The following is a 114,605-nucleotide window of genomic DNA, read 5'->3' on the forward strand; positions in this document are numbered from 1 at the left end:
ATATCCGAGGGCACCCGTGCCTCTGTTGGGAAATGGATGGAAGATGAACTCATGGTTGGTTCCGAATACCTCTGGCCTGGCAGATTCCACGAAAGATTGCACATCTCGACACGTTAATATGCGCGGGTTGAACGAGACTGGGTCACATCTATTGGCCTTGAAGCAAGCGCCTACGGAACCCATTCAATGAGGCGCACGAAGGTCACCCAAATCTACAAGAAAACTGGCAACCTCAGAGCGATCCAGCTCTTGCTTGGCCATACCAAGATGGACAGCATAGTCTGGTATCTCGGCGTTGAACTCGAAGGTGCCTTGGCCATCTCCGAAGCCATTGAGATATAGAGCCAATGGGTCGCCTTCACGGGCGACTCGTTGCACACATTCCCGCCATGCCATTTTAGTTCCGAATAGCAGCCATCCGTGCACTTGCAGCATCCTTCAGTGGCAACTGCATCTGATGTTCCAGGAAGTTCGCCCTTGCTCCAACGCGATCAGCGCTGCGACCCGACTAGGCTGAAACGTCGCGATATTTTTCCGAAATTGCGGTCACTGCTTCCTTGGTTTCCAGAGGCAATTCAGGCTGCTGCAGTTCCGCCAATTTCTCTCGCAGGTCGTCGTCAAGTCGCGCAAACAAGTCTTGATCTGCTAACCCAGAATTGCTGAGCGGAATGTTCGGGCCAAAATACCGGGAATTCCAAACCTGGGTCCGGCAATTGTCGACCGTGTGCTGATGAGCGAGGAAGTTTCCAGTGGGGCCAACTTCTCGAATGAGATCAACAGCCATCTGGTCGGAAGTTATTTCCAACCCCTGCCACATCTTTCGCAGCAGCCCTGCCAGATCGTCGCACAACAAAAGCGCGTGCGGCGAATAGGTCAGCCCCTGATCGAGCGAACCCATGTAGTCGATTGTAGCGGGACGGTTGTAGAACATCTGTGTCATGTTTGACGAAATTTCCCAGACCGCATCCTGATTGAAACGGCGGGCAACCGAACAGCCGCCGATGCCGGTCAGCGAGGGGAACCCCAGCGCGCGGCGCACTTGGCACATCGCCATGTCGGCAACCGAGGTCTGAGAGAAACTACCAATGGCACCTGTAGCAGGTTCCATGAAGTTCACATCCGAACACCCAACGCAGAAACTACCTTTAGCAGCCAACTGACCAAGCACGATGGCTGCGAAATCGGTCATCAGAGCATGGGTAATACAACCGGCCAAGGTGATTGGTGAAGAGGCACCGCCAATCGGCAGAGTGCCGACGCCAACCGGAATACCTGCCCGAGCGGCGGTGATGATCTGGTCCGAGTGGATCCGCGCGAGATTGACTGGCAGCGGTGTGATCAGATGCAAGAAATACGGCTTGTCTCTAAGTGCATCATGCGATCCGCGCAAGGCCGCGGCCATGTCGATCACCGCCTCAAGAGATGAAGGATGTTCGCAAAGGTATTCCAACGGTTTGATGGTGTTTTCCATCATGCATGCAAATTCGTCGATTTCGCCGAACTGGTTCGACTCCTCGACGTTCTTAACGGCGATGCAAACCGCATCAACATGCGGAAGCTTGTCCGCAACTCTTGTGATGAGGGCAAGGTCCTCCCGTGTCGAAGGTCGGGGCTCGCCGGTTTCCATATCATAGACTGCAATACAGGTCATGCCAGGCATGAACCAAGTGTGATGGCAATCAATCGAGATGGGATTTTCCCCGTTGCGGTCCCATAAAGTGGTCGCGCGGGCAGCGGTTTCCAGCGCCCTGCGGGTCACGGTTTCTGGGATAGACACGATCCCATTATCTGAAAATTTACACCCGGCACTCCGCAGCAGACAGTCAGCTTCACCTCCTGCCTCAAACACTACGCCTGATGTGGCAAGCAGCTCGATAGCTGTGTGCACGATTTCATCAACCTGGGTTTGCGTAAGCGGCGTGTAGGCTGGTGTAGTCAGGGAATGCGGACCTTTGTTGGCGACGACATCAGTGGGCAATGGAGATCTTCTGCGGCTTCTGTTTCGGCGCATTTCTTACGTCCTCAAAGTTTGAGCAGTTACTCAAACTTGACGCACTGCAATCGTCTTGTCCAGCCGTCAAAACACATCTGTAGTAATTTTTTTATTTGAGCGCTCAAATAAAAACTGATAGTGATTCCCTTCAGAGGAAAGGAGATCCTTATGAAGGACGAAGTGCTGATTCACTCTGATCCCAGAGCCGGACGCACCGGGCTGCCCGCCTGGAGCTATACCAACAATGAGCTTCTGGAAGAAGAAAAGGAGCTTCTGTTCCGACGACACTGGCAGCTTGTTTGCCATGTGAGCGATGTGCCCGAAGCCGGCGATTTCATGGCTGCGGATTTCACTGGCGAACGTGCTCTGGTGGTCCGGGGGGCGGACGGTGAAGTTCGCGCCTTCCATAATCTTTGCCGACATCGTGGAAGCCGGGTCGTGGCTGAAAACAAGGGGCATTGCAAAAACGCTATCATCTGCCCGTTCCACGGCTGGGCCTTCAATCTGGACGGAACACTGCGCGGCGCTGCACGCCCCGAGACGTTACCGGATCTGGACCCAGTGAAGTGGGGATTAAAACCGGTCGAGATGGACATTTGGCACGGCTTTGTCTTTGTTCGCTTCAAGCCGGGACCGCAACCCAAGGTTTCAGAGGTGATGGCTCAGTTTGAAGAAGAGTTGATCCCTTACGGCCTGGCAGAGATTCTGCCGGACGGGAATGGGATCAGCGTCACGGAAATCGCTGCAAACTGGAAATGCGTTCGTGACGTGGACAACGAGGGCTACCATGTGCCGCTGGCACATCCAGGCCTGCATGATCTTTTTGGCAACAATTACGAAGATCAACCATTCACCAATGGCGCCGCCCGGTCCTTTGGTGGCTTCCGCCCGGGTTCCGGGCGGATGTGGAGTGTGCGCAATTACAAGAAGTTGCTTCCGAGAGCCGAGGCTTTGGATGACGAACATCAGGCAGCCTGGCTCTATCTGGGGCTTTTCCCCAACCTGGTGTTCGGTATCTACCCGGATTCAGTGATCTTCTATCACGAGTTTCCGGTGGAAAACGGTCGTACTATCCAGCGCGCCGCCTGTTACAAACGGCCGGCAGAGAATCGGCAGCTGCGAGCTGCACGATATCTCAGCGGACGGATCGACCGGATCACCTCGAAAGAGGATGAGCAGCTTATCGAATGGTGCTGGGAGGCGGCCTTCTCCAGCGGCTATGATGGGGTAATCCTATCGGATCTGGAGCACGGCGTGCGCAGCTACCACGATGAGTTGCGCAAGCTGTTCCCGGTGCTGGAACATGATGAACCTGAACCGGGGCAATTGAAGACCCGGAATGCAGAGCTGCTTACGCAGCTGGGCAAGACATGAATACGGGCGCCGCCACGAACAGGGCGGCGCTCTTAATACCGGCCGGGAGGAGCCAGGAATGTTAACCGGAGAGAGGCGTCAGGGCCTCGCATTGATCAGCCCGACTTTACTCTATTCGCTACTGTTGCTGGCCGCTCCGCTGGTGATGGTGGTAACTTTTAGCTTCTGGACCCAGAATTACCTCGAGCTCGATACGACCTTAACATTGGACAATTACCGCGAAGCTTGGAGCAAACCGATCTACCGCACCTTGCTGCTCCGCTCACTAAAGATTTCGCTGATTGTCACAGTGGTAACCGTGACCCTTGCGTTTCCGATCGCGTACTACCTGTCCTTCCACGTCAAGCACCGCAAGGCGTTGTGGTTGTTTCTGATCACCGTACCCTTCTGGACCAGCTATCTGCTGCGGGTGTTTCTGTGGAAAGTGATCCTCGGATACAACGGCGTTTTAAATACCGCGCTCACCGGGATGGGCATCATAGACCAGCCGCTGACTTTCCTGTTGTACAACGCCAATGCGGTGGTGCTGACCCTGGCCCATGCCTGGGCGCCCTTCGCGATTCTGCCAATATTCGTAGCACTGGAGAAGATCGATCGCTCGCTGCTGGAAGCCGCCGAGGATTTGGGCGACGGACCGGTGCGTAGGTTCTTTCGGATCACACTGCCATTGGCAATGCCTGGCGTGGTAGCCTCTACCCTAATCGTACTGATCCCAACCATCGGAGATTTCATCACTCCGAAGTTGGTTGGCGGTACCGACGGGTTGATGATCGCGAACATGATCCAAATTCAATTCGGCAAGGCAAATAACGCGCCGCTGGGAGCGGCTCTGGCAATCTCTTCGATGCTGATCGTGGCTAGCATCAGCGCAGTGATCTTCTTTGCCGGCAAACGTTTTGGAGGCAAAGTGAAATGAACTCGGTTCGTAAAGGGCTTTCCCCCAAATGGCTGGTTTTCTACGCCGTTGCCTACATGGTTTTTCTCTACGCACCGGTCATCCTGTTGCCGATGTTCGCATTTAACGACGCCACAATCATTTCATTTCCACTGACCGGCTTTACCACCCAGTGGTTCGACGTGCTGTGGAAGACTGAGGCCCTGCACGGTGCGGTACGAAATTCGCTGGTTGTCGGCGTCACGTCAGCGGTGCTGAGCACCATCCTCGGCGCCTGCGCAGCACGGGCGGCAGCTCGCTACAGGTTCCCAGCCAAACGCGGTATTATGAGCTTCATCATGCTGCCACTTGTGCTGCCAGAGATCATCGTTGCAGTGGCCCTTTTGGTTCTTCTGATCCAGCTGGGCATGCCGTTGTCGCTGGCAACCGTCATATTGGGCCATGTACTGATCTGCACGCCCTTCGCCATCGCCATTCTGAACTCTGCATTTCAAGGGCTGGATCAAAGCTTGGAGGAAGCCTCGTACGACCTGGGTGAAAGCCGCTGGGGAACGTTCCGCCGCGTGGTTCTACCGTTGGTCATGCCCGGCATCGTGTCCAGTCTTCTGATCACTTTTACCATTTCGCTGGATGAATTCATTATCGCCTTTTTCCTGACCGGCACAGAAGTAACCCTGCCCGTCTATATCTGGAGCCAGCTGCGTTTTCCTACCAAGCTGCCGTCTGTAATGGCGCTCGGGACTATCTTGCTGACTCTGTCTGTCCTACTCCTGATCCTTGCCGAGTGGTTCCGCCGCCGTTCGGCTCGGAAACAAGGTATCGAAGCTTCAGCTACCGGAGGATTTGCCTGATATGGCTACCCCATCCCTAAAGCCCATCATCGACCTTACCGGCATCACCAAAAATTTTGGTAGCTTTGAGGCCTTAAAAGGCATTGATGCAACCATCTATGAGGGCGAGTTCTTTTCACTGCTGGGCCCCTCGGGCTGCGGCAAGACCACCTTACTGCGCATGATTGCCGGGTTTGAGACGCCAACGGATGGCACAATCGTTATTGCAGGCCAAGACATGGCGGGCGTCCCCGCCAACCGCCGCCCCACCAATATGGTGTTTCAATCCTATGCGATTTTCCCGCATCTCAGCGTGGCAGAAAACGTCGGCTATGGCTTGAAGACCCGCAAGATGCCCAAAGCTGAAATTGCCCGCGAAGTAGAGCAGGCGCTGAAAATGGTGGACCTTGGCGGGTTGGGTGATCGCGCTGCCCACGAGTTGTCCGGCGGTCAGCGTCAACGGGTTGCTCTGGCCCGGGCACTGGTGATGAAGCCGAAGGTCGTGTTGTTGGACGAGCCTTTGTCCGCGCTCGACAAAAAGCTGCGCGACCAAATGCAGGTGGAACTGCGCCAACTCCAGCAAAAGCTTGGTATTACTTTTATTCTGGTGACCCATGACCAGGAAGAGGCACTGACTATGTCCGACCGGATCGCCGTTATGTTCGAAGGCAGGATTGCACAGCTAGCCAGCCCGGAAGAGTTGTACCGCCGCCCGGTGGACAAGCGTGTTGCTTCGTTTATCGGAGTAATGAATTTCCTCGACGCCAAAGCCTCGGGGCGTATGAACGGCCATCTGGCGCTCGATATTCCGGCGCTTGGGAGTATCGAATTACCAACAGCGCAGATCCCCGAAGGAATGGACATTCAGAACCTGGATTCAATTGGCATCCGACCGGAGATGCTGACTATCCTCTTTGATGGCAGCGAACCGACCGAGCAGGTGGCCAGGGGGCAGGTAACTGGAACCGCCTATTATGGCGACATGACCTATTACAGCGTGCGCCTGCCCGGCCATACCGCGGACGTGACAATCTCAATGCGTAACACCGCGGGCCGTTCCATCGTTCCTCCCGGCAGCGAGGTTCCGGTGGGCTGGGGCGCTGACTCCATCGTGCTATTCCAGTGACCCAGGCTGCCTTGGCTGGTCGCCCGGAATAGCATCAAGTTATAGAAAACAAGAAACGCCCCGCCAATTTTGCGGGGCGTTTCTTCTTTCGTGAATACAAGGCGGCTTCAGAAACCAGCTTTAATCAGTTCGAATTCAGCGATCATCTTCTCGCGCAGGTCCGACGGCACCGGCGCTTGCCACAAGGTTTTGGCCCGCAGACTTTCGCTGCTTTCAAGCCCCATTGCCGCGAGGTCGTCCGCGTTCATGTCCGCCATGGCCTTTGCGTTGCCGTGGCCATAGCCCCAGCTGGACACAAGATAATTAGCGGTTTTAGGTTCCAACCAAGCGTTGATGAAGTCATAGAACTTATCTTCAGAGCCCGGCGCATTGGCTAGCTTCGCATAACCGCATACCCAGCTGGACGCGCCCTCTTCCGTGTCGCGCTTGATAGCGATTGGGTGGCCTTCATAGGTCATCGTCGAATATGTCTCGTTCCAGGCCCAGGCCAGATAAACCTCACCGCTTTGCATCAGCTGGGCCAGCGACGCGCCATCGGACCAGTAGGTGCGAACATTCTGGTGCACCGCGCGCAGGAAATCAGATGCTGCCTGAAACTGTTCGTCCGTGGCATTGGTCCAGTCTGTGACGCCAATGGCCAGAAAACCCAAAGCATAGGCATCATCCACATTGTCGCCAATCGAGATCCGCCCCTGATGCTTGGGATCTGCGAAGGCCTGCAGGGTCGCCACGTCCGCATCTTTCAGATGTTCAGTGTGATAGGTGACGGCAGTGTTGCCCCAATCCGCTGGAATGAAATAGCTCTGGCCGTCCTTGGTGTAGGCTTCAATGTCGCGGAAACTCGGCTCTAACTCGTTCCAGCGCTCAATGCGCGCAGTATCCAATGGGGCAAGCAACCCGGCCTCAATCCACTTTGGAACCGACTGTGAACAGGGATGGGCAACGTCTGCGTGGAAACCGGAACGCAGTTTCTGGAACGCTTCCTCCTCGTCACCGAAGAAAGCGAAAGTCGGCCCGTCCCCATGTTTTTCGATGTAAGCAGAGAAGAACTCAGGGTCTTCGTAACCGGCCCAGTCGAAAACGGTCAGTTCCGCATCGTCGGCCAATCCCGCACCTGCCTGAAGTGACAGGGCCATGCCAAGCGCAGTGGCTGTTTTCAATAATTTCATGAAAGTCTCCCTGTTGCCGCGGCCCTGTTTTCCAGCCTTTTGCCTCCTCCGGCGCAGGTAGGACCGTGATAAGAAAAAGGTTAAGAGGGAATCTGACTTGACACAAGAATTATTTGAGCGCTCAATCAAATTATGATGCAAAACCTGCATATCATAGGGTAAATACTGATGCGCGATCCTCGCCACGAAATCCTCTTCCAGCCGCTGAAAATCGGCCCCGTAGAGACGAAGAACCGTTTCTACCAAGTGCCGCACTGCGCGGGCATGGGATGGCGGCGCCCGCGTACTGTTGCGGCAATGCGGGGGATGAAGGCGGAAGGAGGTTGGGGGGTTGTGAATACCGAATTCTGCTCGATTCACCCAACTTCGGATAACGACTACTACCCCTATGCCGCACTGTGGGACGAGGATGATATTCGGGCCAACCAGTTGATGACCGACGCCGTGCATGAACATGGCGCGCTGGCCGGGGTGGAGTTGTGGATAGGCGGCGGTATGGTGACGAATTTCGGCACCCGGCTTGCCCCCCTTGGTATGCGCAACCGACCGCAGACGGATTCCACAGTGCTGCATCCGGGACAGGCGCGCAAAATTGATCGCGAGGACATCCGCAATATTCGCAAATGGCACCGCGAGGCTGCCTTAAGAGCGGTCGATGCCGGTTTCGACATCGTTTATGTCTATGCCACCCACGGCTACCTGCTGTCGGAATTCCTCGACCCGGTGAACAACACACGCACTGATGAATACGGCGGCAGCCTGAGGAATCGGGTTCGGCTGGTGCGCGAACTCATCGAGGAAACAAAAGAGGCCGTTGGTCACAAATGCGCCGTGGCCACCCGTTTCAGCGTCGGGCTGGACGATGCCGAGAGCTATGATGCCTTCGCCATGCTGGCGGACCTGCCAGACCTGTGGGACCTGGTGGTGCCCGACTACGGGGTTGAGATGGGGGTAAGCCGTTTCGTCAAGGAAGCGTCTTTTACGGATAATATCGCGCGAGCGAAATCTCTGACCTCCAAACCCGTTGTGGCGGTAGGGCGTTACACCTCGCCTGAAACCATGGCGCAGGTGATCCGCCAGGGCGGGCAGGATCTGATCGGTGCGGCACGCCCGTCAATCGCTGACCCGTTCCTGCCAAAGAAGATTGAAGAAGGCCGCAGCGAAGACATACGCGAGTGCATCGGTTGCAACATCTGCTACGCGCATGACTCGCTTGGTGTGCCACTGCGCTGCACCCAGAACCCGACCATGGGCGAGGAATGGCGCCAAGGCTGGCACCCCGAGAAAGCCGGGCGCAGCGAAAAACCTGAAAAAGTGCTGGTTGTCGGAGCAGGGCCTGCCGGGTTGGAAGCCGCCCGGGTTCTAGGCGAGCGCGGCCATTCGGTAATGCTAGCCGAAGCAAGCCGCGTACTAGGAGGCCGCGTCACTCGTGAGTCCCGCCTGCCGGGGATGGTTGAGTGGGCCCGCGTGCGCGACTGGCGTGTTGGGCAGATCGAAAAACTGTCCAACGTTGAAATCTATCCGGAAAGCCCACTGACAGCATCCGATGTGCTGGATCTTGGTGCCTCCCATGTGATCGCCGCAACAGGGGCGGTCTGGGCGAGGGATACCATCGGGCGGCATTCCGATACCGGTTTAGAGGAGGAGGCGCCCGGCATGGTCGTCTCGGCGGAAACAGTGCTGAAAGGTGAAACGCTGAATGCGGATCATGTGATGATCTATGATGACGATCACTACTACCTCGGCTCAGTTCTGGCCTTAAAGCTGCGCAAGGAAGGGCACAGGGTCACGCTGGTGACGCCCGCTGGCCGTCCCTGCGATTGGGGCCAATGGACGACCGAGGTCTACCAATCCAATACCGCCTTGATTGAGGCGGGGGTTGCCGTCGTACCCAACCGGATGCTGGTGGCAGCCCATAAGGGAGAGGCAGTCTTGTCCTGCATGTTCTCAGAAAGCCGCAGTACTCATGCCTGCGATGCAATTATCCCGCTTACCCGCCGCCTGCCGGTGCTGGATCTCTATGATGGCCTAAAGGGTATGGGAGATGGATTACACGAGTCCGGCATCAAATCCGTAATCCGCATTGGCGACGCCGAAGCCCCCCATATCATAGCGGCCGCCGTGCAAAGCGGCTACCGCGCCGCGATGGACCTGGGACAGGAAGTTGATCTTGCCACGAAATACGGGCGTCGCGAACATACGGTGTAAGAACACACGCGCAATCGGACTTCCACAATAAGCGCCGCGGAAAGAATGCCTTCTATAGATGCAAACGTTGGATGGCGCTGTGCCTGCCGATCAGGTGAATAGTTTTCAGATGCCGAGTTGCAGCTGGTGCCAAGCATTTCCAGAACAATAGAACAATAAAGGCGGGTGCCGGAACCCGATGCACCCGCCAGTTCGGGAAAGGTGACTGGAGCCTCTGTCACCCCTACCCCAACCTCACACAGTCAGCTGCGCTTCCACCTGCTGAATGGCTCGTTCAAGAATGTCGAACATTTCGTCGATCTGCTCCAACGTGATGATCAACGGTGGCGAGAACACAGCCATGTTGATCAGCGGTCGCACGATCAGGCCCATCTTCTCGCAGGCGGCATCAATCATCGCGCCAAGCTTGCGCTCGGCTTCCAGATCCTCCGCCCGACATTCGATACATCCCAAAAGTCCCTCACCGCGAGCATCGCCGACGATTCCAAACGTCATAAGTTCGCGCAGGCGTGCTTGAAAATGCGGGGTGACGGCGCGGACATGCTCTAGGATACCTTCTCGCTCGATGATCTCGATATTCTTCAGCGCTGCGACGCAAGAGACCGGATGACCTGAGTAGGTGTATCCGTTTGTGTAGGAAGACGGTGTACCCAGGTGACTCATCTGTTCCATAACCCGGTCGGAAATGATGCATGCGCCCAAAGGCAGATAACCAGAGGTCAGACCCTTTGCGCAGGTGATCATGTCGGGCTGAATATCGAAAACTTCTTCGGAGGCAAACCAATGACCCAGCCGGCCGAAACCGGTGACCACCTCGTCGGAGATGTACAAGATATCGTTGGCGAGGCAGAGCTCCCAGGTCCGTTTGTGGTAGCCGGGAGCAGGCACAATGACACCTCCGGAGGAAAGAATCGGTTCGGCAATGAAGGCGCCAATGTTTTCCGCGCCAATCTCTGCAATAGCGGCAGCTAGGTCGGCGACTTTGTCATCGCACCAATCCTCGACGCTCATGTCCGCAGGGCGGCGATAGGGGTTAACGTCGGGCAGAAAATGCACCAGTCGCGTCTCGAAATCGAAATGGCTTTTGTCGCGCTCCTTGCCGGTCACCGAATGGGCCAGATAGGTCGAACCGTGATAGCCCTTTTCTCGGGCGATGATCTTCTTCTTCTGCGGTTTGCCGCGGCGGTTGTTCATGTACTGCATCGTACGCAGCGCCGTATCCACCGCCGTCGAGCCACCGGTAGTAAAGAAGACGTTGTTCAAATCGCCGGGGGCCATTTCGGCGATCTTCTTAGCCAGCATCGCCGATGGTTCAGTGGTGTTGGTGAACGGAGAAGTATAGGGTAGTTTAATGACCTGCGCGGCGATGGCGTCGGCCATCTCCTGGCGGCCATAGCCGATCTGGGTGCACCACATGCCACCGGGCCCGTCGATGTAGCGCTTTCCGGAGGCGTCCCAAAGGTGAATCCCCTCGGCGGTCTCCATCAGCATATTGTCGTATCCACGCCAGTCGTCCATTGCCATCCAAGGATGCAATTGATGGGTGCGATCCCACGTGTGCAGGGTGTTGGGGCTCGGTTCGTTGGACAACGTATTTGGTTTCATTTTGGTCATTGGAAGTACCTAATCCGATTCAGAACGGGCGTGGCGGAGTTGCTCGCGCACGGCTATTGATGAAAAAGGGGTTGTCTTCGATTGTGACCGGCACAAGGCGCTTGTCCCATTGGCCCTCTTCGTTGACGTAAACTTCTGCCCAGAGGTCATCCGTGATGCCCTCGCCGAAAGGCGCTTTGAACTCGGCCAGTGCGATGTTGCGCTTGGTCGTGGGGGACCATACGCCAGAGGTCACATGCCCCACCTCTTTCTTCTTCTTGTGATAGATCAGAGCGCCATCAGCGGGTTTGAACCCGCCAATATCGATCTTGCGCAGGTGATACCGCAGACCGGATTGCCGTTGCTTCAGCAATGCACGGCGCCCATTGAAATGGCCCTTTGTGAAATCCACCATTTTATCGAAGCCCAACTCCAGCGGGCTACGACCGCGCCCCAGGCGCATGGCAGTGTGAACAGGTTGGAAGTCGAAACCAGCGGCGATGAACCCTGCCTCGATCCGGCAGATATTGAGCGCCTCGAAGCCGATCGCCTTCAACCCCCAATGGCAGCCTGCCGCCCACAACCGGTCCCACAAGTCCAACGCGTTGCCATTCGGAACCCACAGCTCATAACCGAGATCACCAGTAAACCCGGTGCGCGATACCCAGAGATCCGGTTCGACCTCGCGCCAATCGAAAGGCTTCATCTCTCCAACATCACCCAGACCTGCATCCTGCAACAGCGAGAACGACGTCGGCCCCTGTAAAGACAACGCCGCGGTGTTCTGGCTCTCGTCTGCGATTTCGACGTCCAATCCCCAGGCGGTGTCGAGAAGCCATGTATACATCGGCTCCTGGCAGCAAAGGCGGAAATCTGTTTCGGAGTAGCGGAACAATGTGCCATCGTCGATGACCATGCCCTCTTCATCGCACCATAGAACATAGCCGACCCGTCCATCGCGCAGCTTGGCGACGTCGCGGGTCACCAGCCGGTTCACGACCTCCAACGCATCCGGTCCTGTAATGCGGTATTTGTGCATCGGCGAAATATCAAACAGGGTTGTCTGGTTGCGGATGGCGAAATATTCGAACTCCACCGTGTCCAATGTCGTGGCCGAAATGTAGCCTGCCCAATTGGTCCAACTCTTAGCAGTGCTGAGCGCCTCCAGCCGCGGCTGGAACGGAGTTTCGATCAAGCCGATGGGAACATGTTTGGTCATCAGAGTACCCCGTCCTTCAATAGCTGCATTGCGCTGTTACGGCCGGCCAAACCGGTCACGTCTCCGCCCGGGTGGGCGCCTGCACCACATAGGTAGTAGCCTTCGGGTCCAAACCGGTAATGCGCCATTCCGTTGGCGGGCCGCACCGTTAGAATCTGGTCGATGCCCATCTCAGCATGATGCCAATGCCCACCCGGCGCCCCTGTTCGCGCTTCAATACAGGCAGGGCTGAGGGCTTGCGTCTCTATGACCAGACCTCCGATACCGGGTGCGTATTTCTCAAGCGTTGCAATTGTGACGTTTGACAGTTTCTCACGAGCTGCCTCATCCCAGCCGCCGTCCAGACCGTAGGGAACAGAACTGACCACGGCAGAAATCACATGCCGACGGTCTTTGGCCAGCGTCGGGTCTGTCAGGCTGGGAATGATCGCCTCAATAACAGGCGCTTTCGGCATCTCGCCGTATTTAGCCGGGTTGAAGGCACGTTCTACATAAGTTGCACTCGGGGCGATCAGCAGCCGGCTCGCCGCAAGGTCGGGATTGAGACCTGTGAACTCCGGCGTACCGCTAAGCACCAGATTGACCTTGGCCGCCGAGCCTTTGCAGCGCTGGTTGCGCATTCGCCGGACTGCTTCGACGTCGTAATGTTTTGTGCCTGTGAGCATCATTGCGGGCATTGGGCCCGTATTGCTCAAAACTGCTCGGGCTGAGATTTGGGTGCCGTCCTCCAGCACCACGCCCGCTGCGTGATCGTTTTCAACCAACACCCGGGCCACGCCGTTGCCAGTAAGGATTTCCGCCCCGGCAGCGCGAGCCGCAGTCTCAAACGCAGCAGAAACTGCGCCCATTCCACCCACTGGCAGCTGCGCACCGCCGCCCTGCCCCAAGCGGTACATTAAGGTAAAGACAGTCCCAGGTGAGCGCGGGCCTGCATAAGCGCCGCGCACCGCATCTGCTGCCAGCGCGCCAGCCAGCGGGCTGTCCTCAAGATCATCCAAAATCAAGTCATAAGCGTTGGACAGGAGAACGCGGAGAAACTCGCGCATGTCCTTCTTGCCCATCCGCTTTAGATCCAGCCCCAGTTTGGCCAATCCGCCAAGTTCGGTGAGCATATCCAGGCTGTTCAAGCCGCCTTCAAGCGACGGAGGGGTTTTCGTAGAAAGCTGGCCCAGCAAACGCGCAAACAGGGTCAAACGGCGCATCAATTCGGCAAAAGGCGCGGCTTCGGGATGAGGTCGACCGTCTGCCAATTCAGCCTTGCCATCACGGATGATCGCATGGTTACCGTCTTCTGATAGCGACACTGAAGCCAGCTTGCGCAATTCCAAGGGAGCACTTGCTGTCCCGAGACCCAACTCTTTAGTCACTTTAGGGTGTAAGTTGTAAAGCAGATGCGCGATCTCCGGCACCTGAGTCCCGCCTGCAAGTGTGGTGTTGCGCGCCATACCGCCTGCGGTCTCGTTCCTTTCGATCACGCAAACCGATTTGCCCTTACGGGCCAGCGTCGCAGCTGCGGCCAGCCCGTTATGACCCGCGCCAATGACAACCGCATCATAGGTAGGTGTCGTCATCATATACTCCTCAGGCTGCGTAGCTGTTCATTGCGTTGCTTTTGCCAATGTTGCGCAGGATTTCTTTGGCAGCATTGGCACCCGGAGCCGCCATCACACCGCCGCCTGGGTGGGCTGAGGATCCGACTATGTACATGCCATCAATAGGCGTATCGTATTGTGCGTAACCGGGGACCGGACGGTTGAAGAGCAGCTGGTCGAAGGTCAGTTCGCCCTGAAAGATGTTGCCTTCGGTAAGACCAACCTCCTGCTCGATATCCCAAGGGGTGCGGATTTCAGCATGTAAAGTCTTGCTGCGGATGTCGGGGCAGGCCTGTTCCAGTTTGTCGAAGACACAATCCGCAAAGGCGCCGCGGGTCTGGCCATTCCAGTTGGTTCCGGCGCGCACGCCGCCCACTTCCAGATCGTAGGGCGCGTATTGTACGAAGACGGTCATCATGTGCTTGCCCGGTGGGGCCATTGTCGGGTCGATCTGGCTGGGGATCAGCATGTCGAAATAAGGGTTTTGCGACCAGCGCCCCTCTTTCCAATCGTCATAGGCGCGTTCCAGTTCGTTCAGGCTTTCGGCGCAATGGAGATCGCCGCGCAAGAAAGGCGCACTCTTGGGTGCGGCAGGAAACTCGGGCAAGGCATCCAGTGCAATGTTCAACTTGCCCGACGAGCCGCGAATCTTGAACCTTTTGACCGCCTTCAAAAAATCTTGGGGTAAATGCTGCTGCTCGGTATGCTCCAGGAAAGTTCGCTTCACATCCATATTGGAGGCGACTAAGGGCGCGCGGTATTCATCGCCATTTTCCAACACGACCCCTGTGACCCTGCCATTGGAAACCAAAAAGCGGTCGACGCCAGAGCCGGTTACGATAGTGCCGCCTGCTTCCTCAAAACAGGCTCCAAGCGCGTTGGAGATTGCACCCATGCCGCCACGGGCAAAGCCCCAAGCCCCAATCGCGCCATCCACGTCGCCCATGTAGTGGTGTAGCAGAACATAAGCTGTGCCGGGCGAATAGACACCTAGGCCCGTACCTATGATCCCCGCCCCGGCTATGTGCGCCTTGATCAGGTCATTCTCGAAATGTTCATCTAGGAAGTCGCCGATCGACATCGACCAAAAGCGCAGGGTCTCGCCCAGCTCCTTCTTGCCCAGCCCATGCGCCTGTTTGATCAGAAACAGCAGCTCGCCGATGTCGCGCGGCTTTAACGAGGTGGGATCTGGTGCGTTTCGCAACAGAAAAGGCCGGATGAAGCGGCATTGGCGTATCACTGTCTGGCTGAACCGGTCATAGGCATCCGCGTCATGCGTACTGTGGCGGCTTATTTCCCGGCGCAGCGCGTCATGGTCGGACATATAGGCAAAGTAGTCGCCGTCCCGGTTAAAGCTGGCACCACCTTCGTAGGGGATCACCTGAAGCCCATATTTTGGCAGTTCCAAGTCGCGCACAATTTCGCGGCGTAGCAGCGAACAGACATAGGAGCAGTTGGAATAGGTCCAACCTTCATGCAGCGACCGGCTCACAGCTGCACCGCCGATCCAATCGTTCTTTTCCACAACCAGAACCCTCAGCCCTGCCTTTGCCAAGTAGCAGGCCGTAGTCAGGCCATTGTGCCCTGCCCCTGCGACGATTGCGTCATATCTGTCGTGCTGCCCCATGAACTTCTCCTGGCTCGACCTTCGTCAGGTGGAGCGTAGAGGAGAAGATATTTTTCGTAAAGTTTTTTTGAGCGCTCAAATAAAAATAAGTGGGCTGACAGGAACAGAGAATTGTGGAACAAGGGAAAAAGTTGAAGTTTGGTTTGGATTTCTCATGGTGGCATCTAAGGGCAGCGGCAGGAAGCCGCGCAAGGAACGCAAGGAAAACGCCGACATGCGACGGCGTCAGATTCTCGATGCGACTCTTAAGTCGATTGTGATTAACGGGCTCGCCAAGACAACGCTGGCGACAGTAGCCAACGAGGCCGGGCTGTCCCAAGGCGTGGCAGTCTTCTATTTCAAGTCCAAGACCGGGATTCTTACCGAAGCACTGCGGGATCAGTACCAAACCTACGAGGCCCACTGGGTGGCGGCGTTGGGCAAGGCACCAGAAGACCCCGCGACCCGGTTGCGCACAATCATCGAGGCGGATTTTAGCCCCAAGATCTGCAACTCCAATGCACTCGCCATCTGGTTTGCCTTCTTCGGGGAACAGAATTTTGTTCCACAATATGCTGAAATCAACCGCGAATTTGAGGACAAACGGTCCAAGATGCTCAGCGAGATCTGCCATCAGCTGGTGCCGGAAGACCCTGACAAGGCCAGTTTAGCTGGGGGCTGGATCGATACGCTGACTGACGGTTACTGGCAGAAACTGCATCTGTTCCCACACATCTACTCACGTGAAGGGGCGCTGACACAGACACTAAATTTCCTTCAAACGCTATTCCCTAACCATGCGGAAGCATTCCAAACAAAGATTGGGAAGTAGACCAATCAGCAGCCCTGCAAACTTCTTAGACTACTCTAAGGGCAGCCGAAGAATATGCAGCTTTTACTTTCAAGCTGATCATTCGATCAGCCTCTCTTCGGATAATGCAATCAAACTTGTCTCTTGGACTTTGCTCAACAAAGACTACGGCGTAATCGCTATCCTCTTAGAAGTGATACAGCACGCTCTGCATGTTTTCGCTATAGCGATGGTGAGAATGGGAACGTGTCGCATGATTTGCTCGCAATGAAACCGCAACGTTATTGCAGCGCCATCTGCCACTTAAGTGCAATGGTCGGCTTCCAATGCCCATATTTTGTTGTATTCAAGACAGTGATCCGAAGTTCGTTGCACCTGAGTACTTGCCGAACGCCAACGCGCTGGCAGCTTTATGCAAGAGCTCCGGACTATAGCGATGCTGACAATGGGAAAATGCGGCGGAAAAAAACCAAACAGCTAAGATGTTTAGCCGTTTGATAGCAACCCATTCTAACTCGGTCTATCTATCCGGGCGGAAAAACAGCTGTCTTTTTTACCGTTCCATAGACAAAGCTGGTGTCGATCGAGGCTATCCCACCGATCGGATGAATTCGGTGGCGAATAAACTCCTCGTAAGCCTCAAGGTCCGACACCAAAACCCGCAACTGATAGTCCATTGCCCCGGTCAGCACGTGGCATTCAAGAACTTCATCGATCATCCGAACACGTTTTTCAAAGTTCTGAACGTCCGTTTCATTGTGTCGCTCTAACCGGATACGCACGAAGACGGTAATGGCCATCCCATACGCGGCAGCGTCAACGTCGGCGCTGTATCCCTTTATCACTCCGTTGGCTTCAAGGTTTTTGACCCGGCGCAAACACGGTGACGGGGACAGGTTCACCTCGTCGGCAAGATCCTGGTTCGTCATGCGCCCGTCACGCTGCAGAGCTCGAATGATCTGCCTGTCCTTAGCGTCCATTTCACCCTCTTGCTTAGCAGATTATGCTAATTTTCATTACCACATTGGTATTTTTCGCAACCAATAGCTCAAAGTAAAGGCGCAAACTGGCTTCAAACTGAATCAGGAGCTTGTAATGACCCGTTCAACCGGATTTGCCACCCGCGCCATTCACCATGCTTACAATCCTCTGGAAAATGACGGCGCGCTGACACCACCGCTACATTTGACGTCCACGTTTACGTTCGAAACCGCAGAAGCTGGTGGAGAGTTGTTCGCCGGTGAGCGTGAAGGTCATATCTACAGCCGTATTTCAAACCCCACATGCGACCTTCTTGAACAACGTATTGCCATACTTGAGGGAGCCGAGGCTGGACTAGCTCTCTCAAGCGGCATGGGGGCGATCACGGCAGTGCTTTGGACCCTGCTGTCGCCGGGGGACGAAGTTATCGTGGACAAAACGCTCTATGGCTGCACCTTCGCCTTCCTGCGTCATGGTTTGGCGAAATGGGGTGTCACGATCACACATGTCGACATGACAGACCCTGAGAACCTGAAAGCGGCCGTTTCCGACAAGACCCGCGTTGTCTATTTTGAAACTCCGGCCAATCCGAACATGCGCTTGGTGGACATCGCCGCGAGCGCCGAAATTGCGCACTCGGTCGGCGCAACGGTTGTAGTCGACAACACCTATGCCAGCCCGTATCTGACCCGCCCGATTGAACACGGGGCAGACATCGTTCTGCACTCCGCTACTAAATACCTCGGCGGGCATGGTGATGTGGTCGCGGGTCTTGTTGTAGGAACCGCTGAACAGATTGCTGAGATCCGCCTTGTTGGGATGAAAGACATGACCGGCGCGGTAATGGCCCCTTTCAACGCGATGCTGATCCTGCGTGGTCTGAAGACACTGAACCTGCGTCTGGATCGTCACTGTGCGTCCGCCATGGTCGTTGCGGACTTCCTCGAAGCACATCCCGCCGTCGGCGAAGTTTACTTCCCCGGACTTGAGAGTTTCGCCCAGCATGATGTCGCGCAGCGCCAGATGTCCCAACCCGGCGCCATGATAGCGTTTGAAACCAAGTCCGGCCTGTCCGGTGGGATCGATTTCATGAACCGCTTGAACATGATCCAGCGCGCGGTGTCCTTGGGCGATGCGGAAACACTGATCCAGCACCCCGCATCCATGACCCATTCGACGTATACCTCAGAAGAGCGGGCCGAGCATGGCATCAGCGATGGTCTGATCCGTCTGTCCGTCGGGCTGGAGGATGTCGAAGATATCCTTGCAGACCTGGAGCAAGCTTTGCCCTACCCTGCCCGCAGCGCCGCCTGAACCCGGAGACCGCCATGCACATTGATCCCACCCAACTGAAGATTGTGGAACAGCGCCTGCTCTGGTTGTCTCATTGGATGATTCACCATGCCAACCATGTTCGACCGAAGGTGGATGGGATCAAGATCGGTGGCCATCAGGCTTCGTCTGCTTCGATGGTATCGATCATGACCGCGCTCTATTTCTCGGCCTTGCGTCCAGAAGACCGGGTTGCAGTCAAACCCCATGCCTCACCAGTTTTTCACGCGATGCAGTATCTCATGGGCAATCAAACACGTGAGAAGATGGAGAGTTTTCGCGGATTCGGGGGGGTGCAAAGTTATCCCAGCCGAACCAAGGATATCGACGATGTTGATTTCTCGACCGGGTCGGTGGGTCTGGGTGTTGCGATCACCTCGTTTGCCTCGATCATTCAAGACTACATCAAGGCCAAAAGCTGGGGCTCAGATGCGCCAATGGGACGTATGGTAGCCCTCGTGGGCGATGCCGAACTGGATGAAGGAAACGTTTACGAGGCGTTGCAGGAAGGCTGGAAGAACGACCTGCGAAACACGTGGTGGATCATCGACTACAACCGACAGTCACTGGACGGTATCGTCCGGGAAGGGCTGTTCGAACGGATCGAGAAAATCTTCGATGCGTTCGGTTGGGATGTCGTGCGTGTAAAGTATGGGGTTCTGCAACGCGCCGCCTTTGAAGAGCCCGGCGGCAACCGCCTGCGTGATTGGATCGACGCTTGCCCCAACCAGGACTACTCCGCTTTGACTTTCATGGGTGGTGCGAATTGGCGACAGCGTCTGATGGACGATCTGGGGGATCAGGGAGACGTGACCGCCCTGATCGAAAGGCGCACGGACGCAGAACTTGCTGCCCTGATGGAAAACCTTGGCGGCAACTGCGTCGAAACCATGGCTCAGACATTTGCAGCCATCGATCATGATCGCCCAACGTGCTTCCTGGCCTACACCGTCAAAGGATGGGGCACCCCCATTGCAGGCCACAAGGACAATCACGGCGGGCTGATGAACAATAGCCAGTTTGCTGCGTGGCAGTCGCATATGGGAGTGCCGGAAGGCGAAGAATGGGAGCCTCTTGCGACAGTGCAGGACCCAACCGCCCTCAAGGATTTTCTGGCCAAAACACCGTTCTTTGCCAAAGGTCCGCGCCGCTATTTCGATAACAAACTGGATGTGCCGTCGATCGAGATCGACACCAGTCGCGAAATCTCGACCCAGATGGCGTTCGGCAAGATTCTTGACGATCTGTCAAAAGGCGACAGCCCATTGGCCGGACGCATAGTGACGACCTCGCCAGATGTGACAGGCACGACAAGCCTTGGTCCTTGGGTGAACAGGCGCAAACTGTTTGCCCGATCCGAACAATCCGACGCCTTCATAGAACACCGCATCCCGTCGACTGCAAAATGGGAGTTCGCGCCGGAAGGGCAGCATATCGAGCTTGGTATCGCCGAAATGAATCTCATGTTGCTTCTGGGAGCGGCGGGTCTGTCGCATTCCCTGTTCGGCAAGCGGCTGATCCCGATTGGCACCGTTTACGATCCTTTTGTCAGCCGCGGCCTCGATGCTCTGAATTACGCCTGTTATCAGGACGCACGCTTCATGCTGGTTGGCACACCATCGGGCGTCACCCTCGCACCCGAAGGTGGAGCACACCAATCCGTTGGAACGCCGCTCATTGGGATGAGCCAGGACGGGCTCGCCGCTTTTGAACCCGCCTTTGCCGATGAGCTGGCGGTGATCATGGAGTGGGCCTTTGATTACATGCAGCGCGATGGCGAAGGACAGCCCGACGAGCGCACCTGGCTTCGCGATGAAACCGGAGGGTCCGTCTATCTGCGGCTGACCACCAATCCAATCGAACAGCCCGGCAAGCGCGTAGACGACGAATTTCGCCAAGGGGCCATCGATGGCGCTTATTGGTTACGAAAACCAGGACCCAATTGCGAAGTTGTTGTCGCCTATCAAGGGGCCGTCGCGCCAGAGGCAATCAAAGCCGCCGGCATGATTGGCGAGGGCCGTCGTGATATAGGTGTTTTGGCCGTGACATCGGCAGATCGCTTGAATGCCGGGTGGACCGCCGCTCAACGAGCGCGTTCTCGCGGTACCCGGTCGGCACGCTCTCACATCGAAACCCTGATGTCCGACCTTCCGCCACATTGCAAGCTCGTCACCGTTATCGATGGCCATCCTGCAACTCTATCCTGGCTGGGGGCTGTGCTTGGACATCAGACCATTCCTTTGGGCGTCGAGCATTTTGGTCAGACCGGAACGATCGGCGATCTATATCGCCACCATTGCATTGACGCAGACGCCATTCTGGAGAAAGTGAATGGCCTGACCCATGGCAGGGCGCTTCACCGTGCATAAGTGGGCTGGACCTGGACAATAATGTAGAGAACAAACTAGCACTGATCATAGACCAAGATAACTATCCGGCCATGTAGACAGTGCTCTTAGGTTCAATGAACCTACCGGACCTGAACTTGGCTGGTTTGATTGGAGATGACGCCCGAAAAACAGGGCTCCTTTGACTAAAAATATATATCTTGGCCCTCTGCACCGGTCCTCGGGAGGCAGCGGTGGGAGGCTCGAAACCTCTCACTCCGACCAAAAAAACAAGGTGTCGAATGTAGAGATATTCTGCCTTATGACCAATTAAATTACCTTTCCGCCAAAAAAGTTACCTCTGGTGGTGAATGTCACACAAGCCTGGTCCAACCGTCATAATTGGGCCTAAAACAAATGAACGTTCAGCTTCAGAAGGAACACAAAACTAAACGCTGCTACTTCAATGAAGTTTGACCCTGGGCTGCGGGTCTGTACGATGACGCGTTGCAGAAAACATCGACTATCAGCCTTTATCTGCCGACTATCATGCTTCAACCGGAGCAAAGCGTGCCGCAGTGCATCCCCCGAACCTGTCACTCGCTGCTCGAACAAATTCATCGAATGAACGAATTCAAAAATCGCGGACAAAACTGATTTTGTTGGGCGACCGCGACGAGGCAGCCCCGTAGTTTAAGCGTGGAGTGGCTCTCGAGGGTCATGTTGAGAACCAGCTCGCGCAAGAAACCGTTTTAGCTGGCTGCTTCTTGGGACAAAGCTTCCAGCAGTGTGCCCAAGTTATGCTGGAACATTGCCAAGTAGCTGGTCGCCGGGCCACCACGCTCGGACAGGGCGTCCGAAAACAGACGGCCGCCTATCTCGATGCCGGTTTCGTCCGAAATCTGTTGAACCAGAGCGGGGCTGGTAATGTTTTCAACAAACAGCGCCGCCGCGCCCTCGGCTTTCAGCTGGTCGATTAGAACAGCAAGCTCTCGCGCCGAAGGTTCTGCTTCGGTGTCGATACCGACGGGTGCCAGGAAGTTCATTTCGTACGCATCTGCAAGATAGCCGAACGCGTCATGTGCCGTCACCACAGTGCGGCGATCTGCGGGTAGGTCAGCCAGCTTGGCTTTGGTTTCCGCATCCAGTGCTTCCAACTCGGCAATAAAGGCATTGGCGTTGGCGGCGATCTGGTCGGCGTGTTCGGGCAGTGCTTCTTTCATCGCATTCGCCACGTTGGTTACGTAAACCACACCATTCGACAGAGAGTTCCAGGCATGAGGATCGATTTCACCATCGACTTTGACCGGGATGACGCCCTCGGTTGCGACATGCACGGTAGCCTCAGTACCAGACTCCGAGATCAGAGTGTCGGACCAAGTCTCAAAACCCAGACCGTTGACAAAGATGATGTCCGCTTCGGCGACGGCCTTCGCGTCGGCGACCGACGGCTGGTAGACATGCGCGTCGGCGTCGGGACCCACGATGGTCGTCACAGTGGCCAGATCACCGACAACCTCTTCGACCATGTCACCAAGGATCGAGAAGCTGGCGACAATTTTCACATCGTTTTCACCAGCCACAGCCGGAAACGTTGCCAAGGCAAGGGAGGCCGAGGTGACACCAGCATAGAGGGATTTCGTAAGAGTCATTGTGCTCTCTCTTCTTGTGGAACTTGCGCAACGGTGAGGTCTTTTGAAACGGACGGTTTGCGCAGCCGTCCGCCAAAACCAAGCGGGCCGAATATGGCCGAGAACAGGAAAAAAGCACCTGCAACCAGCACGATGGCCGGACCCGAAGGCGTGTCGGGGAACAGGTAGGACAGGGTCAGACCGATCCAGCAGCTGGACAAGGCGAAGATGAAACCCAGAACCAGCTGGGCGGTGATCGTACTGGCCCAATAACGGGCCGCAGTCGCGGGCAGGATCATCAGGCCAACGGCCATCAGCGTACCCAGTGTTTTGAATGCGGCCAGCAGGTTCAGAACCAGCAACAGCATGAAACCCTGATCGACCAACCAGGGGCGGCGGGTCTGGGTCTCAAAAAACACCGGATCGCAGGTGCTGACTATCAGGGGGCGCAACAGAAAAGCGAACGCCACCAGCGTCACCGTCGCGACGCCACCCACAAGCAGCATCGAGGCATCGTCGATCCCAAGGATCGAGCCAAAGAGAAAGCTTTTCAGTGGAACGGCGGACCCGGCGGCGGAAAGGATGAAAATGCCCACCGCCAGCGCGATCAAGTAGAGCGATGCAAGGCTGGCATCACTGCGCAAAATGGTTCGTCGGGCCAGCAACGCTGTCAGGATGGCAACACCGACCCCGGCAATCAATCCTCCAATCAGCAGGGACATGACTGACAGCCCCGCAGTCACAAAGCCTATGACGATACCGGGCGTGATCGCATGGGCCATGGCCTCACCCGCAAGCGACAATCGGCGCAGGACAAGGAACGCCCCTACCGGCGCGACCGAGGCTGACAGGACCGTGGTTGCCACAAATGCACGGCGCATGAAGGCAAAGCTCCACATTTCAGTGAGGAGTTCAAACATGCGCTGTCTCCGCTGTGGATGGGTTGCTTCGGAACATCCAGGATGCTTGGCTTTCGGACAGGTATCCCTGCGCGACCAGCCTGTCGGGGGTCAGGACATCGTTCACCGTGCCATGGGTGGCTTCCTGACCGCCCAGCAGCAGGGTATGGCTGCAGTGATCCAGAACCGATGACAGATCATGCACCACCAGCACTAGGGCACGACCTTCGTCGCGCCAGCGGCGGATGATCGACAGAAGATGCGCCTCGGTACTTTGGTCTACGGCGGCAAAGGGTTCGTCTAGCAGGATCAACGGGGCGTCCTGCATAATGACCCGCGCAAACAAAGCACGCTGAAGTTGACCACCCGACAGCATGTGTAGGGGGCGGTCGGCAATGTCCAGAACGCCGGCCTCGTCCAGCGCTGCCATCATCCGGTCGCGTGCGGTACTGTCCAGCCCCGAGCGGAAACCAAACCCACGCCACGCGCCCATCGCGGCCAGATCGCGCACGCGAATGGGAAAACGTCGGTCGAACTCGGTCATTTGCGCCAGATAGCCTATTTCCGCTGGGCGGCCCTTGGGCCAGTTCAGATTGCCCGAGAGCGGATCCATGAGCCCCAGCAGCATTTTGACAAAGGTGCTTTTGCCCGACCCGTTGGCCCCCAGAACGGCCAGAGTTGTGCCAGCGTCGATATCCATGGACAGGCGCCGGAACAATGTCAGGTCGCGGTAACCAAGAGTAAGATCGCGGATTTGAAGAACGGTCGACATCAGATCACCGAAATAATTGCCAGCCACAGCAAGGCTGACAGGGCCAAAGCGCCTGCAACCAACACCGGTATGCTGAACTCGGTCAGGCAGCGGCCCCGCTGCGAAACGGCGTCAGAATCCGCCGCGCGCCGGGTCATCGGGTTTCTCCCGCGTCTAAAGCGGAAGCTTTGCTGAAAAACACTGGTGAGGGGACGATGACCCCGTAGATTGTGCAGGGTCGGGCTTCAGATTTCTGCAATGACAACAGCATCGCCTCCTCCGTTTGCGCGGGGGCGAAGCGAGTGCAAGTCTTTCGACGGCTAAGGCCGCTTGAAACATTGTCATCTCCCTCTGGGACACCCCGCCCAGGTTTATTCATTGTCGGATGGCAGGTCTCCTGACTTGCGGGTCAACGCTATCCCGATCCTTCCCAGGCGAATGCCCAGTGGACGATCTCGGGTCGCTCACCGCCTACAGTTGCGGGGGCAGTCACGGATTTGGCCTCTTTAGCAGGGACCGCACCGTATTCCCTTTTATCCCGGATCGCACAAAGCGGCCGGGAACCATCGCAGGCACCAAACACGAATCAAGTTGATTCTCCAAGCGCTCAATTTGGCGTTGAAAGCAAAAAGGAGTTGGGGGCTGCACAACATTGGACAAATCTCTGTCGCTCCGATTTGACGCCTCAGTCTAAGATCGATCACATTGCAGCCGTTCTAGTTGCGACTGCGGCAGACGACTTTCCTAAGGTACCGGAACAGTCGCAGTGAAAAAATTAATGGGCGGCACCTTTGAAAGAGTGAACCGGAACCGTTCTCAAGCAAGCAGCTTTGATGCCTTGGATGGCATAAAGCTGCCGTCAACCGCACTGCTTGAATTGACGCGTGATCAACTGCTGCGGCTCAGTCTTCCCAATAGCGCACAAAATAGAACACAGCTAATCGACAACTTGCGGGCGAGCGGAACTAAGATCACTCCTGAGAATGTGGTGGCCATCCAGAAACTAACCGACGGTCGGACAGTTCGGTTGGAGACAGTTAACGGCGCTGCGGAATCGCGACACATTAACCGACATGCTGATGAGTTTTCTCAGAAGGGTGTTTCCCAAGACCAAATCCCGATGCAGTATTCTCCGCACTTCAACTAGAAAAAATTGTCGGTTATCAGGGTTCTGGAACTGGTCGTCCGATCTACGCCCGACACCACATCCTGCACCAAAGCCAGATCCGTGATCGAACGGGCAAGCGCGCCGCAATGGTTGTAACGGTCGAAATTTGCGGGAGGACCGTCGGGGTTGCGCCCGTGCGGTGGCTTGAACCCCACAATCCCACAACAGCTGGCCGGAATAAGGATCGACCGGCCGATATCCGTTCCGGTTGCAATTGGTGCGAAACCCGCCGCCAGCCCTGACCCTGATCCGCCCGACGATCCTCCGGTTCCATAGTCAGGATTGAACGGGTTGACTGTATTGCCCCAGGTCCGACTGCGACACACGCCCGAAATGCAGAACTCTGGCACCGATGTACGAGCCAGAATGATCGCGCCAGCATCCTGCAAGCGTTCGACCATCGGGTCCGACATCTCGTCAGGCGCGACATCCATGTGCAGAAGGGACCCATGCGTCGTGCGTTTGCCTTTTACACGCTGGGCATCTTTGACCAGCACCGGGATGCCCAGAAACGCTCCGCTGGCCGAACCATCCGCATAGGCCGCGTCGGCAACAAGTGCCTGCTGCCGCGCCTCATCGAAATAGGTGTCGGTCAGGGCATTGATCACCGGATTGACCTGCTCGATCCGGGAAATCAAAGCCTGAAGCAGATCACTGGGTTTCAGGAGGCCCGCGCGAAACGCAGCAAGCGCTTGGGTCGCTGTCATCTAACACAGATCGAGGTCAACGTTTGGTTTGGGCGCTGCGTTATCCATGCCGCTTACCTTGTTTTCAGGCGGCAGCGTCCAGTTTCACACCAAGGCGTGCTTGGATCTGCTGGCTGAATCCTTGCGTGATGCGGTCGGCGATCATGGCTATGATCGCCATGCCAATCCCCGCGGTCATGCCAACCCCGAAATCACCGTCCCCAAGGCCGATATAAATCTGCTGTCCCAGATCGTCGGTGCCCACCAGCGCGGTGATCACCAACATCGAAATGCCGAACATGATCGTCTGGTTCAGCCCCAGCATGATCGACGGCACGGCCAGCGGCAGTTTTACCTGCCACAACAATTGGCGGGGTGTTGTCCCGATGGCCGTCGCAGCCTCGATCACGTCATGGGGCAGATTGCGCAGACCGTGTTCGGTATAGCGGATCGCGGGGACGATCGCATAGACGATGATGGCCAGCAGTGCGGTGAATTCACCGATTTTGAACACCATCACAAAGGGGATGAGGATCACGAAAAGCGGCATCGTCTGCAAGGTGTCGATCACCGGCCGAACAATGCGCGATACGGTGTCATTCTCGGACGCCCAGATGCCGATGGCGCTGCCGAACAGGAAAGACAGCAACACACCTACTCCGCAAAGGTAGAGGGAGACGACCGAAGGCTCCCATATTCCGGTCAGCAACAGGAATGCGACCCCGGCCAGCGCCCAAAGCGCAAGGTTCGTGCCCCCCGCCTGCCAGGCCAATGCGATGATGATCGCGCAAAGCGCAACCCATGCCAGACCGGACAGTCCCGAATACAGAACCAAGGCAAACAGGATCACCCAAAGAGCCTGCAGCAACCGCCCCTTGAAGGCAATATATCCCGCTACCGCTGCAACGATCAGTGCGTAGCCAACAGTTACAGCCGGGGTCATTGCGAAGCCCCAGGTAAAGGGGCTGACAGCCTTAACCAGGCCGATTTTGATCGGCAGCATCAGGTAGAACAGCGCCGCCCGCTTGATTGCCTCAAGTACTGTCCGGAACTCGACGAAGACCCACTCCAGACCTGCATTCATCGCCGGGGCCGGGTTCTGGACCCATGCTTCGGGCCAGTCCTTGAGCGGTGAAAAGACCAAAGCCAGCAGCCAAGCCGCGCCAAATAGAACGGCGCAGGTTATCCAGCCTGTCGCTTTGCGTTGCGTCGAATTAGACTGTACCGCAAATCCCCATGTAATCCGGTCCAGCACCATCGCCATCAGCGCGATCACGATCCCGGCCAGCAGGCTTTCTCCGAACTGCGCCTTGCGCATTGTCGACAGCACTTCCCAGCCGATATCGTTGGTGCCGCCGATGATCGAGGCGATGATGACCATCGACAGGGACGCCATTGTCGTCTGGTTCACCCCCAGCAGGATTTGCCGCTGCGCGGTCGGTACCCGCACGCGCCAGAACAGCTGCGACGGGGTGGCACCGCTCATTAGGCCGGACTCGATCACCTCATCCGGGACACCGCGCAGGCCGACGATGGTGTTGCGTACCATCGGCGGGAAGGCAAACAGGATCGAGGCGACCAGTCCGACAGTTGTGCCAAAGCCGAACAGCAGCAGGATTGGTAGCAAGTAGGCAAAAGCGGGCACAGTCTGCATCAGGTCGAGGATCGGCATGATGATCCGATAGGCCCGCTCTGACATGAACCCCCATGTTCCCAGAGCAAAACCCAAGGCAACCGCCATTGGAATCGACACAACCACAAGCGCGAAAGAGTTCATCGATTGAGTCCAGAACCCAAACGTCACCATGTAAAGCAAGCTGGCAGCTGTGAAGATCGCCAGTCCCTTGCCCCCCGCCCGCAAGGCCAGAAAGACCCACAGAACGAACCAGGCCGCCCATGGCACCGCGTGCAGCACCGTCTTGGCCAGCAGGATCGGCCAGTCCAGCAGCCAGGATATGCCTTTGAAGAACCAACCGAATGTCACGACGAACCACCGCATCGCGGTATTCATCGGATCAGTGACTGGCAGGACCAGCGCATCGGGATAGGTCACCAGCGGCCCGAGATTTTTGGCAAACACAACGCAAACTGCCACCAGAATCGTGACCGCAAGCCAGACCACCAGCGATCTGTTCGAAGCTGCATCCATGACGTCAGTCCTTGACCGCAGAGGCGTCCGAGACACCGCTGGCCAAAGCGGCGATTACGTTCTGACTGGTCATGTACACCAGCGCATTGTCGTCCCGGCGCACCGCGACGCCCGTGTCATGTGAGGCCAGATAGGGCAGCAGATCGGCCACGTTGGTCGAGGCCGGAACCTCTTTGATCCCAGCAGGCGGGCTGTCGTCCGAAGCGACATCGCCTGCGGTCAGGATAAGCTCCCAAGGGACGTCATTGGTGAATTCGCGCACATAGTCATCAACCGGGTTCAGGATCAGATCAACCGGGCGGCCGATCTGAACAACCGCACCGTCCTTCATGATCGCCATCCGGTCGGCGATGCGCAGTGCCTCAAGGAAATCGTGGGTGATGAAGACAATGGATTTGTGCAGTTCCTGCTGCAACCGCAGGAATTCGTCCTGCATCTGGCGTCGGATCAGCGGGTCAAGCGCGCTGAAGGGTTCATCGAGGAACCAGACCTCGGGTTCTACGGCCAGCGACCGCGCAATGCCGACACGCTGCTGCTGACCGCCCGAGAGTTGGCTGGGGAAACTGGCTTCCCGGCCTTCCAGACCGACAAGCGAGATCACCCGCTCGGCGCGTTCCAGACGCTCTTTGTCGTCCAGACCCTGCAATTTCAGCGGAAACGCCACGTTTTCCAGAACATTCAGATGCGGCATCAGGCCAAAGCTCTGGAACACCATCCCCATCTTGTGCCGACGAATGTCGATCAGCTCTTTCGAGGACGCTTTCAGCAAGTCCTCTCCATCCAGCAGGATCTCTCCGGAGGTGGGTTCGACCAAGCGGGACAGGCACCGCACGATCGTGGACTTGCCCGAGCCTGACAGGCCCATGATCACGAAAATTTCGCCGGGCATGACGTCAAAGCTGACATCGGTCGAGGCGACGATGCCACCTCCCTCGCGAATGCGTTGCGCCAGCGCCGTGGCCTCATCGGGCCCCTGCCCGGCGACGTCGACGTTGCTGAGATGCTGATCCGCCCCCTTGCCGTAGAGCTTCCAGACATGTTTGCAGGACAGTTTCGGGGTGGTGGTCGGGGAAGATGTGGTCATTTCGGCAGCCTTGAAAAAGGTGGAGCACGCAAAAACATGCTCCACCGGAGTCAGTGGTGTTTATTGCTTTGCGGCTTCAACCCAAGGCTGCCAGACGTCTTGGTTTGCGCCCATCCATTCGGCCACGACCTCTTTCACTTCGCGCCCGTTCTGGTCCACTTCCAGGATAAGACCGTTCTGCACGTCGTTGGTCATACTCATCAGCTCGACCATTTTCATCGCATCCGGATAGCTCGAAGCGAAATCCTTGGCGACGATCTTGTCGACGGTCGCCTGCTGGAAGCCACAGGCCTCACCGCGTTTCTGGCTGGTCTCGTCACAGGTTCCGTGCGGCGTGTCCCATTCGACCCATTCAACCTCGGTATCCGCAAACACCCAATGCGGCTGCCACATCATCATCAGGATCGGCTGCTCTGCAGCCACGGCACTTTTAAGCTCGGCCAGCATCGCGCCTTCCGAGCCACCGGGCACCGGTTTGAACGGCAGGTCAATCAGTTCGACCAGATCGGCCGAACGGGTCCCCCAGTCCGCCGGATAGGTGATCAAACGGCCATCAGGAAAGGTGTCCGCGGCGGCAAAGGCCTGCGCGCAGTCATAGAGCGCCTCATAAGCAGGCAAACCCGGGCAGAGATCAGCCATGTACGGGGGATAAATCCAGCCTTCCTGTGGCTCGAGCCCCAGTCCGCCGACAACGATAATGTCCCCGGCCTCAACGGCCTTGGGGTAGATATCGCCCACGTTGTTGGTCCACAGCTCGGGCTGATAATGCAGGCTGCCTTCGGCAATTGCGGCCAGCTGCGGCACGGCACCTGCGGTGACGTATTCGACCTCGTGGCCCAGCTCTTCAAACAGCGCGCCCGCGAAATGGGCGGAGATATGTTGGCCGGTCCATTCGTTGACCGCGATCTTGATCGGATCGGCCAGCGCCGCACCCTGCATCAACATGAGCGTCGCGGAAGCCAGCAAAGCAGGCCTCAGTTTGTGTGAGAATTTCATGGTTAAACCTCCGTTGGTGCGTCGGCCGTTTTCGGCCTTTTGTGTCCGTTTCAAAAAACAGTACAGTTGCAGGTATTTTGATGCATCAGACTGTTTTTTGTCAACAGTGTTTGTTTTTTGCCTTCTCGAATGGTACTTTCGTGTCCAATACGCTGAGCATGAAAGCGATCCTAACATGAGAAAGCAGTCCATCAAGAACATGCGTCGCAAGCAATTGACCGAGGCGGCCTTTGAAGTTCTCAAAGTTCATGGAATCTCCGGGACAACCTTCGACAAGGTCGCCAAAGAGGCCGGGTTATCCAAAGGCGTCGTGCAGCATTACTTCCCAGGTAAAGAAGCACTGTTCGAGGCTGTTTTGCGTGAATCCAACGCTGAAGCCCGCCGTTGTGTGACCGCGTTATTCGCGCATAGCGACACACCGGCGGAACGGCTATACGCAATCATTTACGGCAATTTTGCCCCGACGCTCTTTCAACACGAAATCTGCAATGCCTGGATTTTCCTGTGCGCGGAGGTGCCGCAAAACGCCAAATATCTACGCATACAGAATGTCATCCATTCGCGCATGCACAGCAACCTGATGGGCGCATTGCGCGGTATGGTTGAGCCTGCATTGGCAGAACAGGTCGCCTTTAACCTGACAACGCTAATCGACGGGATCTGGATGCGGGCCGCGTTACAGGCTCGACCGATGTCTTCGACCGACGCACTGTCTCATATGGAGTTTGCACTGAACCGGTTGTTCCGCGACACAGCAGTCGACTTCGCAGATCTGCAACCAGCGCGTGAAAAGATTGCGCAGATCAGCGATATCCTGTTCAAAGTTTGAAGCAAGACAACAAAAGGTTGCGGCATTTGCGCCGGTGACATTGACTCGATTTGGGCTGGTATCCGACACAGTTTGACGCTGTTTTTCGCGTAGAGCTCGACCAGTATATTTCGGAGACAGGAATTTCCTGAAAAGTCATTTGAAACCCTGTTAGGGCGTCTTGATGCCGCGCCCAAAAACGGCACACTTCGGTTGGCTGTGATGCGACGTGCGATGGCGTTAAATCTGGACAGCCGAGCCTTGGAACTGGCTTTCTACACCCAGCCTGAGGATGTGAAGGCTGCCGATGACCGAACCTTGGTTTCACAGGTCTTTGCGGCCGCTGGCCTGACCAAGGACGCCGAATCTCGGAGTCAGACCGGCGTTGCCGAGCATTTTCCATGGACCCGAGGAACAAGATCCACCTCAGGAACAAGAATCCGATGAGGCAGACGGCAATGCCGTCAGCCTGCAGGTGATTGACGGGCAACCCGCGGCCGAATCCGAAGAGGATAACAAGCAAATCTCTTTCGCTGACGTCGGCGGGCTAGAATATATAAAACGCGACACAGAGAGGCGCATCATTGCGCCCTTTAAGCAGTCAGGGCTGCTGTTGCGGCTCAGGAAAACATCCGGCGGGGGCGTCCTGATGTGTGGTCCGCCGGGATGCGGCTAAACCATCATCGCACGGGCAGCTGCCGGGGAATAAGCCGCGCGATTTCAGGCCGTTGCGATCTCGGACATTCGTGACCCTTATTGGGGCGTGGCAGAACAACGTTTGACCTCTATCTTCGAGCAGGCGTGCAACAACACTCCGACCATCCTGTTCTTCGACAAGATCGATGCGTTGGGATCGAAACGATCCGGACACAGCTCGACCCATGTTTCGCAGATGGTCAGTCGTTTTCTGGCCCAAAGGGATGGCGTCAGCCAGCGGAATGACGGTGTTTTGGTGCTGGCCGCAACTAACCCTAGTCGAAGGATTCTGCATTTCCGCGCCCGGGGCGGTTCGATCGGCTGTTCTTTGTGCCGCCGCCGGATGCCCGGGCGCGGGAGGCGATCCTGCGGCTGGAACTTACCGGTCGCCCGGCCGAAGCCTATATCCGCTTTGACAGGATATCTGCCGCCACAAGCGAATATTCCGGTGCGGATCTGGCACAGATCATCGAAACCGCAACTGATCTGGCGGATGATGCGACCTTGTCTCAGGGATGCGAAGTACCGATTAGCATGAAGATGCTAGAAGCTGCAGACGATCAAGCCAGGCCCTCCACAATCGACTGGCTGACGACAGCCCGCAACCATGCCACCTAGGGCAATGAAAGCGGGCGCCAAAATGATGTTCTGGCCTTTCTCAAATCAAACGGGCGCAGATGACGCAGTTGGACATTGCCGATAACACGCTTGCCGAAGCAAGCCCCAACGAAATAACGGCACCTTTCGTGGTCTGGATTGTCAGCTTTTTGGCGGGCCCGGTTTTGGCTGTATCGTAACGCAGGTTCTCTGGGCTACCGCGACCGGAAACAACAGGGCGGCTTGCTGCTGGCCTCAGCCCTGTTCTGCGCCCCAGTGCTGATGCTGATCGATTTCATCAAGGACTGTTTCAAAATGGGCAGCACTGAACGTCCGGGTAATCAGGTTCTGCTGAACGTGGTTCTGGTGGTTGCAATCATTGCGTCCGGGTACTGTTTTCAAGTCCAGCGATAACTCTATCCCCTGAATCAGATGACAACAGGACGGACACACCTGCGATTGCCCTTTGCCGTTCTGTTCCTCATCGGGTCCTGGTTTGTCACCGCCGTTTTGCTTGCCATCGTTCCACCTTTGGGCGAGGCGACGGGTGGCCTGGCTTGTTTTATGAACTGATCATGATGCGCTCCGACAGAGATTTTCCGCCGGCCATCGCCGCCTCTCAATGGGGCGACGATACCAACGCTCTCGGGCATTTTCGCAACGCGTTGAAGCATAAACCGGAATGCGACGTTATCCACGCGCATCTTGCGGTCTGCTTGTTTGGTCTGTGCAAGTATTCGCTGCGTCCCGCGCACTGGACGAAGCCCTGTGTCAGGATGCCGGGTCAGCAGAACACCACGCCAATGCGGCGCTCAGAATCGCGCCGAACAACAGCCCGAACCATATCGCCATCGGTTGGGCGTTCTGGGTCCGGAACGACTTTGACAAAGCGCAGAAGGCCGCCCTCAGCGCACTGGCCCTCTCGCCCAACAGTCAGGATGCGCATGCCTTGTTGGCCGCGATCGAGATGCACCGCAAACCTCTGACCGGCTGGTTTCACCGAGTGGGGTACATTGCTGATAACAAAAATTTCAAGACGGCCACACTGTATCTCGTCCCGGCACAGTTCCTGTACATGTCCGCCAGCGACATCCCGGATTACTTTGGCCACGGGGGGATCTCGGATGGGAAGCTCAGGTTTGCGATGGTCGGTGCAGTTCTGCTGCTGGTGAGCAATCAGATGTATTTCAGAAAAGCCGCGAAACACCACAAGGCTGCGACTCTCAGAAAGGACTATTGAACCTTTTCTGCAGCAGTTCCAATGAGGTATGGCGCTCCGCTAGATGGCGTTCCTCGATTAATCCCAAAACCGTTTTGGATGATTGGAGCGCAGAAACGCTCCAAGTACCTTCGACCAGGGATGTAAGTGATCAGGCGACTCGAATGATGATCGCTCGGGCCTGAAAACCGGTGTTGTCGCATCCAAGCAACTGGGCTTGCACAGGCCTTTGGCCTGCAAAATAACTACTTTATGATTTGAAACTTGAACTTCTTTGGGATTGAAGGCTAATTGCTACCGTACGATTTTTTGTTTCAAGAGTAACGCATGGCGACCACTTTTACCGTCTTCTCCCTCGGAACCTTGCCAATCTGGGACACCGTTGAGGGCAACACATCCCTTTCGACCACCAATGTGAATGCGGCCCTTGGTACTTATGGCACTGCTGGTGATCCGCTTTATGACAGCAGGCAGACGTTTGCCGAGGCGGGCAACGGTTTCAGCGGTGGGGATGCAAACACCTATGATCTGGACAACAACGTCTCGAACGACCAGTTCAGCATCGACGGAGGATCGCCTCAGACCTTTGATGCCTCGATGATATTTAATGCGGTCATCACGTACAATGACGGCACCACCGCAAATATCTCGGCTGTCGTTTTCCAGGATACAAACGGCAATACGTACTGGTCACCGGAATTCGAGGAAAACACTGATCAGGACGCGATCGAGGAACATGCGATCGTGTCAATTCAGCTAGTGTCACCGGTATATTCAAACGGATTCAACGCCGGGTACTCAATGTTCGGGGAACGGGTCGTTTCCGATCCATTGTGTTTTGCAAAAAGCGCAATGATCGCCTGCCCGGATGGGCCGCGACCGATTGAAGACCTGCGGGCTGGAGATCTGGTGCTGACCATGGATAACGGCGCGCAACCGATACGCTGGATTGGTCGTCGAACCATGGCGGCCATCGGAAAATTCGCGCCAATCAAAATCCGCGCAGGCTTTCTGGGCGCCAAGGAGACGCTGGAAGTCAGTCCGCAGCATCGCATCCTGCTGCAAGGTGCCGAGGTCGAATTGAATTTCGCATGCCCGCAGGTTTTCGCCGCTGCCGCTCATCTGATCGACGGTGACGGAGTGTCTGTACGGAAAGGTGGGGAAGTTGAGTACTTCCATCTGCTCTTTGATGAGCACCAGATCGTCTGGGCCAATGGCGTCGCGTCGGAAAGCCTGCTCTTGGGAAAAACAGGCATGGCCGCACTGAACGAAGAGAGCGTCGCAGAAATCCAGACTTTGTTTCCCGAACTCGATGTGAAATTCGGGCCAAGCTTTGAAGCCGCCCGTCCGGTTCTGAAATCATTTGAGGCGTCGTTGCTGGTGTCGCGGCCTTGGACAAAAAACTCAGGCACTCACATCAAGGCCGCCTAAGGTGCTGCGGTGGCCCAGCTTTTAGTCCTGCCTGTTATGCTACCACTCTGGCCAAACTGTTGAGCAGGCTGTCCCCAGCAGCGGGCAACTGCCCGGGCGACAAACCTACAGGTTTTCAGAGCACCTAGCTCGGCCGCACTGCGACAAGAACGACGTCAAGCTCATCTTCCAGGGCTTGCAACTTTTTCAGGTCATCTTTCGGCAGATTGGCCGTATCGGCCTCTATAGCGGCAAGCGCGACAACCGGGCGTCCAATCTCCTGTTCCAGCGCCCGAACAGCGTTGAGCTTGTCGGCCTCAAGCGTTGCAAGTGGATAAAGCATGGCAATCTCCTGTCTACTGATGGCTTGGAGTATAGTCGACTTTTTCGGTTTTGGAGCATTGTTTAGTAGCGCGCGCCAGGTCCAAGGTTAACGGGTAGGGAAACGGAATACCGCATCACTTGCCGGTAAACTCAAAAATCGTCGTGACACGCACGAGGCACCAGCGCGCCTTCAAAGGCATTGTGCAAACGCTTGAAATGCTGAAACAGAGCGAATTGAATAAGGTTTTACCGCGCCCCCATGGCAGAAAACGAGACACCTTAGCCTGAGATTCGCGTCGCATGGTCCTTCGGAAGGTCTCAGAGGTTCGCGCCTGAATCGAAGGCCGGACTGAAGATTAGGCGGCCAATTTAATGCCGAATGACAAGTCAGAAGCCAATAACACCAGTATCAGAATGTACAATGATATCGTGGTGCGGGTGGAGGGACTTGAATTGCCGTTCCAGAGGGTTCTGGGACGTTCCTGTCCATCCACTCCACCAGTCTAACCTACTTAAATTAAACGCCTTCCGTTTTCCCGGTTGTTCCGTGAGGTTCCGACCTATACAAGATATAGAAGTGGGACTAAAAGTGGGACCAGTCGATGAGGGAATTGAACAAACTCAGCGCTGCACAGGTCAGAACTGCCCCCAAAGGGAAGCATGGCGACGGTGGTGGGCTGTGGCTACACAAGCGGGATACGAACCACGGTAAGTGGGTTCTGTTGGTCACTGTCCACGGGCGGCGGCGGGAAATGGGTCTTGGTACCTACCCTAATGTCTCACTCAAAGAAGCCCGCGAAGACGCAGAAAAGTGGCGGGCCGTGGTACGCAAGGACCTGGATCCGATCAAAGAGCGGGAAAAAGAACGCAGGCAGATCGAACGCAATATGCATCTGCTGCGCGATATCGCTCTTGACGCCTTTGAATCTCGCAAGGCTGAGTTGAAAGGCGACGGCAAGGCGGGCCGTTGGTTTTCACCGCTTGAGCTACATGTCTTACCCAAACTCGGGAAAGTGCCAGTTTCTGATATCGATCAGATCGACATTCGAGACACACTGGCCCCGATCTGGCATGAAAAGGCCGAGACGGCCAGCAAAGCAATGGACCGTCTCGGTATCTGTCTCAAACACGCTGCCGCGCTCGGCTTAGATGTAGACCTGCAGGCGACCATGAAAGCCCGCGCATTGCTGGGAAAACAGCGGCATGTACCAAAGAACATTCCGGCGCTGCCATGGGCGGAAGTGCCAGAATTCTATTCCAGCTTAAGCGATGGGACCGGAACTCACCTTGCACTGCGTTTGCTTATATTGACCGCAGTTCGCTCCGGCCCGGTACGAATGGCCCGAGAGGATCAGTTTGAAGGTGATGTTTGGACTATACCCGCTGAGATCGTAAAGGGGCGCCGGGGTGCCACAGAAGAGTTTCGCGTGCCTTTATCAGACGCTGCACTGGAAGCGGTGGAGGCAGCAAAAGAACAATCGCGGGATGGCTTCCTGTTTCCAAACCCCCGTAAGGGCGTGATGTCGGACGCTACAATGACTCGCCTCATGCAACGCCGGGGCATGGAGGCGCGGCCGCACGGGTTCAGGTCAAGCTTTCGGGATTGGGTGGCGGAGACCACGAACACGCCGCACGAGGTCGCAGAGACGTGCCTGGGCCACGTTGTCGGCGGATCTGTTGAGCGCGCCTACCGCCGGACCGATCATCTCGATCAGCGTCGTGTTCTCATGCAGCGATGGGCGGATTTCGTGACCAAGAAACAAGCTGAAATTGTGAGGATCGGATGAAAAACCCTACAGAGGCATCCCGCCGAACAACCGTCAAAAGCACACACATATTTAAGGAAGTATTCGATTCCGGTAACAAAAAGGACGGATTCAAGATTATCGCCGAATTGGCGGGAATCTCTTCATCACACGCTTGGTTTGTGTCGGTAACGTCCCAATCTGGTACTCTGCCGGAAGCGATTGATTTCCACGTGTTCAAATCTGAGGAAGCCGCCAAAGAATTTGCGGCCACAATTCCAGCAGGCACGATTCTTGAAAACGACGGCGATGCACCATTTGATCAAACAGCTTGGGAAAGTCTCGAAAACAAGAACGAACTCTTGCTTCGGTTTTCGCGAGCTGGTGACGAGGACAGCGGTTTGCCCGTCGAAACGCTATGGGATGCGAACATCTATGAGGGCGTTCATTTATCCAAAATGGTTTCTGAAAGCCTTGGGCAAAAACGCATTGACGAATTGCAATCGACTTTTGGTCAGAATTGGGAAGCTGCCGCCGCATATGAATACTGCACTTTTGCTTTTGCACCCTCATCACCGGCATACATCGCAGCCAAGCAACAGTTCTCCTACTACGTGAAGAACGACGACTTTTCGGCTGGTTATCTGATGCGAGATCTGGAAATCGTGAAACACGGCGTCGAAGAAGCGGTTATCCGGGCCTCTAACTACTCTAACCGCCAAGCTAAAATCGCAGCTAAAGGCGGTGAGGCACAAGCCGCAAAAGCAGCCGACAGAAAAACCATGTTTTTCCGCATTGCACTACAAAACCTAGAATGGATTACGAAAAGCGAGAAAGAACAGGTCAAGTTTTTAAAGAAACTAGTGTCCCAGAAAGACGCGGACGCTCTTTTCTTGCACGGCGACAAGCCAATGTCTGACACGTGGTTCGAAGATCGCATATCAGAGCTGCGTTCTTCAGGTGAATTGGACAGGGCGATGAAAAAAGCTCTGGGCTTTTTGCCTAATCCCGGAACATCCTAAGCTTTTCAGCTTTTGGGGAACTCGCCCAAGGCTTTTCACATATCTTGTTCGAAACCTTCCTGCATCGTCCACTAAATGCAGGAGACAACCATAATGTTGGAAAAGCATTACCGTCGCACCGAAGTTGAGCAAATAACGGGTCTGAGCCGCAGCGCGATTTACGACATGATGGATCGGGGAGAATTTCCGCGCCCTGTTCGTATAACCCGTAAAGCCGTTGCCTGGCCGGAAAGCAAATTGGCCGAATGGCTGGAACAGCGCCCAGCTGCATAAAGAGAAACCCGCACCTGACAGGCCAGGCGCGGGCGGAAAAGCTCAGGGACTTAGGACATCCCAATCTTAGCCGCATAGCGCCTGCCTCGCAAATCATGAGGCAACAAATTGAGCAGTCAAAATTGGGACAGAGTGATCCAAATCGTCATGGACAGCGCGGGCGAGTATCCGACAGTCCAATTGCAACTTCTGCTGATGCGACTGAAAAAGCACCCAGAGGTCATCCCAACCATCGCAGATGCAGTACGCGACATGGGGAACTGGTATCTTGAACAATCCGCTGGATTGGAAGCCGTAGGAGATCTCCAAAGGATCGTTGGAGATCAGTCACAAGGTGATCGGTGATGGGTCGTGACAAGCGCAACGAGCGAGCGGAGCATTGGACGAAGATGGTCCGCTCTACGATGCAAACCGATGCATGGCGCGCCCTCTCAACAACCGCACAGGCGCTCTATCCTTGGCTCAAGTTCGAGTGGCATGGCCCCAAAGCGAACAACAACGGCAAACTGAGGCTGTCAGTGCGCCAAGCGGCACATAATCTCGGCTGCGGTCGAAACGCTGCTGCACGAGCCTTTCTCGATCTGCAAAAGAAAGGCTTCATTGTCCAAACCGAAGGGGCGGAACTTGGCACCAAGGGCAAAGCCAAAGCCCCGGCGTATGAACTGACAGAGATCGCCCTGCCCCACTCCACGGTTGGACGGCGGCTATACCGTGATTGGTCGAAGGGGCACGACTTTCCCGCCAAGATGGGAGCCACTCACAACCCTGAAGGCTCTAACGGAAGACAAAGGTCTGATGACGGCATCATCATCCCGTTCAAGGGCGAAAAGCCATGACCGCAAGATTTAAAACCCCGTCATCATTTTGGTGCACCCCTGTCATCATATTGGTGACGTTTTCGAGGGGGCCTGTCATCATTTTGGTGACGCCCTGTCATCATTTTGGTGACGTTTTGGACCGAAATCGCCCGTTCCCTGTCATCATTTTGGTGACATCCTTAATAACCATACCCTGCAAAACTGTGGGGTGGTGGTCGGGGACGAGGCGGACAGTCCCACAGGAACACACACCAAGCCGCTGCCATCACCACTCACCACCGAAAGGGCAGACTCATGACTGACTATCCACCATTAGACAAATGGCGCTTGGATGCGCTGCTGAACGGACCCGAGAAGATTTGGGGCGTAAAGGCAATCGCTGAGTTCCTCGGCGTGTCCGAGTCGAAGGTTCGACGCATGGCCAAGCGGCCGACCGTGCCGATCTACCGGCCAGCTGGAATGTACTTCGCATTCAGATCTGAACTGACCGACTGGCTCAGGAGCAAGTGACATGGAACAGATCACATCCACACTCAGCGACTTCAGAGTCATTCACGGCGCGAAACCAGACAGCCATGGCAGAAGACTGATTGCCACATTCACACTCCATTTTGCAGGCATTGTGATCACGTCATGTGTGCTGCTGATGCGTGAGGACGGAACAGTACGTGCAAGAGGACCACAAGGTCGCAACCTGGCTAACCGACATATCCGCGTCAACTTCTACAGCAAGGAAGCCCGGATCTCGATTACCAATCAGGCCGCGCAGGCTTACACCGCCATGACTGGGATCGAGGTATGAACGCACGGGGGGTGCCTGAGAACTTTTGGGCGCCCTTGGGAACCGGCGGAGGGAATCGCGCGCGAGATTTTTAGGAATCTGGATTTTTTGGATGAACCGAAATGACCGGGTTTGACCACTTTTGACCAGTTTTAGCAACTATCGCGGCTGAATCGAGCGTCGGATAAAGGTTTCATGAAATGGCCATTCCGACGCAAAGCCCCCACTGAGGCAAAATCACTCGCCAGTCCCGAGGATTGGCTGAATGAGATTTTCGGCGTTTCGCCTGTTGCATCGGGCGTTTCACTCTCAGCGGAATCCGCGCTTTGTGTTCCCGCGGTGAACTCGGCGATCCGGGTTATTTCCGAAGCCGCTGCCAGCTTGGACATCGCGGTTAAATCACCGGATGAGAAAACGACATTCGACAGTGACCCAGCTCTGCAGCTTCTGACCGGCGAGGCCAACGAGTGGACGTCAGGCTACGAGTTCACCAGAGATCTGGTGATTGACGCACTGCGGTACGATCAGGGCGGTCTGGCCTGGGTGAACCGTGTCGACGACGTGCCGAAGGAGATCATCCACTTCAAGCAGGGCGTGATAACGGTCGAATATGATCAGGACACACGCGAGCCGACTTACCGGATCAACAACCGCGTTGAACCAGCCGCCAACATCATCCACTTGCGCAGCCCGTTCGGACGCGCCCCGCTGACGCTGGCACGCGAAGCGATCGGGGTTGCATTCGTCATGGAACGCCACGCGGCCCGCCTGTTTGGTCGCGGTGCCCGGCCTTCAGGTGCACTCACCTTTCCGAAAGACATGGGCGAAGAGGCCGTCAAAAAATCCCGAGCTGCGTGGAGAGCCACCCACGAAGGAGACGACGCCGGTGGCCGAACGGCAGTTCTGTATGACGGCGCGACGTTCACGCCCTTCACGCTCAACTCGACCGACGCCCAATTTCTCGAAAATCGAAAATTCCAAACCCTCGAAATCGCCCGTGCGTTTCGGGTTCCACCATCCATGTTGTTCGAACTGGACCGGGCCACGTGGTCGAACATGGAGCAGCTCAGTCGCGAATTTTTGGTTTTCACCTTGGAACCGTGGCTGAAGGCGCTGGAATCGTCGCTGCGGCGGGGCCTGTTCCTGCCGGATGAGCGCAAGGATCGCGTCATTCGGTTTGATCGCGATGACCTGACCCGCGCGGATCTGAACACCCGCGCCACCGTGATCAGCAGCTTGATCAGCAGCCGCACAATCAGCCCCAACGAGGCGCGCAAGTGGCTTGGAATGCTGCCCTATGACGGCGGCGAGGAATTCGCCAATCCGCACATAACCACTGAAACCGAAACGCCCACTGAGCCGGAGGAAGGGACCGCAGATGCAACTGAATGAGATCATCGCAGACGCGCAGGATCAGGATCGCGGCCGCGAATTGGAACTGGCGGATCCGGTTACCGGCAAACCAACCGGGATCAAACTGCGGGTCGCAGGCCCGGACAGCGCCACCCAGAACCGCGCCAAGCTGGTTCTGGCTGACAGCATGGCCATGGTTGCGGGGCCTGATGGTCGGGTTTCTGCTGAGCAGCGCGAGCGCCTGCGCATCGAATGCCTCGCAGCCTGTGTTCTGGGCTGGGAAATCCAAGAAGACGGCGAACAGGTTCCCTTCTCTCAGGCCAATGTTGTCCGCCTCCTGACCGCATCGAATTGGGTGCAAGCCCAGGTTGATGCCTTCGCCTCGGACCGGGCAGCATTTCGGGGGGCGAACTGATGGAGCGCTCCTATGTCGAAACCAAAATTTTGGCGCAGGACGATGGCGCGATTTCCGGTTTGGCTTGGAAATTCGGCCAAGGGGATCGCATCGGCGACTGGATCGAACCCGGCGCCTTCAAATCCACTTCGATGCCAATCCCAATGCTGTTCGGCCATGATCAGAATGACCCCGTGGGTGCTTGGACTGAGGCCACGGAAACCGACGAGGGGTTGCAGGTCAAAGGTAGCCTGCTGGTCGATGACCTTCCCCGGGCCCGTGAGGTGCGCGCGCTGGTTAAATCCGGTGCTGTCCGCGGCATTTCCATCGGCTTTGTCACCAAGGATGCAATCGCCCGCAAGGGTGGTGGCCGCACCATCAAATCTCTTGAACTGCTGGAAGTTTCACTCGTGACACTGGGGATGCACCCCGGCGCACAAGTCACATCCGCAAAATCAGCAATTCAGGCCTTGCGCCTTGCTGAAACCATCAACCGCGCCACGGCGCAAATCGCGAGGTAAACCATGCGACACTTGAATACAAAAGAGCTTCGCGGGGCTATCCCGCTGATCCTGAAAGGCGATGAGGACGATCCAAACGATATCGTCACCAAAGCCCTGGAAGACCTGACCAAGACGTTCAACGATCGGATGGGCGAGATCGAGGAAAAGGCCGACAACACCAAGATTGTCGAACGTCTGGACAAGCTGGAGGCCAAAGCCAACCGGCCGGACGGCGGCGATAAGAAGGATGAGCCCTCAGTCGAGCGCAAAGCCTTCGCCACTTATCTGCGTCTCGGCAACAACACCCCCGCCGAAGAACTGAAATCGCTGAACGTCTCCACCGATCCGCAGGGTGGCTATCTGGCCCCGGCGGAAATGTCGTCCGAGTTCATCCGGGATCTGGTCGAATTCTCGCCTGTTCGCAGCATCGCCAGTGTTCGCCAGACCGGCGCACCCTCGGTCAAATACCCCAAGCGCACCGGCATCACCAATGCCAAGTGGGGTGGTGAAAACCAGGAATCGGAATCGTCCGAGCCCGCATTCGGTCAGGAAGAACTGACCCTGAAAGAACTGACCACGCATGTCGATATCAGCAATCAGTTGCTGGCAGACTCCGCAGGTCAGGCAGAGTCGGAGGTTCGCTTGGCGCTGGCTGAGGATTTCGGCCAGAAAGAGGGGCTGGCATTCGTGAACGGCGACGGGGTTCTGCAGCCTGAGGGCTTCATGACCAACGGCGATATTGCCGAACACGTCAACGGCCACGCGACGAATGTTGACCCGGATCAGATGATCAAGCTGCTCTACGCTCTGCCCGCGATGTACCGCAACAACGGCACATGGGTGATGAACGGCACCACACTGGGCGTGATCCGCACCTTGAAAGACGGTGACGGTCGGATGCTCTGGCAACCGAGCTTCCAGGCTGGTCAGCCCGAAACCATTCTGGGCCGTCCGGTGGTGGAAATGGTCGACATGCCGGATGTTTCGTCTGGGACCTTCCCCATCATGTACGGCGATTTCAGCGGCTACCGCATCGTTGATCGCTTGGCGATGAGCACTTTGGTCAATCCGTATTCGCGGGCAACCGAGGGGATCACCCGCATTCACGCCACCCGCCGCGTTACTGGTGGCGTCTTGCAAGCGGCCAAGTTCCGCAAGCTGAAAATGTCCACATCGTAAGGGAGGCAGATATGCGAGACCTATACCACAACATTCGCGCGGTGGCGGCACTGTCCCCCGCCGTTCAAGCGGCCACCGTCAACGGGGCCGCGATCGACCTGAAGGACGCCTACCGCGCGGCTTTCATCCTGAATACGGGGGCCGTCGCCGGATCAGGTGATTTCAGCGCCAAGATTCAGGAAAGCGACACCACCACGTCCGGGGACTTCACCGACGTGGCGGCGGACCACTTCGACACCGACGCCCCGGCCACTCTGGCAGCGGATTCCACCTATCGGATCGGCTATCGCGGTCACAAGCGCTATGCGCGGATCGTGCTGACCAAAGCGAGCGGTACCAGCATTGCAGCGGGCGCCTCGGCTGTCCTGAGCGATCTACGCAGCCGCCCGGAGGCATAACAGTGCAATGCCTCGGAAACCCCCACGCATTTGCGGCTGTGGCCATCGTGTCGCCGCCGGTGTCAGGTGCCCGTGCCAACGGCGTGCCGACACCGAACGCAAGGCGCGGCATGACAAGCGCCGGCCGAACTCAAGCGCCCGTGGTTACACGGGTGCCTGGGAAATTGCCCGGGCGGCGTTCCTCAAGCGCCACCCTAGGTGCCGCATGTGTGGGGAGCCTGCAACGGTGGTGGATCACATCCGCCCGCACCGGGGCGACAAGGCGCTGTTCTGGGACAAGTCCAATTGGCAGCCGCTCTGTTCGCGGTGCCACAACAGCACAAAACAACGTCAAGAGAGGGGCGTAACATCATGACTGTATTCGCATCGAATGGCTCTAAGATCGCCATTTGCACCACGCCACAAACATCGGAACCCGCAGACGCGGCAGCCTATGCTGCTCTGACCTATGTGGATTGCGGCGAACTCGAAAACCTCGGATCGCTGGGCGACAGTTCCAACGAGATCACATTCGCATCCCTGTCAGATGGCCGGACCCGGCGTTTCAAAGGCACCCGCGACGGCGGTGTTATGGAGGCCACCTTTGGTGCTGACTACGCGGACGCGGGGCAGATCGCACTTCACGCTGCAGAGCGCGAAATCTTTGACTACGCCTTCAGGATTACGCTCAACGATGCGCCGTCCGGCGGTACACCAAGCGAGCGCTACTTCCTGGCAAAAGTCGGCTCGGCAAACGAAGCTGTAGACGGCTCGGACAACGTGACTCGCCTCAACGTGAGTTTGTGGATCGAAACCGCGATTACACGCGTTGATGCGGCAGGTCCTTAATGGCGATCATTTCAATCCCGGAACTCGAAACCCATCTGGGGCTTGATGACGATAGCGCGCGCGACACATCCGTTATGCAAATGACGATCGACGCGGCGCAGCAGCACATCGAGCACGAGCTGGGCTACAGCATTTCGGACCAATACGACATCACGGATTTGAGTAATGTCCCACCGGCGTTGCGCCTTGCCGTCACTCAGCTGGCAGCCTGGTGGTACGAACAGCGCGAGGCCGCGATCGAGGGAAGTTCCGCAAAGGAAATTCCGTTCGGCGTTCGGGATGTTGTCAACAATTTCAGGGAGCGGACGTATTGAAAGACGGCGGGCTCGGCAAATTTCAGAAACGCATGGACGCCATTCCGAAAGAGGTTCGGGAAGCGGTCAAACCTGCCGTGCTTCAATCCGCCTATGAGATGCAGGACATGATGGAGGCTCTTGTTCCAGAGGATACGGGCGACCTGCAGGGCAGTATCGAAGTCACCGGGCCCGGAGGCACAACCCCGCCATATTCGCAGCCCGGTGGATCACACAAAGTCCCTGAAAACGCCGCGGCTATCACAGTCGGAAACGGCGACGTCCGTTATGGACACCTGGTCGAATACGGAACCAGGGATGCACCCGCTCAGCCGTTCTTCTGGCCCGCTTACCGATTGCTGAAAAAACGCGCGGCTAGCCGGATCAAGCGCGCCATCAGCAAGGCCGTCAGGGAGGCTGGCAAGTGACCCCCGATCTGACAACACAGAAAGCGATACGCACACGCCTCGTGGCCACACAGGCCGTAACTGACCTTGTGCCCGCTACCAATATCCTCGATCGCAACCAGCGCCCTGCGCCCAGCCCCAGCATCGTTCTGGGCGAGTCTCAGGCTGTGGACGAAGGCACGTCCATGCAGCGCAAACACAGCCGCGTTTATCACACGGTCCATGTCTGGAAAAAAGAAGGCTCACTGGAGGGCGTCAAAACGATCTGCGGCGCGATCCGCAACGCCCTGCATTTCAGCCGCCTTGATCTCGATCCGGGCTTTCACGCGGCGGACAACAAGGTCTCCGGCACGCGCTTTGTTCGAGATCCGGACGGCGAAACCAGCCATGGCATCGTCACCGTTGAAATCCTTGTCGCGGAGATAGCTTGATGCGCTCAGGGAAACTAACCAAACTCATACAAATCCAACGGGTCGAACACACGGTCAATGAGACCGGCACGGCAATTGAGACCTGGTCGGATCACAAGCGCCTCAGGGCTGAACTAATCCAGCAGACGGCCGAGGAATTTATCAACTCTCAGGGAGCCAACGAGCGCGAGACCGTCGTGTTCCGCACCCGATACACAGACGAAATTAACAACGCAGATCGCGTGATCTATGGCGGCGAGACCTTCAACATCAAGGGCGTTACCGAGATGGGCCGGCGCAAGGGCCTTGAGATCAGGTGCGAGGTGCTGGACTGATGCGCGGAACGAAACCTCATATGATTGAAGACCCCGAAGCGATCACCGATCTGAATGCGCCTGATTGGCTGTCAGACGACGCAAGAGGCGAGTGGGATCGCGTCATGCCGATCCTGTCCGAGCGCCGAATACTCACCGTCGCGGATCTGGGGCTGTTGGAAAACTACTGCATCGCCATCGGCACGGTGCGGGAAACCGAACGCCATCTGCAGGATCATGGCCATGTGATCGACGTCAACGGCGCTTTCAAACGGAACCCCTCAGTAGGTATCCAGTCCGCGGCAATGCAACAGGCCCGGTTGTTGGCGGCTGAGCTGGGGCTGACACCCGTATCAAGATCACGCCCATCCATTCGGGAGGATCACGATGCTGATTCCCTCCTGGATCACTGACGAGACGGAAATCCCGGACCCGCTGGGCAAGGGGCAAGCGGCCGTGAATTGGTTGCGCCGTCTGAAGCATCCGAAGAACCCGGCGCGGGGGCATCCTTTTCAACTGGATCTGTGGGCGGAAAAAACCATTCGTCGCATCTATGGACCCCGCAACGAAGACGGCACCCGTATAGTCCGGCGCGTGATCCTTCTGCTGCCACGCGGAAATCGCAAGACCAGCTTATGTGCTGGCATTAACTTGCTGCACCTCATGGGCCCTGAACGCCAACCCGGTGGCTTGATCGTCTCGGCCGCCGCCGCTCATGACCAGGCGCGCGAACTGTACGAAGAAACCGCCCTGATCGTTGAAAACGACAAACGGCTGCGAACACATCTGAAAACGCGCGACTATCGCAGCGAGATCAGATTCCCAAAGCAGCGCATCCGGTACAAAGCCCTGTCCGCTGACGGGCGGGTTCAACACGGTAAAACGCCCAGCGTGGTCATCGCTGACGAATTGCATATCTGGGAGGGCCGCAAGGGCCTCATGCTTTGGGAGGCTCTGGATTCGGCACTGGTCAAGGTTCCCGGCACGCTGATGGTTGTGGCCTCCACGTCCGGCCGAGGTCAGGAAAATATCGCATGGAAGACCGTCGAGTACGCCCTGAAGGTGCAGCGCGGCGAGATCGATGACCCGGCCACCTTGCCGGTGGTATTCATGGCCGAGCCACAGGACGACTGGACCGACGAAAAACTCTGGTACGCGGTCAATCCCGGTCTGCAACACGGTTATCCGGATATTGCTGGATTCAGGGACAAGGCGCGCAAGGCGCAGCACTCGCTGTTCGAACGTGACGGATTCCGGCAATACAACCTCAACCAATGGCTGGACGCCTCCACATCCGGTTTTGTCGAAATGCACGTTTATGACGAAGGTGCGCACCCGGTAGACTTGGACGAGCTGGATATGGTGCAAGCCCCATGTTGGGTGGGTGTAGACCTCTCTAAAAACGAAGACCTGACTTGCGTCGTGGCCTGTTGGGAAGACGGGGACGACGGCTATCAGGTGTATCCATGGTTCTTCTGTCCGGAAGAAAACCTGCGCGATCGAGGCGAACGCCACGGTGTCGACTATATTGGCTGGGCCGAAGCCGGGCACATCATCCCGACCCCTGGCAACACGGTCGATCTGAGGGCCGTTGAAAGCCACATCCGCGAGCTTTGCGCCCGGTTCAATGTCCGTGAAATCGCATTCGATCCGACCTACGCCCGGACCATCATGGCCGATCTGAACGACGATGGGCTGCCCGCAGTTGAGTTCAGGCAGGGCTGGGTTTCGATGGCGCCTGCGGTCAAGGAACTGGAACGCGCGATCCTGGCCCGAAGGTTCAGGCACGGCGGTCACCCGATACTGCGGTGGAACTTCGAAAACATCCAGATCGACGTCGACAAGGCCGGAAACCGGATGTTCCACAAGGGCAAGTCCGGCAACAAAATTGACGGTGCCGTTGCAACGGCAATGGCTGTGGCGCGGTGCGCAGCGGGCGAGGTCAAATTCATGACCGACGCCGACTGGTTCACCGATGACATGTATTTAGCGTGAGGGAGAGCAGATGCCCGAAACAGGCGAAAGACTGGTAGTTCAACTCGAAGCCCGCGTGGCGGATTTCGAACGGAAAATGAAAAAGGCCGAACGAACCGGGACACGGTCTTACAAGCGGCTGTCCATGGGGTCACGGTCTGCGACCCGCCAGATGGAAGCGGATATGCTGCGATCCACCAGCAACATCAACCGCGCGCTCGCGGCCTCCACGGTCAAGATCGGGGCCTTTGGCAAGGCGATGGCTGGCGGGCTGGCTGTTGGGGTTGTGACAACGGGCTTGGGTGCTCTGACGTCCAATCTTGGTGATACCGTCAAGGGTATCGCCGCTGTTGGAGACGAAGCCAAGCGATCTGGCCTTGCGCTGGAAACGTTTCAGGAATGGTCATTCGTCGCCGAGCAAAACCGGATCGCGGTGGATAGCCTGGTCGATGGTTTCAAAGAGCTCAACCTGCGGGCTGACGAGTTTATCGAGACCGGCGCGGGGCCAGCTGCCGAGGCTTTCCAGCGACTAGGATTCTCTGGCCAGCAATTGGAACGCGCGCTGGAAAACCCCTCGGAACTGATGCTCGAGATCATCGGCAGGCTTGAAGACTTCGACCGCGCGGCCCGGATCAGGATCACAGATGAAATCTTCGGCGGCACCGCAGGCGAACGGTTTGTTGAGCTGGTCGATCGAGGGGAACGGAACCTGCGCAAGACCATCGCCACGGCCCATGACGTTGGCGCCGTTCTGGACGAAGAAATGATCCAGAGGGCCGATGAGTTGGACCGCAAGTTTTCCCAACTTCAGACCAGAATTAGCACGTTTGGCAAAACGATTGCTGTAGCCATGGCAGAAGGTGTCGCGGGCATTTTGAGCGCCAAGAAAGACCTTGAAGGCATATTCGGCGATCTGGAACGCGCAGAGGCGGCCTTGGGCAAAGAAATGGCTGAGGGGCTGGAAGCCAACAAGGAAGAGTTGCGGAACCATATCACCGAATTGCGCGAACTCCACCACACCTACGATGACTTGTTCGGCCTGATAAATCGCATGACGGGCCCGGATGGTGTACGGGTGTTCGAGATCGATGACGAGGACGCACGTGCCGCATTGGCCGGGATTCTGGCCGAACTGAAAGAGTTGGTAGACAAGCTCGAAAACGGTCAGGTCGAAGCCAGCGAATTCGAGACAGAATTGATTGGTATTGTTGGCGAAGCTCAGGACGTAGCCAAAGAGTTGGCAAACATTGACGATGCAGAGTTCTCCAATGCCATCTCTGCCATCGTATTGCTTGGCGAAGCTCTTGAACGTGCCGTTGGCCAAGCCCGCCTTTTGAAAACCAGCCTTCCCGGCGATGGCGTATATACGTCCAGTGGACGCGGTGACGGGGCTGCAGAGGTCACAAAACGCCAATTTGAGGGCAACTTGCCGCCCGGTAATGCACCACTGACTTCTATCAGACCTCGGACAGCCCCGCCTATGCTCAACGAACCCGATCTGCCCGGCACAAGTGGCGGTGGCGGTGGATCGCGCCGGGAAAGCGACCTGGCCCGAGAGATTGCCCGGATCAAAGAAAAGACAGCGGCACTCAATGCAGAGGCCTCGGCATTGGTGACCGCAGCATCAAGCGGGCGGCAATACGGCGACATGCTTGAATACGCCCGCGCCAAAGCGGAGTTACTGGCGGCCGCACAGCGCGAGGGCAAGGAGATCACCCCGGAACTGCGGGCCCAGATCGACGCGCTGGCACAAGCCTATGCGCAAGCCGGAGACGCAGCAGACACCGCAGCGGAGCAGATGGAACGGATCGAGGATAACGCAGAGCGCGGTGCGGACGCGATGACAGACGTATTCTTCTCGATCATCGAAGGCTCCATGTCAGCCAAAGAAGCCGTTGGTCAACTGCTTATCGAAATCGCAAAAATCCAATTGCAAAAAGGTCTCCTTGGCCTGCTTGGCGGTGGTATCGGCGGCGGTGGCGGCTTCCTCGGGCTTCTGGGTGGGCTGCTCAGCTTCGACGGTGGCGGCCACACAGGCAACGCGCCACGCTCAGGCGGTCTGGACGGCAAAGGTGGTTTCCTCGCCATGATGCACCCGCAGGAGACCGTAACCGACCATACGAAGCCGCAGGGCTCTGCAGGCAGTCTCGCCTTCAGCAATAACTTCAACATGAATTTCCACGGCGGGGACGCCATGGATGCGGACGAGGTCAAGCGCGTGGTGCGCAGCATGTTGCCCGAGATTGAGAAAAGATCGGTGGCCGCGGTAGCCACCGCACGTAAGCGGGGGTTCGCGGTATGAGTGCTCTAGTATGGAACGGTGACCAGATCACGTGGAACGGCGATCCGCTTATCTTCACCTCAGGCCCAAGCCTTCCCGTCTTTCCGCCGAGTATCGTGGAAACCGTTGACCGCAGGCTGATGTCCGCGAGCGTGGCCGTCACATCTCCCTTTACCGGCACTCAGTCTGTGCAGGATTGGGGCGGTCGGTGGTGGGAATACCAGATCCGGGTGATGGCCCGTCAGGGGCTGCAGGGTCGCGCTCTATCAGCCTTTACAGCAAAGCTAGGCGGTCAGATCGAACCATTTTTGTTCGATGATCCGTCTATCCGCCAAACCGGGAACTACGGCACGCCAACGGTCAACGGCGCCGGGCAGACAGGAAACACACTCATCACAGACGGTTGGGGCTCGGTCGGCTTATTGGCCGGTGATTTCTTCTCGCTGGGGACGGACTCGGACACGCGGCTGTATCAACTGAAAGAGGATGTGGTTCCGGTCGGTGGTTCAGCCACGCTCGAATTCGTGCCGGCGTTGCGATCCTCACCGGCAGACAACGCGGTGCTGGAGGTGAATGCGCCCAAAGTCCTGCTGCGCGCCACGTCGCCCATCGTGACAGGCATTCAGCCAGGTGACGTCTATTCGTTCAATTTCTCAGCGCGCGAGGCAATCTGATGGCAGAACGTCTTTCAACCCTCTTTGTCCGGGCGCTGGAAAGTCATCTGGAGACCAAGCAGCCCATCCAACTGCCTGACGGGGCCGCGATCCTCTGGGAAACGTTTCTGTCCCTCAGCAAGACGCGGACGCACGCGGACGGCTTTCCGCAGGCGATCACCTATCAGGAGATCGACGCCTACGCGCAACTGATGCGCGTGCCTCTGGAACCCCACCACATTCGCGCAATCACGGCTTTGGACGCCGCGTGGATCAGCTGGACGCTCAAACCCAAAAAGCCGCTGCCCAACATGACCGCAGCCGCTTTCGACGCGCATTTCGGCTAATGAAAATCGAGGTCAAAAATCTTCTGCCCTATGATCCGCCGCTGGACACGCCACAGTGGACCATATGGGCTGAACTCGACTTTGAACGTGGTGATGAACTGCGCACTGGATTGCTGGTCGAAACGCCGCTTGGCTGCGGTGTTGTGTTCTGTTGGCATCCGGTCGCACCGCATTGGATCAAAGCACAGCCCATGCTAACGGAAATGGCCGTGCGGGACCTCTATGAGGTCAGGATGAACTAGGATTTCGAATAGGCTGGTTGCGCCTGGTACGACATGGCCGAAGCAACCCGGTATCGACGGCGAGTCACGTCAGAACCCCGTCCGGGCGCGGAACCCTTTTGCTCAGTCCTTGGGATCGCGGCGCAGCACCGGCACGAGTTAGGGACTCGGGGCCGGTGCGTTCAGAGGGACATGCTATTAATAGCCCCGGTTATTGTGAATATGCCAAAAAAGAACGAAAACAGCGAGCAAATTGCGAGTAACAAAGCAATAGCGAAATACCACTGTCTTAGACGTCGAAAGGTACCTGTTTCAGGAGTGTCCTGTGTATAAGGATGCTGCCATGTGTGTAGCTTTGAGCTGCAAATATCCGCATCCGACATATTGGTCAGGTACGCAAAAGATGCTGAGGTCGCTGAACAACCGACCCCAACGGCAAACCACCAAATCGGCGTTACAAGAATAGATGTGTTAAATCCTTCAACATTCGCTTCTAGGCCAGCGACAAAGGCCAGAAGTGCAACTACCGCCCCACCGTTGACCAGCACCAACGTTCTTAGGGCTAAGTTCGCCGACTCCTTGGCGGATTGCAGAGCATCATCTCGAGCCTTGTTTTGGCGATCATGCTCGCGTAACGCGAATTCTCTGTTTAGCTCTTCAGTCAACACTTTTATCCTGAAACTTGCATTTCCAAAGCTACCTGACCCTGTATCCGCTCTCGTCAAAAACAAGGCCCGCAATCTCCGCGTGGGTTTGCACGGCTGAGGCCCGTCGAAAGAACCTAGACTTTTCCTCTTCGCTCCAAGTGTCAAACTTTGAGACCCAGTGTCCGAACGCTACAAAATCGCTTCTTACGTGCTGATCCAGCGTTTTTAATCGCGGGAGAATGTCCTCTATGGCAATGAACGCCTCAAGCTTCTCCTGAGGCGTGCCTTTGTATAGCTTGTCAAAGATCATCTTCATTTTTTTATGGTCTCGAGAACAATTTCGACGATTTTCTCTTTCACTCTGGCTTCGACGTTTTCATCGATCAAAACTGAACCGGCACTGGAGGACACCCCACCGGCCGTACTACCGCGATAGAACGTCTTTTTGTGGACTTGCGCCGTATTGTCTGAACCGAAAAGAAATCGAACGTTGGCGTTTTCTTCTAGCGTTCCATGTATTTTTCCAGATGGGTTGAAGTACATCACAATCGCCTCTCGTTGGTTGTCTTCAACCTTAATATGGCACCCAACTTTTCTTGACCTGAGACCCTCTGCGGTTTCTTCAATCGCTGGCAGCATCACAGTCTGGATAAAGTCGAGGTTCTTTTGTCTTTGAGCCCTCAGTTGGGCTGCCTTTTCGCGGGCAGCCTGCTCGGCTAGTTCGGCTGCTTTTTTCTTCTCCGAGAGTGCTTCGTCAAGTTTTCCGAATAGATCGTCAGACACGTTTGGATGCTCCAATGTTACGCCTCATTTTCCATCGCACGTTTGCGCATTGAATCAGGCTCGAATGGTCGGAGCATCTCGCTTTGACACCAGAAGCACAACCCGCGATTGTAGTTACCAAGGCTCAGGGCCGAAAAGGTCATCGCAAGACACCGCGTCGGAATCGACACCATCCTCATATGGCAGGCCGTCGGCGTAAGCATCTAAGTCAACTTTGTCATATAGGCGTTTAGCCCGCAGTTCCCGGCGCGGTATTCCCAATTTGATCAGCGTACCTTCAGAAACGCCGAGATAGTGCGCAGCGGCTTTCACTGCCATTAATCTCGGTGGGAACTGAAAACCCATACTGTTTACCTCGCGTCTGTGCTCAAGAGATCATTGCCAATACGCATTAACCCAACTCCCCCGAAGGGGCTATTGGCATGTTTCGAATTTGGGTGTAGCTTGTCCGTGGGCGTGGAAACCCGGACTATGAAATCGACCACATATCCTGTTTCAGGTTGCCTGACCGTTGGCGCGGTTTGGCTTGTGGTCCTTACGGATGTGCTTGGCGGCACTCCGTTCACCGGCAGAATATGCCGGGGTGCGGATGCTATACAAGACCCCTCTACGGGGAAAAACATCCGGCCTGTCTCATAGCAGGTTTCCAACGCCCCGGTGTCGGCCCGCCGCCGACATGGCCGTGGAAAGCCGCAACTATGAGAAATCAAATGACAAATTCCCAAACACAAATGACCCGTTGGCAAATGCACTCTGAGGCACTTGCCGTTGAAACGATATTGATCACGATTCAGGCGCTCTTTGGGGCATCCGAGCCCCAAGAGGATCTAATCCTGATCACCGAAATCGCGACCAAACGCGCAAAGCTCCTTTGCAGTGAATTGGAAAGCCCCTGCAAGTGCGAGGGCCAGTCATGACCGATCCCAGACCGATCAGCGATTACGAAAACCGCCATCACGCCGGGTTGCCGAAGGCGCACGAACCTTTTTACAGCAAGCACATTCAAGAGATTGAGGAATTGCGCAAACGGGATGCCGCCTATTACGCATCTCTGCCCAAAGACCGGGAAACAGCGATGAAAGCAGTGTTCAAGGCGCTGCGCGGCTGCACTGATTTGGACGAGCGGTTAGATCAAGTGTTGGCGAACCTGACCGCTATCGAGGCAATCGCAAAGGATATCTTGATGGACAACTACGAGGACGCGAACGCGATTTACATGATTGCGTCTCGGTCGTGGATACAGGTCAAGGAAACCATCGATCTGATCGCGCGCGCAGACGACATTCTCAAGCATATGGAGGAGGAATCAAGCGAATCTGGAACAACTCAGACCGCTCAGGTATCGGCTCCGCCGGATGGGTCTTAAAGTGGGGCTGAGAGCTAACTAAATCCGCTATCGTTTTGTTTTTAAACAATTATTTCGATAGAAATGGTGCGGGTGGAGGGACTTGAACCCCCACGCCTTGCGGCGCCAGAACCTAAATCTGGTGCGTCTACCAATTTCGCCACACCCGCAGTACCGGCCTTGAGTGCCGGATTGGCGTGCTCATTAACAAAGCCAGTGGACGAGTGCGAGAGGGAAAATCACTTACACGCAAGATTTTTGGTCGCCAACCGGTTTAATTCGGGCCTGACACTTGGGCCGTGCTCCAGGATCGTACCCATTTTTCGGATCGGCGCCTGTCCGCACCATAACGTTAATTAGAGGGTAGCGTTTCAATTTGCGTTTTCGGACAAAACCACCGCCTATTTAACGTGCACATCTCCAAAAAAACTCGGTGACATGTTAAACGCGCTTACGTTGAGTAAACCGAATTATCTATGGGTTCACACAAATCTACCTTGTGATCAGCGCTTCGACCGAGCGTTTTCTTTGAGCCGGAGCTTTCCTGATAACAGAAGGTAAGTTATTGACAACACAGTAGATTACAACCGGTATTTCGTTCAAAATTGCGCACCTCGATTGACCGCGATTAAGGAATGCGCAGTACCTGGAATCTGTTGATACGTCCTCAGGTTGAAACCGCTCGCGAGCCCGCGACCATAATTGCGCCACATTTCAAACGCCAAAATATCTTATTCGCGTCAAAATAACACCGCCTTGCCAGTAATTGATGGACGGCGGGAATTAATGAGTCTTTCCCGCCTTCGGGCGCCGTAAGAGTTTTTTGCTCAACTCGAACACAGGGGTCTTAGCCGTGACCAATATGATGAACTCTGCCACTGCTGAGCAAGACGCCGTTGGTCTTGCACGTGAAAGTTTCCTTGGTGAACTGAAGTCCTTGAATCAGAACCATCCGAATACGGGCTTTGGCGTTTCCTTGCGCACGCATTCGGGGGGCCACTATCTGCTCGCCAATTCTCGGATGCCGCTGCCTAAAACCAAATCCCAGGGTTTTCCGACCGGACGCCGTCTGGCCCTGCTTGAAAACAGCGAACAGTTCAGCTCGATCGAAGTACTTGCCGATTCCCGTGCCTACGAAGAGATTTCGCCGGGTGACGAGGCCGCGATTTTGGGCAATGCGCTGAATCTGATCGCCCGGATCGACATCCTGACCAGCTCTTCTGACGGTCAGATGCAACCTCACATCGCCGCTACTGGAACCGGAGGCTGACCATGGCCCGAAACGACCACCTTCTGTCCGTAGGAAACGAAGCGCTGACGCCGATGACCTCGGCGATGACGGCGCTGACGGCGCAGATCGACCAGCTGACTGAGGTGGCAGATGCACGATCCTCGGCGCGGCTTGCGACGCTCAAGACGCGTATGGAGAACTTTACAGCCAGTGTGACGTTGGTCGGGCAGGTCAAGGCCGGCAAATCGTCGATCGTGAACATCCTTGCGGGGCGCCCTGCCCTGTTGCCCTCGGATGTGAACCCGTGGACCTCGGTGGTGACCACGTTGAACATCAACACCCGCACCGAAGGCGACAAAAAGGCCAAATTCACTTTCTTTGAACAAGAAGAGTGGGACAACCTGATGGTCGGCGGTGGCCGATTGGGCGAACTGGCCAACCGGGCTGGCGCCGATGATGAAATGGAGGATATCCGCCGTCAGATTGGCGAGATGAAGGCCAAGTCCGAAGCGCGTCTTGGTCAGCATTTCGACCTGATTCTGGGGCAAAGTCACCAGTATGACTATTTCGACGACGAACTGATCCAGCGCTATGTCTGTCTGGGCGATGAAGACGACCCGGATATCAACCCGAAAACCGGGCGCTTTGCAGACGTCACCAAGTCTGCGGAACTGTTCATGGATATCCCGCAATACCCGATCTCACTGAAACTGTGCGATACGCCCGGCGTGAACGATACATTCATGGTACGCGAGCAGATCACCCTGCGCAGCCTTCGCGGGTCCGAGGTTTGCGTCGTTGTGCTGGCGGCCAGCCAGGCGCTGACCACGATGGATATGGCGTTGATGCGGATCATCGCGCAGTTCGAAAACCGTCAGATCATCCTGTTCGTAAACCGGATCGACGAGCTGTCCGACCCGGTCAATCAGGTGCCCGAGATTCGGGATCGGGTTTACGACACGTTGAAGCAGAACAATATCGACACCAATACCAGCGTTGTGTTCGGCAGCGCAATCTGGGCCGAGGCAGCCCTGACCGGGAATCCGGATATCCTGTCGGAAGAATCCCGTCAGGCCCTGAACACCTTCTACCTGGCCGCCGGGTTCGGCGACCAAGCCCCCTCGCTCGACAAGATCTGGGCGCTTTCTGGCTTGCCCGACCTGTTGCTGGCCATGAATGAACGTATCGCCGAAGGGGCAGGCAATCGCCTGCTAGACCGCGTTCGCCATCGTGCGCGCAACATCGCAAGCCAGATTCGGGCGACTGCGGTGGCGAAGAACTTGTCCGACGGCCAGGGCGTGGTGCGTGATCTGGACGGTGTATCCCCGGAAGAAGCCATCGCCAAGGTAACCGAGGAATATGAAAAGAAGACCGCAGAACTGACGACCGCGCTGCGCGACAAAGTGTTGGAGCGGTTGAAATCGGCTGAAACGAACTTTGTCAAACGGGCTACGGACTCGTTGATTTCGCATCTGGAAGAGAATGGCGAGGAAGGCACCTGGCAGTATGATCCGGCCGGGCTGCGCACCTTGCAAAAGGCTGCTTATTTCAGCTTTTCCCGCGCAATGCGCAAAGATGCGGGTGCGCTTTACAGCGCCGCTGCGACAGATGTCGAGGCATTGTACCAAAAGCTGCTGGGCAACCATCTGGGTGAGTTCAGCATCGAAGCCCCCATCGTGCCTCGCGTGCCGCCACCTCTGGGAATCGGCCGCACCATCGCGCTGGATTTGCAAAGCACCTGGTGGCGCCGCTGGTGGCAACGTCGCAAAGGGTTCGAGGCCTATGCTGCAGACTACACGCGCCTGATCGCATCCGAGGCGAACTCGATCACCAAAGACCTTGAGGAAAACCAGATCGCGGCCGTTCTGGAAAACGTTCGGGCTGGCCTGTCCGACTTCCTGCGCGAGCAGAAAGAGACTCTGCTGAACATTTCGGCCTCGGCTGAGCAGGATCCGAACCAGGCGGCCCTGATGGCGGGCATGACTCCCAAAAAATCCCGCGACGATATCCTGGGCGACATCCTGAAAGATCTTAGTAACGAGGCAGCATAAGTAGCGATATGGCAAAAGATACACAAACCCGCTTCGTCTCTCCTAAGGCTTGGGAACGCATCGAACAGTGGTCCCGTCGCAAACCTATCTTTGCGCTGATGGGAGAATTCAGCGCCGGAAAATCGACGCTGATGAATTTTCTGCTGCGCACGCAGGCGCTGCCGACACAAGTCACCGCCACGCAACTGCCGCCCGTCTGGTTTAGCTGGGGAAAAAAATCGGCCTATGTCCAACGTCCCGATGGGACCCGCGAGAGCATCACTCTGGATCAGTTGGACACCGTCGGTGTCAACGATGCGCAATTCGTGCGCATCTTCCTTGAGGCCGACATTCTGGAAGCGGTGGACCTGATCGACACTCCCGGTATCTCTGACCCGAAGATTTCCAGCGATGTCTGGCGCCGCGCGGTCGGGCAAGCGAATGGTGTTTTGTGGTGTACCCATGCGACTCAGGCGTGGCGCGAGACCGAACGTGCGACATGGATGTCTTTGCCGGAGCGGCTGCAGCACAACTCTTTGCTGCTGGTAACCCGCGCCGACGTGCTGGGTGCGAAAGACCGCCAAAAGGTGCTGCGACGGGTTAACCGTGAAGCGGGTCACTTGTTCAACCGTTCGATCCTGTTCTCGGCTCGAGATGCGATCATCGCCCGGGATAAGAGCGGCGATGCCGAACAGTGGGCGCGCAGTGGCGGCGGCAAGATGGTGGACAGCTTTCTTCAGATCACCGAACAGATCATGGACAGCCGCGCCGATATGCTGACGCGCTACCAGATCGACAACGGCTTGACAGCGGGCACACCTGTGCAGCCGATCCGCCCGAAACGAATGGTGGAACAGACCGACGAACCATCACCGCTTAAACTGGTGAACCCCGTTCCCACGGCCAACAAGCAAGATGAAGTCATCAGCTTTCCCATCCGCCCGGCCCGTGTCGAGCGCCGTACCGAAGATACCAGCCGCGAAGAACGCATCGACGCCGCAGAAGCCGAGCGCCTGCGCGCCGAAATGGAGACTGAATCTCCGGTGTCAGAGCCGCAACCGGAAACCGAAGGTGACGATCTGCGTTCCTTTTTCCGAGACACCGAAAGCAACAGCCTGAATCTGGCCGAATACAAGGAAACGCTGGCAGAAGAAGACCCGTTTGATCTACTGGATGATGACGAGTTCGAAATCGACACAAGCCTTGCGGCTGAACCTGTTGATACCCAGGAGGAACCCGCCCTAACAGAATCAGACCCGTTCATGGAGTCGATGGAAGACAAACTGGCAGACACACCAGAACAGGATCGGGCATCCGTCGAAGAGCCGGATGTACAGCGTGCTGAGGTTTCGGTGTCGTCGATTGCCGCTTTGCTGGCTGAGCAGTCGAATGGCACCGAGGATGAGTATGAGCCAGAGCCCGAATCCAGTGGCCTCGTGAACATGCAGGTTGTTCCCGTGCCCAACGGTGCGACAGCCGAAGACCCCGCTCCGTCGGGTGACACTGATGAAGGTCAAGAAATCTTACTGAACGTTTCGACCGACACTCCGCTCAGTGCGGCGTCCATGTGGCGCGACATCGCTGCGGGCGAGGATTTGCCGAACGATGTCGAAGGCATGAAGAAAGTGTTCGTTGCGTTCCTCGAGGAATTCGACCAGATCGCAGTCGAGCATTTTGCGCGCCGTGCCAAGGGGGCGGTTCGCCCCGTTCCCAATGCTGCGGAAAACGGCGGAGCAGAATTCCGTGTGTTATGAGCAGAACCTCAGGTAGCAAGCGATGACGATCGAAACCGCATTGAACACCGCGATGGATACCATACCCGACTGTATTGCAGCCGGGTATGTCGACATGGAAACGGGGATGTTGCTTGGGACCAACACCCAGGACCCGGGCAGCGCGGACGTTCTGGACAGTCTCGCCCTTGCCGTGGCTAACCTGTTCCAAGGGCGCGGCGTAAAAGCCTTCGAGGACTTGTTGCGCGCGGCTGGCGTCGAAGAGGTCGACAACCCGGGATTTGGGGAAATCGCGGTGTTTTCGAATGATCGGCTCAATATCTTTCTGCGGACCCGGGAGTATCCCGATCATGTGGTCTGCTACATCTGTCGCAGCAGCGCCAATGTCGGGTTGGCGCTGACAAAATCGCATCTCAGCCTGGGGTCAGTCGCGGCCGCAGTCTAAACCGGACCAGAGGGGGTCACGGCATGATGGATACGGACATACTTGAGTTGCTCGACAACATCGGGCGCTCGTCTGTGGCACGCCTGAATCCGGCGGTCACAGTTCCCGGGGAAACCGCCCGGATTCGGCGCAAAAAGGTGCTGCACACCATTCGCGGCACCATTCTGCCGCGCCGCCTGGAATTCACTGCTGCCGATGGTCATTGCCTTGCCATTGAAGTCAACAGCTCTCGGATCACAGACGTGTTCCGGGTTCAGTCCGGCATCGCTCCAGATTTCGAAACCGAATCCCGCGAGGAACTGGCTGACAAGCTGGCCAAACTGGTGACCGACATCGCCGCCGCCCCCGCCCCGTTGGAGCTGATTTCGCTGCAACCCGACACTGCACTTGAGGCCGACGATGTGGGCATCACATTCAGCGAGATCGAAAGCGCCTGCGAGAAAATAGAACTGCCAGCTGACCCAGTCATTTCCATCGTTCCGGACGAGCCCGAGGAAGCCACGCCCGTCGACGAAGCACCGGTGGAAGAGCCCGCCGACTGTCTGGCCCAAAAGTTCTACGATGGATCACAGCGATTTGCTCAGGGCCGGGTTCTGGCCAACGGCGCCGATGGGGAACCGTTGCGCATGGATGGCACCTGTGACGAAGGGGAAGCTCTGCACCCCGGTTCCGACCTGCTGGCCCGTTTCGCCCTCGACCTTGCTGGGTGGGATGGCGACACGGCTTCTGTAATGGACCCACCGCAGTTAATTGTCATGCGGCCTTCCGGTGGCAAGGGCGCCGGGTTGGCCATTTTGAACGATGGTAAGAGTTTTGCAGTCGCCGTCCACGAGGCACGCAAACTGGGTGCCGTTGTCAACCTGTGGGCCACTCTGAAAAGGCCAGACGGATGATTACGCCCCTTTCGTTCAATTTTTCGATGAATTCGATCCGTGATTACAAGTTACCAGGGTAAGTTTTATGAGTGAAAACAATCGTCGCGAGTTAATCCGTATTGCCGAGGACATGAGCGGCGCCTCGAATGATGAGACCCGTCAGTTCATCTCACGCATTGTCAGTGATCTGACAAATCTGAAACCCTCGATTGCCTTTGTCGGGCAGATCAAGGCGGGCAAATCCCGTCTGATTAACGGCTTCACCGGTCAGGCCGAATACCTGCCGTCGGACGTGAACCCCTGGACAACGGTGATCACCGACATGCATTTCGGCCACCCCTCGGGGCGGACCTCGGGGGCCGAGTTCCATTTCTTCGACAACCGCCAATGGCAGGCACTGATCGCCGAAGGCGAAGAGCTGCGCAACATGTTCCCCGATGACGAGGACAGCTATAAGCGCGAGATGATCGAAGAGCAGGTCGAGGCGATGAAAACCCGCGCAAAGCTGCGTCTGGGCGAAAGCTATAAGCACCTGCTTGGCCAGCATCACGATCTTGACGAACTGAACTCGGACGATCTGGCGCGCTATGTCTGTGCTGGTGACGACCCGACCGAAGAGGGCGAACACGACCCGGGTTCGGATCGCGGCCTTTACAGCGACATCACCCGCAAGGCCGAGGTTTATTTCGACATCGGTCACTTTCCGTTTCCGCTGACAGTAACCGATACGCCGGGCGTCAACGACCCGCTGCTGATCCGCGAGGAAATCTCGCGCCAATACCTCAAGGAATCCGACTTCTTTGTGGTGGTCCTTTCGGCGCATCAGGCCCTATCGCGGGCGGACCTGAAACTGTTTCGCCTGATGCAGGCGTTGGAGCTGGGTCAGATAGTGGTCTTCATCAATCGCGTCGACGAGTTGGGTGGTGGTGCCGAAGATGCAGGCAAGGTCCGGGCCGACGTGATGGAGGGCCTGGAAAAAGCTTTGGGAAATTCGGACATCGACGTATTGATGGGCAGCGCGCAATGGGCGCATTACGCGCTGACCGGCGACGAGACCGGCATCAACCATGATGAAGTTCTAGCCTGGCTGCGGGCGCATCCGGAACAGATGACGCAATATCTGGACGGTGTGGAAGAAATCAAACAGGGTCCCGGTCCGATCAGCCGCGAAGGTGTGCTGCGCTTTGCTGCAATGATCGCTTCGGGCCTGCCGGACCTGCGCCGACATGTGACCAGTGCCCTGACCGAGGGCCCGCGCAACGAACAGCTGCGAATGGCGTGGCAGCATCTCAATACCTTTGCGCAAGGCGAGGTCGAGCGCAGCAGGGCGCATCTGCGCGCCATTGAGGACGAAACGACCCCCGCCGCCGAAAACAATGATGAAAACGACAAGACTCTGACGGATCTGCGCGCGCTTGTTGCCGACAAGACTGCCAGGATCATCAATGATATGGACGATGTTCTGGCCAATCTGCGCGGCGTCATGGACGACACCGTGGCCGAGGCCGTATCGGTCGTGGTGCGGGGGCCGAACGGGGATTCCCCGCTGCTGGCAAAGGGTGGTGACACCGAACTGAACTTCACCCCGTTGCGTGACCGAATGCGCGAGCTTGTGCAGGGGGCCACACAGGTTGTACGTCAACGGATGCTTAGCGAGTTGTATACGGTCGACATGCAAAGCAACGCAGCGCTGCGCGCCCTGCCCGGCTGGCAGGACCCAACCGACAACCGCATGAACACCAGTGCCGTGCGGTGGTTCCGCCCGGACACCACTGCGCTGACGCGGGGTATCACGGTTGAATTGCGGGTCAGCTGGTTGTCGCGCCTGATCTCACGCAAGAGCGTCGTGACCCGCGCCGAGCGCATGATCGTGCAGGAATTCGAGATGATCGGCGACGATCTGGTGGACACAGCGCGCAGCGATCTGCTGGAACGTCTGAACACAGTTCTGGATCACTACATGGCCTTGCTGGCCGGACATCTTGAACATCGGTCCGGAAGCGGCGAAACCAACGAGCGGGCCCAGGCGCAAGAGGCCTTTGACCACGCGCAGCGCATCACCGAAGAACTGGGCGCCGTCTTTGGCCCGGATGACATTGACAAACGATTAGCAGAGGCTGCGGAATGATCGAATTTCCCGGAACCGAACAGGAAGTAAGACAACTTGAACGCTTTCTGACCGCGACCGAAAAGATGCCGGCCGACACGGTGCTGGACGAGATGCGCGAGCGCGCACTTGCCCATGCCGGGCGGCTGTCTAACGCGGTCAACATCGGTTTTGCCGGGGAATTCGGGGCTGGCAAATCCAGCCTCGCCAACATGCTGGCCGGGGCGGACATTCTACCCACCGGGCCGCAGCACCTGAAGCTGCCGCTGGTAATCGTCGCTTATTCCGAGACACCGGAAACCACCGTCGGCTGGTGGGATAAAGAACCCAAGACCTATTCCGGAATTGCGTTGGAAAAGGCCGCTGCAGATGCGCCTGATTTCATCTCGGTCGGCCTGAACACCCCTGCCTTGCAGGAGATATCGCTGTTTGACCTGCCCGGAACCGGAGCATTGGACGATACGTACAAAGAAACCCTCGATTTGCTGAAATTCGTGGATTGCGCGATCTGGTGCACCAATGGCACCAACGCATGGCGCGAGACCGAACGTCATCTCTGGACAAAGGTGCCACAGGAGCTGCAAGCCAACAGCCTGCTTGCGGTCACTCATGCCGATCTGCCACCGGTCCGCGATGCGCTGGACCGGGTTCTGTCGCGTCTCAACAAGGAAAAGGGCGATCTGTTCCGCTCGGTCGTGCCAATCGGTACGCCGGTGGCCGTGCGCGCCATGGCACAAGAGCCCGAACCGGATTTTGCCCTTTGGGAAACTTGCGGCGGTCAGAATCTGGCTGAGCAGGTTCTTCAGATCGCATCCGACAGACGTCTTGCCGATCTGGAGGCCGCGCGCACCGATTTGAAACAGGACTTCCTGCCCTTTCTGGAAACACTGGCGGGCCCAGAGGCTGAGACGCCGCTGCCCGACACCGCGTCCGTGCACGCCGTCTTGGAATCCGCGCTGCCTCCTTTGGAAAACCCGATCCTCGAGGACTGGCTGGCCGCGATCGCAAGCATCTACGAAGATCTGCGCGAATCGTCCGATATCGAACCGTCGGCCTTCCTGCACTCGTGTCAGGAAATCGTCGAAGATTTCGCCGAGCGCCTTGAGCAAGGCGGTGAGATCGACCCGAAGGCCGACTGGATACCAGGCGAGTTCGAAAAAGCAACGGACCTGTTGTTGCTGCTGCAATTCGAAAGCGGCGACGCCCCCCTGAAAGATGCGATCAGTATCCTCGCGCAACTCAGCGACAATTTGGCTTGGGCAGGCAGCCGGGTGGATTCGGTGCAACCGAAAACCGGAACCTGACAATTTCTCCTTAAGATTGCGCCGCGACTCGGCGAATCGAGACCCATGGAATCGGGTCTCGAATGTATCGACTCCGTTGACCAAGCGGAGACAAAGAGTCGATCCGTCTGCATTTTGTGCAAATCTATTTTCAACATGTAGTCGTTCAATAGTCACGAAATACAACATGTAGTTATTTCGTGAAAACGGTCCTTAGTGAAGCCATCAGGCGGCCCCAATAAAGTCAAATTTGAAACGTCTAACCGTCTCAAGTGTCCTGCGGTTGTGTTTGGTTGCGAGTTCACGGGCGAGTTTGCCCAGTTAAGAAAACCGCAAAACGATCAGAACGGGCGGAAAGAAATGAGCCACAACCAGGCGGTCGGTGCATCGCACGACGAACCGAAAATCGAAGGACTTCAACCCGGCGCCAAGCTGTTGCGCGGACAGTACGAGATCCTGCGTTACCTCAGCAACGGCGGGTTCGGAATTACCTATCTGGCGCGGGACAGCCTGGAGCGCGACGTGGTGATCAAAGAGTGCTTTCCAGGCGCATTGTGTCACCGCAACGGCAATCTGGTCGAACCGGCCGATCCCGGACATACGGAAGACCTGCGCGCGATAATAGACCTGTTTATTCAAGAGGCGCGCAACCACGCACGTCTGGTTCATCCCAACATCGTCGACGTCCATCAGGTGTTCGAGGACAACAACACCGCCTATATCGCGATGGACTTCATCAAGGGCTGCGACCTGCTGGATTACGTCGAAAACACTGACAACAAAACCGGCCCCGATTTCATCGTCCAGGTCACGGAAAAGATGCTGTCAGCGGTATCTTTCATCCACCAGAGCGGAATGCTGCACCGGGACATCTCGCCCGACAACATTCTGATTGATGAAAACGGTGACCCGGTTCTGATCGACTTTGGCGCGGCGCGCGAGCAGGCTGCAAATCAATCTGCGGCCCTGCTAACCCTGCGTGTGATCAAAGATGGGTACTCGCCGCATGAATTCTATGTGCGCGGCGCCGAACAAGGCCCCAGCAGCGACCTCTATGTGCTGGCTGCCACGCTGTATCACGCCATCAGCGGCGAGCGCCCGATTGACGGTCAAACCCGACTGAACGCCTTCAACAACAGTCAGCGAGACCCCTACGCCCCTCTGGCCGGGCGGTTCAAGGGCTATCCCGAGGGGTTCCTTGAAGCGATCGACAAGGCGATGGAGGTGCACGTCACCGACCGTCTGCAAAGCGCGCTGGATTGGTTGCGCATGTTCCGCGGCCCGGGCGTCATGTTCGATACGTTCGACTACCGCCCGGTCTCGGTCATCGTGGCCATGGACCGCAAGGATGAAGAGGCTGAAAAGGCCCGGATCAAGGCTGAAAGCGAGAATGCCGAAGCTGTGGTCACCGCCCTTCTGGCCGGAAATGCCGACCTGGCCTTGGGCAATGAAGACAAGAACGAAGATGAACTGGCCAAGTTCACACCCAGGGAAGAAGCCGCAGTTGCAGTCGATACCGTGGTTAAAAGCGGATCGGGTGGCAGCGGCAAACTGATTGCCGGTGCAGCTGTCATTGCAGTCGGTCTGGCAGCGGGCGGTTACTTTCTGATGTCCGGTGAAAAAAGCGAACCGGCACAGGATGTTGCAGTAGCATCAGCACCTACAGCTCAAGAAACAGAAGAACAGGTGGCAGTAACGCAAGAACCTGTCGAGCAGGTCGCCACCACATATAACTCGCCGGAACAGGCTGATCCGGCACCAGTTAAGGCAGAAATACCTCAGGCGCCTGTCGAGCAGACACAGGACCAATCGGTTGATCCGGAACAGGCCCGGACAGCCGAACCTGCGCCAGTGGTTCCAGTGCCTCCGGCAGAAACACAGATTGCATTCTCGCATTGGGATGTCGAAATACCGTTCCAGACATCCAGGCGCCGGGCATCAACTGGCAGCATCATCGCTGTGACCGGTGTTGATCCGGCGCAGGACATGTCCGTGATCGGTGACTGGGTCAAACGCGGCGATGCGATTTACACCCTGAACGGAGAGCCGATCCGCGACAACACGAGCTTTGCCGCGCAGGTGCTAAGCGACCTGGCAATTGATCCCGACGGCTATATCCGCGTGACCGCCCGCTACCGCCCACTGGGCAAAACCCTTGCTCAGAACGGGTTGTTGGCCCTGCCCGCCATCCGCGTGATCGGTTTGGAAAACGGCTACGGTTTTACCGTTCGCAATGAGGATGGTCAGAGCTGGACGACAGTAGTCACCACCATTTCAGCGGATGCGGCCGGCGATCTGCAGCGCGGCGATGTTCTGATCTCGGAAGCGCAAACCGGGGCAGCCATCGACGGGCAGGAAAGCCTGGATGCTATGCTGAGCGCTCTGGTCGCAGAAAAACAGGCGCAGGCACGCCTGACCGTGATGCGCGATGGCGTCCAGACGGATGCCGTGATGCAGCTGAAGCAGGAGTAATCTGACCGGTCGCAAGTGATCTACCGCAAGTGAAAACTGAGGGTGGTGCTCGGAAATCCATCACCCTGACGGGGACCGGCCCGTCGCGATAGATAAAATTTGGTTTGATTTCCGCATCATAAGTGCCGTTGTGCCATTGCGCGCAGAGGCGAATAGCAGCCCCGCAGGACGCAGGTTCTGTGAAAGAAAGCAAAGGTATCGACGCCATGTTCAAATACAAAAGCCCTCTTAGCCGGCTGCTCGAAGGTGCCGGCAAAGCCAAGGAACCCGAAGCCGAAACCACAGTGGAAGAAGAAGCTGCAGCGCCCGAGACCGAAAAGCCCCAGCCGATTGCGGATTTCAACGCACTGCGCGCTGCTTTGGGCGGTGGCAATATGTCTTCGTCATCGGAAAACTACGACGACGCGGATGACCTGATTCCCGAAGAAGAGATGCCCGAGTTTTCGGAAGACGAGGCCGTAGTGGACGTCGTGACTACCGAGGTCGTCACCGAAACGCAGGACAACATTTTCGAGGCTCCCGAAGCTCAACCTGAACCGGAAGAGCCGGTTGTGACCCTGCACGTCGCCACCGAGGAAGACGCCGTAACCGAGCAACCGGTTCAAGAAGAACAGGTTGTTGAAGTGATCGTTGAAACAGTTGAAACCGATCAACCAGCGCAAGTTGCAGAGGTCACAATCACATCCGAAGTGGCGGCCGAGCCTGCACCGGAAGTTCAGCCGGAACCAGAACAACAGGCCGCGGCGCCGGCCCCTGCAGAGGATCGTCGTGGTCGAGTCAAGACCACGTTCCTGGGTTTTGAACGCGCGGACACCCACGTTCAGGACCTGATGGAAAGCTCGGAACCCGTTGCCAAGACCGAAGCCGCGCAAGAGACGTTTCCAGTTGGATGGCTGGTCGTGACCGCAGGCCCGGGCCGGGGCGCATGCATCACGCTGACCGAAGGCCTGATGCAGATTGGCCGCAACGATGATCAGGCCATTCAACTGGACTTTGGCGACACCGGTATCTCGCGCAGCAGCCATGCGGTGATCGCTTACGACCCCGAGGACCGCAAATGCTATCTGGGACACGGCGGCAAGGCCAATCTGGTGCGCCTGAACGGCAAACCGGTTCTCAGCACTGTTGCACTGTCCAGCGGCGACCTCATCCGCATCAGTGAAACCTCGATCCGCTTTGCCGCCTTCTGTGATGACGGCTTTGACTGGCGGGATGCCTGATAGATGCTGGCGCAACCGGCATATGATATCGCGCTGATCCTGGATCAGGGTCAACGCGAGTCGCAAGAAGACGCGATTGCCGCGCGCATGTTCGATGCAACGGATGCTGGCTATGTTGTGATTGCGGACGGTATGGGCGGCCACGCAGCCGGTGAGGTTGCTTCGGAACTTGTGGTTGCTGCTTGGCGCGAGTCTCTGGACGCCGAGCTTGAGAATACCCCCCTGTCCGAAGCGGCGGTGGCCGATGCATTGCCACTGGCAGCCATGCAAGCCAACGCCGCGATTGCAGCCCATTGCGAAGGCAAGGATGGTGAATTCAACATGGGGTCGACCCTGACGGGGCTGTTGCTGCTGGGGCAACGCGCCTTCTGGATCTCGATCGGTGACAGCCCCTTGTACCTGTTCCGCAATGGGGTTCTGAGCCAGCTCAACGAAGATCACTCCATGGCACCGGTGATCGACGCACAGGTGGCCGAGGGCAAACTGACCGAGGCCGAAGCACAGGCACATCCCGACCGCAACCAGCTGACCTCGGTCATCATGGGGGCGGCGATTCCCAAGGTCGATTGCCCCGAAGAGCCGCTGGAGTTGACCGCATCGGATGTACTGATCCTGGGCAGTGACGGGCTGCAATACCTCAGCGATACCGAAATCCAGACCGTCGTGCAAAGCAACGCACACGCCTGGGCGCAGGATATCGCCGACGCGTTGTGGCAGGCCCTTCGGGCCAAAGACGATCCGGATCAGGACAATGCCTCAATCGGCGTTGTGAAACTCATAAAAAACTAACCAAGGCAAAGCTACAGGAACCATGAAACCCCATCTGTTCATATCTAGCCTGGCACTTACTGCCGCTGCCGGTGCGGCCTCGGCGCAAGAGGCGTGTTCGACCTATGAAATCCAGCGCGGCGACAGCCTGCGCGAGTTGGCCATCGAAGTGTATTCGACCGAGGATTTCCGCATCATTTTTGACGCCAACCGCGATGTGATCGGCAACAACCCGAACATCATCCGTGTGGGCGACGTACTGACACTGCCCTGTCTCGAAGAGATCGGGCGCGCGCCAACGGCACCGCAGACAGAGGCCGAAGCAATGGCTGCCGAAATGGCTGCCGAGTTGGTCAAGGCTGCGGAAAAACGCGCTGAGAAGGCCATCGCCGACGCCGAAGCACGGGTTGCCGAGGCCGAAGCCGAAGCCAAAAAGGCCAGCGAAGACGCCGTGATTGCCGCCAAGGCCGAGGCCAAAAAGGAAATCGAAGCCGCCCGTGCCGAGGGGGCCGCCCTGATCCGCAACGCGGATCACGGTGAGCGACCGGAAATCCGGGACCGCCAATTGCTGCTGATCACTGGCGGCAACTATGCGCCTTTCACCGATGAAGCCCTGCCCAATCGCGGCCTCTATACCAATCTCGTGGAAACCGCGATGCTGCGGGCCGCGCCCGAACAGGGCTACAAGATCCAGTTCGTCAACGACTGGTCTTCGCATCTGGACCTGCTGATGCCGACCTTGGCTTTCGACGCCACCTTCCCCTGGTCGCGCCCGGATTGCGAAGAGGCCTCGGCGCTTTCCGAAAAGGACCGCGATCGTTGTGATACCTACAATTTCTCGAACCCGTTCTACGAGGTTGTGGATACATTCTTTGCCCGCGAGGGCTCGGGTTATGAGCAGACTCTGACCTATGCCGACTTTGCAGGCGCCACGATTTGTCGTCCCGAAGGCTGGTCGCTGTCGCATATGGATACGGTCGGCCTTTACGAACCCGCAATCACTCTGATGCGCCCCGTTTCACCGGATGACTGCTTTCACGCGGTCATGGAAGGCAAGGCCGACATCGTGGCAATCGAAGCCCATCTTGCGGTCGAAGCAATCGGACGACTGGGATACGAGCACCGAATTATCGAAAACCCCAACCTAGCGGCCATAAAGTCGCTTAACGTCATGACCCACAAAGATAATCCGGATGGGGAAGCGATCCTTGAGACGCTCAACCAGGGTCTGGCGATCATGCAGCAATCTGGAGAGTGGCGAGATATCGTTTCAACCGCTCTGCGTCATCAAATGGAAAATGGCTAAGGCCCAACCGGCCTGACAACAAAAATGTCTGGAGGAAGTGGACATGTTAGAATTCAACCTGAAGAAAGTCGTGATGTCGGCCACCGCCGTCACTGCCCTTAGCGCCGGAGCCGCTGCCGCGCAGGAAGCCTGTACAAACTATACCGTCGAGGACGGCGATACGATGGCAACCATCGCCATCGCGGCCTATGGCACTTCGAACTATCAGCCGATCTTCAACGCGAACCGCAACGTCATCACCAACCCAAACGATCTGGCGCCTGGTCTGGTTTTGGCCCTGCCCTGTGAAGACGGCAGCCTGCCAAACGGTCAGTCCGCTCAGGAAATCATTGCGGCCGAAGAAGCACGCGCGGCCAGTGTCAAACGTTCCAGCGTCTATCAGCCGCCGATCAAGCTGGTGACTGGTAACGGTTGGGCGCCATTCGCCGATGAATCGCTGAATGGTGGCGGCGCGATCACTCGTCTGGGTACCACAGCGCTGCAGCGTGGCGGCAACGCGCGTGACTATTCGGTCAGTTTCGTGGACGACTGGAATTCACACCTGGAAACGCTGCTGCCGCTGGGCGCATTTGACGTGTCGATGGCGTGGAACATGCCCGATTGCACCAACCGGACCTACGAATGGTCGTGGGAAACAGAAGTCCGTTGCACTCAGTTCGACTCGTCCGTTCCGGTTTACGACATCGTTGTCGGCTTCTACACACTGCCGGAAAGCGACTACGCAGGCGCCACCACTTTTGGTCAGTTGGAGGGCGCAACTATCTGCCGTATGGATGGCTGGTTCATCCACGACCTCGAACAGGAAGGCCTGCACAACGGCACCTCCATGACCCTGATGCAGCCAATCACCGCACGTGAATGCCTTGACGCGGTTCTGACAGGTACTGCTGACGTTGCAACCTTCGAAGTGCAGCTGTTCTCAGACACCATGGTGGAAATGGGTCTTACTTCGAACGACCTGGTGGAAAACCCGTTTGTGACATCTCTGTCCTCACTGCGTTTCATCAGCCACCGCAGCAACCCGTTTGGCAAACAGTATCTGGCGATGCTGAATAAAGGCCTGAATGAAATGCGGGAATCCGGCGAATGGTACGCCATCGTTTCGGACACGCTGCGCGAGCACAACGAGAAACTGATGGCAGCGTCGAACTGATCCCTCGGTTCACCTGACTACCAAGGGGCTGGTCTTAGGACCGGCCTCTTTTTTGTCTGGAACCTTCCATGTCCGCGATCTTGCCGGAGGCAACTACGGGAAACCCCTAATACCCTGATTCGTAGAAAGTGTTAGTCTGAAAACAACTATACCGGTGAGGCCTAGCCTCCCCACTCACTCAAAAAGGGGCTGACTTTGGGGGTCAGCCCCTTTTTCCATTCAAAGCTTTGATCTGAAACGTAAAAAGCCACGCCTTGGGGCGTGGCTCTACACAATCAGCCGATGATTGCGTTCAAAGTTGCGCTGGGACGCATCACTGCTGCGGTCTTGGCGGGGTCGGTGTGATAGTACCCGCCCAGATCAGCAGGCGCACCTTGTGCGGCGGCCAGTTCACCCAGGATCTGCACTTCCTTGTCGGCCAGCTCCTTGGCGACGGGCGCGAACTCAGCCGCCAGATCCGCATCGTCGGATTGCGCTGCCAGAGCCTCGGCCCAATAGCGTGCAAACCAATAGTGGCTGTCGCGGTTGTCCGGCTGTCCAACCTTGCGGCTGGGCGACTTATTGTTGTCCAGAATGCCTTGCGTAGCGCCCTCGGCCGCGGCACCCAATACACCCGCCTTCGCATTGCCCTTGCTGTCAGCTAGGAAGTTCAGCGATTCACCCAGTGCGCAGAACTCACCCATCGAGTCCCACCGCAGGTGGTTTTCTTCGACCAACTGCTGCACGTGTTTCGGGGCCGAACCACCGGCACCGGTTTCGAACAGGCCACCGCCATTCATAAGCTTGACGATGGACAGCATCTTGGCCGAGGTGCCCAGCTCCAGGATCGGGAACAGGTCGGTAAGGTAATCCCGCAGCACGTTGCCGGTGATCGCGATCGAGTCCTTTCCCGCCGTAATGGTTTCCAGAGACTGACGGGTTGCTTCGCGCGGTGCCATGATCTGGAACTTGTCAGCCACGCCAGCAGCCTCAAGCGCCGGTTTGACGTATTTGATCAGCTCAGCATCGTGGGCGCGGTTTGCGTCCAGCCAGAAGATCGCCTCGGATCCGGTCAGGCGCTGACGGTCCATCGCCAGCTGAATCCAGTTCTCGATCGGGGCCTTCTTTACGGTGCAGGACCGCCAGATATCGCCCATTTCAACCGCATGCTCGTGCAGTGTTTCGCCATTGGCCAAAACGACACGGATGGTTCCGTCTGCAGGGGCCTGGAACGTGGTCGGGTGCGAGCCGTATTCCTCAGCCTTCTGCGCCATCAGGCCAACGTTGGCGACAGCGCCGGCAGTGGCTGGGTTCAGTGCGCCATTGGCTTTGAAGAAGTTGATGGTTTCGTCATAGACACCGGCATAGCAGCGGTCCGGGATCACGCAGTTGGTGTCACCCTTGGCACCGGTCTCATCCCAGCCCTTACCGCCCGCGCGGATCACGGCGGGCATCGAGGCGTCGATGATCACATCCGACGGTACATGCAGGTTGGTGATGCCCTTGTCGCTGTCGACCATGTACATCGACGGACGCTCGCCTTTCAGGGCGTCGACGGCGGCCACGATCTCGGCGTTGTCTTTGACGCGATCCAGCAGGTCGCCCAGACCCGAGTTCGGATTTACACCCAGCGCGTCCAGTTCGGCACCGAATTTCTCGAACACCGGGGCAAGCCAGGCTTTGACCGCATAGCCAAAGATGATCGGGTCCGACACTTTCATCATGGTCGCTTTCATGTGAAGCGAGAACATGGTGCCGTCTTTCTTGGTGTCTTCGATGGCGTCAGCCAGGAACGAAGACAGGGCTTTGACCGACATGAAGGTCGCGTCCGCCACAGTGCCTTCGTCCAGCGTCCAACCGTCTTTCAGAACGGTGACGTTGCCGTCTTTGCCGACAAATTCGATATTTGCGTCGCCAGCCTGCGCCGCAGTGATGGTCGTCGATTTTTCATTTGCGTAGAAATCGTTATCCGACATCGACGACACTTTGGTCTTGCTGTCTGCGGACCACTCGCCCATCGAATGCGGGTTGTTCTGAGCGTAGTTTTTAACGGCCTTTGCCGCGCGGCGGTCGCTGTTGCCCTCACGCAGAACCGGGTTAACGGCCGAGCCTTTGATGGCATCGTAACGCGCGCGGATCGCTTTTTCGGCGTCGTTCGCGGGCTCTTCGGGATAATTCGGGATATCGTAGCCTTGCGCCTGCAGCTCTTCGATCGCAGCAACCAGCTGCGGGACCGAGGCCGAGATGTTCGGCAGTTTGATCACGTTGGCCTCGGGCGTTTTCACCAGCTCACCCAGCGCGGCCAGATCGTCGGTGATGCGCTGTGCATCGGTCAGGTTTTCCGGAAAGGTCGCCAGAATACGGCCCGCCAGCGAAATATCCTTGGTTCCAACGCTGACACCCGCGGCTCCGGCGAACTTGCGAATGATGGGCAGGAACGACGCGCTGGCCAGTTCGGGCGCTTCGTCTACAATGGTATACAATATATCGAAGTTCGATTTTTCTGCCATATTCTTTTACCTTTTTTAAGCCTTTCGGGGCGTGCGATCCAAGAGTGTGCCACGTATTCGTGGCTGCGGATGGGGCGCGAGAATCCTACTGCCCCAAGGGTGACTCTGATTTGACAGGGCCTCCCTTAAAACAGGTTGCGTTTCGGATCAATCCTCTAGTGGGGGCGCAAATTGACACGGGGTTGACGTTTGGGGTCAAGCCAATTCCAGTTTGATAGGCTGTTCCGACCGCAGTCCGGGTGTTTCTACTGGACTCCAAAATCCGCATACCCGCTGGAAGTCGCAAGCTGCTGGACATAATCCGTAATCGTTTGGCTCAAAAGATCGGTAGAACCCGACTCGACTTCTGGTGGCACTGACACACCGGCTTCTCGAATGAGGCAAAAGAAATACTCTCGATCAAAACGCCGGGCATCTTTCAGAAAGGTGTTAATCTCGTGCTGAGCCAGATCAGTTCTTCCTAATTCCGCATATGTTTGGGCACGGGTTATCCATTCGCGATTCCCCCGCAGGCCTAGCCATTCATCGACCCTCTGACCCCATTTTTCGAATATCCCCTTTCGGACATAGGATCTTTGCGCGGTCCATCGGGCGTAGTCTTCAACGAATTCCACGCCTTTCTCCTCATCACCAATCTTCAGATGAACCATGGCCGGGAAAAACAGATTGGTGACTCCGTTCGACTCCAAACGAGACACTCCGTTCGCAGCCGCAAGACCCTTTTCGACGTCACCTGTTCCGTTCAGGTGGAGCAATAAACGACCAAGGTGCACCCACATCTGATCGGGCCAACGTTTTTCCGCTTGAGTCAGAAACTTTTCCGTTGCGTCAAGCCCATCCACTTCGAAATGCGTGTTTGCCAGATTCCAACCCGCTTCTCTATAAGCCGGATCAATTTCCAAAGCCTTCTCATATCCCTCTATCGCATCCGCAAAATTGCCCTGACTCTGATCGAACCGCGCTTTGTAATATCGGACTGACGCTCTGTCGGGATCAAGGGCCACCGCTTTGGAATGGGCCGCATCGGCGTCGCCGACACGTCCCATGGCCTCCAGCGCCAAAGCCCGCCTTAAGACCGGAGTTGCATCCAAGGGCTGAAGATCGGAAGCTGCGGTAAAGTTCGCGATAGCCTCATCGTAGCGTTTGCCAAAATAATAGGCCCAGCCGCGGGCAGAGATCAGCCTGCTCTGCTGCGCCGGGGAAAGGTCGTCGATCTTCATAAGCGCCGAGCAGGTGGAAACAACGTCGGCCATGCTGCCTTTGTTCCCCATACAGGTCGCGGACATTTCCGTATAGTCGGGCTTGGGGTTCAGCGACCATATCACGGTCGCAATCACGATGATCAGGGCGGCAAGGCGTATCTTCATAAAGCCTCTATTTCGAAAACTGCTCTTCTATAGGTAGAAACCACCGTCCCCGAATTCAAGCTTTCCCAACCTGTTACACGCCCCACGTGTCGCTCAACCGATACCCGCCGGGCCACGGGTCGTCCGGGTCCAGCATGTGTTGGTGCGTGCCGGTGATCCAGCCTCGGCCGCTGATTTCGGGGACAATGGCTGGGCGGTCGCCGACTTGGGCTTGCTCGACAATCCGTCCGGTAAAGCGCGATCCGATGATCGAGACCGCCTCGAACGTTTGACCGACCGTCATTTGGCCCTTTGCGGCCATCAGGGCCATCCGCGCCGAAACCGCTGTGCCGGTAGGGGATCGATCGACCTTGCCTGGCTGAATGGCGACCGCGGATTTGCCTGTCAGGCCGGTTTCCGTCTGCTCAAGCGGCCCGCAAAAGGCGCAGAAGGAGATGTGATCCCAATCCGGGTTCTCGGGGTGGGTAAAGCCAAGCTGTTCGTTGGCCGCGTTGGTGATGGCCACACCCATACGCGCGATGTCGCGAGCCTCGTCTTCAACGATCTCGAACCCCAGCGCCGCAGCATCGACCACAACGAAGCTGTCCCCGCCATAGGCCGTATCCACGGTCAGGGTGCCGAGGCCCAGGACCTCCAGAGGAACGGATATCTTGTCGGCAAAACTGGGCAGGTTTTGCACGAAAATGCGCTCGGCCTTACCGTTTCGGCATTCGGCCCGGACCTTCACCAACCCACCGGGGGCTTCAAGCGTCAACAGGGTCTCGGGCTCCTGCATCGGAATGATCCCGCCATCCAGCAAAACGGTGGACACGCAGATCGAGTTTGAGCCGGACATGGGCGGCGTGTCTTCCGGTTCCATGATGATGAAGGCCGCGTCTGCATCAGGATGTTTCGGCGGCACCAGCAGGTTGACGTGCCGGAACACGCCACCGCGCGGCTCATTCAGCACGAAGTTTCGCAAGGTCTGGTCCTGCGCAATGAAGGCACGCTGTTCCCAGATGGTTTCTCCGGGCGGTGGCTGGACACCACCAACAATCACGTCACCCACCTCACCTTCGGCGTGGGCCGAGATCACATGAATGGTTTTGCAGCTGCGCATGTCCTGTCCTAAAAGCGGGAGGCGGAGAATGGGGTCAGGGGAATCTGGGCGGGCTGGCCGTCAACCAGGGCGCCAACCAGTTCGGCCGTACCTGCCGATTGGGTCAGGCCCAGATGACCGTGACCGAATGCGTAGATCACGTCCCCTGCCCGTGGCGAAGCCCCGATCACCGGCAGGCTGTCGGGCAGCGACGGGCGGAAACCCATCCATTGCGTGCCGCCTTCCGTGTTTAGGCCGGGCAAAAACTGCGTGGCTTTTTGCAGCAATGTATCGGCCCGTTTGTAATTCGGAGGGAGTTCCAGCCCCCCCAGTTCAACCGCGCCGCCAATCCGCACGCCGCCATTGATCCGGCTGGCCACAAATCCATGGCTTGAGAATGTCAGATGCATACGCAGGTCAAACGCGCCCGCGGGAAGGGTCGTGTTGTAGCCGCGTTCAGTTTCCAGCGGTATTTGATCGCCAAGTGTCCGCGCAATGTGGTGAGACCAGGCCCCGGCGCACAAGACGACTTTGTCCGCCTCGACCTCGCGTTCTGTCAGCGTGATCCGTACTCCGCTATCTATCGGGGTCAGTGCGCAGATTTCCTGGCGCTCGATCCGGCCACCCCGGCTCTGAAACGTTTGCGCCAGATGCTCCACCCATTTTTTGGGATCAACGGTGTTGATCCAGTTCGGCGTAAACCCAGCATGGGTGAACCGCGGGCTGAGGCCAGGTTGCAATTCAGCAATCGCTTCAAAGCTTTCCAGCAGCTCGAAGTCTATGCCGTGTTGGCGCCGCAGCTCCCATGTAGGCAGGCTGGCACGGTACTCTGCCTCGTTTTCATAAAGCTGCATCTGCCCGTCGCGCTGCATCATCGCCTCGCCTTTCACCGATGCAATCAATCGGGTCAGGGCTGCGCTAGACTGATCCATCAGGCTGGCCTGAGCATGCAGGAGTTGCTCGTAACGACCCGGACGGCTTGCCCGCCAAAACCGGATCATCCACGGCGCGATTTTCAGCGCATAGGCGGGCGGGATGGACAGCGGTCCGAGTGGATCCAGCAGCCATTTCGGTGCCCTTTTCATGATGCCGGGGGTTGCCAGCGGTTCAACCTCGGAAAAGGCGAAGGCGCCCGCATTTCCGGCGGAGGCTTGTGCGGCGACGCCCTCACGATCCAGAACCACAACACAATGGCCCCGGCGCTGCAGCTCCAGCGCCGTTGTGATTCCGATGACACCGGCCCCGATCACAACGACCTGCTTCGTCATAGCTTTATGCCCGCCTTGAACGGATCGTTTTCATCAAACATCAATGTCGCCTCGGCCATGACATGAGCCTGCCCCGTGATTGAGGGGATGACCCCACCGTTCACACCCGATTGATAAGACAGGTGATAGACGCTGCCGATAACGCTGTGCTGGACGATTTCCTCTCCGGGAGCCAATGCACCGTCCGCAGCCAGACAGGCCAGCCGCGCCGAACTGCCGGTACCACAGGGTGAGCGGTCGTAGTTGTCATCGGGGCATAGCACAAAGTTGCGGCTGTGGACGTCCGGATCGGGAGAGGTGTCCTGAAAGATCACGTGGTCGATTGGCTCGCCCAGCTCTCCTCCTATGCCTCGCGCGATTGAGGCCTTGCGGATCGCAATCGTCATATCGGTCAACTGCCGGATATTGCCGGTCTCAACCGGGATTGGGCTGGGATCAACGATGAAAAACCAGTTGCCGCCATAGGCAACATCCCCGGTCACCGCGCCATAGCCCGGCACATCCAATACCACATCACGGTGGACACGGCGGCTTTCGATATTCATGACGGTGACGGTGTTGGCATTGTGCAGCTCTACCGTCACGACACCCGCAGGCGTTTCGATCTTGTGTCGTCCAACATCAATCCGCCCCAGATGCGCCAGTGTAACCGCAAGGCCGACGGTGCCGTGGCCGCACATACCCAGCACGGCGTCCACGTCGAAATAGATCACTCCGGTCACGCAGGACGGATCGACCGGCTCGACCAGCAGCGCGCCGACCATGGCGGGTTGGCCACGTGGTTCCAGCATGATCGACCGGTAAAACCCTTCATGTTCCGTCGCCAGCCTGCGGGCGCGTTCGGCCAGTGGTCCAGAACCCAGATCCGGCGCGCCGTCGAGGATGACCCGCGTCGGCTCACCCCCGGTATGGCTGTCGATCACACGCATTCCGCGATCACCCCACCCTGTTTTGACCAATCGGCGAACCAAGCGCGGAACAGGTCGTATTGCTGTTCACAATAGTTGCGCTGCGCATCGCTCAACTTGTCCGTTTCGTTGAAGTGCAGACGGTATTCCTGTTCGCCGTTCAGCACCAAAAGATGCTTGTAGTACAGCACCAGATCGGGGCCTTCGTCAAAGCTGGAAAGCACTTGGATTGCCTCGGTCAGTTCCTGCGCCCGCTGGCGTGCCTCGGCATGGCCTTGTGCTGCCTTTTGGGACAGGGTCGCCAACAACAGGGCCTCGCGCGGTAAAGCTGTGCCAATTCCGGTGATCGACCCGGTCGCGCCGCAGTTGACGAAGCCGTGGTAAACCTCGGTATCCACGCCCACCATCAGGGTCACCTGATTGTCCTGGCTAGTGATGTTCTCAGCCGCGTAGCGCAGGTCATCCTTGCCGCCGAACTCCTTGAATCCGATCAGGTTGGGATGCTCGGCACGCAGAGCGAAGAATAGATCGGCGCGCGTGGCAAAACCGTAATACGGGCTGTTGTAAATGATCGCAGGCACACCCGGCGCGGCAGACAGGATCGCCTTGAAATGGTTCTTTTGCGCGGCCGGAGACGTGCCGCGCGACAACACCCGCGGGATCACCATAAGCCCAACAGCCCCTACTTTCTGCGCATGTGCAGCATGGGCCAGGGCGGACTTGGTGTTGATGGCCCCGGTACCGACCACCACGGGCAGCCCTGCAGCGACCAGGCGTTCAACGCCTTCCATTCGTTGTTCGTCAGTCAGCAGCGGCCAGTCGCCCATCGACCCGCAATAGACCACCGCCGACATGCCCGCATCAATCATCTGCTGCCCTTTGCGCACCAATGCATCGAAGTCCGGGGTGCGATCCGCCTTACAAGGGGTCATGAGCGCAGGCATGGTGCCGGTGAAAACGTTGTTCGACATCGGAGCTATCCTTTGAAAATGCAGGGTCAGGGCGGGCAGGTTAGCCCTTTCAATTCGCCATAACGGATATTGGATACAAAATCCAGAAAAATTGAAACCCAGAAAAAACGCGCCGGATCGGAGGATCGGCGCGCTTGATTTGGGTTGCTTTTTGTCGGTTATCGGAACCGCTGGCCGGTCTCCGAATCGAACAGCATCGCGCGTTCCGGTCGAACGACAAGACCGATCCGTTCCCCTTGCTTGCTGCGCTGGTCGTCACGCTCTTCGACGATCAATTTGTCGCCATTTGGCGTCAGCAGGTACGAGTAGCTCACTCCACCTAGCGCCTCGGTGAGATCAACGGTGCAAGTGCCTCCTGCGCGGTCGACTTCGATATGTTCCGGGCGGATACCCAGCGTGACCTTGTCCAGGCCCGCAGGCACATTGGCCGCCACTTCCAGCGGCGCGCCAAGAGCTGGATGCGAAACCTTGCCATCCGCATATTCGCACTCAAGGAAATTCATCGCCGGAGAGCCGATGAAGCCGGCTACAAACCGGTTGTCCGGATCGCGATACAGGTCCATCGGAGCGCCGACTTGTTCGATCCGGCCATCCCGAAGCACCACGATCTTATCAGCCATCGTCATCGCCTCAACCTGATCGTGGGTAACATAGATCATTGTCGCGCCGATCTCGTTGTGCAGCCGCGCGATCTCGACCCGCATCTCGACGCGCAGTTCGGCGTCGAGATTGGACAGAGGTTCGTCGAACAGAAACACCTCGGGGCCCCGCACAATCGCGCGCCCGATGGCCACCCGCTGACGCTGGCCTCCGGACAGCGCCTTGGGCTTACGCTTGAGGTACTGATCCAGTTTCAGGATATTCGAGGCCTGCTGCACTTTCTGGTCGATCTCGGATTTGGCAACGCCGTTCATGCGCAGGCCAAAGCCCATGTTTTCGGCCACTGTCATATGCGGGTACAGCGCATAGGTCTGGAATACCATGGCCACACCACGTTTCGCAGGGTCCACATGGGTCACCTCGCGCGCGCCGATATGAATCTGCCCTTCGGTGGTTTCCTCAAGCCCCGCGATCATCCGCAACAAGGTGGATTTACCGCAGCCCGAAGGACCAACGAACACGCAAAACTCACCATCCTCGATATCCAGATCAATGCCGTGAATAACCTGCGTTTCGCCATATCGCTTGATCGCTTGGTTCAGAGTCACACCCGTCATGTCGCTTGTATCCTGTCATTGTCGGCGCTGCGGTGGGTCTCGGGGAACCGCCAGGCCTGTGCTTCGGCCCCGATCTGTTCGGCCACACGGCGAACACGGGGAACCCAGGTTTCCAACTGATTGAAATCCATTCGTTCGGTCGATCCGGTGACGGAAATCGCGCCCAGCATCCTCCCACCCGAAGTCAGGATCGGACAGGCAATGCAGATGATGCCAGGCTCATGCTCTTCATCATCAATGGCGTAGCCCCGGCTGCGGATCAATTCGAGGTCAGCGCGCAGCGCGGCCTCAGTGGTCAGTGTCTTATCGGTAAAACGGTGGTAGCTTTGCTGCGACACAGCGCGATCAAGCGCCGCCTCGTCCAGAAACGCCATCATCGCCTTTCCAACACCGGTACAGTAGGCCGGACCGACCTTGCCGGCCTGCGAGTACATCTCGATTGGCTGGGCAGCGTTGCGCTTGTCCACATACAGCACCTGACTGGAATCTAGCTGTGCCAGATGCACCGTTTCCCCGGTTTCCCGACTGAGCGAATCCAGAAACGGCCGCGCAATTGGTGCCAGTGAGCTTTGCGTCCACGCCGCATGGGCCAGCCGCACCAGTCTCAGACCGGGCGTATAGGTCTGTCGATCAGAGTCATACGACAGCATCCCCTGATTGGTCAGCGTCTGCAGAAACCGATACAGCGTTGCCTTGGGAAAATCGCTGCTCTCCAACAGTTCCGCGAATCGGACCGGGCGGGCAAAAGCCGCCACCTGATCCAGCACGTCACATGCTTTTCCTATTGTACCGTCACCAGCCACGGGCGCCTGTTCTCCTCCCTATGACCCAACACCATCCTCACGAGGGTCTTGACAAGACTAACCGATATGATGTGTAGTTTTCAATATATAAAACATAGTTTCATTATTTGGAACTAAAATGGAAGCTAAGGGAGGAAACCATGCATTCCATGTTCAAGCGTTCTGCGGTGGCATTGGCGGCAAGTGTGGCGCTTGCTGCGCCCGTTGCAGCCGAACTGACCGGCGAGCTGAGAATCTTCCTCGACACATCGAACCCGGCGCCCCGCGCGACGATGGAAGCGATGATCGACCGGTTCGCGGCACAGCATCCGGGGCTGGAAGTCGAAACCACGGTGATCGACCGTGAAGCGTACAAGACTCAAATCCGCAACTTCCTAACGGCGGACACGCCGGACGTCGCCACATGGTATGCAGCTAACCGGATGAAGCCGTATGTCGAGGCCGGTTTGTTCGAGGACGTATCCGATCTTTGGGCAGAACCCGAAATTGCGGACAATCTTGCATCGACCAAGGGCGCGATGACCATCGACGGCAAGCAATGGGGCGTGCCCTACACCTATTATCAATGGGGTGTTTACTACCGCAAAGACATCTTTGATGAGCTGGGCCTGACCGAACCTACCACATGGGAAGAAGAACTGGCCAATTGCCAGAAGATCATCGACTCGGGCCGTGCCTGCTATACCATCGGCACCAAGTTCCTGTGGACCGCCGGTGGCTGGTTCGACTACCTGAACATGCGCACCAACGGCTTCGACTTTCACAACCAGCTCGCTAACGGCGAAATCAGCTGGGAGGACGACCGGGTCAAGCAAACCTTCGCCAACTGGAAACAGCTGATCGACATGGGCGCCTTCATCGACAATCACCAGACCTACAGCTGGCAGGAGGCCCTGCCCTTCATGGTCAACGGTGAGGCCGCGGCTTACCTCATGGGTAACTTCGCCGTGGCACCCCTGCGTGAGGCTGGATTGTCCGACGATCAACTAGATTTCTATCAGTTCGTTGCCATCAACCCCGATGTCGAACTGGCCGAAGACGCCCCGACCGACACGTTCCACATCCCTGCCAACGCATCAAACAAAGAAGCCGCGCGTGAATTCCTGCGTTTTGTTGTCTCCGCCGATGAACAGTCCGAGATCAACAATGGCGCAAATCTCGGCCAGCTGCCCGTGAATGCGCAATCCACAGTCGATGACGACAAGTTCCTGCAACAGGGTTTTGCAATGCTGTCATCGAACAGCCCCGGCGGTGTAGCTCAGTTTTGGGACCGTGACGCACCTGCTGAAATGGCCAAAGTTTCGATGGAAGGCTTCCAGGAATTCATGGTCAAACCGGACAACGCCGACCGTATCCTGGCCAAACTGGAACGCGCTCGTCAGCGTATCTACGACAACTAATCCGGTCAGGCCGGGCACAAGTCCGGCCTGCTCCTCATCTGCGTAAGGCGGTGATATCCCGTCTTACTCCTTTTTCCTAACCCCCGAGTATCCGCATGTCAGCCGTTGAAGCCCCCGAACAGGAAAGCTGGTTCCACAGAAACCAACAGCGCATCGCACCATGGCTGTTTCTGGCCCCCGGGCTGCTGTTCTTCATGGTCTATGTAATCATCCCAGTTTTCCAGTCTTTCAATCTCTCGCTCTACGAATGGGACGGTCTGGGAGCAGCCGAATATGTGGGGTTCCGCAACTACGAAGACCTTTATTGGGAATGGGTGGACCGGGATGCGTTTTACATCTCGCTGAAAAACAACCTGATCTGGCTCATCTTGTATCTTGCCGCGATCCCGGCGGGTCTTTTCATTGCGCTGCTCCTGAACCAGACGGTTTGGGGAATTCGCCTGTACAAGTCACTGTTCTTCTTTCCCTTCGTCATCTCTCAGGTTGTTGTGGGCCTCGTGTTCACCTGGTTCTATGACCCGACCTTCGGCCTGTTGAATGAACTCCTCGGCCTCTTCGGCCTCGGGCCGCTGAATGTCCTCGGTGACGAACGCTTCGTGACCTATGGAATCATCTTCGCCGGTCTCTGGCCGCAGACGGCCTATTGCATGATCCTCTACCTCACCGGCCTAAATGCCGTTGACCCGGAACAGATCGAAGCCGGGCGGCTGGACGGTGCAAAGGGTCTTCGTATGCTGTGGCACATTATCCTGCCGCAACTGCGCCCGGCAACCTTCATCGCCTTTGTCGTGACAATCATTGGCGCCCTGCGCAGCTTCGACCTGATCTCGATCATGACGCAGGGTGGCCCCTTTGGCTCGTCCCGCGTGCTGGCCTATTACATGTTTGAAGTTGCCCTGTCCGAATACGGCTTCCGCATGGGATACGGTGCCGCCATCGCGGTGATCCTGTTCCTGATCATGCTCTGCTTCATCGCTTATTTCCTGTGGTCGATGTATCGCGAAGAAAGGGGGCACTGAGATGTTTCCCAAACCCATCGAAAAACAATCGCGCGCGGCGCAAATAAGCTATCAGGCCATGTTGCCGCTGGCCTTGCTGCTCTGGCTCGGACCCTTGCTGGCGGTCGCCCTGTTCTCGGTCAAACCGGCGGCGGATTTCACCAATGCAAACTACTGGGGCATGCCGTCCAGCTTCGAGGGCGCGTTCAACTATGGGCAGGTATTCTTCAACTCGGACATGCCGCGTTACCTGCTGAACTCTTTTCTGATCACCATCCCGACAGTAATCGGAGCCGTCGCGCTCAGCTGCATGACTGGCTTTGCGCTGGGTATTTACAAGTTCCGTTCAAACCTCTGGATATTCTTCATGTTTGTCGCTGGCAACTTCGTGCCATTTCAGATCCTGATGGTTCCGGTACGCGACCTGACCCTGCAACTTGGCCTCTACAACACCAAAACCGGCCTTGTCCTGTTCCACATCGCTTTTCAGACTGGGTTCTGCACGCTGTTCATGCGCAACTTCATCCGCGCGCTGCCCTTTGAACTGATCGAGGCCGCCCGCGTCGAAGGCATCAGCGAATGGCGCATCTTCTGGTACGTGGTCTTGCCACTGATGAAGCCTGCCATTGCTGCGCTCAGCGTGTTGATCTTTACTTTCATCTGGAACGACTATTTCTGGGCCGTCGTCCTTACGCAAGGTGCTGAAAGCCAACCTGTCACCGCGGGGATCACCAGCTTCAACGCCCAATTCCGGGCCGCCTATCAGTTGATGAGCGCCGGCTCCATCGTCGCGGCCTTGCCGCCGGTGGCCATGTTCTTCCTCATGCAGAAACACTTCATCGCGGGCCTGACCCTCGGTGCCGTAAAATAACGTCAAACCAGAGGTTTGCCTCAATGACAAAGATCACCTTTATCGGAGCGGGCTCCACGATCTTCATGCAGAACATCGTGGGCGACGCTCTGCTGACCCCAGCACTGGCAAACAGCCACTTTGCCCTGATGGATATCGACGCCGAGCGTCTGGCCGAAAGCGAAGCTGTGGCCAAGGCAATGATCCGTTCGGTTGGAACCGGGGCAACTGTCACCACCCACACCGACCGCCGCGCGGCGCTGGACGGGGCCGATTTCGTGATCACTGCCTTTCAGGTCGGCGGGTACGATCCTTGCACGATCACCGATTTCGAAATCCCCAAACAATACGGCCTGCGCCAGACCATCGCCGATACAATGGGGGTCGGAGGCATCATGCGCGGTCTGCGTACGGTTCCCGTTCTGTGGGATGTAGCGCGCGACATGATGCAACTCTGCCCCAATGCGACGCTGCTCCAATACGTCAACCCGATGGCCATCAACACCTGGGCGCTGGCCGAGCAGTTCCCTGCGCTGAAACATGTAGGCCTTTGCCACTCGGTCCAGAATACGGTCGAGGAACTGGCGCATGATCTGGACCTGCCCAAGGGCGACTTCCGTTACAAGGTTGCTGGCGTCAATCACGTCGCCTTCTTCCTGAAACTCGAACATCAGGGTCACGATCTCTACCCTGCGCTGCGGCAAGGGTATGCCTGCGGCCAGATTCCCAAGGCTCCGCTGCTGATGCCGCGCTGCCCCAACAAGGTGCGATACGAGGTGATGGACCATCTCGGTTATTTCTGCACCGAAAGCTCCGAGCACTTGGCCGAATACGTCCCGTGGTTCATCAAGGACGGGCGGCAGGATCTGATCGAGCAATTCTCGATCCCGCTGGACGAATACCCCACTCGTTGCGTGGAACAGGTCGCCAGTTGGAAGGAACAGGCCAAAACCCTGACCGACGGGCGCGATATCGAGGTGATCCGAAGCCACGAATTCGCCGCCGACCTGATGAACGCAATCGTCACCGACACGCCCTATGTGGCCTATGGCAACCTGCCGAACACCGGCCAGATTCCGCAGCTTCCTTTGGGTGCTGTAGTGGAAACGCCGTGCCTGGTGGACAGCAATGGTGTACAGCCTTCGGTCGTCACCGACATTCCACCGCAGTTGATCGCCCTGATGCGGACGCAAATCAACGTGCAGGAACTGACCGTTCGGGCGCTGGTCGACCAGAACCCGGAATACATCTATCACGCCGCCATGATGGACCCACACACCGCCGCCGAGCTGGACTTGCGCCAAATCCGCAATTTGGTGACAGACCTTCTAACTGCACATTCAGACTGGTTACCTGACTGGTGCCAACCCGCCAAAGCCGCTTGAAAGGGCTCAGCGAATGACTAAGAAACGCCGTTCCCAGCATTGGTATGGAAAGCTCGACAAAGACGGGTTCATCCACCGTTCGTGGATGAAAAACCAAGGCTTCCCCGATCACGCTTTTGACGGACGCCCCATCATCGGCATCTGTAACACGTGGTCGGAGCTTACCCCCTGCAACTCGGGTCTGCGTGATCTGGCCGAAGGCGTCAAACGCGGTGTGTGGGAGGCCGGAGGCTTCCCCGTCGAATTCCCCGTCATGTCACTGGGCGAGACCCAGATGAAGCCCACCGCCATGCTGTTCCGTAACCTTCTGGCCATGGATGTCGAAGAGTCGATCCGCGCCTATGGCATCGACGGCGTCGTCCTGCTGGGCGGCTGCGACAAGACCACGCCGGGGCAGTTGATGGGTGCGGCCTCGGTCGATCTGCCGTCGATTGTCGTTAGCTCCGGCCCGATGCTGAACGGCAAGTATCGCGGTCAGGATATCGGTTCGGGCACGGATGTGTGGAAATTCTCCGAGGCCGTCCGCGCAGGCGAAATGACCCTGCAGGATTTCATGAACGCTGAATCCGGCATGTCGCGCAGCGCCGGTGTGTGCATGACGATGGGCACAGCCAGCACGATGGCCTCGCTGGTCGAAGCAATGGGCATGAGCCTGCCCACCAACGCCGCTTTGCCTGCCGTTGACGCCCGCCGCATGGCGTTGGCGCATCTGACCGGCAAGCGGATTGTCGAGATGGTGGACGAAGACCTCAAACCCTCGGACATCCTGACCAAAGGGGCGTTTGAAAATGCCATCCTGACCAACGCCGCCGTGGGCGGGTCGACCAATGCGGTAGTTCACCTTCTGGCGCTGGCGGGCCGTGTAGGTGTGGACCTGACGCTCAAGGATTTCGAGATCGGCTCGGAAATCCCGCTGCTGGTGAACTGTATGCCTTCGGGCAAATACCTGATGGAGGATTTCTGCTATGCAGGCGGCGTGCCGGTCGTTCTGAATGAACTCAAATCCTTCCTGCGCCCGTCCAAAACCGTCCTTAACAAGGACATCTCAGCCCATTATGAAGGGGCCGAGTGCTTCAACGCCGATGTCATCCGCCCCTTCAACGATCCCGTGAAACCCGCGGCGGGGCTGCGTGTCCTGCGCGGCAATCTGGCACCGAACGGCGCCATCGTAAAGCCCTCGGCGGCAACGGATGAACTGCTGGAAACCGAGGCCGAGGCTTTTGTCTTTGAAAGCATCGAAGACCTGAAAGCCAATATCGACCGCGACGACCTGCCGGTGTCGCCCGAGACCGTTCTGGTGCTTAAAGGCTGCGGCCCGAAGGGCTATCCGGGGATGCCGGAGGTCGGCAATATGCCGATCCCGGCTAAGCTGGTGAAGGACGGGGTTCGCGACATGATCCGTATCTCGGACGCTCGTATGTCTGGCACCGCCTTTGGCACCGTCATCCTGCATGTCAGCCCCGAGGCACAGGCGGGTGGCCCGCTGGCGCTGGTCAAAACCGGTGATCGCATCCGGGTGTCGGCCAGCAAAGGGGAGTTGGAGTTGTTGGTCGACGAAAAGGAACTGGACGCCCGCCGCGCCGCGTGGCAAGCGGACGATCCGCATTACAGCCGCGGTTACGCCAGACTTTATATCGACCACGTGTTGCAGGCCGATCAGGGCGCGGACCTTGATTTCCTCGTCGGCAAAGACACCCGCCTTGTCACCAGAGAGAGCCACTAATGGATCAACCAGCCACTTTCCACGATCTCAACGGGGCTTCGGTCTATATTACCGGCGGTGGCTCGGGCGTTGGCGCTGCTCTGACCGACGGGTTCCTCGCGCAAGGCGCCAATGTCGCCTTCATCGGGCGGTCCGATGCCAGCGGGTTTGTCGATGAAATGCACGACAAACACGGGCGCGCGCCGCTGTTCATGCAAGGCGACATGACAGATACCGAGTTGCTGCACACTACCATGAAAAAGGCGGCCGAGGCGCATGGCCCGCTGAACGTGCTGATCAACAACGCGGCCAACGATAAACGCCACTCGCTTGAAGAAACGACGACCGAGTTCTGGGACTGGATGATCGAGGTAAACCTCAAGGCCTACTACTTCGCCTGTCAGGAGGCCGCCCGCCAGATGCAGGGCAAAGGCGGTGCGATCGTGAATTTCAGTTCGATCAGCTACATGATGGGCAATGCAGGCTATCCGATCTACACGACCTCGAATGCCGGAATCACCGGCATGACGCGGTCTTTGGCGCGCGAGTTGGGGCCGCAGAACATCCGTGTCAACGCGCTGGCCCCCGGTTGGGTTCTGACGCAGAAACAGCTGGATATGTGGGCCACGCCCGAGGATCTGGCCGCACATCTCGACCGCCAATGCCTGAAAGAACACCTGACGCCCGAGGACATGATCGCACCGACCTTGTTCCTAGCCTCAAACGCTAGCCGGGCGATGACCGGGCAATGCATGGCCGTCGATGGCGGCGTCGTCGTAACGGGGTAGAGCCATGGATACAGAATGGATTGCTGTCGATTGGGGAACCTCTCATTTGCGAGCCTGGGCGATGCAGGGCGAAACGGTGCTGGATCAGGCATATTCGGACAAAGGCATGGCGCGGGTGGACAAAAGCGGGTTCCAGCCCGCGTTGTTCGAACTCATCGAAGGCTGGTTGGGCAGCGGCCCCACAGATGTGGTCGCCTGCGGCATGGTCGGCGCGCGACAAGGTTGGGTCGAGGCCCCCTACTCCGCCGTCCCATGTGAACCAACGCCGGTTGCCCCGTTCCGTGTTCCGGGCACAGATTCCCGCATCCGGGCCTTCGTGGTGCCCGGTCTGAAACAAGACGCACCACCAGATGTCATGCGCGGTGAAGAAACCCAGATCGCGGGGTTTCTGGCCTCTCATCAGAACTGGGACGGGGTGATCTGTTTGCCCGGCACCCACACCAAATGGGTGCAGGTCAGCGCCGGAGAGGTCGTCAGCTTCCGCACCTTCATGACCGGAGAAATGTTTGACCTGCTGGCCGGGCAATCGGTGCTGAAACATTCGGTCGGCCAGGGATGGGACGATGCCGCCTTTGCCGAGGCTGCGGCGGACACGTTGTCCAGGCCCGAACAACTGGCCGCGCGGCTGTTTGGCTTGCGCGCCGCTGATCTGTTACAGGGTCAGGATCGCGGTATCACAAGAGCGCAGCTTTCGGGCTTTCTGATCGGCGCGGAATTGGCCGCGACCCGCCCGTATTGGCTGGGACAGCAACTCGCGATCATCGGGGCCAAGGGACTCTCGGACATCTACGCCAAGGCCCTGCAGCAACAGGGCGCGTTTGTCGAAACCGCCAACAGCACGCAATGCACACTGGCCGGCCTATTGCAGGCCCGCAACCTGACGAGGCAAACCGCATGAGCCGACCCATCATCGCCATTCTGCGCGGCCTGCGCCCATCCGATGCTGTTGCCACCGGGCAGGCCCTGATCGACGCCGGGATCGACAATATCGAGGTCCCGCTGAACTCACCCGATCCGCTGGAGTCGATCGGTATTCTGGCCGAACAGTTCGGCGACCGTGCCCTGATCGGAGCGGGCACCGTATTGACGACGGATCAGGTGGACGCGGTGGCCAAGGTTGGCGGCAGGCTGATCGTATCACCGAACTGCGACGCGCAGGTGATCTCGCACACGCACCAACTGGGACTGGAAAGCTGGCCCGGCATCTTTACCCCGACCGAGGCCTTTGCGGCCCTCAAGGCCGGAGCCTCCGGCCTGAAACTCTTTCCCGGCACTCTCGCCGGTCCGGCGGGGCTATCCGCGCTGCGCGCGGTGTTGCCCAAGGGCACGCTGGTCTATGCCGTCGGCGGCGCGGGACCTGAGAATTTCGATCAGTGGATCAAGGCCGGCGCCAACGGATTCGGCATCGGGTCGGCGTTGTTCAAACCCGACATGACGGCCGCCGAGGTCGCGGGCCGGGCCGCGCGGATCGTAGCTGCCTACGAAGAAGCCGCCGGATGAGCGTCATTTACGACGACCGCCCTTGTGAACTGGGCGAGGGTCCGCTTTGGCACCCCGAGCGGCGGCAACTTTTCTGGTTCGATATTGTGGGCAAGAAGCTAATGACGCGGGAAAACGGTGAACCGCACAGTTGGCAGTTCGACGAACATGTTTCTGCCGCGGGCTGGGTCGACTCAGAGACGCTGTTGATCGCCTCTGAAACAGGGCTATGGCGGTTCGGCCTGATGACCAAGCAAAAAGAGCTGATCACTCCGCTTGAGGCGGACAACCCGATCACCCGGTCCAATGACGGGCGCGCTGATCCTTGGGGCGGGTTCTGGATTGGGACGATGGGCAAAGACGCAGAACCTGGTGCAGGTGCGATCTATCGGTATTGGCAGGGCGAATTGCAGCAACTGGTGCCAGATGTCACGATTTCGAACGCGATCTGCTTCGCCCCGGACCGGACCTGCGCCTATTACGCGGATACAGTGCGGAAACAGGTCATGCGCTGGCCTTTGAACCCGGAAACCGGCTGGCCCGAGGGCGAGAGTACGGTTTTTCTAGACCACCGCGTCGATGGGCTGAACCCGGATGGGGCGGTGGTCGACGCCGATGGCAACATCTGGATCGCCCAATGGGGTGCGAACCGCGTGGCGGCATATACCCCTGCAGGCCGGTTCCTGACTGCGATCGCCTTTGAGGCAGCTCATACTTCCTGCCCCGCGTTCGGAGGTGATGACCTGACAACCTTGTTCTGCACCACCGCCCGCGACGGGCTGGATGCAGAGACTTTGGCCAAACACCCAACCAACGGCATGACCTTTGCCGCCCCTGGCGCGGGCAAAGGGCAGGCCGAACACAGAGTCCTTCTATGAAGCCCGAACTTGGCGTCTGCTACTACCCCGAACACTGGCCCGAAGAGATGTGGGCCGAGGATGCCGCGCGCATGGTGGAAACCGGTCTGAGCTGGGTGCGGATCGGTGAGTTTGCCTGGAGCAGGATGGAGCCCGCACCGGGTGATCTGCGTTTAGACTGGCTGGATCAAGCGATTGAGGTGCTGGGGGCAGCGGGGTTGAAGGTGGTACTGGGAACACCTACGGCGACGCCACCGCGTTGGATGCTGGAAAAACACCCCGACATGCTGGCCGTGGATGCACAGGGGCAGCCGCGCAAATTCGGCTCGCGCAGGCATTTTTGCTTTAGCCACCGGGGTTATATCGCCGAGTGTGAACGGATTGCCCGGATCATGGGGGAACGTTACGGGCACAACTCGCATATAGCGGCATGGCAGATCGACAACGAATATGGCTGCCACGAAACGACCGTCAGCTACAGCCAACCGGCCTTGCAGGCGTTTCGGCGGTGGTTGGCCGAGCAGTATGAGTCCATCGAATCTCTGAATACCGCTTGGGGTAATATTTTTTGGTCGATGGAGTACGACAGCTTTGATCAGATCGACCTGCCCAACCTGACCGTGACCGAGCCCAACCCCGCCCACGTTCTGGCCTTTCGCCGTTTCAGCTCGGATCAGGTGGCGGTGTTCAACAAGGCGCAGGTCGACGTCCTGCGCCCGCTGACCGATGCGCCGCTGCTGCATAACTATATGGGCCGGATTCTGGACTTCGACCATTTCAAGCTGGGCGCCCATCTGGATATCGCGACATGGGACAGTTATCCGATCGGCTTTCTGTCCGACCGGCTTGAGGCTGACGAGGCACATAAAACCGCATTCCTGCAACAGGGCGACCCCGACATGCAGGCCTTTCACCATGACCTGTATCGCGCTGTCGGCCGGGGTCGCTGGTGGGTGATGGAACAGCAGCCTGGCCCGGTGAACTGGGCACCGTATAATCCCGCTCCCCTGCCCGGCATGGTACGCCTGTGGTCGCTCGAGGCAGTGGCGCATGGCGCTGAAGTGGTCAGTTACTTCCGTTGGCGACAGGCCCCATTCGCGCAGGAACAAATGCACGCGGGCCTGTTGACCCCGAACAACGCACCCGCTCCGGCATTGGCCGAAGCCCGTCAGACAGCCGATGATCTGGCACAGCTGGGTACTGTCACGCAGACTCAGGCAGATGTGGCCATTCTGTTCGACTACGCCTCGGACTGGGCATGGACAACCCAGCCACACGGGGCCGGGTTCAGCTATTTCCGGCTGGTGTTCTCGGCTTATCGCGCACTGCGGCGTGCCGGGCTATCAGTGGATATCCTGTCCTCGTCCGAAACACCTGAGGCAAGGTACAAACTGATCTTCGCCCCCGGGCTGGCCACCTTGAACGGTCGGGGCGATCAGCACCCGGGCGAGCTGACGCTCTATGGCCCCCGCAGTGGTGCCATCACGCACGACTTCCAAATCCCCGAAACGGGGCGCCCCGGCCTGACCGAACTGAACTGCGAAGTTGAACTGGTCGAAACACTGCCCCCAAACACACGCCGCGAGGTCGTTGGCGGCGGCGCGGCCCGGCACTGGATTGATCGTCTGTCCGGCAACGCCCCGGACCTGCTGACCTATGCCGACGGGACATCCGCCCTGAAGGGTGAGAACGGCATTTGGTATTTGTCCGGCTTCCCGGATGAGGTTCTTTGGGATCGGGTGATCTCCATGGCTGCGCAAGAGGTTGGGCTGAGCCTGAATCCGCTGCCTGCAGGGTTGCGGCAGCGTGAGACTGATCAGCACATTTTCCTGATCAACTACACCTCTGTCCCCGTATCGTGGAACGGGTTTGAGATTGGTGCCTGCGACGTGCTGATCTTGAAAAAGGACGCGCCCGAAGAGGCGTAGCTCTCCGGGCGCGCGGGTTTCAGTCAGGCGCGAAGCTTACTGATCGTTTTGCAGGCTGTTGGGGTCAAAAGCCCCGCCGAAGCCGCCATTGCTGGCAGGCGGCGTTTCTGGGTCCGGTTCGCCCTCCTCACCATCACCACCCAAGGTGTTCGGTGCAAACACGTTACCGAAACCAGAGTTATTGGTGCCGGTGTCTGGCTCTGCTTCCTCTTCCGTTGTTCCGGGCTGTAGATCACCGGGCTCAAACACGCCTTCAAAGCGCTGTTTGCGTTCTTCCTCAAGCTGTCTGCGCTGTTCTTCACGCTGCTTTCGCAACTCCTCGATGCGCTGCTGGGCTTCCAGTTGCTTCTGTTCTCGCACGTCGGCGATGCACTGCGCCGGGTTGTAAGCCGTCGCGGTGCCGATCAGGGTGATCGTGGCAACGGCAAAAACAACCACCAGAACTGCGGCCGTGTTGCCGGAAAAGAAGCTGGGCAGTTTGATTTTGCCCGCCAACTCCTCGACCGTGGCATTCTTGCGCGCGGCAGCAACCAGTTCCTGTCGTTTCAGCTTGGCCTCGTTCAGCAGGGCAAAGAACACGGTCAGCGCCACGATGATGAAGGCCAACGCCGAGATCGACGGCGTGATACCATACCGCACCTTTTGCGCCAGTTCGATGGTCAGCGTCGGATACTCGCCAAAAGTGAAAGTGGTGGTGTTGTAGTTCTCGAACGAGGCGAGGAACGCCAACACCGCCGCCGAGGCAATGGCCGGGCGCATGAAAGGTAACAGTATCTTACGAAACGCCTGCGCGTGGCTGGCACCCAGATCCAGCGCCGCCTCGGTCAAGGCGATATCATAACGCTGCAGCCGCGCCACCAGCACCAGCATGCAGTAGCTGGCGATAAAGGTGGACTGCCCGATCACCGTCAGGAAAATCCCGTTCGACAATACGCTGTCCGCGCCCAGTCCCAGCATCCGGTTGATCCGGTCCCAGAACACCAGGGTCGAGATACCCAGAACCACGCCCGGGATCAGGATCGGCGCGATGATGACCGTGTAATAGGTCGCGCGCAGCTTGGGCCAGATCTGCGTCAGCATCAGCGCTCCCGCCAGACCCATCGCCACCGACAAAACAACCGTCCCAGCGCCGATGATTAGTGAGTTCTTGATGCCGTTCAGGATACGCTGGTCCTGAAACAGCTCTCCGAACCACTGGAAGGTCAGGCATTCCCATGGTGTCATTCTCGGGAAAACCGAAGAGTTGAACGCCGTAACCGACATGATCACCAGCGGGCCCAGCAGGTACAGGAAGAAGATGACCAGATAGACCCAGATGCTTATGCGGAGGAAGGAATTGTTCATTTCCCGATATCCCCCATGTTCACCTTGAACAGACGCATCATCGCCAGCACGAACAGGATACAGGTCACCAGCAGTACGATGGCGTAGGCGGCCCCCTGCGGCCAGTCATTGTTGTCGTTGAACTGTTGATAGATCAGCTGCGTGAACCACAAGCTGGACGGCCCGCCCAGAATCTGCGGTGCAGCCAGCGCTCCTGCGGACAGCATGAAGACCATGGTGCAGCCCGAACTGATGCCCGGCTTGGCGTAGGGTATGACCACGCGCCAGTGAATCCTCCACCAAGGCGCACCAAGGTCGCGCGCGGCCTCGATCTGGTTTTTATCCAGGCTTTCTATAACGTTATACATCGGGAAGATCATCAGAAGGATGTAGGCATAGCCCAGACCGGCATAAAGCGCGATGTCATTGCGGATGAAGTCAAACGGCGTATCCCAGATGCCAAGCCCCATGAACAGGGTATTCAGAACACCGGTTTCGCCAAAGATGATCCGCAACGCAAAGGCCCGCAGGATCTCGTTGATCCAGTAAGGGATGATCAGCATGATCGCGAAGATGCGGATATGACTGCCTTTTGATTGGCCCAGATAGTAGGCAATTGGATAGCAGAGGATCAGATTGAAGATTGTAACGCAGACCGCTGCAAGCAATGTGCGGAAAAAGACCCTCAGGTCGACCGCGTTATAGTCCTGACTGCCGCCTTCCGGGCCGTAGATCAGGTACTTGTAGTTCTCCAGCGTATAGACGTCCTTTGGCCCGCCAATTTCTGGCGGCGGCAAGTTCGGGCGGAATGAGAAGTCCAACATCGACAATTGCGGCAGGATGATCAGACCGACAGTCCAGAAAAGAACCAGACCCAATATGGCCAGACCCATTCCGGTACCATTGCGATTGAAAAACTCTTTCAGAAAGCGGGGCATGTGTTCGTCCCCCTATTCCGCGGCCAGCTCACCCGCCGGAACCAGAACCGCGTTATGGGTTTCGTATTCCAGCGTGATGTTCTGTCCTGTGTGATCCTTAAAGGACTGACCATGGTTCGGGATCGATACCTTGATCTCCTTGCCGCCTTCGCCTTCGGTGAAAATGTTGAAGACGTTGCCTTCAAACTCTTCATGGTTCACCCGTGCAGTAACAAAGTGATCGCCGATAGCGCCGTCGGGCGCGATGGCAAGGGCTTCGGGGCGAATGAACAGCATGGCATCGTCGCCTTCTTTCATCTTGCCCTGATTGGCCGTTGAAATCCGCGCGACCAGATCGCCCGAGCGGTTCGTCCGGATCAGTGCCTCGCTCCCCATGACCTGCTTGATTTTGCCGCGGAATACGTTGTTTTCACCCACGAACGAGGCCGCAAATGCGGTATTGGGGTCGTTGTAAATGGTTTTGCCATCCGCAATCTGGTCGATCACCCCGGCCCGCATGACGGCGATGTTGTCCGACATGGTCAGCGCCTCGCCCTGATCGTGGGTGATATAGATGAAGGTGATGCCGACACGCTGCTGAATTTCGCGCAATTCTGTGCGCATGTGCTGGCGCAGTTTAAGATCCAAAGCGGAGAGCGGTTCGTCCAGCAACAGCACATCCGGCTCGGCACACAAGGCGCGGGCAATCGCAACACGCTGGCGCTGACCACCGGACAATTCGCTGGGCAGCTTATCGCCTTGCCCGGGCAGAGCGATCATATCCAGCAACTCGTCAGCACGCTTGCGGCGTTCGGTGGCGCTGGCGCCTTTGATCTCCATGGAAAAGGTGATGTTTTCCCATACTTTCATCAGCGGGAACAACGCCAGGTTCTGAAAGATCAGGGCAGTCGGACGCTTGTTCGGGCCGATACCCTGCATGTCATTGCCGCCGATCAGAACCCGGCCCTCGCTTGGGTCCAGAAAGCCCGAGACCGCGCGCAGGATGGTCGTCTTACCGCAGCCCGAGGGGCCAAGGAACGAAAAGAAGTCACCCCCGTTGATGTTCACATTGGCGTCCCGCACGGCGACAAAGTCACCGAAACGGATCCACAGGTTTTCAAGATCTACACCGACCCCTGCACTCATTGTTGGTATCTCCGTCAGGTACGGTTGCAGACCGCACCATAATAGTATCCGTCACACCGAACGGCGCGCGGGTGAATGGCCCCCCGCACATTGGCGGAGGGCGGCGTTACACAGCAATCAGGCGCTTTTGAACTTGTTGACGAACTCGGTGCGGGTTTCCGCATACCACGGCGCCTCGGCTGGCCACGGGTTGAGGTTGGCCAGCGAGTCACCCGGATAGGCCTCGGCAAAGTTCTTCTTGTAGGTGTCGCCCGAGTATTGGTCAGCACCTAGAACCGGCGAGTTGTAACCGTGGCTGTCAATCGCCACACCGGCTGGTTTCGCCTGATAGGCGAAGTCAATGAAGGCATAAACCTGATCGATATTGGCCGCGCCTGTCGGCATGGACATACCATCAACCCATGCCATCGCACCTTCGATCGGGGCTTGATAGTGCACCGGCTCACCCGCCGATTTCAGCGCCAACGGCGGGCCGTCCCAAGTCTGACCGACAACTACGCCTTCGTTCAACAGGCCATTTTTCTGGGTGTCCGCGTCGTTCCAGATCAACTTGATTCGGTTCTTGCGTTCGATGCACCAGTCGGTGATCTGACCCCAGACCTTGCGCATGGTCTCTTCGTCGCCGTAGGCGGCCCAGACCGAGCCCGGCTCCATCTCACCCGCGCGTTCCATGTAAAGACCCGCACCCAGCATCATCGAATGCGCGCGGCCCATGGTCTTGCCTGCGTTTTCTTCCGACCAGACATCACCATAAGACGGCGCGTCGCCTTCCGGCAGCCACAGGTCAGTACGGTAGGCGATGCCTTCGGTGCCCCAGATATGCGGCAGCCAGTGGACGCCGCTGTCACCAAAGTTCCATGCATCCGTACCAATCGAGGCCATCGCCGGGTTCACCAGATCGATCGGCACCTTGCTCATGTCGAAGGGTTGCAGCAGTTCCAGCGGCTCCCACTGCAGCGAGCGGTTGTTGGTCGGCGACACGATGTCAAAACCCTGACCCTTGGTCGCTTTCATCTTGTTGATGATTTCTTCGTTTGACCCGATACCGGTGTAGTTCACCTTGATCCCGGTCAGGGTCTCAAACTCCTGAATGAAGCTGGGCGGCAGGTAATCCGACCACATCAGAATGTTTATCTCACCCGAGGACGCCAGCGCGCTTTTGCTGTACAGCGGTGCCGCCAGCGCAGCAGCACCTGCGCCTTTCAGGACAGAGCGTCTGGAAAGCGTTTTCCGTTCAGCCATTTTCGTTTCTCCCGTTGTTGGACTTTGTATTCTTTTTGTTATGTAAGTGCAGGCTAGACCTTTGATGCAGAGCTGTCAGTCCAAAAGTGACAGTTACCAGTTTTCTTAAGTCCAGTTTGCATTCACGCCCGTCAGAACCAGGATCAGGTCACGGCTCTGTCCAGACTGAGACACCATAGGGCGGGATTTCAGAAGTACCAACCAGATATTGACGATCCTCGGAACCGGGCAAGACCTGCGCAGTTGCACTGAAGTTGAAGGCAAACCACAGCTCACCCCGACGCGTGATGCGCACATCCCGGTAGTTTTCTGTCACGGGGATGTCTGCCCATCTCAGAGCCTCGGCCAGAACAGCCTGCAACAACGGTCCGTGCGGGATCATCGCCAGGTACATCGACCGATCCGACTGCACAATCGCCGGGCTGCCGTCGCGGTAAACGCTTGAAAAACGGGCTGTTACCTTATTCGCGGTTTCGATGATTTCGCGCCAGCCAGTGAACTCATGCTGCGTGCCGTCCTTCAGGCGCACCGATTCGCGGGCCAGATCCGGCAGTGATTCGACTCTCAGAATCCGGACGCCAGCCAGATCGGCCAACTCTCCGGGGGCAAGGTTCTGCGGCGTGTGCATGTCATCCGTCTTGCTGCCGGCACGGGCGCCGATCAACAGTTTAGCCAAACTGTCCCGCAGCCGTTTCGCCAGGTCTGGCGAGACGATCATGCTTTGCGGTAGCACGATCAACGCATAGCCCGTCAGATCGTCTTCAGGACCAACAAAATCCAGATCAACCCCTTGGGCGCGCAGCCCGGCATACCATTCACGAACGATCTGAGCATTCGGGAACGCGTCATCATGGGGCAGAATATCTGCTGCCCAGATGGACGCGTAGTCCAGCAAGATGGCCACCGGTGCCCGTTGGCGCGTGGTCGATGGTAGTGCATCACGCTCCTGAACCACCTGCGCCAGTTCCAGAGCGGCCTGATCCAGGCTTCCGTCCGAGCGCAGCAGTGCCGTATGAAACTGTTCTTGCGCTAATCTGGCCTGTCGCCAGCGGAAGAACATCACAGCCTGCGCGCCATGCGCGTAGGCCGCCCATGTCCACAAGCGAACCATGCCTTCGGCGGGGGAAGGGTTCTTTTCGGCCCAGTCCACCGGACCGGGTTGCTGTTCCAGTACCCACATGCGCCCTTTGCCCTGTGATCGGTAGAGGTCACAGTGAAACCCCTGATAGTCCGGCGCACCGGTGCGCAGGTTTCGACGCTTATCCTCATCTGACAGGGTCGACCCCAGCAGATTGCCCAGCGGATAGCTGTCGAAGCCGACGATATCCAGATCAGCAGCCACAGCGTGGTGGTCAAACTCAAAGCTGCCAGCCATGAAGTTATGGGTGATATCCCGGCCCGGAGAGTACTGCCGGAGGATGTCCACCTGTGCGCGGTTGAACAATCGCACCCGGTCCGAGGAGTAGCGCGCGAAATCCAGCGCGTGTGTCGGGTTGGGGCTCGCCACCAGGCCGTTGGGCAACTCAATCTGGTCAAAGCTGGAATAAACAGAGGCCCAGAACACGGTGCCCCATATCCGGTTCAGGTTTTCAATGGTGCCGTAACGCTCCGCCAGCCAACGCCGGAACCCGTCGCGGGCCGCGTCCGAGTAGCTGAGTACCGTGTCGTGGTCATTATATTCATTGTCTATCTGCCAAGCGCAGACATGAGGGTTTTCACCATAACGGCGCGCATACTCGGTGGCGATCCGGCAGGACTCGGCCAGATAAACATTACTCGAGAAGCAATAATGCCTACGGGACCCGAATCCTCTAACCCGCCCATCCGGGCCAACCGGCAAAATTTCCGGATACTCATCAATCAGCCATTTCGGCGGCGCAGCCGTCGGCGTGGACATCATCACGCGAAGACCGGCGCCCCCGAGAACTTCAATCACCTCATCCAGCCAGTCCCATTGGAACTGGCCGCGCTCGGGTTCGATCAAACCCCAGGTGAATTCGGCAATGCGCACCCAGTCGAGGCCCATCTCGACCATCAGCCTTGCATCCTCGTGCCAAAGCGACCGATCCCATTGCTCGGGGTAATAGCAAACCCCCAGTTCCAGTTTGCTCATCGGTCTTCCCTTGCCGTGCGGCGTTCGATCCATTTCAGGAAGCTGGCGCAACCCAAGGTGATCACCACGTAAAGGATGGCCGCGGTGTTGAACGGTGCAAAGGGCAGGAAACTGGCCGCCTGAAACTCGCGCATCCGTTGGGTCATGTCGCGGACCGAGAGGATCGACAGCAACGAGGTATCTTTGATCATTGCAATGAATTCATTGCCCAAGGGCGGCGTCACAATGCGCAGCGCCTGCGGTAGGATGATCAGTCGCGCGGTTTGCCAGCGCGACAAGCCGAGCGAGCCGCCCGCCTCAATCTGCCCGCGGGGGATGGCTTCTATGCCGGACCGGAAAATCTCGGCCATGTAAGCGGAGTAGCCCACGGAAATCGCAATGATCCCGCGCGTCATGTTGGTCATGTCGATGCCGCCACCAGTGGCATCCTTTACGGCCCCAGCCAAAGGCAGGCCGATATAGAGTATGATCACCAGCATCGGAATGCCGCGGATCGTATCGACGAAAAACTCGGCCCCCACCGCCAGCGGGTGCATCTTGTGCTGGGCTCCGCCAACGGTCAGGGTCAACAGCAAAAAACCAAAGACTGCAAAGGCCAGCGCCGGATTTCGGTATTTGTCGGGCAGGAAACTGGTCTGCCAGATCACCGGATACCCTTTGGTGTTTGTTCCGACGGGGACAAAAGCGCCGGATACGCTGTCCACGGTTTCGATCTGCTCCAGCGCAGCGGTCGCGTCGGGTGCACTGCGAATACGGTATTGCTGGTTCTCGCCCTCCTGAAACTCACCAAAGCGGATCATGTCCGCCTGAGCTTGCGGGGTACCGCGCACGATGGCGATACGGGCATCCAGCGTACCGATGAGTTCGTATTTCACTTGTGGCTGCATGAAGAAAAACGCGGAAATCGCCAGCAGGGCCAGGCTGATGCAGCCATAAGTGACGGTCGTGCGGGCCTTGGGTTTGAACGATTGCAGCCCAACCCAGATCAGGCCCAGAATAGCGGCGAAGATGTAGGCGAAGATGGCTGCGCGGAACGTGATCGCCACACCGGTAGCGAATTGCCAATGCGCCATGAACATCAGGTAGAACAGCACCGCGCCGGTCAGGATTTCAAACCCCAGTTGCACATAACCCCGCAACCCGTCGGGCAGGTAGGAATTCAAAAGGATTGCGGCAATAACAATTGCGTAGATCACCAGCATGATCTGCAGACCGGCCTGAACCTTGTCGACCACCTTTGGAAACAGCACCCAGGTTTGCGAAGACCTGTCGATCAGAGTCGATGTGTTCTCGCTGAGCGCGTGAAAGAAGACGGACTCGGCAAACGGCATCAGCACTTGCGGTGCGGCAAACCCCAGAATTGCCAACGCCATAGCTGCTGGCAACGCGGCCAGCGCCGTGAAACGCAACCATCCCGGCGCCTCCGGAAACCGAGCGTTGCGAGCGCAGAGATAGCCCAGAACAGTCACCGCCAGAATGACCAGAAACCCGACGAAAATCGGCCCGGCATCATTGCCAATCCCCAAAATTGCAACCAGCGACCGCAGGTATTTCGAGGAGGTGGCAAACAAATAGATGATGAACGGGGCAGCGGCGAGCAACACAAGGTTGCTCGGGCGGACCGAGCTTAAGCGCGACATGGGACCTCTCTGCTGATATGCGGCCCAGCCACCGGTGGTACCGGGCCGTTACGGGCCAGACCGGGTTATTCGGTGCCCCAGTATTTTCCGATTAACGCATCCAAAGTACCGTCGGTCTTGATCGCCGCCAGTCCTTCGTTGATGGCCTCAACCGTTGCGTCACCTTCCTGGAACACGATACCCAGCGGATCGGATTTCAGGCCGGTGATACCCACAGTCAATTCACCCGCGAACTCTTGTTCGTACGCTGCGGCCGAGGTGCCGTCGATGATGACGCCCTGCACATCCGCATTCTGCAACGCCAGAATCGCGGCCGAGAAGTTATCATAAAGGCTGACATTCTCGCGCCCCACCAGTTCCTCGGCCAGCTGCGCGTTGGTGGTGCCGGTCTGCGCTGCCAGTTTCTGACCACCGGCCTTGAAGTCGTCCAATGTCATGTCGCCATTGTCGACCTGCAACAGAATGGCCTGGCTAACCACGATGTAGGGCTCCGAGAAATCCATCGACTCTTCGCGTTCCGGCGTGATCGAAACGCCCGAGATCACCAGATCAAACTCCCCCTGCTGAAGCGCAGCAAAGATACCGTCCCAGGCAGTGTTGACGAAGTTCGGAACGCAATTCACTTTCTCGCAGATCGCATTCATCACATCCACGTCAAACCCTACGATCTCACCAGTCGATTCATCGACGGTTTCCATCGGCGGATAGGTGGCATCGGTGCCGATTTTCAGTACACGCCCCTCCAGATCGGCGGCGAAGACCGCCGGGGCGGCCATCGCGGTCAAAGCGGCTGCGGCCAGTAGTTTCTTGAACATCTTCATTACTCCTTCTGTTGGTCTATTTGACAGACGCCGTTTTCGGCGCGGGGGTGTCAGGCTGCCGCTTGATAAGTGTGGCCCTGATCTTTTTCTGGGTTTCGGACGGGTCAGCCCCGTCCAAAGCTCTCAACATGTACTCGCCCAGCAAGCGGCTCGTTTCTTCGATCGGCACATAATAGGTGCTGGGCGGCGGTACGAAATAGCGGCTAAGCTGCAGATCGTCGGTCGAAATCACCACCAGGTCCCGGCCAACCCGAATCCCGGCGGCATGGGCGGCAGACAACACGCCCAGCGTCATCGCTTCGTTGGCGCAGATACAGGCTGTGGGGCGGTTGGACAGCCGCATCAGCGCGTCAAAACTGCGCTGCCCGGTGCGCGCCGTGGTGGGTCCGTTGAAGACCAGGGCCTTGTCCGGCGCGATCCCGCCGTTGGTCAGGGCCTGTTCATATCCGGCTTGGCGTTGACTCGCATAGATCAGCTCGGCCGGAGGGTTGACCAACGCAATACGCCGGTGACCGAGCTGTACCAGCCGCGTAGTGGCATCGAAGGCAGCGACCTGACTGTCGAAATCGACATAGGCATGGGGTGTTTTGCTGTCACTCATCCCCATGGTCACAAAGGGAAACGCGTTTTGTTGCAGATACGCGATGCGTGGATCACCGCGCAACGTACCTGAGAATATGACCCCATCAGCCAGCCCATCCTGAACGATCCGCGCCAGAACTGTCATCGCGTCCGGGATATCCGCAACGTTGAACACGCTCATTTCATAACGCGATCCCTGTAAAGCCGAAGAGATACCGGCCAGAACGCGGGTGAACTCCACCCCTTCCCATTCCTCTGCCGCGTCCGGCGACACGCTGACCAAAACGGCAACGCGGTAAGATTTGTTGGTGCGCAGTTTTAACCCGTCCATGTTGACGCGATAGCCAAGCCGGGTGGCGGCGAGCTCAATCTCCTGCCGTGTTTTTTCCCGGACCGACGCTGCCCCGCGCAGCGCGTTCGAGACGGTGCCTACGGAATATCCCGTTTCTTTCGCGATGGACTTGATCGTCGCGCGCGCCACTACCCGACCTCCGCTGCAAGCTGTCGCATCAGGAAGGTTCGCCCCGTTCGCAAGGTTTCCGCGTGGTTTAGCGTTTCGTCATGTTCAACGAACAAATCAGAGCACGGGCTGCTTGCGAGAATGCGCAGCACACGGGGCCAATCCACCACGCCCTGCCCCGGATTGCGCCAACGCTCGTCCCCCTGACCTGCCGACGGTTCTGCATCCTTGGCATGGACCGAAACAATCCGGTCGGAATAACGCTGCAACAGTATTGCCGGATCTTGCTGCGAAACCGCCAGCCACCCGATATCGGGCTGCCAGTAAAGGTTTTCATGCGACAAAATAAGGTCCAGAGGCGTTTCCCCGGGGCGTCCGGTCAGGTCAAAATCGTGATTATGGTAAGCGAGGCACGCCCCATGCGCCACCAGCCGGGTAGCCCAAGCCGCCAACCGGCCCGACACGTCCATCCATCCCTCGGACGTGTCGGGCCGCGCCTCGGGTGACAGCCAAGGCATGACAGCCACCTGGCATTTCAATAGGCTCAACAGATCGAGAATCTCGTCAAACCGCGTTTCAAACTCTTCCCAGTCGAAATGGGCCGAGCGCACGGTTAAACCAGAACGTACGACCTGCCGCACCATGTCCCGAGGGGCCAGATCATGAAACCCGATCGTTTCGATATCTGTGAACCCGCAGGCACCAACCAGGTTAAGCTGGGACGCCAGATCCCCAACCTGCCGGACAGTATATAGTTGCGCTGCTATACGCATTTCCCGGGCTTATCCTGAATTGAAACGTTTCAATTAGGTTGAAACAGCTGGACCACACTTGTCAAGACAAGGGTTCAGCGGTGCATTCTTCGCCTGAGCCAGATGATTTTTCGCAATGATGTTTACCTTATCTGACGGGGATAACGATTCAGGTATTGTTAGCGCTACCATTTTTTGATATCGCCGACTTCATGAAACAGAACCAGAATGCCAAATAAACGGGCCGCAGCAGTGAATGCCCCACGTGAAACTGGAATGCCGGAGGTCAAGCTGATAGGTGGCACCCCTACCGGTCCCGCCCAACAGGTACTGATCATGCAAAACACCCGCGCTGATTTCCCCAAGGACTTCCTCTTTGGCTTTGCGACCTCTGGCGGTCACAAAAAATCCGAGCCGCAAGCCCTTGACCCTGTGCTTAAGGCCGGATTTGACTGCTATCGCTTTTCGATCATTTGGGCACATGTTCTGCCCGACGGCCAAGGATCGGTGAAACAGGCTGGGTTGGACGACTACGATCGCCTGATCGATACCCTGCTGGAACACGGCATTCGGCCCTGTGCGACGTTGTGCGGCAAGGAACTTCCTTTGGCACTGGCCGATCTGGGGGGCTGGCGAAACCGCGATAGTACGGGCTGGCTTGCCGACTATACCGAGACCATCATGAGCCGAATCGGTGATCGCATGTTCAGTGTTGCGCCAATAGATGCGCCTGCGTTTCTTGGCGATCTGTACCTTGATGCCACGGGCTCGTGCGACGCCCGCACCGCCGCGCGCAGGATGCATCACATGCTGCTGGCGCATGGCCGCTCAATTGAGGCAATGCGCGGGCTGGGCATGACCAATCTGGGAGTGGAAATCCCCCTAGCCTCGACCAAAAACCGTTGTCAAACCTTCGACCTGTTAAGCGGCATCTTCAACAACGCCTACCCAAAAAGTACGTTGACGGATTTGGAGCAGTACCTGCCGGAGGGCTGGCAAAGCGATTTCGACACTATCAGCACCCCCGTCGATTGGTGCGGGCTGAATTGCGACGCCTACGGGCAGATCGACCCCTTGGCCCTGACCCGGATCCAGAAAAAATACACGAAAGACCTGCCCATCTATCTCATCGAAACGGGCAGTTCGGAACGCCAACAGGGTTCTTCCGGGATTTTCCAGCATCTACAAATCGTGCAGAACGCTCTGGAGCAAAGCCTGCCGGTAAAAGGCTGTTTCTTCCGCACAACGGCGACAGACGTGCATACTCTGCGGCCAACGTTGGAAGGCGGCGCGGTGTCGCTGCCTCTCGCGCAGCCCACCGGTGTCATGCATGAACACTGGAACCTGGTCGCCGATATTGGCGGCACCAATACGCGACTGGGCGTGATCTCGGACGGCAAGCTGACCGACCTCCGCAAGTACCCCACAGGTGCCCTGCCCGAATTGCTCGAGGCGTTTCACAGCCTGCGCGACGAGATCGGCACAGATCCGCGCGCCGTCGTCGCCGCAGGGGCCGGGCCGGTGAAGGACGGAACCATCCGCCTGACCAACGCAAACCTCGATCTGTCCGAGAGTGATATCGGCAGGGCCACCGGCGCGCAGCATACCTTTGTGATCAATGATTTCACTGCTGCCGCATGGTCCGTTGCCGAAGTCACCGGCGACGATGTCGAAGTTCTGCAAGGGGCTACGACACCGCCCCCAGGCACAAGGCTGGTGGTTGGGTCAGGCACCGGACTCGGCGTCGGAGCCCTGCTTTTTTCGGAAGGGCGTTACCACACAGCATCGGGAGAAGGAGGCCATATCGGCCTGTCGCCCCGCCACGTCGATGAGGTCGAGATTTTCCGCGCGGCCCGCCAGATCGCTCCGGATTGCTTCTTTGACGATACTCTGGTGTTAGAGGCCGAAATGTTCCTTAGCGGCACCGGTCTGCCGATCCTGTACCAAGCCGCTGGCATGGCAGCCGGTCAGGCCGATACACCAGTGCGCAGCGCCAGAGACATTCTGGATGACGCCCGCGCGCAAACAGACCCGATCGCGGTGAGAACCGCCGATATGTTCACTGCTCACTTGGGCGCGGTCATGGGCGATTTGGCCGTCGTGCTCATGCCCACCGGTGGCATTTTCCTTGTCGGCGGCGTTGCCAAAAAAAACCGCTGGCTGTTCCAACAAGCATTCCGCGACGCGTTCAACGCGGGTGGCCGGTTCAGCGATCTGCGGCGCACATTCAACCTCTATGTGTCAGAACAGGACGAATTTGGCATTGTTGGCGCTAACAATTTCTGCAAAAGTGCGCTCGCGCGGTAGACTGACCGCCCGATCCCATGAATTAGAAAGGACCCGGCATGATCTTGTGCTGCGGTGAAGCCCTGATCGACATGATCCCCACGTTGACCGCTTCGGGTGATGAGGGGTTTGTGCCCCATTCGGGCGGTGCCGTTTTCAATACGGCTGTTGCATTGGGACGACTGGGGGCACCAGCCGGGCTGCTGACAGGCTTGTCTTCGGATATGTTCGGGCAACAGCTCGCCTCGGCCCTGCAGGCCAGCCATGTGGACGACAACCATGTGATCCGCTCGGACCGCCCAACGACGTTGGCCTTTGTGCAGTTGAAAGACGGGCACGCAACCTACAGCTTCATGGATGAAAACTCGGCCGGGCGGATGCTTTTGCCCGAGGACATGCCAAACCAGTTACCAGCGGTATCCGCACTGTACTTCGGCGGGATCAGCCTGGCCTGCGAACCCTGCGCGGATGCTTATGCCGCGCTTTTGGACAAACACGGGGCGGATCGGGCGGTGATGATTGATCCGAATATCCGTCCGGACTTCATCAAGGACCAGACCCGTTATCGCACCCGGCTCAACCGGATGATCGCGCAGGCGGATATCGTGAAGGTCTCGGATGAGGATCTGGACTGGATCGTCCCTGGCCCCGAAAGCATCGCCGAGAAAGTGCCTCTGCTGCTGCAGGCAGGACCGGCCGTTGTGATTGTCACCCGGGGCAGCGACGGCGCGTCTGGCTATCTGGCGGATGGATCCGAAATCTCGGTCCCCGTTCCACCGGTCGAGGTGGTGGACACGGTCGGTGCAGGCGACACATTCAACGCTGGCGTTCTGGCTGAACTCGAACGTGCGGGCCACCTAAACAAACTCGCCCTACACGCCCTAACTCCCGACCAACTGCGTGCAGCCCTCTTAAAGGGTGCGAAAGTCGCCGCCGTCACCGTATCCCGCCCCGGGGCAAATCCGCCTTGGGTGCACGAGCTTTGACCCTTGTGAGACCGACATGAAACGATCCGACATCAATGCCATCAAGACCGAGGCCGAGGCCTTTATACGCTCATTCGGTGCGGTTCTACCGCCCTTTGCCAACTGGCCTCCGGAACAGATGCGCAGCGACAAGGCCGCCGGCATTCGCGAGCGCGGGTTGGGTTGGGATATTACCGATTACGGGCAGGGCCGCTTTGACGAACTTGGCCTGTTCCTATTCACTCTGCGCAACGGCGTAGTGGGCGATCTGAATAACGGCCGGGGGATGCTCTATGCGGAAAAACTGTTGGTCTCACGCGACAAACAGCTGTCGCCGATGCACCGCCACATCATCAAGGCCGAGGATATCATCAACCGGGGCGGCGGCGATCTGGTGATGGAAATCTATGCCTCGGACGCCGAAGGCGGCATTGACCGCGATAACCCCGTTATCGTGCCCAGCGATGGCTGCCCGGTCACGATCAAACCCGGCGAGCTGCTACGCCTGAAACCTGGCGAAAGCGTCACCCTTATGCCTGGCATCTGGCACGCGTTCTGGGCCGAAAAGGGCGATTGCCTGATCGGAGAGGTCTCGACCGTCAATGACGACCGCACCGATAACGTGTTCGAAGATCCGATCCCGCGGTTCGCCACCATCGAAGAAGACGCCGCGCCCGATTTCCTTCTGGTCGCGGACTACTATTCCTGAAAAAAGATAAGTCCCTTTTCCTAAACCGGAAAAGCGCATTAACATGGTCCTTGAAGCCGGGGTTGAGGGTGTTAGCCTCAACCCGCGCGCACCCATTGCAAGAGGACCGGTCCCATGGTCACGAAAGCCGAGCTTGAAGCCCAGGTCGCCGATCTGCGCCGCCAATTGGACGAGCAAAAGGCGGCCAGCCAACAGGCACCTGAACCAGAGCCGCATGACACAGTGGCCGACAGAATTGCTGAAAACTTCGACAACTGGTCCGGTCAGTTGGAAGAAGCCCTGACCGAATTGGAAGACTTGCCGCAAAAACGACCGATCCTGTTTGCGCTTGGTATTTTCACGCTTGGCTATTTGCTAGGCCGGTCCCGGTAGGAGCCAGATCATGAGCCGCATTTCCCGCAATATCTCGATCATTCTGCGCGCCGAACGGCTGATCGCGCAACGCCATGTGGCGGTGGCCGCACGTCGCACCGGTTTCTATGCCGCAGCGGGGCTGGCCGTAGGGCTGGCGGTCATCATGCTGAATGTGGCCGGGTTTTTCTGGCTGTCTGCAATCCTGTCAAAACCGCTGGCGGCCCTGATTATGGCCGGGGCCAACCTGCTGCTGGCGCTGATCCTTGCGCTGGTGGCCAATACGCAGAACGCGCAGGCCGATACAACGGCGGCGGTGGAGCTGCGCGACATGGCCTTGCAGGACATCGAGACCGAGATCAAAGACACCCTGTCCGAGGCGCGCGGCACCGTAGCAGGCCTCAGGCGCGACCCGCTGGGCGCGCTGACGCCCGATGTCATCAGCACGATCCTGGGGATGTTGGTCAGATACGCCCGGCGGCGAAAAAACAAGCCGGACCAATAGAGCGTTTACATCATTCGCGCTGCGGCGCGGGCAATCACCATCTCTTCGTTCGTTGGGATCGTAAGGATTCGAACACGGCTGAAGTCAGTCGAAAGAACCGTGCCGCCATCGGCGTTTCTGTTGGGATCCATCTCGATCCCGATCCAGCGCATTCCCTCGCAAACCCTTTGTCGGATCTGAGCCGCGTTCTCGCCTATCCCGCCTGTAAAAACCAAGGCATCCAGCCCTTCCAGCGCGGCGGACAACGCCCCAAGTTCACGGCGTATACGGAAAACGTAGTAGTCGATCGCGCGACGCGCTTCGGGCGTTTCCGCAGCCAAAAGAGTGCGCATATCGGACGACATTCCCGACAGGCCAAGCAGGCCAGACTTGCGATAGAGCATTTCGGCGATTTCATCTGCACTCATGCCCTCCTGCTGCATCATGTAAAGCACGACACCTGGGTCCAGCTGTCCGCTGCGGGTGCCCATCGGCAATCCGTCCAGCGCAGAAAAGCCCATGGTCGAGGCAAGCGCCCGTCCACCAGAGACCGCGCACATAGATGCCCCGTTTCCCAGATGGGCGATAACCACGCGGCCGTCATACAGGCTCGGGGCAATTTCCTTCAGTTTCTGCGTGATGTAATCATAGCTCAGGCCATGAAACCCGTAACGGCGCACACCCTTGTCATAATAGCTTTGCGGCAACGCGAAAGTGTCGTTGACCCACGGGTGTGTCCGGTGAAAGGCAGTGTCGAAACAGGCAACCTGAACCGTGTCGGGAAAGGCGGCGCTGGCCGCCTGAATTCCGGCAAGGCTATAGGGTTGGTGCAGCGGGGCAAAAGGAACAAACTCGGCCAGTGTTTCAACAACTTTTTCGTCGATCCGCACGGGCTCGGAATAAACGGTTCCACCATGAACGACCCGGTGACCAATAGCGCGGATGTGAATGTCCGGAAGATACTCCTGTGCCATATCCAGAAAGGCCTGAATGGCACCATCATGCCCTTTGGCGTCGGTAAGCGGCTGGTCGACTGACCGCCCTCCGGAGGATTCCGCCAACAGTCGAGGAGCATCCCCCAAGCGTTCAATCTGGCCATGCCACCGCATTCTGGGACGGTTGCCCTCGCCCAGTTCATACAGCCCAAATTTCAACGAAGAAGATCCGGCGTTCAACGCCAGGACATGGTCAGCCATGGATTTTACCTTTGTTCGCCCGTGCATGCAGCGCAGCAACAGCGCAAGAAGCCAGCCGCGACGCGTCATCATCCGCCCGTGATGTCAAAATGATTGGCACAGCGGCACCAACAACGATCCCCGCCGCCTCAGCGTGCGAGATATAGGTCAGCTGTTTCGCCACCATATTCCCCGCCTCGATATTCGGAGCCACCAGAATATCCGCGGCTCCGGCGACCTCGGAGGTAATGCCCTTGGTGCGCGCCGCGTTCAGATCAATCGCGTTGTCCATCGCCAGAGGGCCATCGACCAGACCGCCTGTGATCTGCCCGCGCTCGGCCATTTTCGACAGCAGCGCAGCATCCACAGACGAGGGCATATGCGGGTTGATCGTCTCAACCGCCGACAAAACGCCAACCTTCGGCGTTTCGATCCCGATGGAATGCGCCAAGTGGATAGCGTTCTGTACGATATCGGCCTTGGTTTCCAGGTCGGGGGCGATGTTGACTGCCGCATCCGTCACCATAATAGGCCGTGACATGCCAGGCACATCCATTACGAACACATGTGACAGGCGCCGCCCTGTCCGCAGCCCCCTGTCCCGACGCAACACCGCGCGCAGCAGCACATCCGTATGCAAATGCCCCTTCATCAAGGTCTGCGCCTTGCCTTCGACCACAAGGTCAACCGCGCGATGGGCAGCGATTTCATGGCTGTTGGCCTCGATGATTTCGATCCCCGACAGACTGGCACCCAGTTCGGCCGCAGCAGCGGCGATCTTGTCCGGGTCACCCAACAGGATCGGCGTGATGATGCCCTTGGCCTTGCCCAGCAGCGCACCCCCCAGCGAGTTCGGCTCTTCCGGGGCAACCACTGCGGTGGGCATCGGGTCCATCGGCGCGGCCTGTGCGATCAGCGCGTCGAAGTGACGGTGGCGCTGAACGATCAGGCCGGGCACCTCCACCGAGTCGAAGGTCATGTGCTTGGCTGGCGGCGTCACCTGAACCTCGCCGCTGAGAACCAGAGCATTATCGCCGACGCGGCGCACTTCGGTGGCACACAGCAAATCACCATCCTCGCGCTTTTCAGTCACGGTGACAAAAGCGGTAACTTCGTCGCCGGCTATAACAGGCAGGTGGAAAGACAGGTTCGCCCACCGAGTCTGCGTTCCCGCGCCGGGCAGGATGTTACCCAGAACCGCCGCGATCAGACCAGCCGGCCACAGGGCCGGGGCAACTGCCTCGGGGCGGCCGTCGCCATCGCCGTCGTAGCCCGCCAAATGCAGCGGGTTGTGATCGCCCGATGCCGAAGCAAAAGCGTAAAGGTCGTCGATCGTACATAGGCGCGTCACCTGCGCTTCGTCGCCTACTTCCACCTGCGCGTAAGTGCGGTTTTCTTCTATCTTCATTGCTGTTTGGCCTTGTTCACTGCAGCAGCCTTGCGCGCCCGGGATTTGGGGGCAGGCTTGGTCGTGGCATCGGATTTCTTTTCAACCTCAGCAAGATCGAGTGTCTCGTACAGCGCCTGCGCCATCCCTACAAGTTCGGGCGACGGGTCCGGGATATCGCCCAGAACACGCTTGATCAGATCCACAGCCTGTTTTCTTTCAGACGCACGCGGCAGCAGATCGGGCAACGAGCCCATCGCGCCCTGTTCGTCAATAGTCACGATCACGCTCTGTTCGTGCAACATCCGCTGACGTTGTTCGACAGTCAGATTCTTGAAGGGTGCTTCATTCCTGAACACATGTGCCCATCGGTGCAGAATCTCGGCCCGGAAGCTCTGATTGCTGGCACCCAGCAGGATCAGCAGGCGGATCACAGCCTCGGGCAGGCCGCCCTGTTTCATATGCGCCAGCGCAGCCTCGACCTGCGGCAACGAGCGGAGGGATTCAGGGTCTGGCAAGGTGCGGTGCGCCGCGTATTTCTTACCGAACCAGGTCGCCAGTGGCCCACCCCAGAGCGTAAAGAACGCGGCCTCATACCACGCATCGCGCAGGTCCCGGTTCAGATCCATGGCCTGTTCGATCCAATCGGCGGTCAGTTTCTCAAGCTCAAGGAAAGGATTGTCCGGCGCGGCAGGTTCGCGCTGCTCGCGCACTGTATCGGCCAGATGCTCCACGCCCTTCATTACAGGGTTCGCAGAGGACATGGCAGCCCGCTGCACGCGCAGGGGGTGCAGATCGCGCAAGGCCTTCGCGCCCATCGGTGTGGACAGGGACCGAACAACCGGACGCCCGAAGGTTTCATAGACATTGGCCTGCACCTCGGACATATGCGCCACGGCGGCAAAGCTGGCTTCGTCCTCCTGCCCATCGTCCAGCGCGGCCACATCTTCCAGGGTACGGTCATGGAACCGAACCTCAAACCGTTTGTCCTGACCTTCTCCTTCTATGTTCTCGATCACCATCTCATAGAGACCTGGCGCCATCGCTTCGACCGTTTCCAGAGTCGAGGCCAGCTCGGTATGCTCCTTGCGCGCCACTTTGGACGAAACAAAAATGCCCAGATGGCCGACCTCGTCATGCAGCATGTAGATGATCCGCTGCCCGCGCAGACGAATTTCCTCTTCGTCGGCATAAGTGGCGGCAATCCAGTTCAGCGCCTGCTGCGGTGGAGTGATGTTATCGCCCTGGCTGGCGAAGACAAAGATCGGGCCCTTTATCTCCTTGATGTCCACCGGAACACCTGGCTCCAACTGCGCGGTGTTCTTGACCAACCGGTTTCCGACAAACAGCTGCTCGACAATCCAGTGGATTTCTGCCTCGTTCAGGATGAAATAGCCACCCCACCAGCGTTCAAAGTCGATGAAGCGTTTCCAGCCCGCTTCGGGGTCGCGATAGAGGTCGAAATACTTGCCAAAATAGTTCCGGCTGGGGTTCAACTGTTCGAAGTTCATCACAAGATTAGCACCGTCGAACGTGCCCGCACCCAGGTCGGACCACAGCATCGGTTGCCACGTGCCCCCCAGAACGCCAGCGTTGTAGCGCATGGGGTTCTCGCCCACCTCGCCTGACCACGGCGCAACCGGCGCACCGTTCAGGATCAACGGCCCGGTCAGGTCCGGATTGCAGGCGGCCATCAGCAAGGTCGCCCATCCGCCCTGACAGTTCCCCGTCACCACGGGCTGAGGGCTGTCCGGGTGGCGCGCCCGCACGGTGCGGACAAAACCGGCCTCGGCGTGCATGATATCGGCAAGGGTCTGGCCGGGCACCGGATCACGCCCAAAACTAACGAAATACACCGGATGGCCTTTCGACAGGGCAACGCCCACCTGACTGTCCTGCTTGAAACCCCCGATCCCACCACCATGACCCGCGCGCGGATCAATGATGATATAGGGGCGTTTCGTATCCACAACTGTCACACCCTTGGGCGGCAGGATGCGCAGCAATTGGTAATTGCAGGCGCGTTTCAGGGACTTTCCGTCGACTATGATCTCGTAGTCATAAACCAGTACCGGGGGGCAGCCTGCAGCCTCATGCTCCAGAAACACATCGCCACGTTCGCGCAGCGCGTCCATGGTCAACACCACCCGCTGCGAGGCGTCCTTCAGATAGGCCGCCCAGTCTTTTACCATGGATTGCGAACCCTCAAGGCGCTGCGACACATCGGCAAATCCCTGTATCAGGTCACGGGTGCGTTCCGAGTGAGTTTCGGCGATCTTTGTCGACTGCAACCGCACAGATTTGGCCAGCAGGTGCCACTGCACCCCCGACTGATCCAGCGCACGGGTCACAATATCAAACGTCCGGTCCTGTACCGCTGCCGCATCCTGCGCCATCTCTGAACCTAGTTTCAGCGAGGTCTTCTGGACATTCGAAATCATGAGCCTCTTCCTTTCCCAGTCCGGTTTCAGGCGTTGACACCTTTCGCCAATGGCAGGTGATAGGCGAGACCGAAGACAACCGCTCTGGTTCCGTCCAGTCTGAACATTCAGCCCACCCTTCCGTGCATTCTGCAACGCAGCATACTGAGTTTCGATATGGGACTCAAACTCAATGCCGCAATGCCGCATAGCAAGAAAAATTGACAATGGTGTTTTGCCCTCGGCAGGGGCGTTTAGGCGGATTCTTCGCTAGAACCGCTGCGAACCGTTGACCCATTCTTCCCCTCGCAACCGCAGCGGCAATCCGGAACAATCAGAGGTATACAAAGCGATGAAAAATAAAGCTCTCGTTTATGATCTGGATCAAAATTCATCACCTTTAGAAACGCTATTGAGGTACCGTAGAAAAAGAATCAAACGCGAACAGTCCAGCCGAATGAGCCAGATGACGAGCCGCCGGGCGTTTCTAAGCGCCAGCATGTTCCGGGAGGACAGTAATACTGTTCGACCGCCGGGTTCGGTCGTGCCGGGCTTTGTGGATCAGTGCTCCAAATGCGGAGACTGCGCCGAGGCCTGCCCCGAGAACGTGATTGCGATTGGCCAGGATGGTTTTCCGGTGTTTCAGCCCGGCGACGATCCGTGTACGTTCTGTGGCGATTGCGCCAAGGCCTGTCCGACGGATGCCCTGCAAATCGAACGCCTGGCCGACTGGTCTTGGCGCGCAGCCATTCTGGATGCCTCGTGCTTGTCCATGAACGGCGTCAGCTGCCGCATCTGTCAGGACAATTGCGAGCAGAATGCCATCCGGTTCAGGCTGCAACTGGGCGGACGGGCGGAACCCGCACTGGATGCTGAGACCTGCAATGGATGCGGTGCCTGCGTGGCGCTCTGCCCTGTCGATGCTGTCGCGTTTGAACGTCGGCCAATAACTCAAATGGAAACGGTTCAATGAATATCTGCGGTTGCCTTGCACATGTCGCACAAGAACAGACCGACGCCGCCGCGCAAACGATGCGGGACACGCCGGGCGTCGAAGTTCATGCCCAAGCAGAAGATGGCCGTTTCGTCATCGTTGTCGAAGACACACCCGACCGCCTTGCGTCCGAGATCATCATGGATCTGCATCAGATCCCCGGAGTGATTTCACTGACGCTGACTTATCATCATTTCGAGGATCTCGCGGAAAGCGCTCCGCATCCCGAGGCCCCAAGCCAAACCACCAGCCGGAGGCTCACGCTATGACTACTTCAGAATCTC

At 57.7% G+C, this 114,605-nt stretch carries 109 protein-coding genes, 1 tRNA gene, 2 pseudogenes and 1 riboswitch (2 of these 113 cut by a window edge); of the genes and pseudogenes, 71 read left to right on the plus strand and 41 right to left on the minus strand.

What is annotated here, in order from left to right; genetic code table 11:
* A pseudogene (locus tag ACR1XY_RS06730) lies at positions 1-342 on the plus strand (tyrosine-type recombinase/integrase) (it extends 186 nt beyond the left edge of the window).
* A 166-nt stretch (positions 343-508) separates the two neighbouring features.
* Here the strand turns inward: ACR1XY_RS06730 and ACR1XY_RS06735 are convergent.
* Positions 509-2,011, minus strand: a complete 1,503-nt coding sequence (locus ACR1XY_RS06735) for a trimethylamine methyltransferase family protein (RefSeq protein ID WP_480591185.1) — start codon at positions 2,009-2,011, stop codon at positions 509-511.
* Between the two features lie 150 nt (positions 2,012-2,161).
* Between ACR1XY_RS06735 and ACR1XY_RS06740 the strand changes: the two genes are divergently transcribed.
* From ACR1XY_RS06740 to ACR1XY_RS06755, 4 genes are read left to right on the plus strand one after another with little or no spacing between them, the layout of a single operon-like run.
* The gene (locus ACR1XY_RS06740; protein WP_480591187.1) at positions 2,162-3,367 is read left to right on the plus strand and encodes an aromatic ring-hydroxylating oxygenase subunit alpha; all 1,206 of its coding nucleotides are present in this window, start codon (positions 2,162-2,164) and stop codon (positions 3,365-3,367) included.
* Positions 3,368-3,425: 58 nt separating this feature from the next.
* Positions 3,426-4,283, plus strand: coding sequence for an ABC transporter permease (locus ACR1XY_RS06745; protein WP_480591188.1), 858 nt, complete (start codon positions 3,426-3,428; stop codon positions 4,281-4,283).
* Positions 4,280-5,113 carry an ABC transporter permease gene (locus ACR1XY_RS06750; RefSeq protein ID WP_480591190.1) on the plus strand — a complete coding sequence of 278 codons (834 nt, stop codon included), beginning with the start codon at positions 4,280-4,282 and terminating at the stop codon, positions 5,111-5,113. Before ACR1XY_RS06745 ends, ACR1XY_RS06750 begins: the two co-directional genes overlap by 4 nt.
* 1 nt (position 5,114) lies before the next feature.
* Positions 5,115-6,218, plus strand: a complete 1,104-nt coding sequence (locus ACR1XY_RS06755; RefSeq protein WP_480591192.1) for an ABC transporter ATP-binding protein — start codon at positions 5,115-5,117, stop codon at positions 6,216-6,218.
* Positions 6,219-6,325: 107 nt separating this feature from the next.
* Here the strand turns inward: ACR1XY_RS06755 and ACR1XY_RS06760 are convergent, their stop codons facing one another.
* Positions 6,326-7,387, minus strand: coding sequence for an extracellular solute-binding protein (locus ACR1XY_RS06760; protein WP_480591194.1), 1,062 nt, complete (start codon positions 7,385-7,387; stop codon positions 6,326-6,328).
* A 168-nt stretch (positions 7,388-7,555) separates the two neighbouring features.
* Between ACR1XY_RS06760 and ACR1XY_RS06765 the strand changes: the two genes are divergently transcribed.
* Positions 7,556-9,595, plus strand: a complete 2,040-nt coding sequence (locus ACR1XY_RS06765) for an oxidoreductase (protein WP_480591196.1) — start codon at positions 7,556-7,558, stop codon at positions 9,593-9,595.
* Between the two features lie 234 nt (positions 9,596-9,829).
* Here ACR1XY_RS06765 and ACR1XY_RS06770 read toward each other — a convergent pair whose 3' ends face one another.
* From ACR1XY_RS06770 to ACR1XY_RS06785, 4 genes are read right to left on the minus strand one after another with little or no spacing between them, the layout of a single operon-like run.
* On the minus strand, positions 9,830-11,200 hold the full coding sequence (locus tag ACR1XY_RS06770; RefSeq protein WP_480591613.1) for an aminotransferase: 1,371 nt from the start codon (positions 11,198-11,200) through the stop codon (positions 9,830-9,832).
* Between the two features lie 28 nt (positions 11,201-11,228).
* Positions 11,229-12,407 carry an aminomethyl transferase family protein gene (locus ACR1XY_RS06775; RefSeq protein ID WP_480591198.1) on the minus strand — a complete coding sequence of 393 codons (1,179 nt, stop codon included), beginning with the start codon at positions 12,405-12,407 and terminating at the stop codon, positions 11,229-11,231.
* Complete coding sequence (locus ACR1XY_RS06780) at positions 12,407-13,978, minus strand: phytoene desaturase family protein (protein ID WP_480591200.1); 1,572 nt, start codon at positions 13,976-13,978, stop codon at positions 12,407-12,409. The genes ACR1XY_RS06775 and ACR1XY_RS06780 overlap by 1 nt, the downstream gene beginning before the upstream one ends.
* Positions 13,979-13,988: 10 nt before the next feature.
* The gene (locus ACR1XY_RS06785) at positions 13,989-15,626 is read right to left on the minus strand and encodes a phytoene desaturase family protein (protein ID WP_480591202.1); all 1,638 of its coding nucleotides are present in this window, start codon (positions 15,624-15,626) and stop codon (positions 13,989-13,991) included.
* Between ACR1XY_RS06785 and ACR1XY_RS06790 the strand changes: the two genes are divergently transcribed.
* Positions 15,625-16,437, plus strand: a complete 813-nt coding sequence (locus ACR1XY_RS06790; RefSeq protein ID WP_480591204.1) for a TetR family transcriptional regulator C-terminal domain-containing protein — start codon at positions 15,625-15,627, stop codon at positions 16,435-16,437. The genes ACR1XY_RS06785 and ACR1XY_RS06790 overlap by 2 nt on opposite strands.
* A gap of 503 nt (positions 16,438-16,940) precedes the next feature.
* Here ACR1XY_RS06790 and ACR1XY_RS06795 read toward each other — a convergent pair.
* Positions 16,941-17,396 carry an Lrp/AsnC family transcriptional regulator gene (locus tag ACR1XY_RS06795; RefSeq protein WP_170554944.1) on the minus strand — a complete coding sequence of 152 codons (456 nt, stop codon included), beginning with the start codon at positions 17,394-17,396 and terminating at the stop codon, positions 16,941-16,943.
* Between the two features lie 115 nt (positions 17,397-17,511).
* Here ACR1XY_RS06795 and ACR1XY_RS06800 point away from each other — a divergent pair, with 115 nt between their 5' ends.
* Positions 17,512-18,711, plus strand: a complete 1,200-nt coding sequence (locus ACR1XY_RS06800; protein ID WP_480591206.1) for a methionine gamma-lyase — start codon at positions 17,512-17,514, stop codon at positions 18,709-18,711.
* Positions 18,712-18,725: 14 nt separating this feature from the next.
* The gene (locus ACR1XY_RS06805) at positions 18,726-21,098 is read left to right on the plus strand and encodes a 1-deoxy-D-xylulose-5-phosphate synthase N-terminal domain-containing protein (RefSeq protein ID WP_480591209.1); all 2,373 of its coding nucleotides are present in this window, start codon (positions 18,726-18,728) and stop codon (positions 21,096-21,098) included.
* Positions 21,099-21,808: 710 nt separating this feature from the next.
* Here ACR1XY_RS06805 and ACR1XY_RS06810 read toward each other — a convergent pair.
* Genes ACR1XY_RS06810 through ACR1XY_RS06825 form a run of 4 tightly spaced genes read right to left on the minus strand, consistent with a single transcriptional unit; the run spans position 21,809 to position 24,495 of the window.
* Complete coding sequence (locus ACR1XY_RS06810; protein ID WP_480591211.1) at positions 21,809-22,708, minus strand: metal ABC transporter solute-binding protein, Zn/Mn family; 900 nt, start codon at positions 22,706-22,708, stop codon at positions 21,809-21,811.
* Positions 22,705-23,607, minus strand: coding sequence for a metal ABC transporter permease (locus ACR1XY_RS06815; RefSeq protein ID WP_480591214.1), 903 nt, complete (start codon positions 23,605-23,607; stop codon positions 22,705-22,707). The genes ACR1XY_RS06810 and ACR1XY_RS06815 overlap by 4 nt, the downstream gene beginning before the upstream one ends.
* Positions 23,600-24,358 carry a metal ABC transporter ATP-binding protein gene (locus tag ACR1XY_RS06820; protein WP_480591217.1) on the minus strand — a complete coding sequence of 253 codons (759 nt, stop codon included), beginning with the start codon at positions 24,356-24,358 and terminating at the stop codon, positions 23,600-23,602. The genes ACR1XY_RS06815 and ACR1XY_RS06820 overlap by 8 nt, the downstream gene beginning before the upstream one ends.
* Complete coding sequence (locus ACR1XY_RS06825) at positions 24,358-24,495, minus strand: hypothetical protein (protein WP_480591219.1); 138 nt, start codon at positions 24,493-24,495, stop codon at positions 24,358-24,360. The genes ACR1XY_RS06820 and ACR1XY_RS06825 overlap by 1 nt, the downstream gene beginning before the upstream one ends.
* Positions 24,496-24,707: 212 nt before the next feature.
* A riboswitch (cobalamin riboswitch) is annotated at positions 24,708-24,920 on the minus strand.
* Positions 24,921-25,103: 183 nt separating this feature from the next.
* Between ACR1XY_RS06825 and ACR1XY_RS06830 the strand changes: the two genes are divergently transcribed.
* Positions 25,104-25,484 carry a hypothetical protein gene (locus tag ACR1XY_RS06830; protein ID WP_480591221.1) on the plus strand — a complete coding sequence of 127 codons (381 nt, stop codon included), beginning with the start codon at positions 25,104-25,106 and terminating at the stop codon, positions 25,482-25,484.
* On the opposite strand, the gene ACR1XY_RS06835 is transcribed toward ACR1XY_RS06830, so the two are convergent.
* The 4 genes from ACR1XY_RS06835 to ACR1XY_RS06850 form a co-directional block, all read right to left on the minus strand.
* Complete coding sequence (locus ACR1XY_RS06835) at positions 25,481-26,212, minus strand: amidase (RefSeq protein ID WP_480591224.1); 732 nt, start codon at positions 26,210-26,212, stop codon at positions 25,481-25,483. The two genes, ACR1XY_RS06830 and ACR1XY_RS06835, sit on opposite strands and share 4 nt — an antisense overlap.
* Positions 26,213-26,276: 64 nt before the next feature.
* Positions 26,277-28,340, minus strand: a complete 2,064-nt coding sequence (locus tag ACR1XY_RS06840) for an ABC transporter permease (RefSeq protein ID WP_480591226.1) — start codon at positions 28,338-28,340, stop codon at positions 26,277-26,279.
* A 4-nt stretch (positions 28,341-28,344) separates the two neighbouring features.
* Positions 28,345-29,424, minus strand: a complete 1,080-nt coding sequence (locus ACR1XY_RS06845) for a quaternary amine ABC transporter ATP-binding protein (protein WP_480591229.1) — start codon at positions 29,422-29,424, stop codon at positions 28,345-28,347.
* A 60-nt stretch (positions 29,425-29,484) separates the two neighbouring features.
* Complete coding sequence (locus ACR1XY_RS06850; protein ID WP_480591232.1) at positions 29,485-30,420, minus strand: ABC transporter substrate-binding protein; 936 nt, start codon at positions 30,418-30,420, stop codon at positions 29,485-29,487.
* A 175-nt stretch (positions 30,421-30,595) separates the two neighbouring features.
* Between ACR1XY_RS06850 and betI the strand changes: the two genes are divergently transcribed.
* The 6 genes and pseudogenes from betI (at position 30,596) to ACR1XY_RS06880 (ending at position 35,171) form a co-directional block, all read left to right on the plus strand.
* Entirely contained in the window at positions 30,596-31,249 is a 654-nt protein-coding gene (gene betI / locus ACR1XY_RS06855; RefSeq protein ID WP_480591235.1) for a transcriptional regulator BetI, read from the plus strand.
* A 706-nt stretch (positions 31,250-31,955) separates the two neighbouring features.
* Positions 31,956-32,198 (plus strand): annotated as a pseudogene (locus tag ACR1XY_RS06860) (AAA family ATPase); the annotation flags it as partial.
* Positions 32,199-32,254: 56 nt separating this feature from the next.
* On the plus strand, positions 32,255-32,542 hold the full coding sequence (locus ACR1XY_RS06865; protein WP_480591238.1) for a hypothetical protein: 288 nt from the start codon (positions 32,255-32,257) through the stop codon (positions 32,540-32,542).
* 138 nt (positions 32,543-32,680) lie between these two features.
* A complete protein-coding gene (locus tag ACR1XY_RS06870) occupies positions 32,681-32,935 on the plus strand; it encodes a hypothetical protein (protein WP_480591240.1) in 255 nt (84 codons plus the stop codon).
* A 268-nt stretch (positions 32,936-33,203) separates the two neighbouring features.
* Positions 33,204-33,761, plus strand: a complete 558-nt coding sequence (locus ACR1XY_RS06875; RefSeq protein ID WP_480591243.1) for a hypothetical protein — start codon at positions 33,204-33,206, stop codon at positions 33,759-33,761.
* Positions 33,762-34,067: 306 nt separating this feature from the next.
* Positions 34,068-35,171 carry a Hint domain-containing protein gene (locus ACR1XY_RS06880; protein ID WP_480591245.1) on the plus strand — a complete coding sequence of 368 codons (1,104 nt, stop codon included), beginning with the start codon at positions 34,068-34,070 and terminating at the stop codon, positions 35,169-35,171.
* Between the two features lie 124 nt (positions 35,172-35,295).
* Here the strand turns inward: ACR1XY_RS06880 and ACR1XY_RS06885 are convergent, their stop codons facing one another.
* Complete coding sequence (locus ACR1XY_RS06885) at positions 35,296-35,493, minus strand: hypothetical protein (protein WP_480591248.1); 198 nt, start codon at positions 35,491-35,493, stop codon at positions 35,296-35,298.
* Between the two features lie 583 nt (positions 35,494-36,076).
* On the opposite strand from ACR1XY_RS06885, the gene ACR1XY_RS06890 reads away from it, so the two are divergent.
* From ACR1XY_RS06890 to ACR1XY_RS07005, 24 genes are all read left to right on the plus strand, one after another.
* Positions 36,077-37,261 (plus strand): tyrosine-type recombinase/integrase, encoded by a 1,185-nt coding sequence (locus ACR1XY_RS06890; protein WP_480591250.1) that lies wholly within the window; start codon positions 36,077-36,079, stop codon positions 37,259-37,261.
* The gene (locus ACR1XY_RS06895) at positions 37,258-38,241 is read left to right on the plus strand and encodes a hypothetical protein (protein ID WP_480591253.1); all 984 of its coding nucleotides are present in this window, start codon (positions 37,258-37,260) and stop codon (positions 38,239-38,241) included. The genes ACR1XY_RS06890 and ACR1XY_RS06895 overlap by 4 nt, the downstream gene beginning before the upstream one ends.
* A 93-nt stretch (positions 38,242-38,334) precedes the next feature.
* Positions 38,335-38,514 (plus strand): helix-turn-helix transcriptional regulator, encoded by a 180-nt coding sequence (locus tag ACR1XY_RS06900; protein ID WP_480591257.1) that lies wholly within the window; start codon positions 38,335-38,337, stop codon positions 38,512-38,514.
* Positions 38,515-38,622: 108 nt separating this feature from the next.
* On the plus strand, positions 38,623-38,859 hold the full coding sequence (locus ACR1XY_RS06905) for a hypothetical protein (protein WP_480591260.1): 237 nt from the start codon (positions 38,623-38,625) through the stop codon (positions 38,857-38,859).
* Positions 38,859-39,350, plus strand: a complete 492-nt coding sequence (locus tag ACR1XY_RS06910; RefSeq protein ID WP_480591261.1) for a hypothetical protein — start codon at positions 38,859-38,861, stop codon at positions 39,348-39,350. Before ACR1XY_RS06905 ends, ACR1XY_RS06910 begins: the two co-directional genes overlap by 1 nt.
* Positions 39,351-39,626: 276 nt before the next feature.
* A complete protein-coding gene (locus ACR1XY_RS06915; RefSeq protein ID WP_480443100.1) occupies positions 39,627-39,842 on the plus strand; it encodes a helix-turn-helix domain-containing protein in 216 nt (71 codons plus the stop codon).
* 1 nt (position 39,843) lies between these two features.
* Positions 39,844-40,134 (plus strand): hypothetical protein, encoded by a 291-nt coding sequence (locus ACR1XY_RS06920; RefSeq protein WP_480591263.1) that lies wholly within the window; start codon positions 39,844-39,846, stop codon positions 40,132-40,134.
* A gap of 174 nt (positions 40,135-40,308) precedes the next feature.
* Entirely contained in the window at positions 40,309-41,505 is a 1,197-nt protein-coding gene (locus ACR1XY_RS06925; RefSeq protein WP_480591266.1) for a phage portal protein, read from the plus strand.
* Positions 41,492-41,881 carry a hypothetical protein gene (locus ACR1XY_RS06930; protein ID WP_480591267.1) on the plus strand — a complete coding sequence of 130 codons (390 nt, stop codon included), beginning with the start codon at positions 41,492-41,494 and terminating at the stop codon, positions 41,879-41,881. Before ACR1XY_RS06925 ends, ACR1XY_RS06930 begins: the two co-directional genes overlap by 14 nt.
* Positions 41,881-42,381 carry an HK97 family phage prohead protease gene (locus ACR1XY_RS06935; protein ID WP_480591270.1) on the plus strand — a complete coding sequence of 167 codons (501 nt, stop codon included), beginning with the start codon at positions 41,881-41,883 and terminating at the stop codon, positions 42,379-42,381. Before ACR1XY_RS06930 ends, ACR1XY_RS06935 begins: the two co-directional genes overlap by 1 nt.
* Before the next feature lie 3 nt (positions 42,382-42,384).
* The gene (locus ACR1XY_RS06940; RefSeq protein WP_480591273.1) at positions 42,385-43,542 is read left to right on the plus strand and encodes a phage major capsid protein; all 1,158 of its coding nucleotides are present in this window, start codon (positions 42,385-42,387) and stop codon (positions 43,540-43,542) included.
* Between the two features lie 11 nt (positions 43,543-43,553).
* Positions 43,554-43,940 (plus strand): hypothetical protein, encoded by a 387-nt coding sequence (locus tag ACR1XY_RS06945; RefSeq protein WP_480591276.1) that lies wholly within the window; start codon positions 43,554-43,556, stop codon positions 43,938-43,940.
* Positions 43,941-44,145: 205 nt separating this feature from the next.
* Positions 44,146-44,295: an HNH endonuclease signature motif containing protein gene (locus ACR1XY_RS06950; protein WP_480591617.1), complete on the plus strand. Its 150-nt coding sequence runs from the start codon at positions 44,146-44,148 to the stop codon at positions 44,293-44,295.
* Positions 44,292-44,768, plus strand: a complete 477-nt coding sequence (locus ACR1XY_RS06955; RefSeq protein WP_480591278.1) for a hypothetical protein — start codon at positions 44,292-44,294, stop codon at positions 44,766-44,768. Before ACR1XY_RS06950 ends, ACR1XY_RS06955 begins: the two co-directional genes overlap by 4 nt.
* Positions 44,768-45,082, plus strand: a complete 315-nt coding sequence (locus ACR1XY_RS06960; protein WP_480591281.1) for a head-tail connector protein — start codon at positions 44,768-44,770, stop codon at positions 45,080-45,082. Before ACR1XY_RS06955 ends, ACR1XY_RS06960 begins: the two co-directional genes overlap by 1 nt.
* Entirely contained in the window at positions 45,079-45,489 is a 411-nt protein-coding gene (locus ACR1XY_RS06965) for an HK97-gp10 family putative phage morphogenesis protein (protein WP_480591283.1), read from the plus strand. Before ACR1XY_RS06960 ends, ACR1XY_RS06965 begins: the two co-directional genes overlap by 4 nt.
* Positions 45,486-45,899 carry a DUF3168 domain-containing protein gene (locus ACR1XY_RS06970; protein ID WP_480591285.1) on the plus strand — a complete coding sequence of 138 codons (414 nt, stop codon included), beginning with the start codon at positions 45,486-45,488 and terminating at the stop codon, positions 45,897-45,899. Before ACR1XY_RS06965 ends, ACR1XY_RS06970 begins: the two co-directional genes overlap by 4 nt.
* Entirely contained in the window at positions 45,899-46,213 is a 315-nt protein-coding gene (locus tag ACR1XY_RS06975; RefSeq protein ID WP_480591289.1) for a phage head closure protein, read from the plus strand. Before ACR1XY_RS06970 ends, ACR1XY_RS06975 begins: the two co-directional genes overlap by 1 nt.
* A complete protein-coding gene (locus tag ACR1XY_RS06980; RefSeq protein WP_480591291.1) occupies positions 46,213-46,605 on the plus strand; it encodes a phage terminase small subunit P27 family in 393 nt (130 codons plus the stop codon). Before ACR1XY_RS06975 ends, ACR1XY_RS06980 begins: the two co-directional genes overlap by 1 nt.
* Positions 46,580-48,187, plus strand: coding sequence for a terminase large subunit (locus tag ACR1XY_RS06985; protein ID WP_480591293.1), 1,608 nt, complete (start codon positions 46,580-46,582; stop codon positions 48,185-48,187). The genes ACR1XY_RS06980 and ACR1XY_RS06985 overlap by 26 nt, the downstream gene beginning before the upstream one ends.
* A gap of 10 nt (positions 48,188-48,197) precedes the next feature.
* Positions 48,198-50,468 carry a coiled-coil domain-containing protein gene (locus ACR1XY_RS06990; protein WP_480591296.1) on the plus strand — a complete coding sequence of 757 codons (2,271 nt, stop codon included), beginning with the start codon at positions 48,198-48,200 and terminating at the stop codon, positions 50,466-50,468.
* Positions 50,465-51,121, plus strand: coding sequence for a hypothetical protein (locus tag ACR1XY_RS06995; protein WP_480591300.1), 657 nt, complete (start codon positions 50,465-50,467; stop codon positions 51,119-51,121). The genes ACR1XY_RS06990 and ACR1XY_RS06995 overlap by 4 nt, the downstream gene beginning before the upstream one ends.
* On the plus strand, positions 51,121-51,447 hold the full coding sequence (locus tag ACR1XY_RS07000; protein WP_480591303.1) for a phage tail assembly chaperone: 327 nt from the start codon (positions 51,121-51,123) through the stop codon (positions 51,445-51,447). The genes ACR1XY_RS06995 and ACR1XY_RS07000 overlap by 1 nt, the downstream gene beginning before the upstream one ends.
* The gene (locus ACR1XY_RS07005) at positions 51,447-51,689 is read left to right on the plus strand and encodes a hypothetical protein (RefSeq protein ID WP_480591306.1); all 243 of its coding nucleotides are present in this window, start codon (positions 51,447-51,449) and stop codon (positions 51,687-51,689) included. Before ACR1XY_RS07000 ends, ACR1XY_RS07005 begins: the two co-directional genes overlap by 1 nt.
* Before the next feature lie 161 nt (positions 51,690-51,850).
* On the opposite strand, the gene ACR1XY_RS07010 is transcribed toward ACR1XY_RS07005, so the two are convergent.
* The 4 genes from ACR1XY_RS07010 to ACR1XY_RS07025 form a co-directional block, all read right to left on the minus strand.
* A complete protein-coding gene (locus ACR1XY_RS07010; RefSeq protein WP_480591308.1) occupies positions 51,851-52,333 on the minus strand; it encodes a hypothetical protein in 483 nt (160 codons plus the stop codon).
* A 31-nt stretch (positions 52,334-52,364) separates the two neighbouring features.
* Positions 52,365-52,631, minus strand: coding sequence for a hypothetical protein (locus ACR1XY_RS07015; RefSeq protein ID WP_480591311.1), 267 nt, complete (start codon positions 52,629-52,631; stop codon positions 52,365-52,367).
* Positions 52,628-53,098, minus strand: coding sequence for a hypothetical protein (locus ACR1XY_RS07020; protein ID WP_480591313.1), 471 nt, complete (start codon positions 53,096-53,098; stop codon positions 52,628-52,630). Before ACR1XY_RS07020 ends, ACR1XY_RS07015 begins: the two co-directional genes overlap by 4 nt.
* 114 nt (positions 53,099-53,212) lie before the next feature.
* Positions 53,213-53,443, minus strand: coding sequence for a DNA-binding protein (locus ACR1XY_RS07025; RefSeq protein ID WP_480591319.1), 231 nt, complete (start codon positions 53,441-53,443; stop codon positions 53,213-53,215).
* 568 nt (positions 53,444-54,011) lie between these two features.
* On the opposite strand from ACR1XY_RS07025, the gene ACR1XY_RS07030 reads away from it, so the two are divergent.
* Complete coding sequence (locus tag ACR1XY_RS07030; RefSeq protein ID WP_480591322.1) at positions 54,012-54,464, plus strand: hypothetical protein; 453 nt, start codon at positions 54,012-54,014, stop codon at positions 54,462-54,464.
* A gap of 64 nt (positions 54,465-54,528) precedes the next feature.
* On the opposite strand, the gene ACR1XY_RS07035 is transcribed toward ACR1XY_RS07030, so the two are convergent.
* Positions 54,529-54,613: transfer RNA gene (locus ACR1XY_RS07035), tRNA-Leu, on the minus strand.
* Positions 54,614-55,305: 692 nt separating this feature from the next.
* Here ACR1XY_RS07035 and ACR1XY_RS07040 point away from each other — a divergent pair.
* The 12 genes from ACR1XY_RS07040 (at position 55,306) to ACR1XY_RS07095 (ending at position 71,066) form a co-directional block, all read left to right on the plus strand.
* A complete protein-coding gene (locus ACR1XY_RS07040; protein ID WP_480591620.1) occupies positions 55,306-55,713 on the plus strand; it encodes a hypothetical protein in 408 nt (135 codons plus the stop codon).
* A gap of 2 nt (positions 55,714-55,715) precedes the next feature.
* Positions 55,716-57,725, plus strand: a complete 2,010-nt coding sequence (locus tag ACR1XY_RS07045; RefSeq protein WP_480591325.1) for a dynamin family protein — start codon at positions 55,716-55,718, stop codon at positions 57,723-57,725.
* Positions 57,726-57,733: 8 nt separating this feature from the next.
* Positions 57,734-59,458: a dynamin family protein gene (locus ACR1XY_RS07050; protein WP_480591328.1), complete on the plus strand. Its 1,725-nt coding sequence runs from the start codon at positions 57,734-57,736 to the stop codon at positions 59,456-59,458.
* 22 nt (positions 59,459-59,480) lie between these two features.
* Positions 59,481-59,882 (plus strand): hypothetical protein, encoded by a 402-nt coding sequence (locus ACR1XY_RS07055; RefSeq protein ID WP_480591331.1) that lies wholly within the window; start codon positions 59,481-59,483, stop codon positions 59,880-59,882.
* 23 nt (positions 59,883-59,905) lie between these two features.
* Positions 59,906-60,775: a hypothetical protein gene (locus tag ACR1XY_RS07060; RefSeq protein WP_480591335.1), complete on the plus strand. Its 870-nt coding sequence runs from the start codon at positions 59,906-59,908 to the stop codon at positions 60,773-60,775.
* A gap of 67 nt (positions 60,776-60,842) precedes the next feature.
* Entirely contained in the window at positions 60,843-62,885 is a 2,043-nt protein-coding gene (locus tag ACR1XY_RS07065) for a dynamin family protein (protein ID WP_480591340.1), read from the plus strand.
* Positions 62,882-64,168 (plus strand): dynamin family protein, encoded by a 1,287-nt coding sequence (locus tag ACR1XY_RS07070; RefSeq protein ID WP_480591344.1) that lies wholly within the window; start codon positions 62,882-62,884, stop codon positions 64,166-64,168. The genes ACR1XY_RS07065 and ACR1XY_RS07070 overlap by 4 nt, the downstream gene beginning before the upstream one ends.
* Before the next feature lie 339 nt (positions 64,169-64,507).
* Entirely contained in the window at positions 64,508-66,619 is a 2,112-nt protein-coding gene (locus ACR1XY_RS07075; protein ID WP_480591348.1) for a serine/threonine protein kinase, read from the plus strand.
* A 179-nt stretch (positions 66,620-66,798) separates the two neighbouring features.
* Positions 66,799-67,839 (plus strand): FHA domain-containing protein, encoded by a 1,041-nt coding sequence (locus tag ACR1XY_RS07080; RefSeq protein WP_480591351.1) that lies wholly within the window; start codon positions 66,799-66,801, stop codon positions 67,837-67,839.
* Positions 67,840-67,842: 3 nt separating this feature from the next.
* Positions 67,843-68,628 (plus strand): PP2C family protein-serine/threonine phosphatase, encoded by a 786-nt coding sequence (locus ACR1XY_RS07085; protein WP_480591354.1) that lies wholly within the window; start codon positions 67,843-67,845, stop codon positions 68,626-68,628.
* 22 nt (positions 68,629-68,650) lie between these two features.
* A complete protein-coding gene (locus ACR1XY_RS07090) occupies positions 68,651-69,913 on the plus strand; it encodes a type 2 periplasmic-binding domain-containing protein (RefSeq protein ID WP_480591357.1) in 1,263 nt (420 codons plus the stop codon).
* A 43-nt stretch (positions 69,914-69,956) separates the two neighbouring features.
* Positions 69,957-71,066 (plus strand): peptidoglycan-binding protein LysM, encoded by a 1,110-nt coding sequence (locus ACR1XY_RS07095; RefSeq protein ID WP_480591360.1) that lies wholly within the window; start codon positions 69,957-69,959, stop codon positions 71,064-71,066.
* Between the two features lie 275 nt (positions 71,067-71,341).
* On the opposite strand, the gene ACR1XY_RS07100 is transcribed toward ACR1XY_RS07095, so the two are convergent.
* From ACR1XY_RS07100 to ACR1XY_RS07135, 8 genes are all read right to left on the minus strand, one after another.
* A complete protein-coding gene (locus ACR1XY_RS07100) occupies positions 71,342-73,555 on the minus strand; it encodes an NADP-dependent isocitrate dehydrogenase (RefSeq protein WP_480591364.1) in 2,214 nt (737 codons plus the stop codon).
* Between the two features lie 245 nt (positions 73,556-73,800).
* Entirely contained in the window at positions 73,801-74,808 is a 1,008-nt protein-coding gene (locus ACR1XY_RS07105; protein ID WP_480591369.1) for a tetratricopeptide repeat protein, read from the minus strand.
* A 187-nt stretch (positions 74,809-74,995) separates the two neighbouring features.
* A complete protein-coding gene (locus ACR1XY_RS07110) occupies positions 74,996-76,021 on the minus strand; it encodes a trans-3-hydroxy-L-proline dehydratase (RefSeq protein ID WP_480591372.1) in 1,026 nt (341 codons plus the stop codon).
* An 8-nt stretch (positions 76,022-76,029) separates the two neighbouring features.
* Positions 76,030-77,268 carry an NAD(P)/FAD-dependent oxidoreductase gene (locus ACR1XY_RS07115; RefSeq protein WP_480591375.1) on the minus strand — a complete coding sequence of 413 codons (1,239 nt, stop codon included), beginning with the start codon at positions 77,266-77,268 and terminating at the stop codon, positions 76,030-76,032.
* Positions 77,265-78,197, minus strand: a complete 933-nt coding sequence (locus tag ACR1XY_RS07120) for a 4-hydroxyproline epimerase (RefSeq protein WP_480591379.1) — start codon at positions 78,195-78,197, stop codon at positions 77,265-77,267. The genes ACR1XY_RS07115 and ACR1XY_RS07120 overlap by 4 nt, the downstream gene beginning before the upstream one ends.
* Positions 78,188-79,147, minus strand: a complete 960-nt coding sequence (locus ACR1XY_RS07125; protein WP_480591381.1) for a dihydrodipicolinate synthase family protein — start codon at positions 79,145-79,147, stop codon at positions 78,188-78,190. Before ACR1XY_RS07125 ends, ACR1XY_RS07120 begins: the two co-directional genes overlap by 10 nt.
* 158 nt (positions 79,148-79,305) lie before the next feature.
* On the minus strand, positions 79,306-80,364 hold the full coding sequence (locus ACR1XY_RS07130; RefSeq protein WP_480591384.1) for an ABC transporter ATP-binding protein: 1,059 nt from the start codon (positions 80,362-80,364) through the stop codon (positions 79,306-79,308).
* Positions 80,361-81,167, minus strand: a complete 807-nt coding sequence (locus ACR1XY_RS07135; protein ID WP_480591387.1) for an IclR family transcriptional regulator — start codon at positions 81,165-81,167, stop codon at positions 80,361-80,363. Before ACR1XY_RS07135 ends, ACR1XY_RS07130 begins: the two co-directional genes overlap by 4 nt.
* Before the next feature lie 140 nt (positions 81,168-81,307).
* Between ACR1XY_RS07135 and ACR1XY_RS07140 the strand changes: the two genes are divergently transcribed.
* The 10 genes from ACR1XY_RS07140 to ACR1XY_RS07185 all read left to right on the plus strand — a co-directional run bounded on the left by ACR1XY_RS07140 (position 81,308) and on the right by ACR1XY_RS07185 (position 92,554).
* Positions 81,308-82,567 carry an ABC transporter substrate-binding protein gene (locus ACR1XY_RS07140; RefSeq protein WP_480591390.1) on the plus strand — a complete coding sequence of 420 codons (1,260 nt, stop codon included), beginning with the start codon at positions 81,308-81,310 and terminating at the stop codon, positions 82,565-82,567.
* A gap of 95 nt (positions 82,568-82,662) precedes the next feature.
* Positions 82,663-83,586, plus strand: a complete 924-nt coding sequence (locus ACR1XY_RS07145; protein ID WP_480591393.1) for a carbohydrate ABC transporter permease — start codon at positions 82,663-82,665, stop codon at positions 83,584-83,586.
* Position 83,587: 1 nt separating this feature from the next.
* The gene (locus ACR1XY_RS07150; protein WP_170389207.1) at positions 83,588-84,436 is read left to right on the plus strand and encodes a carbohydrate ABC transporter permease; all 849 of its coding nucleotides are present in this window, start codon (positions 83,588-83,590) and stop codon (positions 84,434-84,436) included.
* 23 nt (positions 84,437-84,459) lie between these two features.
* Complete coding sequence (gene melA, locus ACR1XY_RS07155) at positions 84,460-85,800, plus strand: alpha-galactosidase (protein WP_480591396.1); 1,341 nt, start codon at positions 84,460-84,462, stop codon at positions 85,798-85,800.
* A 13-nt stretch (positions 85,801-85,813) separates the two neighbouring features.
* Positions 85,814-87,523 carry an IlvD/Edd family dehydratase gene (locus ACR1XY_RS07160; RefSeq protein ID WP_480591399.1) on the plus strand — a complete coding sequence of 570 codons (1,710 nt, stop codon included), beginning with the start codon at positions 85,814-85,816 and terminating at the stop codon, positions 87,521-87,523.
* Positions 87,523-88,290, plus strand: coding sequence for an SDR family NAD(P)-dependent oxidoreductase (locus tag ACR1XY_RS07165; RefSeq protein WP_480591402.1), 768 nt, complete (start codon positions 87,523-87,525; stop codon positions 88,288-88,290). The genes ACR1XY_RS07160 and ACR1XY_RS07165 overlap by 1 nt, the downstream gene beginning before the upstream one ends.
* 4 nt (positions 88,291-88,294) lie before the next feature.
* Complete coding sequence (locus tag ACR1XY_RS07170; protein WP_480591405.1) at positions 88,295-89,188, plus strand: 2-dehydro-3-deoxygalactonokinase; 894 nt, start codon at positions 88,295-88,297, stop codon at positions 89,186-89,188.
* Complete coding sequence (locus ACR1XY_RS07175; protein WP_480591408.1) at positions 89,185-89,790, plus strand: 2-dehydro-3-deoxy-6-phosphogalactonate aldolase; 606 nt, start codon at positions 89,185-89,187, stop codon at positions 89,788-89,790. Before ACR1XY_RS07170 ends, ACR1XY_RS07175 begins: the two co-directional genes overlap by 4 nt.
* On the plus strand, positions 89,787-90,647 hold the full coding sequence (locus ACR1XY_RS07180) for an SMP-30/gluconolactonase/LRE family protein (protein ID WP_480591411.1): 861 nt from the start codon (positions 89,787-89,789) through the stop codon (positions 90,645-90,647). Before ACR1XY_RS07175 ends, ACR1XY_RS07180 begins: the two co-directional genes overlap by 4 nt.
* Positions 90,644-92,554, plus strand: a complete 1,911-nt coding sequence (locus ACR1XY_RS07185) for a beta-galactosidase (protein ID WP_480591414.1) — start codon at positions 90,644-90,646, stop codon at positions 92,552-92,554. The genes ACR1XY_RS07180 and ACR1XY_RS07185 overlap by 4 nt, the downstream gene beginning before the upstream one ends.
* A gap of 36 nt (positions 92,555-92,590) precedes the next feature.
* On the opposite strand, the gene ACR1XY_RS07190 is transcribed toward ACR1XY_RS07185, so the two are convergent.
* The 9 genes from ACR1XY_RS07190 to ACR1XY_RS07230 all read right to left on the minus strand — a co-directional run bounded on the left by ACR1XY_RS07190 (position 92,591) and on the right by ACR1XY_RS07230 (position 103,571).
* Complete coding sequence (locus ACR1XY_RS07190) at positions 92,591-93,898, minus strand: ABC transporter permease (protein WP_480591417.1); 1,308 nt, start codon at positions 93,896-93,898, stop codon at positions 92,591-92,593.
* A complete protein-coding gene (locus ACR1XY_RS07195) occupies positions 93,895-94,815 on the minus strand; it encodes an ABC transporter permease (RefSeq protein ID WP_480591420.1) in 921 nt (306 codons plus the stop codon). The genes ACR1XY_RS07190 and ACR1XY_RS07195 overlap by 4 nt, the downstream gene beginning before the upstream one ends.
* A gap of 12 nt (positions 94,816-94,827) precedes the next feature.
* Positions 94,828-95,940: an ABC transporter ATP-binding protein gene (locus tag ACR1XY_RS07200; RefSeq protein WP_480591423.1), complete on the minus strand. Its 1,113-nt coding sequence runs from the start codon at positions 95,938-95,940 to the stop codon at positions 94,828-94,830.
* 117 nt (positions 95,941-96,057) lie between these two features.
* On the minus strand, positions 96,058-97,182 hold the full coding sequence (locus ACR1XY_RS07205) for an extracellular solute-binding protein (protein ID WP_480591426.1): 1,125 nt from the start codon (positions 97,180-97,182) through the stop codon (positions 96,058-96,060).
* A 148-nt stretch (positions 97,183-97,330) separates the two neighbouring features.
* The gene (locus ACR1XY_RS07210; protein WP_480591429.1) at positions 97,331-99,295 is read right to left on the minus strand and encodes a beta-galactosidase; all 1,965 of its coding nucleotides are present in this window, start codon (positions 99,293-99,295) and stop codon (positions 97,331-97,333) included.
* Positions 99,292-100,935, minus strand: coding sequence for an amino acid ABC transporter permease (locus tag ACR1XY_RS07215; protein WP_480591432.1), 1,644 nt, complete (start codon positions 100,933-100,935; stop codon positions 99,292-99,294). The genes ACR1XY_RS07210 and ACR1XY_RS07215 overlap by 4 nt, the downstream gene beginning before the upstream one ends.
* 65 nt (positions 100,936-101,000) lie before the next feature.
* Positions 101,001-101,750, minus strand: a complete 750-nt coding sequence (locus ACR1XY_RS07220) for a basic amino acid ABC transporter substrate-binding protein (protein WP_480591435.1) — start codon at positions 101,748-101,750, stop codon at positions 101,001-101,003.
* Between the two features lie 22 nt (positions 101,751-101,772).
* Positions 101,773-102,819, minus strand: coding sequence for a LacI family DNA-binding transcriptional regulator (locus tag ACR1XY_RS07225; protein WP_480591438.1), 1,047 nt, complete (start codon positions 102,817-102,819; stop codon positions 101,773-101,775).
* A complete protein-coding gene (locus tag ACR1XY_RS07230; protein ID WP_480591443.1) occupies positions 102,819-103,571 on the minus strand; it encodes a sugar phosphate isomerase/epimerase family protein in 753 nt (250 codons plus the stop codon). Before ACR1XY_RS07230 ends, ACR1XY_RS07225 begins: the two co-directional genes overlap by 1 nt.
* Before the next feature lie 207 nt (positions 103,572-103,778).
* On the opposite strand from ACR1XY_RS07230, the gene ACR1XY_RS07235 reads away from it, so the two are divergent.
* From ACR1XY_RS07235 to ACR1XY_RS07255, 5 genes are all read left to right on the plus strand, one after another.
* Positions 103,779-105,857, plus strand: a complete 2,079-nt coding sequence (locus ACR1XY_RS07235; RefSeq protein ID WP_480591446.1) for a family 1 glycosylhydrolase — start codon at positions 103,779-103,781, stop codon at positions 105,855-105,857.
* A gap of 38 nt (positions 105,858-105,895) precedes the next feature.
* Positions 105,896-106,822: a carbohydrate kinase family protein gene (locus tag ACR1XY_RS07240; RefSeq protein WP_480591449.1), complete on the plus strand. Its 927-nt coding sequence runs from the start codon at positions 105,896-105,898 to the stop codon at positions 106,820-106,822.
* 16 nt (positions 106,823-106,838) lie between these two features.
* Positions 106,839-107,510, plus strand: coding sequence for a D-lyxose/D-mannose family sugar isomerase (locus ACR1XY_RS07245; protein ID WP_480591453.1), 672 nt, complete (start codon positions 106,839-106,841; stop codon positions 107,508-107,510).
* Between the two features lie 114 nt (positions 107,511-107,624).
* Complete coding sequence (locus ACR1XY_RS07250) at positions 107,625-107,882, plus strand: hypothetical protein (protein WP_480591456.1); 258 nt, start codon at positions 107,625-107,627, stop codon at positions 107,880-107,882.
* A 10-nt stretch (positions 107,883-107,892) separates the two neighbouring features.
* Positions 107,893-108,366, plus strand: a complete 474-nt coding sequence (locus ACR1XY_RS07255) for a hypothetical protein (protein WP_480591459.1) — start codon at positions 107,893-107,895, stop codon at positions 108,364-108,366.
* Positions 108,367-108,371: 5 nt separating this feature from the next.
* Here ACR1XY_RS07255 and ACR1XY_RS07260 read toward each other — a convergent pair whose 3' ends face one another.
* Genes ACR1XY_RS07260 through ACR1XY_RS07270 form a run of 3 tightly spaced genes read right to left on the minus strand, consistent with a single transcriptional unit; the run spans position 108,372 to position 113,348 of the window.
* Entirely contained in the window at positions 108,372-109,541 is a 1,170-nt protein-coding gene (locus ACR1XY_RS07260; RefSeq protein WP_480591462.1) for an acetate/propionate family kinase, read from the minus strand.
* On the minus strand, positions 109,534-110,928 hold the full coding sequence (locus tag ACR1XY_RS07265; RefSeq protein ID WP_480591465.1) for a bifunctional enoyl-CoA hydratase/phosphate acetyltransferase: 1,395 nt from the start codon (positions 110,926-110,928) through the stop codon (positions 109,534-109,536). The genes ACR1XY_RS07260 and ACR1XY_RS07265 overlap by 8 nt, the downstream gene beginning before the upstream one ends.
* Positions 110,925-113,348, minus strand: a complete 2,424-nt coding sequence (locus ACR1XY_RS07270) for a DUF3141 domain-containing protein (RefSeq protein ID WP_480591467.1) — start codon at positions 113,346-113,348, stop codon at positions 110,925-110,927. Before ACR1XY_RS07270 ends, ACR1XY_RS07265 begins: the two co-directional genes overlap by 4 nt.
* Before the next feature lie 436 nt (positions 113,349-113,784).
* Here ACR1XY_RS07270 and napF point away from each other — a divergent pair, with 436 nt between their 5' ends.
* The 3 genes in view from napF to napA are tightly spaced (each overlapping or abutting the next) and all read left to right on the plus strand, a layout consistent with a single transcriptional unit that may run on beyond the window.
* Positions 113,785-114,300: a ferredoxin-type protein NapF gene (napF, locus tag ACR1XY_RS07275; RefSeq protein WP_480591470.1), complete on the plus strand. Its 516-nt coding sequence runs from the start codon at positions 113,785-113,787 to the stop codon at positions 114,298-114,300.
* On the plus strand, positions 114,297-114,590 hold the full coding sequence (locus tag ACR1XY_RS07280; protein WP_170326570.1) for a chaperone NapD: 294 nt from the start codon (positions 114,297-114,299) through the stop codon (positions 114,588-114,590). Before napF ends, ACR1XY_RS07280 begins: the two co-directional genes overlap by 4 nt.
* On the plus strand, positions 114,587-114,605 hold the beginning of the coding sequence (gene napA, locus ACR1XY_RS07285) for a nitrate reductase catalytic subunit NapA (RefSeq protein WP_480591474.1). It continues 2,474 nt past the right edge of the window; 19 of the gene's 2,493 nt are visible here — the first part of the coding sequence; the start codon lies at positions 114,587-114,589; its stop codon lies beyond the right edge, outside the window. The genes ACR1XY_RS07280 and napA overlap by 4 nt, the downstream gene beginning before the upstream one ends.

It is taken from the genome of Ruegeria sp. AD11(2025) (assembly GCF_056542405.1).

Excerpts from the sequence above, each read along its gene's own strand:
- ACR1XY_RS06925 (WP_480591266.1), top strand. The coding sequence starts at position 40,309 with ATGAAATGGCCATTCCGACGCAAAGCCCCCACTGAGGCAAAATCACTC.
- ACR1XY_RS07180 (WP_480591411.1), top strand. The coding sequence starts at position 89,787 with ATGAGCGTCATTTACGACGACCGCCCTTGTGAACTGGGCGAGGGTCCG.
- ACR1XY_RS07220 (WP_480591435.1), bottom strand. The coding sequence starts at position 101,750 with ATGTTCAAGAAACTACTGGCCGCAGCCGCTTTGACCGCGATGGCCGCC.
- ACR1XY_RS07185 (WP_480591414.1), top strand. The coding sequence starts at position 90,644 with ATGAAGCCCGAACTTGGCGTCTGCTACTACCCCGAACACTGGCCCGAA.
- ACR1XY_RS07070 (WP_480591344.1), top strand. The coding sequence starts at position 62,882 with ATGATCGAATTTCCCGGAACCGAACAGGAAGTAAGACAACTTGAACGC.
- ACR1XY_RS06735 (WP_480591185.1), bottom strand. The coding sequence starts at position 2,011 with ATGCGCCGAAACAGAAGCCGCAGAAGATCTCCATTGCCCACTGATGTC.
- ACR1XY_RS06760 (WP_480591194.1), bottom strand. The coding sequence starts at position 7,387 with ATGAAATTATTGAAAACAGCCACTGCGCTTGGCATGGCCCTGTCACTT.
- ACR1XY_RS06815 (WP_480591214.1), bottom strand. The coding sequence starts at position 23,607 with ATGTTTGAACTCCTCACTGAAATGTGGAGCTTTGCCTTCATGCGCCGT.
- ACR1XY_RS07245 (WP_480591453.1), top strand. The coding sequence starts at position 106,839 with ATGAAACGATCCGACATCAATGCCATCAAGACCGAGGCCGAGGCCTTT.
- ACR1XY_RS06960 (WP_480591281.1), top strand. The coding sequence starts at position 44,768 with ATGGCGATCATTTCAATCCCGGAACTCGAAACCCATCTGGGGCTTGAT.
- ACR1XY_RS06875 (WP_480591243.1), top strand. The coding sequence starts at position 33,204 with ATGCGACGTTATCCACGCGCATCTTGCGGTCTGCTTGTTTGGTCTGTG.
- ACR1XY_RS06910 (WP_480591261.1), top strand. The coding sequence starts at position 38,859 with ATGGGTCGTGACAAGCGCAACGAGCGAGCGGAGCATTGGACGAAGATG.
- ACR1XY_RS06840 (WP_480591226.1), bottom strand. The coding sequence starts at position 28,340 with ATGGATGCAGCTTCGAACAGATCGCTGGTGGTCTGGCTTGCGGTCACG.
- ACR1XY_RS06950 (WP_480591617.1), top strand. The coding sequence starts at position 44,146 with ATGTGTGGGGAGCCTGCAACGGTGGTGGATCACATCCGCCCGCACCGG.
- ACR1XY_RS07005 (WP_480591306.1), top strand. The coding sequence starts at position 51,447 with ATGAAAATCGAGGTCAAAAATCTTCTGCCCTATGATCCGCCGCTGGAC.
- ACR1XY_RS07160 (WP_480591399.1), top strand. The coding sequence starts at position 85,814 with ATGACTAAGAAACGCCGTTCCCAGCATTGGTATGGAAAGCTCGACAAA.
- ACR1XY_RS07045 (WP_480591325.1), top strand. The coding sequence starts at position 55,716 with ATGGCCCGAAACGACCACCTTCTGTCCGTAGGAAACGAAGCGCTGACG.
- ACR1XY_RS07075 (WP_480591348.1), top strand. The coding sequence starts at position 64,508 with ATGAGCCACAACCAGGCGGTCGGTGCATCGCACGACGAACCGAAAATC.
- ACR1XY_RS06920 (WP_480591263.1), top strand. The coding sequence starts at position 39,844 with ATGGAACAGATCACATCCACACTCAGCGACTTCAGAGTCATTCACGGC.
- ACR1XY_RS07115 (WP_480591375.1), bottom strand. The coding sequence starts at position 77,268 with ATGACGAAGCAGGTCGTTGTGATCGGGGCCGGTGTCATCGGAATCACA.
- ACR1XY_RS07280 (WP_170326570.1), top strand. The coding sequence starts at position 114,297 with ATGAATATCTGCGGTTGCCTTGCACATGTCGCACAAGAACAGACCGAC.
- ACR1XY_RS07205 (WP_480591426.1), bottom strand. The coding sequence starts at position 97,182 with ATGGCTGAACGGAAAACGCTTTCCAGACGCTCTGTCCTGAAAGGCGCA.
- ACR1XY_RS06980 (WP_480591291.1), top strand. The coding sequence starts at position 46,213 with ATGCGCGGAACGAAACCTCATATGATTGAAGACCCCGAAGCGATCACC.
- ACR1XY_RS07060 (WP_480591335.1), top strand. The coding sequence starts at position 59,906 with ATGATGGATACGGACATACTTGAGTTGCTCGACAACATCGGGCGCTCG.
- ACR1XY_RS07015 (WP_480591311.1), bottom strand. The coding sequence starts at position 52,631 with ATGAAGATGATCTTTGACAAGCTATACAAAGGCACGCCTCAGGAGAAG.
- ACR1XY_RS06845 (WP_480591229.1), bottom strand. The coding sequence starts at position 29,424 with ATGACCACATCTTCCCCGACCACCACCCCGAAACTGTCCTGCAAACAT.
- ACR1XY_RS06850 (WP_480591232.1), bottom strand. The coding sequence starts at position 30,420 with ATGAAATTCTCACACAAACTGAGGCCTGCTTTGCTGGCTTCCGCGACG.
- ACR1XY_RS07210 (WP_480591429.1), bottom strand. The coding sequence starts at position 99,295 with ATGAGCAAACTGGAACTGGGGGTTTGCTATTACCCCGAGCAATGGGAT.
- ACR1XY_RS07270 (WP_480591467.1), bottom strand. The coding sequence starts at position 113,348 with ATGATTTCGAATGTCCAGAAGACCTCGCTGAAACTAGGTTCAGAGATG.
- ACR1XY_RS06930 (WP_480591267.1), top strand. The coding sequence starts at position 41,492 with ATGCAACTGAATGAGATCATCGCAGACGCGCAGGATCAGGATCGCGGC.
- ACR1XY_RS06990 (WP_480591296.1), top strand. The coding sequence starts at position 48,198 with ATGCCCGAAACAGGCGAAAGACTGGTAGTTCAACTCGAAGCCCGCGTG.
- ACR1XY_RS06935 (WP_480591270.1), top strand. The coding sequence starts at position 41,881 with ATGGAGCGCTCCTATGTCGAAACCAAAATTTTGGCGCAGGACGATGGC.
- ACR1XY_RS06940 (WP_480591273.1), top strand. The coding sequence starts at position 42,385 with ATGCGACACTTGAATACAAAAGAGCTTCGCGGGGCTATCCCGCTGATC.
- ACR1XY_RS07120 (WP_480591379.1), bottom strand. The coding sequence starts at position 78,197 with ATGCGTGTGATCGACAGCCATACCGGGGGTGAGCCGACGCGGGTCATC.
- ACR1XY_RS07240 (WP_480591449.1), top strand. The coding sequence starts at position 105,896 with ATGATCTTGTGCTGCGGTGAAGCCCTGATCGACATGATCCCCACGTTG.
- ACR1XY_RS07190 (WP_480591417.1), bottom strand. The coding sequence starts at position 93,898 with ATGAACAATTCCTTCCTCCGCATAAGCATCTGGGTCTATCTGGTCATC.
- ACR1XY_RS06900 (WP_480591257.1), top strand. The coding sequence starts at position 38,335 with ATGTTGGAAAAGCATTACCGTCGCACCGAAGTTGAGCAAATAACGGGT.
- ACR1XY_RS07195 (WP_480591420.1), bottom strand. The coding sequence starts at position 94,815 with ATGCCCCGCTTTCTGAAAGAGTTTTTCAATCGCAATGGTACCGGAATG.
- melA (WP_480591396.1), top strand. The coding sequence starts at position 84,460 with ATGACAAAGATCACCTTTATCGGAGCGGGCTCCACGATCTTCATGCAG.
- ACR1XY_RS07125 (WP_480591381.1), bottom strand. The coding sequence starts at position 79,147 with ATGTCGAACAACGTTTTCACCGGCACCATGCCTGCGCTCATGACCCCT.
- ACR1XY_RS07145 (WP_480591393.1), top strand. The coding sequence starts at position 82,663 with ATGTCAGCCGTTGAAGCCCCCGAACAGGAAAGCTGGTTCCACAGAAAC.
- ACR1XY_RS07000 (WP_480591303.1), top strand. The coding sequence starts at position 51,121 with ATGGCAGAACGTCTTTCAACCCTCTTTGTCCGGGCGCTGGAAAGTCAT.
- ACR1XY_RS07265 (WP_480591465.1), bottom strand. The coding sequence starts at position 110,928 with ATGAAGATAGAAGAAAACCGCACTTACGCGCAGGTGGAAGTAGGCGAC.
- ACR1XY_RS06835 (WP_480591224.1), bottom strand. The coding sequence starts at position 26,212 with ATGACAGCGACCCAAGCGCTTGCTGCGTTTCGCGCGGGCCTCCTGAAA.
- ACR1XY_RS07055 (WP_480591331.1), top strand. The coding sequence starts at position 59,481 with ATGACGATCGAAACCGCATTGAACACCGCGATGGATACCATACCCGAC.
- ACR1XY_RS07090 (WP_480591357.1), top strand. The coding sequence starts at position 68,651 with ATGAAACCCCATCTGTTCATATCTAGCCTGGCACTTACTGCCGCTGCC.
- ACR1XY_RS06750 (WP_480591190.1), top strand. The coding sequence starts at position 4,280 with ATGAACTCGGTTCGTAAAGGGCTTTCCCCCAAATGGCTGGTTTTCTAC.
- ACR1XY_RS07230 (WP_480591443.1), bottom strand. The coding sequence starts at position 103,571 with ATGCGTATAGCAGCGCAACTATATACTGTCCGGCAGGTTGGGGATCTG.
- ACR1XY_RS07260 (WP_480591462.1), bottom strand. The coding sequence starts at position 109,541 with ATGGCTGACCATGTCCTGGCGTTGAACGCCGGATCTTCTTCGTTGAAA.
- ACR1XY_RS07105 (WP_480591369.1), bottom strand. The coding sequence starts at position 74,808 with ATGGCCGACGTTGTTTCCACCTGCTCGGCGCTTATGAAGATCGACGAC.
- ACR1XY_RS06890 (WP_480591250.1), top strand. The coding sequence starts at position 36,077 with ATGAGGGAATTGAACAAACTCAGCGCTGCACAGGTCAGAACTGCCCCC.
- ACR1XY_RS07130 (WP_480591384.1), bottom strand. The coding sequence starts at position 80,364 with ATGACGGGTGTGACTCTGAACCAAGCGATCAAGCGATATGGCGAAACG.
- ACR1XY_RS06820 (WP_480591217.1), bottom strand. The coding sequence starts at position 24,358 with ATGTCGACCGTTCTTCAAATCCGCGATCTTACTCTTGGTTACCGCGAC.
- ACR1XY_RS06985 (WP_480591293.1), top strand. The coding sequence starts at position 46,580 with ATGCTGATTCCCTCCTGGATCACTGACGAGACGGAAATCCCGGACCCG.
- ACR1XY_RS06975 (WP_480591289.1), top strand. The coding sequence starts at position 45,899 with ATGCGCTCAGGGAAACTAACCAAACTCATACAAATCCAACGGGTCGAA.
- ACR1XY_RS07250 (WP_480591456.1), top strand. The coding sequence starts at position 107,625 with ATGGTCACGAAAGCCGAGCTTGAAGCCCAGGTCGCCGATCTGCGCCGC.
- ACR1XY_RS07065 (WP_480591340.1), top strand. The coding sequence starts at position 60,843 with ATGAGTGAAAACAATCGTCGCGAGTTAATCCGTATTGCCGAGGACATG.
- napF (WP_480591470.1), top strand. The coding sequence starts at position 113,785 with ATGAGCCAGATGACGAGCCGCCGGGCGTTTCTAAGCGCCAGCATGTTC.
- ACR1XY_RS06770 (WP_480591613.1), bottom strand. The coding sequence starts at position 11,200 with ATGAAACCAAATACGTTGTCCAACGAACCGAGCCCCAACACCCTGCAC.
- ACR1XY_RS07110 (WP_480591372.1), bottom strand. The coding sequence starts at position 76,021 with ATGCGCAGCTGCAAAACCATTCATGTGATCTCGGCCCACGCCGAAGGT.
- ACR1XY_RS06755 (WP_480591192.1), top strand. The coding sequence starts at position 5,115 with ATGGCTACCCCATCCCTAAAGCCCATCATCGACCTTACCGGCATCACC.
- ACR1XY_RS06810 (WP_480591211.1), bottom strand. The coding sequence starts at position 22,708 with ATGACTCTTACGAAATCCCTCTATGCTGGTGTCACCTCGGCCTCCCTT.
- ACR1XY_RS07140 (WP_480591390.1), top strand. The coding sequence starts at position 81,308 with ATGCATTCCATGTTCAAGCGTTCTGCGGTGGCATTGGCGGCAAGTGTG.
- ACR1XY_RS06745 (WP_480591188.1), top strand. The coding sequence starts at position 3,426 with ATGTTAACCGGAGAGAGGCGTCAGGGCCTCGCATTGATCAGCCCGACT.
- ACR1XY_RS07200 (WP_480591423.1), bottom strand. The coding sequence starts at position 95,940 with ATGAGTGCAGGGGTCGGTGTAGATCTTGAAAACCTGTGGATCCGTTTC.
- ACR1XY_RS07255 (WP_480591459.1), top strand. The coding sequence starts at position 107,893 with ATGAGCCGCATTTCCCGCAATATCTCGATCATTCTGCGCGCCGAACGG.
- ACR1XY_RS06825 (WP_480591219.1), bottom strand. The coding sequence starts at position 24,495 with ATGACCCGGCGCGCGGCGGATTCTGACGCCGTTTCGCAGCGGGGCCGC.
- ACR1XY_RS07175 (WP_480591408.1), top strand. The coding sequence starts at position 89,185 with ATGAGCCGACCCATCATCGCCATTCTGCGCGGCCTGCGCCCATCCGAT.
- ACR1XY_RS07030 (WP_480591322.1), top strand. The coding sequence starts at position 54,012 with ATGACCGATCCCAGACCGATCAGCGATTACGAAAACCGCCATCACGCC.
- ACR1XY_RS06885 (WP_480591248.1), bottom strand. The coding sequence starts at position 35,493 with ATGCTTTATCCACTTGCAACGCTTGAGGCCGACAAGCTCAACGCTGTT.
- ACR1XY_RS07025 (WP_480591319.1), bottom strand. The coding sequence starts at position 53,443 with ATGGGTTTTCAGTTCCCACCGAGATTAATGGCAGTGAAAGCCGCTGCG.
- ACR1XY_RS06995 (WP_480591300.1), top strand. The coding sequence starts at position 50,465 with ATGAGTGCTCTAGTATGGAACGGTGACCAGATCACGTGGAACGGCGAT.
- ACR1XY_RS06915 (WP_480443100.1), top strand. The coding sequence starts at position 39,627 with ATGACTGACTATCCACCATTAGACAAATGGCGCTTGGATGCGCTGCTG.
- ACR1XY_RS06955 (WP_480591278.1), top strand. The coding sequence starts at position 44,292 with ATGACTGTATTCGCATCGAATGGCTCTAAGATCGCCATTTGCACCACG.
- ACR1XY_RS07235 (WP_480591446.1), top strand. The coding sequence starts at position 103,779 with ATGCCAAATAAACGGGCCGCAGCAGTGAATGCCCCACGTGAAACTGGA.
- ACR1XY_RS06800 (WP_480591206.1), top strand. The coding sequence starts at position 17,512 with ATGACCCGTTCAACCGGATTTGCCACCCGCGCCATTCACCATGCTTAC.
- ACR1XY_RS06795 (WP_170554944.1), bottom strand. The coding sequence starts at position 17,396 with ATGGACGCTAAGGACAGGCAGATCATTCGAGCTCTGCAGCGTGACGGG.
- ACR1XY_RS07170 (WP_480591405.1), top strand. The coding sequence starts at position 88,295 with ATGGATACAGAATGGATTGCTGTCGATTGGGGAACCTCTCATTTGCGA.
- ACR1XY_RS07100 (WP_480591364.1), bottom strand. The coding sequence starts at position 73,555 with ATGGCAGAAAAATCGAACTTCGATATATTGTATACCATTGTAGACGAA.
- ACR1XY_RS06765 (WP_480591196.1), top strand. The coding sequence starts at position 7,556 with ATGCGCGATCCTCGCCACGAAATCCTCTTCCAGCCGCTGAAAATCGGC.
- betI (WP_480591235.1), top strand. The coding sequence starts at position 30,596 with ATGAGAAAGCAGTCCATCAAGAACATGCGTCGCAAGCAATTGACCGAG.
- ACR1XY_RS06790 (WP_480591204.1), top strand. The coding sequence starts at position 15,625 with ATGAACTTCTCCTGGCTCGACCTTCGTCAGGTGGAGCGTAGAGGAGAA.
- ACR1XY_RS07165 (WP_480591402.1), top strand. The coding sequence starts at position 87,523 with ATGGATCAACCAGCCACTTTCCACGATCTCAACGGGGCTTCGGTCTAT.
- ACR1XY_RS06945 (WP_480591276.1), top strand. The coding sequence starts at position 43,554 with ATGCGAGACCTATACCACAACATTCGCGCGGTGGCGGCACTGTCCCCC.
- ACR1XY_RS07095 (WP_480591360.1), top strand. The coding sequence starts at position 69,957 with ATGTTAGAATTCAACCTGAAGAAAGTCGTGATGTCGGCCACCGCCGTC.
- ACR1XY_RS07085 (WP_480591354.1), top strand. The coding sequence starts at position 67,843 with ATGCTGGCGCAACCGGCATATGATATCGCGCTGATCCTGGATCAGGGT.
- ACR1XY_RS07215 (WP_480591432.1), bottom strand. The coding sequence starts at position 100,935 with ATGTCGCGCTTAAGCTCGGTCCGCCCGAGCAACCTTGTGTTGCTCGCC.
- ACR1XY_RS06785 (WP_480591202.1), bottom strand. The coding sequence starts at position 15,626 with ATGGGGCAGCACGACAGATATGACGCAATCGTCGCAGGGGCAGGGCAC.
- ACR1XY_RS06805 (WP_480591209.1), top strand. The coding sequence starts at position 18,726 with ATGCACATTGATCCCACCCAACTGAAGATTGTGGAACAGCGCCTGCTC.
- ACR1XY_RS06880 (WP_480591245.1), top strand. The coding sequence starts at position 34,068 with ATGGCGACCACTTTTACCGTCTTCTCCCTCGGAACCTTGCCAATCTGG.
- ACR1XY_RS06775 (WP_480591198.1), bottom strand. The coding sequence starts at position 12,407 with ATGACCAAACATGTTCCCATCGGCTTGATCGAAACTCCGTTCCAGCCG.
- ACR1XY_RS07150 (WP_170389207.1), top strand. The coding sequence starts at position 83,588 with ATGTTTCCCAAACCCATCGAAAAACAATCGCGCGCGGCGCAAATAAGC.
- ACR1XY_RS06895 (WP_480591253.1), top strand. The coding sequence starts at position 37,258 with ATGAAAAACCCTACAGAGGCATCCCGCCGAACAACCGTCAAAAGCACA.
- ACR1XY_RS07040 (WP_480591620.1), top strand. The coding sequence starts at position 55,306 with ATGATGAACTCTGCCACTGCTGAGCAAGACGCCGTTGGTCTTGCACGT.
- ACR1XY_RS07050 (WP_480591328.1), top strand. The coding sequence starts at position 57,734 with ATGGCAAAAGATACACAAACCCGCTTCGTCTCTCCTAAGGCTTGGGAA.
- ACR1XY_RS06780 (WP_480591200.1), bottom strand. The coding sequence starts at position 13,978 with ATGACGACACCTACCTATGATGCGGTTGTCATTGGCGCGGGTCATAAC.
- ACR1XY_RS06740 (WP_480591187.1), top strand. The coding sequence starts at position 2,162 with ATGAAGGACGAAGTGCTGATTCACTCTGATCCCAGAGCCGGACGCACC.